The sequence below is a fragment of the Pseudomonas citrullilanati genome (genome assembly GCF_030580855.1).
GTDB lineage: Bacteria > Pseudomonadota > Gammaproteobacteria > Pseudomonadales > Pseudomonadaceae > Aquipseudomonas > Aquipseudomonas citrulli.
In genome coordinates this window covers 1-83,164 of sequence record NZ_JAUQOP010000028.1, presented here as the reverse complement: position 1 = coordinate 83,164, position 83,164 = coordinate 1, and the positions used below count along the sequence as shown (strand labels likewise).

Below are 83,164 nucleotides of genomic sequence, written 5' to 3'. Positions count from 1 at the left end.
CAAGGGCAAGTGCGCAAAAGTGGCCTTGGTGGCGTGTATGCGGGTATTGCTGGTCCGGCTCAACGCGATGGTGCGCGACGGCACGCCGTGGCGGGATCAAACCGCTTGAGGCCCCGGAGGGGGCCATCTGAGGCCGCGATAGCACCCAAAAGACGACCGCGGGTCGGGTGGGGGTGAAAGACAGTTGGCTCCCACACTGGATCCCGGTGGCTCACAAACCTACGGCCCACCACAAATCCCCTGTGGGAGCGGGCCTGCCCGCGAAGGCGGCGGCACAAGCGACGTCGAGGTAAGCTGACCCACCGCCATCGCGAGCAAGCCCGCTCCCACACTGGATCTCGGTTGCTCACAACCCTGCTGCCCACCACAAATCCCTTGTGGGAGCGGGCCTGCCCGCGAAGGCGTCGGCCCAGGCGACATCGAGGCAGCTGACCCACCGCTTTCGCGAGCAGGCTCGCTCCCACATGGGATCTCGGTTGCTTACAACCCTGCGGTCCAGCACAAATCCCCTGTGGGAGCGGGCTTGCCCGCGAAGGCGTCGGCCCAGGCGACATCGAGGCAAGCTGACCCACCGCCATCGCGAGCAAGCCCGCTCCCACACTGGATCTCGGTTGCTCACAAACCTGCGGCCCATCGCAAATCCCCGGTGGGAGCGGGCCTGCCCGCGAAGGCGTCGGCACAAGCGACATCGAGGCAAGCTAACCCACCGCTTTCGCGAGCAGGCTCACTCCCACATGGGATCTCGGTTGCTCACAAACCTGCGGTCCAGCACAAGTCCCCTGTGGGAGCGGGCTTGCCCGCGAAGGCGGCGGCCCAGGCGACATCGAGGCAAGCTGACCCACCGCCATCGCGAGCAGGCTCGCTCCCACACTGGATCTCGGTTGCTCACAAACCTGCGGCCCAGCACAAATCCCCTGTGGGAGCGGGCTTGCCCGCGAAGGCGTCCTCTGGGCGGATATAGCGCCCGAACACTCCACCCCTTCGCCTCATTCCAAAGGCCCCAACACCTGCCGATAACGCTCAAGCCCCTGGGGCGTCTCGCGGCTCAGGCTGATTTCGATGCCCGCCGGATTCTCCTGGCGATTGCCGCTGAGCTTGCGCCAGCCTTTTTCCGTGTCCCAATAGCGCAGTCCGGCCGCACTGACGTCATCGAGCACGGCCACTCCGTTACCCGGTGCAGACAATGGATAGCGGTCGCGTGCCGGACCTTGGGCGCGGTAGAGCGTGTTGCCCTTGAGCCACCAGCGTACCCGTTGCAGCGCGCCGTCCCCGGTGGCGGCCACGCGGATCACATCCAGGCGAAAGCCCTGGCCGTCGGTGCTGCGTACGGTGAGGGCCGGTGGCGCAGTGGCAGGGGCGTCGTCGATGCCAGGCTTGAGGGGTTCGCTCAGCTCGGTGCTGGCGCGCAAGGCAACGTCGCGCTCCAGTTGATTGAACACCCGCAACAAGGCCTCGGTCTGCTCGGTACTGGCCTGCAAATGACTGTCGGCCCGGGTGACGCTGTCCAGCCCGCGCCAGGCGATCAGGCTGACCACGGCCATGAGCAGGATCGCCACCATGACTTCAAGCAGGGTGAACCCTGTCTGCCGGCGCTTCATTGGATCTGCACCCGCCCGGCGGCATTGCGTTGCACGCTGAGGCTGTTCTGGCCATCCGACAGGCGGATCTGCAACGGCTCGCCGAGCCACTCGGCATTCAACACGACCCGTTGCCGAGGCTCCACGCGAACGTCCATCGACGCGCTCCGCCAGCGGCGTGGATGCAACTGCGGATCGTCCTTGAAGCGATCCAACGCCGTTCCCTGGTCGCTGCGGCGACTGAAGCTGAAGCCCTTGGCGTCCCAGCGCCAGGTGATCGGTCGCCCGTCCGTGCGCGCTTCGGTCTGGGCCAGTTGCAGCAATTGCACCAGCCGCTCGGCGTCCTGGCGCAACACCTTCGATGGATCCGGCTTGATGCTCAGGCTCACGGCGGCGCTGGCGATGCCGATGATCACCAGTACCACCATCAATTCGATCAGGGTAAAACCACGTTGCGTGTCCCGGGCCATCGCGCGCTCCTTTGCGTGGAGACCATCCTGCACGGGCAAGATGATAAGGGTGTGAAATAAAACGGAGAGATTTGCCGGGTACGCTGGAGGCCGGAATCAACAAGGAGATTCAGGCCATGGCGTTCATCGAACGGGTATCCCCGGCACAGCTGGTACAGGCGTTGGGATTGCTGGCGACGCTGGCGGGGGTGGCGACCTGGTCTTCGCTGTTGCTGACCCCCGCCGAATCGCGCACCCCGGATGTTGCCCCGCAGCGGCTGGCGGAGCGCTCGGATAACCCGGCGTTGCAATGGTTCTCCAACCAGCCGGCACCGGTGGAGATCAAGGTCAGCGGGGTGATGGCCGGCGCCCGCGGCGCCGTGGCGATCCTGAGCCTCAACGACGGCCCGCCGCGCAGTTTCCTGGTGGGTGAGCGGGTGGCCCAAGGGGTGCGGTTGGTGGCGATCGAGGCGCAGGCGGTGGTCATCGAGCGCGGCAATGAGCAGACCCGCCTGGCCCTTTCCCGGTTGCCGGATGCGTTGGTTTTGCCTTTGCTGACCCGCCCCGAACATCAACGCTGAAACCCTGTGGCGAGGGAGATGTGTTCACCTTTTTACTTTTCCCGGCTGACCCACGTCTCCAACCGAGCCAGCGGCGGTGCCTCGCGGCTGCGATCCGACACGCTCAATTCCACCCGCAACAGCCGCCCGTTTTCCGCCGGGCGCAAGGTCTGTTCGCAGCGCAGCAGCAAGCGCCCCTGGTCGCACTCGAAGACCTTCGTGCCCGGTGCCAGTCGTCCGTCCAGTTGCAACTGCGCCAGTTGGCTGCGGGCGGCCAGCAGGGCGATGGATTTGTCGCGCAGCAGGCCGTTGCCCTGGGTCATCACCGCCGCCACGCGGACCGCCGCCGACATGGCCACGGCGATGATCGCCAGGGCCACCAGCACCTCGATCAGGGTGAAGCCGGCTTGCGGAGCGGGGCGTGACATGGGCGGGCTCAAGGGCGAAAGCAGCCCTTGAGGTTAACCCGGGTTCGTGACCGATTGACGACGCAAGCTCCTGAGCAATTTCAATATCACTGACATATTTTCTTGCAACACTGCGCCTCGTATCGAATCCAGCGAAGGACCGTCGAGATGCAGATCGCCCGTTACAACGCCCGTCCCCTAGGCCCACGCGGGCAACGGGGCTTCACCCTGATCGAGATCATGGTCGTGGTGGTCATCCTTGGCATCCTGGCTGCCATGGTGGTGCCCAAGGTGCTCGACCGCCCGGACCAGGCCCGGGCGACGGCGGCGAAGCAGGACATCGGCGGGCTGATGCAGGCCCTGAAGTTGTATCGCCTGGACCACGGCAGCTACCCGAGCATGAACCAGGGCCTCAAGGTGCTGGTGGAGAAGCCCGCCGACGCCAAGAACGGCACCTGGCGTTCGTACCTGGAGCGCCTGCCCAACGACCCCTGGGGCCGTCCCTACAACTACCTCAACCCCGGTGCCAATGGCGAAGTCGATGTCTTTTCCCTGGGCGCCGACGGCCAGCCTGACGGCGACGGCGTGAATGCCGACATTGGCTCCTGGCAGCTCTAGGGACCGTGATGCGAAACCATTCGCCCCGCGCGGCGAAGCAGCGCGGCATGGCGGTCATCAGCGCCTTGCTGATCGCCGCCGTGGTCGCGGTGATCGCCGGTGGCATGCTCACACGCCAAGCCCTGTTCACCCGCAGCCTGGAGGCCGAGCAGTTGCGCATCCAGGGCAGCGCGCGGATGCAAGGCGGCCTGGCGTTGAGTCGCCAGTTGCTGTGGGACGCCCGCCAGCGTGACCCGTTGACGCGCTTCGGCCAGCCCTGGGCGAAACCCATTGTCCTGCCCGGTTTGAGCCAGATCGACACGCCGTTCGAAGGGCAATTGGACGATGAACAAGGCAAGTTCAACCTGCGCAACTTGGTCGCCGATGATCGGGTCGACGAGGAACAACTGGCGGCCTTCGAACGGCTTTGCGCGCAACTGGGAATCGCCGCCAGCGTGCGCGCCCGGATTGTCGAGCGGGTGATCGAGGCCTACCCGCGCACGTTGAATCCGCAGCGAGCGGACACGGCCCCCGTAAGCCGTGCCTTCGACAGTGGTCGCGACACCTCGCCGGACACCGACGCCGAGACGCTGAAGCCAACCCGGCCGATGCTGCGCACCGTACGGGACCTGGGCAGCGTCAAGGGCGTCACGCCGGCCGTGCTCGACACGCTGGCGCCCTACGTGACGATCCTGCCGGCCAATACCTGGCTCAACGGCAACACCGCCAGCGCGCCGGTGCTCGCCGCCGCCGTGCCGGGGTTGTCGCTGCAACGGGCCGAGGCGCTGGTCCGGGAGCGGGACGGCGGCCACTGGTTCATCAATCGCGGGGATTTCGTCAACCGCCTGCGGATGCCGGAACTGGAGACGACCACGGTCAAGGTCGGCATCACCAGCGACTGGTTCCGCCTGCGCGGTCAGGCCCGCAGCGGTCAACGGCGGGTCGAACTGGACGCGTTGTTGCAGCGCAGCCAGGACCGGTTGCCCCGGGTGATCTGGTCGAGGGTCGGGGTATGACCTCTTTGCGCGTGGCGCTGGCGCCGCTGGCCGAACTGGATCTCGACAGCCCACTGGCGTTCGCTTCGCTGGATCGCCAGGGCCAGGTGCGTGATCACGGGCGCAGCAGCCTCAGGGCGTTGGGGCAGGGCGGCAAACAGCGCTCGGTGGAATGCTTTCTCCACCCCCGCGACAGCCTGCTGACCCGCCTCGAACTGCCCGCGTTGCCGGCGGCGAAGATCACCGCGGCGGTGACCTGCGCGGCCCAGGCCTTGATGCTTGGGGCCAGCGAACAGATGCAGGTGGCCCACAGCCCGCGCGGAGCCGACGGCCAGGTCCAGATCGCCTGGCTGGACCGCCAGTCGCTCGCCAGGCTGGAGCAGTTGCTGCACCAGGCTGGCCTGAAGTTGCGCGGCCTTTATCCGGCCGCCTATGCCTTGCCCGCGCTGGCAGGGCCGGTGGCGTGCATCGAGGACGGCCACCTGCTGCTGCGCCAGGGCCTGCAGCAGGCCGAGGTGCAGCCGTTGCAGCCGGAGGCGTTGGCGCAGTGGCTGCTGGCCGTCGGGCCAGGCTTGCACTGGGTCGGCGCATCGCCACCCCAGGCGTCGTTCACGACCCTGGCCGATACCCAGCGCTGGACTGGCAGCGCGCCGGGCTGGGGCTTGCACGCCGGTGTTTCTCGCAGCGTGGCCGGGCGTGGTGGCTGGGGTCGGGCGGCGGCGATGTGTGCGCTGGCGTTGGCGGTCTGGGTACTCGGCCTGAACCTGTATGCGGCACGGGAGGCGGCCCAGGGCCAGCGGCTCAAAGCACAAATGAGCCAACGGGTGAAACAGGCGTTTCCTGAAGTGCCGGTGGTGCTCAACCCGCTGCAACAGGCCCGGCAACAGATCGCCGCACGCCAGGGCGGGACGGCGACGGACCCGGGCCAACGCTTTGCCAGCCTGATGCAACAGGCAGGCAATGCCATGCCGTTCATGGGCGGTAACGCCCAGGCGTTGGTGTTCGAGAACGGCGAGTTGCGCCTGGACGTCGTGGCCGAGGCGCCCAAGGCCGCCGCTGAAGACGATTGGAAAGCGCCCTTGGTCCAGGCCGGTATCGAGGTGGTCGCCGCCGATCAAGGCTGGACGCTGCGCATGGCGCCGGCCGACCAGGCCAGCCCCGATCAAGCGCCGGAAGACGATGATGAATAAACCGTCCCTGGCCGTACTGGGTACCCGTTGGCAAATCGTTCGTGGCCGCTGCCGAACCTTCTGGCAGGGCCTGGCGGTGCGCGAGCGACGTGCCGTGGGCCTTAGCGCGCTGGTGCTGGGCGGTTGCCTGGTCTGGCTGGGGTTGATCGAGCCGCCGCTGAAGACCATCGCCTACTGGCAGGCCGAAACGCCGAAGCTGCGCTCGCAGACCGAAGCCCTCGAAGTGCTGCTGCGCGATGTCGCCGGGCCGACGCCCGGCCAGTCGCTGGAAGCGCTGCTGCGCCAGACCCTGGACGCCAGCGGGCTGGGCGAGCACTACCAGTTGCAGGCGCCCGGGGCCGAGACGGCCAACGCCTGGCAACTCACCTTCACCGACGCGCCGGCCGACGGCGTGATCGGCTGGCTGTTGAGCAATCCCGGGGCGTTGTCCCTGGAGGTGTCCGAGGCTCGCTTGCAGCGCACGGCCACGGTCGATCCCGCCCACCTTGAAAATACCGCCGGCACGTTGTCCGGAACCGTTCGCATGCATCAGGCGCAAGGCGCTAAGGAAGCTTCATGAAGGGGGCCCGTTACCCACGTCATTGGCGCAAGGCCGCGCCGCTGTTGTTGCTGGCATTGAGCGCGTGCAACAGCACGCCGCCCGCGTCGCAGCCACCGTTGCTGGTGGACAGTGAGCTGGGCGTTCCGTTGGGCAGCACGCAGCGCAGCGGCGACGCCTTGCTCGACCGCCAGCGCGCCCAGGCGGCGCGTGAGCAGAAGCCGCCGGTGCGCCACCAGGTCGACCTGACCTCCCGCGCCCGCGAGCCCCGCAACCCGCCACCGGCGCGCAACCCGCTGGGGGATCAACCGGTGACGTTGAATTTCGTCGAGGCGGACATCCAGGCGGTGGTGCGCGCGCTATCCCGTTCCACCGGCCAGCAGTTCCTGGTGGACCCCCGGGTCAAGGGCAACCTGACGCTGGTCTCCGAGGGCCAGGTGCCGGCGAGCCAGGCCTACGCCATGCTGTTGGCGGCGCTGCGCATGCAAGGCTTCAGCGTGGTGGATGTCGGCGGCGTGGCCCAGGTGGTGCCCGAAGCCGACGCCAAGCTGCTGGGCGGGCCGATCTACAGCGCCGACAAACCGGCCGGCAACGGCATGTTGACCCGTACCTTTCGCCTGCAATACGAAAACGCGGTCAACCTGATCCCCGTGCTGCGCCCGATCGTTTCCCCGAACAACCCCATCAATGCCTACCCCGGTAACAACACCATCGTCGTCACCGATTACGCCGAGAACCTGTCGCGGGTGGCGCAACTCATCGAAGGCATCGACACCCCCAGCGCCATCGACACCGACGTGGTCCCGGTCCAGAACGGCATCGCCGTGGACATCGCGCAAATGGTCTCCGACCTGCTGGAAACCCAGGGGGGCGACCAGACCCAGAAAATCAACGTGATCGGCGACCCGCGCTCCAACTCCATCATCATCCGGGCTGGCAGCCCCGAGCGCACCGAGCTGGCGCGCAACCTGATCTACAAACTCGACAACGCCCAGAACAACCCGAGCAACCTGCACGTGGTGTACCTGCGCAACGCCCAGGCCGGCAAACTCGCCCAGGCCTTGCGCGGCTTGCTCACCGGTGAAAGCGAAGGCGAGGGCAACGACAATGCCCGTTCGGTGCTCAGCGGCATGGGGGCCAGCACCAACGGCCAGGGCGGGCAGGGCAGCACCGACGGCAGCAGCGCTACCACCGGTGGCAGTGTTTCCAGCAATGGCAGCGGCAATGGCTATGGCCAGGGCAGTGGCGGACAAGCCACGACCTCGACGAAAAACGAGCAGAACACCGCCTTCAGCGCGGGCGGCGTGACCATCCAGGCGGATGCCACCACCAATACCTTGCTGATCTCCGCGCCCGACCCGCTGTACCGCAACCTGCGGGAAGTCATCGACCTGCTCGACCAGCGACGCGCCCAGGTGGTGATCGAAAGCCTGATCGTCGAAGTCAGCGAAGATGACGCCAGTGAGTTCGGTGTGCAATGGCAGACCGGCAACCTCGGCGGCAGCGGCGTGATCGGCGGTGTCAACCTCGGCGGCACCGGGCTCAACCTGAACGGCAAGACCAGCATCGATGTGCTGCCCCGGGGCCTGAACCTCGGGTTGGTCAACGGCACCGTGGACATTCCCGGCATCGGCAAGATCCTCGACCTCAAGGTCCTGGCCCGGGCCCTGAAGAGCAAGGGCGGCACCAACGTGTTGTCGACGCCGAACCTGCTGACCCTGGACAACGAAGCCGCGAGCATCTTCGTCGGCCAGACCATTCCTTTCGTCAGCGGCAGCTACGTCACCGGCGGTGGCGGCACCAGCAACAACCCGTTCCAGACCGTGACCCGTGAAGAAGTGGGCCTGAAGCTCAACGTCCGGCCGCAGATCTCCGAGGGCGGTACGGTGAAGCTGGATATCTACCAGGAGGTCAGCAGCGTCGACAACCGTGCTTCGAGCACCACCGGGATTGTTACCAACAAGCGTGCCATCGACACCAGCATCCTGCTGGACGACGGCCAGATCATGGTTTTGGGCGGGTTGCTGCAGGACGGCTACAGCCAGAGCAACGACGCCGTGCCTTGGCTGTCGACCCTGCCGGGTATCGGCGCGCTGTTTCGCAACGAAAGCCGGCAGACCACCAAGACCAACCTGATGGTGTTCCTGCGGCCCTATATCATCCGCGACACGGCGGCGGGGCGCGGCATCACCCTCAACCGCTACGATTTCATGCGCCGCGCCCAGGGCCTGTTGCAACCGGAGCGCAGCTGGGCCATGCCCGACGTCCAGGCCCCGCAACTGCCGGCGACGGCCCGGGCGATCCCGGGCAGCCCGCCCGCTGCGTCGCAGACACCCAGGGCGGTGATCAAGGCGGTGCCGGTCGAAGGAGGCACTCGCTGATGAACACCAACCCTGGAAACACTGCATTTGTGGCGAGGGGATTCAGCGAATCGTCGCACCGCCCCGCTGGGCCGTGTAGCGGCCCCAAAAAGCCCAACACGATCTACCTGGGATCTACGTGTGATTGTGGAGGGGCCGCTACACGGCCAAGCGGGGATGAATCCCCTCGCCACAGGTGCTGTGTATGACTGTCATTACTCTTCCATACGCCTGGGCCAAGGCCCAGCGCCTGGTGTTGCGCCAGGACGACGAAGGGCCGGTGCTGATGGTCTGCCCGTCCACGCCGGGCTGGTCCATCAGTGAAGTGCGCCGGCAGTTCGGCGACGTTCGCCTGGAGCGGGTGCGCGATGAGGAACTCGACGGCCTGCTCAACACCGCCTACGCCGACACCGGCAGTGCCGCCGCCGTGGTGGGCGCGGCCGAGAACGAGGTGGACCTCGACCGGCTGATGCAGGACATCCCGGAGATCACCGACCTGCTGGACACCCAGGACGGCGCGCCGGTGATCCGCATGATCAACGCCTTGCTGACCCAGGCGGCGCGGGACGAGGCCAGCGACATCCACATCGAGCCCTTCGAGAGTCATTCGGTGGTGCGCTATCGGGTCGACGGCACCCTGCGCGACGTGGTCTCGCCGCGCAAGGCGCTGCATGGCGCGCTGGTGTCGCGGATCAAGATCATGGCCCAGTTGGACATTGCCGAAAAACGCTTGCCCCAGGACGGGCGCATCGCCTTGCGCGTGGCGGGACGCCCCATCGACATCCGGGTTTCCACGGTGCCCACTGGCCATGGCGAACGGGTGGTGATGCGGCTCCTGGACAAACAGGCCGGGCGCCTGCAACTGGAAACCCTGGGCATGGACCCGGGCGTGCTGGGCAAGCTCGATCACTTGATCCGCCAGCCCCACGGCATCGTGCTGGTCACCGGTCCTACCGGCAGCGGCAAGACCACCAGCCTCTACGCGGCCCTGGCGCGGCTCGACGCCAGCGTCCACAACATCCTCACCGTCGAGGACCCGGTGGAATACGACCTGCCGGGCATCAGCCAGATCCAGGTCAACGCCAAGATCGACATGACCTTTGCACTGGCGCTGCGGGCGATCCTGCGCCAGGACCCGGACATCATCATGATCGGCGAAATCCGCGACCTGGAAACCGCGCAAATCGCCGTGCAGGCGTCCCTCACCGGGCACCTGGTGCTGGCGACCCTGCACACCAACGACGCGGTATCGGCCATCAACCGCCTGATCGACATGGGCGTCGAGCCGTTCCTGCTGGCCTCGTCGATGCTCGGCGTGCTGGCCCAGCGCCTGGTGCGCCGGCTCTGCCCGCACTGCAAGCAACCGGATCCGGCCACGCCGGGCACCTGGCGCCCGGTGGGCTGCCCGGTCTGCAACCAGACCGGCTACAGCGGCCGTACCGGCATCCACGAGTTGTTCTGCATCGACGACGACATCCGCACGCTCATCCACCAGGGCGCGGGCGAACAGGCCCTGCGCGCCGCCGCCCGCAAGGCCGGTATGTTCAGCATGCGCGAGGACGGTGAGCGGTGGGTCCGCAGCGGCGCCACGGCGCCTGAAGAAATCCTGCGCGTGACACGGGACGCCTGATGAATCGCTACCGTTTCGAGGCGGCCGACGCCCAGGGCAAGATCGAATCCGGGCACCTGGAAGCCGACAGCCAGAGCGCCGCGTTCAGCCTGTTGCGCAGCCGCGGGTTGACGGCGTTGCAGGTCGAGGCCGAACGCAGTGCGACCCAGGCCACCGGCGGCGGCCTGTTCAGCGCCAAGCTGTCGGACAACGACCTGGCCTGGGCCACCCGGCAACTGGCGAGCCTGCTGGGGGCCAGCCTGCCGTTGGAGGCGGCGTTGAGCGCCACCGTGGAGCAGGCCGAGAAGAAGCACATCGCCCAGACCTTGAGCGCGGTGCGCGCCGATGTGCGCAGCGGCATGCGCCTGGCCGAAGCCCTGGCGGCACGGCCCCGGGATTTTCCGGAGATCTACCGGGCCTTGATCGCCGCTGGCGAAGAGTCGGGCGACCTGGCCCAGGTCATGGAGCGCCTGGCGGACTACATCGAGGAACGCAACAACCTGCGGGGCAAGATCCTCACGGCCTTCATCTATCCGGGGGTGGTGGGGCTGGTGTCGATCGCCATCGTGATTTTCCTGCTCAGCTACGTGGTGCCCCAGGTGGTCAGCGCCTTCTCCCAGGCCCGCCAGGACCTGCCGGGGTTGACCCTGGCGATGCTCACCGCCAGCGACTTCATCCGCGCCTGGGGCTGGCTATGCTTCTGCCTGCTGGCCGGTGGTTTCTGGAGTTGGCGACTGTACTTGCGCAACCCGGCGGCGCGGCTCGGCTGGCATTCGCGGGTACTGCGGTTGCCCCTGGTCGGACGTTTCGTGCTCGGCCTCAACACCGCTCGATTCGCCTCCACCCTGGCGATCCTCGGCGGGGCGGGGGTGCCGTTGCTGCGAGCCCTGGAGGCGGCGCGCCAGACCCTGTCCAACGACCGCCTGAGCCTCAGTGTCAGCGACGCCACCGCCAAGGTCCGCGAGGGCGTCAACCTGGCGGCGGCCCTGCGGGTGGAAAAAGTCTTCCCGCCGATACTGATCCACCTCATCGCCAGCGGCGAGAAAACCGGCTGCCTGCCACCGATGCTCGAACGCGCCGCGCAAACCCTGTCCCGGGACATCGAGCGCCGGGCCATGGGCATGACCGCGTTGCTGGAGCCGCTGATGATCGTGGTCATGGGCGGCGTGGTGCTGGTGATCGTCATGGCAGTGTTGCTGCCGATCATCGAGATCAACCAGTTGGTCCAGTAACCACACGCTGTGGCGAGGGGATCTATCCCCGCCGGGCTGCGCAGCAGCCCCAAGACAACCGACTCAATTTATCTGACGCACCGAGGCGACAGTTGGGGGCCGCTGCGCAGCCCAGCGGGGATAAATCCCCTCGCCACAAAAGCGGCGACCGATCGAATTATTTTCGGCGCCGCAGCCACCTCCCGAGCCCCGTCCGGACCAAACTCGGGTTCCTCGTTCTGTCATGTTCGCCCGCCAGGCGACCACCCGCCGCGACCTCCATCGCCGCCTCCCGCAAGCGGGCGGTAGAACCTGCTCGAAACCCCGATCCAGAGCCCTCGAACACCCGAGGAAAATACCTTGGAAAGCGCCTTCAGCTCCCGAGGTTTTTTCCTTTATCTGTCACCGGAACCTGCGAATTTCTACGCCATGGCCTCACCCCAACGCCTGCGGCACCGGACCGAGCGCCATGACGGCAAGCATGCGTCACCCAACCTACGTACGAACACGATGAAAGGAGATTCTTCATGTTTAAGCGCAACGTTCTCGCGGTATCCCTGACCCTCGCCGGCCTCTGCGCCGCTCAGGCCGCCATGGCAGATGTCAACGGTGGTGGCGCGACCTTGCCTCAGCCGCTGTACCAGACTTCCGGTGTACTGACCGCCGGTTTCGCCCCCTACATCGGCGTCGGCAGCGGCAACGGCAAACTGGCGTTCCTGAACAACGACTACACCAAGTTCGTGGCTGGCAACACCAGCAAGAACGTGCACTGGGCTGGCAGCGACTCCAAGCTTTCGGCCACTGAACTGAGCGGCTACGTCAGCGCCCATGGTGCTGCCTGGGGCCCATTGATCCAGGTGCCTTCGGTGGCCACTTCGGTCGCCATTCCGTTCAACAAGACCGGCACCGCCAACGTCGACCTGAGCGTCAACCAACTGTGCGGCGTGTTCTCCGGTCGCCTGACCGACTGGAGCCAGATCACCGGTTCGGGCCGTACCGGCGCGATCACCGTGGTCTATCGCGCTGAAAGCAGCGGCACCACCGAGCTGTTCACCCGCTTCCTGAACGCCAAGTGCGCTGAAACCGGCACCTTCGCCATCACCACCAACTTCGCTTCCAGCTACAGCGGTGGCCTGCCAGCCGGTGCTGTCTCGGCCACGGGTAGCCAGGCTGTGATGACCGCTGTGAACGCCGCCCAGGGCCGCATCACCTACATGAGCCCTGACTACGCCGCCACCACCCTGGCCGGCCTGGACGATGCCACCAAGGTCGCCCGCGTGGCCGGTGTTTCCCCAGCTCCAGCCAACGTATCGGCCGCCATCGCTGCCGTGCCTGTCCCAGCAGCCGCGAATCGCGCCAACCCTAATGCCTGGGTACCGGTGTTCGCTGCCGCCACCAACCCGAACGACCCAAGCGTCGTGGCTTACCCAACCACCGGCTATCCGATCCTGGGTTTCACCAACCTGATCTTCAGCCAGTGCTACGCCGATGCTGCCCAGACCACCCAGGTGCGTGATTTCTTCACTCGCCATTACAACGCCACTGCCGCTAGCAGCAACGATGCTGCCATCACCGCCAACCGCTTCGTACCGCTGCCAGGCGCTTGGAAATCGGCCGTTCGCGGCAGTTTCCTGACCGCCACCAGCGCTCAAAGCATCGGTAATGCCAACGTCTGCAACGGCATTGGTCGTCCGCTGTAACCAGTCGCCTGAGCACACGCAACACCCGATCAGCAACGGTGCGAGCCGTTGCTGATTTTTTGCGTGAAGCCCGGACCCACACAACCACATGAAATTTTCATGACATCCGTTCGGTCCCGAGCGGCTGTAACCGCCTATCCCCTATAACCAACGCTGGCAGCTTGATGGCACCTGCGTTGCGACCCTTTAGAGCGAACCCGAAAGGATGAGTAGGATGCTGCGCTGCAAACCCCAGACGAATCTGAACGCCCCCCATTGCGGCAGCGAATGGTCGATGTGGCGGCTCAAACCGCTGGCCCAGGCCATTGCCTTGCTGATGGTGGCGGGCAACGCGCACGCGGCGACGGCATTCAGTTCGGCCTGGTTCGCGGCGAAGGGCGCGGCCCAGACGGGGGGCGCGGCACGGCCGACCACAGCGCAGCCAGGCATGCCGCCACCCTTGGCGCAACAGCAACGGGCCAATGCCCAGTTGCAGCGTTCCCTGACCAACCTGAACAACACCGTGGCCGCCATCGCGGCCCAGCAAGCGGCCCAGGCCGCAGGACGGCAAGCGGCGTTCGGGCAGGTGCAGGTCGTGCCCGACGGCTTGGGCGAGGGCGGCCTCCAGGTCGACAACAGCCTGACCCAGGGCTGGCTCAACGCCAAGGGACCGCAACAGACCCAGGCCGGCGGCAAGACCACGGTGAAGATCGAGCAGACCGCCGACAAGGCGATTCTCAACTGGGAGACCTTCAACGTCGGGCGCAACACCACCGTGGATTTCCAGCAGCAAGCGGACTGGGCCGTGCTCAACCGGGTCAATGACCCCCAGGCCCGCCCCAGCCAGATCCAGGGCCAGATCAAGGGCAACGGCACGGTGATGCTGGTCAACCGCAACGGCATTGTTTTCAGCGGCAGCAGCCAGGTCAACGTGCGCAACCTGGCGGCGGTGGCGGCCAATATCTCCGACGAGCAATTCAGCAAGCGCGGGCTGTACGTGGATGCCACTGGCACCCAGCCGACCTTCACCGATGCGGCGGGCAAGGTCGAGGTGCAGCAGGGCGCGTTGATCGAAACCCACCGCGCCGCCACCTCCACGGCCGGTGGCGGGTATGCCTTGCTGCTGGGTAGCGAAGTGGAGAACGCCGGCTCCATCATCACCGCCAAGGGCCAGGCCACCCTGGCAGCCGGCGACAGTTTCTACATTCGCCGGGGCCAGGGCACCAGCGGCAACCTGCGGTCCACTACCCGTGGCAACGAGGTCGCGACAGCCCTCAAGCCCGACAGCAACGCCGGCACGGTGATCAACAGCGGCCTGATCCAGGCCAGTACCGGCGACATCACCCTGACCGGGCACACTGTGCAGCAGAACGGCGTGGCGGTGGCGAGCAGTTCGGTGGACACCCGCGGCACCGTGCATTTGCTCAACTCCGTCAGCGACAGTACCGGCAGTGTGGCCCTGGGGCAGGGCAGCGCCACGGCGGTGCTGCTCGATGCCGCCGGCGGCAGCGCCCTGGACAGCCAGCGCAATGCCGGGCCCGCCGGCCTGGATGGCACGCCGAACAACCTGATCACCGGCCGGTTCAACAACCTCAGCAGCGTGGTGGATCGCACGGACCAATCCCGGGTCGAGATTGTCAGCGGCGGCAGCGTCGACTTCCAGAACGGCTCCATCACCCTGGCCACCGGTGGCCAGGTTGCCGTCAGCGCCGCCGGTCGCAGCCTGGTGCGCGATGGTGCGGTGATCGATGTGTCCGGTGCCATCGGCGTGAAGGTGGCGATGGAGTCCAACACCATCAAGGTCAACGTGCAGGGCAACGAGCAACGCGACGCACCGGTCAACCGCGAGGGCGGCAAGCTGACCAGCAACGACGTCTGGGTGGACGTGCGCGATTTGGTCCTTGTCCCGGCGGGCACCAATGGCTATGCCACCGACCGCTGGTACACCGCGGGTGGGTTGCTGGAGGTCGGCGGCTACCTGGGCACCCAGGGGCACGGCGTCGGTGAATGGGCGGCCCAGGGCGGTACGCTGACGTTCACCGGCAACGACGTGGTGACCCAGCAGGCGGCCCAGTTGAACCTGTCCGGCGGCACCCTGGATGTACAGGGCGGCACCTTGCGCCAGTCCTGGCTCAAGGGCGCCGATGGCCGCCTGTATGAAGTGTCCAGGGCTCCGGGCGACATCCTCTACACCGGCCTCTACAAGGGCTACGAAGACCACAGCCAACGCTGGGGCCAGACCGATTACTACTACAACCCGCTGATCGCCCCGCGCGAGCGCTTCGAGGCCGGCTACACCGTTGGCCGTGACGCCGGCAAGCTGGTGGTGTCGACCCGCAACGCGGTGCTGGAAGGCCAGGTCGTCGGCGAGGTGTACCAGGGCGAACGCCAGACCCAGGCGCCGAATCTCAACCTCGACGGCTACCAGCAATCGCAAAACGCCGTGGCCCGGCGGGCGCAATTGTGGGTGGGCAGCTACACGCCGATCTACGACAAGGCCAGCGGCGTGATCAACAGCGGCCTGAACCCGACCTTCGAGCAGGTGACGATCGGCCCAGTGACGGACAAGATTGCCGCAGGCCTGGACCTGGCGTCGGCGGTCGGCAGCGACCGGCAAGGCAAGCTGGTGCTGGATAATGCGCTGCTCAATGGCTTCCAGCTCGGCGCGGTCAAGGTGGCGGCGGCGCAAGGCATCGACGTCGATGGCACGCTCAAGGTGGCCGATGGCGGCGATATCACGCTTTACGCACCGCAGGTCGAAGTGAACGCCGACCTGACGGCTCGCGGTGGACGCATGGCCTTGGGCAACGTGCTCAGACAGGTTCGAACGGATAATTTCCAGATGGGCGACGTCGTGCTGTCGCCCGCCACCGGCCAACGTGCCGTGGTCACATTGGGCGAGGGCGTGACGTTGAACGCCGCTGGCCGCTGGAGCAACCTGCTGCTCGACGGCGCCGACCGCCAGGGCCTGCCGTTCATCAACGGCGGAGCGGTGTCCGTGCGCAGCAGCGACGATATCGCCGTGGGCCGGGGCAGCCTGGTCGACGTCAGTTCCGGTGCCGCCGTCATGGCCGATGGAAAGACCCGCGGCGGCAAGGGCGGTGACTTGACCCTGACGGCGGCTACCGGTACGTCGTCCGACAGCGGCGATTTGCGCCTGGGTGGTGAACTGCGCGGCACCGGGGTGAGCGGTGGCGGAACGTTGAAACTCGCGGCCAATAAAGTGCGGGTCGGCGGCAGTGGCTCGCCAGTTGAACCGGGCACCCTGCAACTGGGTGGCGACTTCTTCGACAAGGGCTTCTCGGCCTATGACATCACCGGCAATCAAGGCCTGACGGTGGCAGAAGGGACCCGGGTCGATGTAACGATGCCGGTGTACCGTTTCGGTGAACAGGCTCTGGCTACCGGCAGCCATGCCGAACCGGCTGACGCCTTGCAGCGCTGGACGCCGGAGCTGTACCAGGAAGATGCGATCAAAGGTGTCCTGACCCAGCGTCGCGGTGCGAGCCTGATGCTCAGCGCGGGCACCTCCAATTCCAGTGCCGCCGACATGGCCAGTACGGTATTGAACCTGGGCAAGGGCAGTGTGATCAGCGTCGACCCGGGGCAGGGCATCGATGTGCGCAGCATCGGCCAACTGACCGCCAACGGCACTCTCAACGCCTGGGGCGGGCGGGTCAGCCTGACCGGGTTGAATGTCAATGCTCCGATCAGCGAGCCAGTCAATGCCCAGGGCCATGGCCGCTCCATCTGGCTGGGCGAGCAGGCGTTGATCGACGTCTCCAGTCGGGCGGTGACCGCCCGTGACATGCGCGGCCAGACCTATGGCCTGGTGCGCGATGGCGGCCAGATTGTCATCGGTGGCCAGATCGACGCGGCGAAAGGCTCGGCTTCAGCGTCCGAGTTGTTCGTGGTCATGCGTGAGGGCGCACGCTTGCACGCCGATGGCAGCCAGGCGGTGTTGGATATCCCCGGCCAGGGCCGCACGTCAGTGGCGAGCGATGGCGGCAGTATTGCCCTGGCGTCGGCCAACGGCTTGTACCTGGATGGCCGTTTCAGTGCTCGTTCGGGGGGCACGGGGGCGGCAGGAGGCAGTTTGTCGGTGGCCCTGGAAACGCCGTACTACCGTAACGATGCGCTCAGTGAGCGGGTCTTGCAGGTCCGGGAGCTGACCCTGGGGCAAAACGCCCAGGCGACCCCACTGGGCGATACGGCCGAGACGTCGGCGGATGCGCTGGTGTACGGCCACGGTCGGGTGGCGGTTGACCAGGTCCAGGCGGGCGGCTTCGATAGCCTTGCCTTGTTGAGCAATGGCCTGTTGAGCGTCGACGGCGACGTGTCGTTGTCTCTGGACCAGAACCTGAGCCTGTATGCCCGCAGCTTCGGACCCGGTGTAAACGCTCCAGGCACTACCCGAGTCCAACTCGAAGCCGCTCACGTGCTGCTGGCGGGACCGGCAGCCGCTCGACCCAACTCCGAGGGATATACCCGGCCAGTGGTTACCGGCGGTGGCGTATCGTCGTCGGCCAACACGGCGGTGTTTTCCGTGAACGCCGATCTGCTGGATGTGCAGGGCAACGTGATGTTCAGCAGTAAAGGCTCACTGAGGCAAGCCGATGGCAGTAGCGTCGAGTGGGAGCGTGCCGGGTTCGACCGGGTCCAGCTAAGCAGCCGCGGTGATTTGCGATTCCTGGCGGGGTTCTCCAGCGACGAGTTGCCCACGGGCTTTACCACCCAATTGATGACCCCTTCGGACATGATCCTGCAAGCGGCGCAATTGTACCCGGCGACCGGGGTGGGAGCCCGGGTGTTGGCAGGATACGGCTTGAGTGGCGGCAACCCGGTCTACGACCCGGCACGCAGCCTGGTCATCGGGCGCACCTCCCAGGTCACACCGCAGGTGCCTTACTCGGCATTCGGTCGCTTGCAACTGGGCAGCGCGAAGATCGAGCAAGGCGGTGTGGTTCGGGCCCCGCTCGGGTTGATTGAAATCGGAACCAACGGCGGCCCGGGGGAAGCGACCAGTGCCCGTGTCGTTCTGTTACCGAACAGCCTCACCTCGGTCAGCGGCCAGGGCCTGGTGTTGCCTTATGGCGGTACCGTCGATGGACAGAAGTATGAATATGCGGGCAAGAAGGTGGTGTTTCTGGGGCAAGGAGCCATGGCCTTTGCAAACGATGACCTGAATATCGGTGTGATCCTGGGCGGAAAGTCTGTCGCGGCCCAGGAAGGCTCGGTACTCGATCTTTCCGGCGGCGGTGATCTGCTCGGCGCCGGTTTCATCTCCGGCCGTGGCGGCTCCACCGATGCACGCTTCAACCCGCTGGTGCAAATCGGTGCCAACGGCGGCTTTACCTTGCCGGGCCTGTCCAGCAACCCGGTCTATGCGATTGTGCCGGGCAACCAGAGTGCCTACGCGCCAGTGGCGCCCGAGGGCGGCGCAGTAGACCCGCGGGTCGGCCAGCAAATCACCATCGGCGCCGGTGTGCCGGGGCTGGCCGCCGGTACCTACACCTTGATGCCGTCCACTTATGCCTTGCTGCCGGGGGCGTTCCGGGTCGAGGTCAACGGTTTGGCGGGCCAGAATTTCACGACGGGCGCGCTGCAGATGCGCAACGGTTCGTGGACCACCGCCGGCGTGCTGTCGGTGGCCAATACCGGGCAGCGCGACAGTCTGGCCAGTCAAATCATCCTGACTTCAGGCGATGTGCTGCGTCGCTATTCGCAGTACAACGAAACCAGCTACGCCCAGTTCGCGGTCGCCGACGCCGCACGCCTGGGCGTACCTCGGGCCCTGTTGCCGGTGGACGCCAAGACCTTGAAGTTGGATCTGTCCCCTGGAGCGCAAGGCCAGGCGTTCTCCTTCAACGGCATCGGCAAGTTCGCGCCTCAGAAAGGTGGCTATGGCGGTACCGTCACTGTGGTGGGCGGCAATGGCGCGCTGGAGGTGGTTGCCAATGGGCGCGGGGCCACGGCCGGCTTCGCCGGCGTGACCGTCGATGCCGGAAGCCTCAACGCGTTGAATGCCTCGCGTCAGGTGATTGGCGGCCAGTTCTACACGCTGTATGGCCAGAGCGGCAATTACATCACGCCGAAGTCGGAAGCTTCGTCCAGAGTGATCCTGCGTGAAGGCGCGACATTGGCGGCGCCGGAAGTTTTCCTGCTGGCCAAGGACCAGTTGTCGATGGAGCAGGGCGCGGCCATCAACACCGTGGGTCGTGGCGCGGCGGCCTATGACGCCCGCGATGGTTTTACCTACAGCCTCACCAAAGACTCTAACCTGTTGGCCGTCTCTAACGGTTTGCTCAACGTGCTGGCACCCTCATCGGGCAGCAGCGGCAGCATCGACATCGGTGGTTGCAGCCTGACGCCCTGCAGCGGCGTCACCCGGATTCATTCCGAGGGCAGCCTCGTCGCCGCTACCGGGGGCCGCCTGGAACTGGACGATCAGGTGCGCTACGGCACCCGTCACCTGACCCTGGCCCTGAGCAATATCAACGTCGGCACCGCTCCCGCCCTGGCCGATGCCGCGGCGCGTAACGTGTTGCCAGCCGGCCTGACCCTGAGCCAGGCGGTACTCGATCGCCTGCTGCGTGGAGACACCGAATACGGCGCCCCGGCCCTGGAAACCCTGGAACTGTCGGCCCGCGAGGCGCTGAATTTCTACGGCACCATCAGCCTCGACACCTATGACTCGACGACGGGCAAGTCGCGGTTGGCCAACCTGATGCTCAGCACGCCGGCCATTCATGGCGCCGGCAGTGCCAGCGACGTGGCGACCATTCGCACCGCCAACCTGATCTGGAACGGGGCCATCGATGCGCCGGGCTCGGTGATCGCCGGCGGGGCCGGCACCGGGGCCGGTCGCCTGGACATCCAGGCCCAGCGCATCGAATTCGGCTACGGTGACTTTGCCCAGCCGAGCTCGGTCACCACCCTGGACCGTCTCGCACTGGGATTTGCCACCGTCAACCTCAGCGCCAGCGAACGCCTGACGGCCAATCACAAAGGCAGCCTGGCGGTGTATCAGAGCCAGGGGGCCTATGAAGCGAAAACGGGCTACGCCTACAGCGGCGGCAACCTGAATATCCTGACCCCGCTGCTGACCGGTGAAGCCGGTTCGGTCAACCGCATCACGGCGGGTGGGGCGGTCAACGTGGCGGGCACGAGCGCCAAGCCGGGCAGCGTCTCCGGGCTCGGGGGCGAGTTGTCCATCAAGGGGGCGAGCCTCAACCTGGCCAGTGCCGTGGTGTTGCCCAGCGGCAAACTCACGCTCAGCGCGACGGACGACCTGACCCTGGCCGATGAGGCGTTGATCGACGTGGCGGGCCGCTCCGTCACCTTCAACGATGTGACACGCTACAGCGCCGGTGGCGAGGTGATCCTGCGAAGCCAGAACGGCAACATCCGCCAGGCCGATGGTTCAAGCATCGACCTTTCGGCCCGTAACAACCAGGCTGGCCGGCTCAGTGCCGTGGCCCTGGGCGAGGCCGCCGGGATCGTTGATTTGCAGGGGCGGATGCTCGGCAGCAGCACCGGCGAATATGACGCCGGGGGCACCGCGATGCCGTACCTGGCCGGCGACGTGGAAATCCAGGCCCGGCGCCTGGGCGGCAACGGCAGCCTCAGCGAGCAGTTCGCCGCATTGAACCAACGACTGAACGACGGGCAGGTGTTCGGTTCCCGTGGCTTCCAGCTCAAACAGGGCGACCTGGTCATCGGCAACGAACTCAAGGCGTCGTCCATCAGCGTGTCCTTGGACAACGGCAGCCTGCTGGTCAACGGCAAGGTGGACGCCAGCGGCGAGCGGGTCGGCAGCATCCGGCTCGCGGCCGGGGGTTCCCTGACCCTGGGCAGCAACGCGGTGCTCGATGCCCACGGCAACCGTCTGCGGGTGGACAGCTACGGCAAGATCATCGACTCGCCGAACCGGGCGATCGTCGACCTGACTTCCCGGACCGGCGTACTGACCCTGGCCGAGGGCGCGCGCATCGACCTGCGCCATGGCACCGCAACCCCTGCCGCGCAGCACGACGGTCGTGCCCGGGGCACGCTGGAACTCAATGCCCACCGTGCCGGACCGGATGCCACTGTCGGCGATATCGCCATCGACGCCAGCGGCCAGTTGGATATCCAGGGGGCACGCTCTATCGCCGTCAATGGTATGTGGCAATACAACGACGCCGTCTATGGCAGCGATCCGGCGGCCAGCGGCCGGCCTTATCAGGTGATCGACCAGGCCTACCTGGATGGCAAGCACCAGGACAGCCTCGCGTTCATCAACGCGGCGTTGAACAACAGCGACCTGCTGCAACGCAAGCTCGCGGGCCTTGACAACGCACGTTATGCCGATGTTTTCCACCTGCGCCCTGGCGTCGAGATCGTCAGCGCGACGGCCGACGGTGACCTGGTGGTGCAGGGCGACCTGGACCTGTCCGGTTATCGCTACGCCAGTGTGAATCCCCACACCCGGCAAACCGCCGTATACGGTTCCGGTGAAGCCGGTGCGTTGACCCTGCGTGCGGGGGGCGACCTGAGCATCTACGGCAGCATCAACGATGGTTTCGCACCGCCGCCGGCTACCCAGGATGACAAGGGTTGGGTGCTGCTGCCCGGGATCGATTTCACCGGTGGCGACATCGTCGTACCCGGTGCCGGGGTGACCCTGGCCGACGGCACGGCGTTCCCGGCGGGAACCACCCTCAACTACGATTTGCCGATCAAAGGCGTGACCCTGGCGGCGGGCACTCGACTGCCGGTGGCCGCTGTCCTCGAGCAACCGTTGGAGCTGCCGGCCGGCACGGTATTGGCGGCTGCGGTACACGATGCGTCCGGCAATTTGCTGTTTGCCGCCGGCACTTTGTTGAGCCAGGCCCAGACCCTGGAAGCCGGCTCGCAGTTGGGGGCCGGCACGGTGTTGAGCGGCGCCGCCGCACTGCTCGGTTTCACCTGGCCGAAAGGCGTTGCACTGCCCAATGTGGCGAATGCGGGCAACGTGCAGAGCAATATCCTCAAGCTGGACGGCAGCCTCGCGCTGAACCGTGGTTCGTTGATTCCGTCCGGGACCGATGTGAAGTTGCCCACTGGCGTCGAGTCGATCCAATTGCGTCCGGAAGTGGCCGGCAGCCAGGGGCGGCTGTGGGCGATTGCGCCGATGCTCGCCGAGGGCTCGCAATCCTGGTCGCTGCGCCTGGTAGCGGGGGCCGATACGCAGGCGGCGGACAGCCGGATCGTCCAGCCCGTGAAGACAGTGGGTGATCTGCAACTGGCGGACAGCCATTACGGCATGTTTGGCAAAGCCGGGGCGGGGGGGATGGTATGGACCGAGGAAGGGGCTGAGAATTTCCTGGGTGACCCGAGCTTCGCGGGGCAACTGATCGATTTCGAGAACGTCGCCTATCCAGGCATGTGTGAAGACTTCCCAACCTTCTGTAAGCCCAGCAGCGGTTTTGTCTGGACCGAGGAAGGGGCTGAGAATTTCCTGGGTGACCCGAGCTTCGCGGGCCAGCCGATCGACTTCGAGAACGTCGCTTATCCGGGGATGTGTGACGACACCCCCGAGTTTTGCAAAGCGGTCGGTCAAGCGCAGTACAAACCCGGCAGCCAGCGCTGGAGCGTCATTCGCACCGGCGCGGCAGACCTGGAGCTGCTGTCGGCAGGTGATCTCAGGATGGACTCGCTGTACGGCGTCTACACCGCCGGTAGCTCGGCGAGCTCGACGTCGGCAGGCGACCCGTATAACCAGCCCAAGGCACTGGGTGGGGCGGGCAAGGTGCTCAACGATGCCCTGGGTGAAAACGAGCAATTCGTGAATGGCGGTGCCAACAGCCTCTACCGGGCGTGGTATCCGGATTTCGGTGGCAACCTGACACTCAGGGTCGGTGACAGCCTGACGGGCAATAGCCTGGATGCCACGACTTCAGGTACCGGGCGACCCAATGGCAGCGACATGGGTTATGACACCGCGAATGTCGGCAACTGGTTATGGCGTCAGGGTAACGGTTCCATCGTCGCCGGCGCCCAGGCCCAGCCCACTGCCTGGTGGATCAACTTCGGCAGTTATACCGCCGCACAGGATGGCAAGGCCGACCTGATGGTCGGCTTCACGGGGTTCGCCACCTTGGGTGGCGGTGACCTGAATGTCCAGGTAGCGGGTGACGCCGGGGTGCTCGACGCCATGGCCGGCAGTGGTTTCGGACCGGGTATCAACGGTCGCAGCCATGGATTGGTGTTGGCAGTAGGCAGCACCGGACGCGTGGGGGCCGATGGCAGCCTGCAATTGACCGGTGGCGGTGACCTGAATCTGCGTGTGGGGGGAGCCTTGAATCCCGCCAGCCCGATCATGACCGGACACCTCAACGGCGTGGTGACCAACCTGCGTGGGCACGCCCAGATCGACAGCGGTGCCATTGGCCGGATTGACCTGCGCTATGGCAACCAGGCCACCGACCAATCGCCTGGGGAGACGCGAGCCTACGACCCTGTCCGGTCCACCCGTGGCTTGGCGTCGGGGGGGCTGACCTTGATGCCGGGGGATGCGACCTTCAATCTTTCGACCCTGGGCGATCTCATCGTGCAGGACGTCGCCGACCCGGGTCGGGCGCCAATGATGAGCGTCTCGCCCTTCACGAGCGGATCAAGCAATGGCTCGGGGATCAGCTGGTTTACGTTGTGGACGGCCAATACGGCCATCGATCTGTGGTCATCCGGAGGCCACCTGACGCCGTTGACGGCCAGCTTGGAAACGGACCTGGCGGTGGTCTATCCATCGATCCTGCGCGCCGTGGCGGCCAGTGGCAGTCTTTACTATGGCGAATCCAGGATCTTGGGCAACGGGGGCTACGACGGCAGCTTCCGCTCGGCCTTGCTGCTGGCACCCGGGGTCAACAGCGAGCTGCAATTCATGGCGGGTGATTCCATTTATGGCGGCGACCTGACGGTCAGCCGCTCCGGTGCGTCGTCAGCGGCCATGGCCACGCCTTTACGGCCGGCCTTCATGGGACTGGTCAATGGCAGCGTGGTGGCCAGCAACCTCCCGGCCGACGGCAACCGCGTGACCTCCACTCACCTGCCGCTGTTGGCTTTCGACAGCAGCAGCGCCTCCGGCGAGTGGGCCGCCAATACCGATCCTGCCCGGTTCTATGCGTTGCGAGGCGATTTGCTGGCCATCAACACAGGCCGGGCCATGACCTATACCACCCCTACCGACAGCCGCTTCGGCCAAACCTCCTACGAAGGCGCCGGCCCGGTCCGGATGATGGCGGGGCGGGACATTGTCAGCAGCGGCATCCCACTGAGCGGCGGCCGAGGCGGGAACGATAACAACGGCGGCGCCTACACGGTCGCCGGCAACCTGTTCATCCACGACAACCCCACCGACATCTCCATCGTCTCGGCCGGCCGCGACATTCTCTTCAGCCACTTCAATGTCGCCGGTCCCGGCCTGTTGGAAATCACCGCCGGGCGCAACATCCAGATGGACGACAAGGTCGGCATCACCAGCCTCGGCGCCGTGGTACCCGGGGATTCGCGCCCCGGTGCGAGCCTGGTGCTGCAGGCCGGCGCCGGTCTCGACGGGGCGGACTATGCGCGCTTCGTCAAGGCGTACCTCGACCCGGCCAACCAGGCCCTGGCCGGTACACCGCTGGCGAGCCAGGCGGGCAAGGTCGCCAAGACCTATGAGACCGAGCTGGTGGCCTGGCTGGAGAAACGCTTCGGCTTCAGTGGCGACACCGAACAGGCCCGTGCCTACTTCGCGGCGCTGCCGGCCGAGCAGCAGCGGGTGTTTGCCCGCGACGTGTACTTTGCCGAGCTCAAGGCCGGTGGCCGCGAGTACAACGAGGTCGGCGGCGTGCGCCAGGGCAGCTACCTGCGTGGGCGGGAGGCCATCGACTGGTTGTTCCCGAGCAAGGATGTGGCGGGCAACCCGATCAGCTACAAGGGCGACATCACGCTGTTTGGCGGCGCGGGTGTGCACACCGATTTCGGCGGCAGCATCCAGATGCTCACCCCGGGGGGTGGGCAGACGTTCGGCATCGAGGGCAATGCGCCGCCGTCCACCGCCGGGGTCATCACCCAGGGCGAGGGCGATATCCAGCTGTATGCGCAGAACAGCATCCTGCTGGGGCAGAGCCGGATCATGACCACCTTCGGCGGCTCGATCCTCGGCTGGTCGGCCCAGGGCGACATCAACGCCGGTCGCGGTTCGAAGACCACCGTGGTGTACACGCCGCCCAAGCGCCTGTACGACACTTGGGGCAACGTGACCCTGTCGCCATCGGTGCCAAGCACCGGCGCGGGTATCGCTACACTCAACCCGATCGCCGAAGTGGCGCCGGGGGACATCGACCTGATCGCGCCGCTGGGCACCATCGACGCGGGCGAGGCGGGGATCCGGGTGTCGGGCAACGTCAACATCGCGGCATTGACCGTGGTGAACGCCGCCAACATCCAGACCCAGGGCAAATCCAACGGCGTACCGCTGGCGGCCTCGGTGAACACCGGGGCCATCACCTCCGCCAGCTCGGCGGCGACCTCGGCCACCCAGGCGGCCGAAGATGTGACCCGCCAGCAACAGAACGCCGCCCGGCAGAACCAGGCCTCGGTGTTCACCGTGCAGGTGGTGAGTTTCGGCTCCGAGCAACTGGCCCCGTCCCGCGACGGCGCCAGCCGCGAGGCGCCCCGCGCCTACGACCCGGCCAGCCCGGTGCAAGTGCTCGGCGCCGGCCCCCTGGACGAACAGACCCGGCAGCGCTTGACCGAAGAGGAGCGGGGGCGGTTGAGTTTGTAACCGGGGCCCGCCCGTGCCGGCCCTTCGCGAGCAGGCTCGCTCCCACAATGATCGAGGCTGTCGGATGATGTTCGCCCGCCCCGAATCCCGGTGGGAGCGGGCTTGCCCGCGAAGGCCTAGGCACAGGCAACATTGATGCAAGCTGACCCACCGCCATCGCGAGCAAGCTCGCTCCCACACTGGATCTCGGTTGCTTACAAACCTGCGGTCCAGCACAAATCCACGGTGGGAGCGGGCCTGCCCGCGAAGGCGTCGGCACAGGCAACATCGATGCAAGCTGACCCACCGCTTTCGCGAGCAAGCTCGCTCCCACACTGGATCTCGGTTGCTCACAAACCTGCGGCCCGGCACAAATCCCCTGTGGGAGCGGGCTTGCCCGCGAAGGCGTCGGCACAAGCGGCATCGATGCAAGCTGACCCACCGCCATCGCGAGCAAGCTCGCTCCCACACTGGATCTCGGTTGCTTACAAACCTGCGGCCCACCACAAACCCCTGTGGGAGCGGGCTTGCCCGCGAAGGCGTCGGCACAAGCGGCATCGATGCAAGCTGACCCACCGCTTTCGCGAGCAAGCTCGCTCCCACACTGGATCTTGGTTGCTCACAAACCTGCGGCCCGGCACCAATCCCCTATGGGAGCTCGCGAAGGCGGCCAGCCAGGCCGGCGCTAGGGGCAGCTCCCGCCAGGCTTCACAACCACCGTGGCGTGGTAAAGAACGAGGCCATTTCCGAGCGGGCCAGGGGCGAGCCGAAGTAGGGGCCTTGGACGTGGTCGCAGGCCACGCTGCGCAACTGGCGGAACTGCCGGGCGTTCTCGATGCCTTCGGCGGTCACCCTCAGCCCGACGCTGCGGCTCAGGCGGATCATGGCGAGCACGCCTTCTTCGTCCTGCTCCAGGCCCAACTGCGAAAGGATGTTGCGATCGAAGCGGATGCCGTCGAACGGTTGGTTCAACACTTCGCGCAGGGACGCGATGTTGGTGCCGAACTTGTCGATGTTGATCCGCACGCCCAGGTCCTTCAGCGCATGCAGGGTGCTGGCGACTGCCTTGTGATCGGCCAACAGGACCCCTTCAGCCACTTCCAGGGTCAGCCGATGGGGGACCAGTTCGCTGGCGTCGAGCGCCGCCCGTACCTGCTTGAGCAGGAAGCTGCTGCTGAACCAGCGGGGCGAAACCGCAATGGACACACTGACCTCGCTGGGCCAGGTCACGGCCTCTTCGCAGACATTGATCAGCATCCAGGTACCGAGTTCTTCCAACTGGCCGGAGGTTTCGGCGATCGGAAGGAAATCGGCGCCGCCCAGTTCGCCTTTTTCGGGGTGATGCCAGAAGGTCTGCGCCTCGAACCCATGCAATTGTTCGGCATTCATGTCGAAACGCGGCAGGTAGCGCAGTTCCAGCTGGCCCTGTTGCATCGCATCGCGCAGTTGCTGTTCGTAGCGGCGTCGGTCGCGGGCGAGATTGCCCATGGCCTCCACGTACACGCGCCAGGTGTTGCGACCCGCGGCCTTGGCGGCGTACAGGGCGATGTCGGCGTGGCGCAGCAGTTCGTGGGCCCGTTCGTCGCCCGGTTGCGCCCATGCAACGCCGATGCTCACGCCCAGGTACAAGGTGTTGCCGTCCAGGTGCATCGGCCGTTGCATGCAATCGATCAGGCGTTGGCAGAGCTGGTCGAGGTCGCTGGCTTCGCCGGGGTCGGGCATGACGATGACAAACTCGTCGCCGCCCAGGCGTGCCACCAGGTCGGTGCTGCGCACGTTCTGCTGGAGGATATGGGCGACCTCCTTCAAAACCTTGTCGCCCACCGCGTGACCCAGGGAATCGTTGACCGGCTTGAACCGGTCCATGTCCAGGTTCAGCACGGCCAGGGAGGTGCCGCGACCCAGATGTTCGCTGAGGCAGTCGAACAATCGATTGCGGTTGGCCAGCCCGGTCAGTGGGTCGTGGAGCGACAAGTGCTTGATCTGCGCCAGCGCCCGCAATTCCTCGGTGATGTCGGTGGCAGTGCCGCGAAAGCCCAGGGTGCCGGCTTCGATCGCCCGCACCGCGATCTTGCAGGTGCGCGTGCGCAGGTTGCGTGCGGTGTACTCGCACAGCAGGGCAGTCGGTTCGGCACTGTTAGCGCCGCCCAACAGCCAGTGGGCGATGGAAATCGAGCCGTCATGGGGATGGAGCAAGCGGTGCAGCGGCTTGCCCAGCCATTCCCCCGGGCTGAACCCGGTCACCTGTTCGAAGCGTTCCGACAGATAAGTGAGGACCCCGGCCGAGTTGACTTCCCAGAGCCAGTCGGACGACACCTCGGCAATGTCGCGGAAACGTTCTTCGCTGCGTTCCAGCGCCTTGCGATGGGCCAGCAGGCTGGCGTACTGGCGCTCCTGGGCGCGGAGCATCACCAGGGCGTGGCGCAGCACCGCCAGCGCGAGGACCGCCAGCACCAGCAGGGCCATGGCCAGCACCGGCAACAAGCCTTTGCGCAAGTCATTGCCCGGGGTCAGGGGGCGCCAGGCCAGTGCTTCCTGGGTCAGGTCGTTGAGCAACAGTTGCGCGGTGTCGGGCGGGCCGGGCGTGCGGGCAATATGGGCATCGGGCAAGACGAAATCCCGTGCCAGGTTCTCCAGGGAAGCACTGTCCAGGACTTTCACGAACAGCATCAGGCTCGGCGGGCCGGGGATTTCGGCCACGCTGTTGTCCGTACCGGTGGTGATGGCGGAGGTGGCGACGAAGGCGGGGGCGCCGTCGTGGTGCAGCATTTCGACGATGACTTGATCGCGATTGTTCGCGGCGCTGGCCTTTTTCGCCAGGGCGCGCAGGTTGCCGGTCAGCCAGGCGTCGGCGGTGATGTCGCTCAACTGCCCATCGATCACCGAATAGACGGTCTTGCCAGTGGGGGAAATGACAAACACCGCCTGGTAGCCATAGAGCGAAAAAACGCTGCTGCCGACGTTTTCCTGGTCATAGGCCCACGCCTTGTCCAACTCGACGTGCAGGTGACGGTAGGCGTCGCTCCATTTGGAATAGTCGCTCAAGTCACGGCCGATGCCGGTGCGGATCCCTTCGATGGCCCGTTGGGCGAAGAACAGGCTTTGCTCACGGGCCCGCTGGTCCTGGGTCGCGGTGATGTTGAGCAGCATGGCGATCGCCAGGGCCGACATGAAGAACAGCACCAGCATGATGGCCGGGAAGGTGCGGCGGGTGAAGCTTCGGCTTGGCGAGCCCGGGGAAAGGACAGGTGAGTCGTTGCCAGCATCTTCAGTCATAAACAAGCCATCAGCTAAACGCGAAATATCCCGCACGTCCCTGTATCGGCTGGCTGTTCGATTAACTTAATGGGACCGACAGCCGACCCGTACCGGCGGGGCGGCTGTTGGCGTTGCACTGAAACGAGTCTGGCGTCTGTTTCAGTCCTTTTTGGTGTGGCCCGGCAGCAGGGCGCCCAGTACCTGCTTGGCGGTCTCGACCACGAGGCCGCGCTCGTTCGGGTCACCCTGGAGCAGTGTCGAGGCGAACTTCTTGGCCTGTTCCAGCTTGATGTGCGGCGGCAGCGGCGGTACGTCGGGGTCGGTACGGAACTCGATCAGCACCGGGCGCTGGGCCGCCAGCGCTTCTTCCCAGGCCGCCGCCACGTCATCCTCGTGCAGCACCAGGATGCCCTTGATGCCGATGGACTCGGCGAACAGGTGGTAGGGCACGTCGGGGATGTCCTGGGACGCCTCGAACTTCGGATCACCCTCCATCACCCGCTGTTCCCAGGTCACCTGGTTCAAGTCGCGGTTGTTGAACACCGCGCAGACCCAGGTGCCGTTGGCCCAGGTCTGCCAGTACTTGGCGACGGTGATCAGCTCGGCCATGTTGTTCATCTGCATGGCGCCGTCACCCACCAGCGCGACCACCGGTCGATCCGGATGGCAGAACTTCGCCGCAATGGCGTAGGGCACGGCGGCGCCCATGGAAGCCAGGCCACCGGACAGCGAGCACATCATGCCGCGCCGTATCTGGATATCCCGGGCGAACCAATTGGCGCAGGAGCCGGAGTCGCAGGTGATGATGGCGCCGTCCGGCAGCCTCGGCGACAGCTCGAACGTCACCCGCTGCGGATTGATCGGCTTGGCCGAGACCAGGGCGCGCTTTTCCAGGGTCTTGTCCCAGCGTTCGCGCCAGTGTTCGATTTTCTTGCGCCAGGCGCGATCGGTCTTCTCTTCGAGCAGTGGCAGCAGGGCCCGCAGGGTGTCGGCGCTGTCGCCGTGCAAGCTGACTTCCATGGGGTAGCGCAGGCTGAGCATGTCCGGCTGGATGTCGATCTGCACCCCCCGGGCCTGGCCTTCGGGCGGCAGGAATTCAGCGTAGGGAAAGCCGGAGCCGATCATCAGCAGCGTGTCGCAGCCGGCCATCATGTTGTCACTGGGCTCAGTGCCGAGCAGGCCGATGGAACCGGTGACCCAGGGCAGGTCGTCCGGCACGGCGGCCTTGCCGAGCAGCGCCTTGGCTACGCCGGCGCCGAGCTTCTCGGCGACGGCAATCACTTCGTCGGTGGCCTGCAACGCGCCGGCACCCACCAGGATGGCGACTTTCTTGCCGGCATTGAGCACTTCCGCCGCTTTGCGCAGATCCTCCTCGTAGGGCACGACCTTGGGTTTGCGATAGCCGACGCCGGAATGCACCGTGCCGTGCTTGTGGGGCGGGGCGGTGTATTCCAGGTCCTGGAGATCGTTCGGCAGGATCAGCGCGGTAACCCGGCGCTCGCCCACGGCCGTGCGAACGGCGCGGTCGAGCAGGTGGCGGACCTGGGAGGGCGCGCTGGCCTGCTGCACGAACGCCCCGGCCACATCCTTGAACAGGCTGACCAGGTCCAGCTCCTGCTGGTAATGCCCGCCGAGGGCCGCGCGTGCCTGCTGGCCGCTGATCGCGAGCACCGGCATGTGGTCCATCCGGGCGTCGTAGAGGCCGGTGATCAGGTGCGAGGCGCCCGGCCCCGAAGTGGCGATGCAGACCCCCAGTTCCCCGGTGAACTTGGCGTGGGCACAGGCCATGAACGCGGCCATTTCCTCGTGTCGCGCCTGGATGAAGCGGATCTTTCCCTTGGCCCGGTTCAGGGCGCCGAAGACCCCGTTGATGCCATCGCCCGGATAGCCATAGATACGACGAACCCCCCATTCATAAAGGCGCTCCACCAGAAAATCACCCACGGTCATGCTCATGTCAGTCCCTCACAAGTAGGCCGCGCCGAGGCGCGGCGTTGACGGTCATACAGGACTGGACCGACACAGGCCGCCCAAGGTTTCGATTTTTTCAGGCCGCCGCCGGTGGGCAAGTGCAGGGCTACACCCACAACTGGCCTTCAACGGTCGCAGGTTTGGTGTTCACAACCGGTCCAGTGTGGGAGCGAGCCTGCTCGCGAAAGCGGTCTGTCTGAACCGGTGATGCGGAATGTGCCGCCGTCTTCGCGAGCAGGCTCGCTCCCTCCGCTGATCTTCAGTAGTTGCAGGTTTGGTGTTCACAACCGGTCCAGTGTGGGAGCGAGCTTGCTCGCGAAAGCGGTCTGTCTGAACCGGTGATGCGGGATGTGCCGCCGTCTTCGCGAGCCGGCTCGCTCCCACCGCTGGTCTTCAGTGGTTGCAGGTTTGGTGTTCACAACCGGTCCAGTGTGGGAGCGAGCTTGCTCGCGAAAGCGGTCTGTCTGAACCGGTGATGCGGGATGTGCCGCCGTCTTCGCGAGCAGGCTCGCTTCCACCGCTGATCTTCAGTGGTTGCAGGAGCAGGGGATGGGTCAGTTCGGTTGGGGGGTATCGCGGCCCAGGCGCAGTTCGGCGCACAGGCCGCCGCCGTCGCGGTTGCTCAGGCTCAGCGAGCCGCCCATGGCGATTGCCAGTTGCTGGGCGATGGCGAGTCCCAGGCCGGTGCCACCGGTTTCCCGGTTGCGCGAGCTTTCCACCCGGTAGAACGGCTTGAGCACTTCGGCCAGTTCCTGCTCGTCGATACCGGGGCCGCGGTCCAGGACCTGGATCGACAGCTGCCCATCGCTGGCGGACTGTACATGGAGCTGGGCCGCGCCGCCGAACTTCAGGGCGTTGTCCACCAGGTTGACCAGCACGCGGCGCAAGGCGTGGGGGCGGGTGTCGATGACCGCGGCGTTTTTCCCGGACAACTGCACGTCCTTGCCGGTGTCCTGGTAGTCGAACACCAGGCTGTCGAGGAAGGCATCGAGGTTGATGCGGCAGCTGGCCTCGGTGGCGCCGTGGATGCTGCGGGCATAGGCCACGCCTTCGCGCACCAGGTGTTCCATTTCGCTCAGGTCGCTCCAGAGCTTGTCCTTTTCGAGGCCATCGTCCATGAACTCGGCCCGCAGCTTCATGCGCGTGATGGGCGTCTGCAAATCATGGGAGATCGCCGCGAGCAATTGCATGCGCTCCTTGAGGTAGGCGGCGATGCGGTCCTGCATGGCGTTGAAGGCCTTGGCCGCGTGCACCACCTCGGTCGGGCCTTTTTCGTCCAGGCGCACGCCGTGGGCGTTCGGGTCGAGGGTTTCCACCGCGTCGGCCAGCCGGGCGAGCGGGCCGACGGCGATGCGCACGGCCAGCCAGGTGCAGCCGATCAACAGCGCCAGTTGTCCCAGCAAGACCACCGGCAGCCAGGGCGACAGCGGCACCATCGCCGGGCGCACGTCGATGGTCAGCGGGCTGCCGTCGCTCAAACGCAGATGGGCCTGATAGTGCTTCTGCGGGCCGGGCAGGTCGGTGAAGGTCAGGTTGTACGTCTCGCCGATGGCCGCCTGGATCGAACTCACCGAAATCGGCGGATCGCCCGCCGCCATCGGCTGGCCGGCCTGGCCTTCCTCCAGCAGGTAGGCGTAGTTGCGCCGGGCGAGTTTCGGCAGCCAGGCGGGGCGTTCGGCGGCGGGCAGACGGTCGAGGATGGCGACAGAGGTGGCGACATCGGTTTCCAGGTTGCCGAGCATGGTGGACTTGGCGCTCTGGTAGCGCTCGTAATACTGGACGCCGAAGGACAGGCCCTGGGCCAGGATCAGGCCGACCAGGAAGATCAGCGACAGTCTCGACCCCAGGGTGCGGGGCCAGCGCAGCGACAGGTTCATACCGGCGCCTCGAGGATCTCCACCGGCAGCGAGAAGACATAGCCTTCGCTGCGCACGGTCTTGATGTAGGCCGGTTCCCGGGCGTCGTCCAGCAGGCGCTGGCGCAGGCGGCTGACCAGCAAGTCGATGGAGCGGTCGAACAGGTCGGCGTCCCGGCCCTGGGTCAGGTTGAGCAATTGGTCACGGTTGAGCACCCGTTGTGGATGGTCGAGGAACACCCGCAGCAAGCGGTATTCGGCGCCGCTCAGGGCCACCAGGGTGCCGTCGGTGTCCAGCAGGTGGCGGGCGGTGGTGTCCAGGCGCCAACGGCCGAACCCCAGCAGGCGACCGCTTTCGGTGACCACCAGGTTGGGCGGCAGCATGCGGGTGCGACGCAGCACGGCGTTGATGCGGGCCAGCAGCTCGCGGGCGGCGAACGGCTTGACCAGGTAATCGTCGGCGCCCATCTCCAGGCCGATGATGCGGTCGGTTTCGTCGTTGCGGGCGGTGAGCATCAGCACGGGCGTGGCCTTGTGCTTGCCGGCACTCAGTTCGCGGCACAGCACCAGGCCGTCATCGCCGGGCATCATGATGTCCAGCACGATCAGGTCCACCGGGGTGGTCTCCAGGAACGCACGCATCTGCCGGCCATCGGCGACGACGGTGGTGCGCAAGCCATTCTTCTTCAGGTAGTTGCCCACCAGCTCTCTGATCTCGCGATCGTCATCCACAATCAACACGTGATCGACATGATCCATGGTGCCCAGTCCCCTTGGCGTTTCGTTGTGGCCAGTCTACAGGCGCCAGCCGGCCCGGCTCGCGGCGGTTTGTATTGCAGTGTATCTGGCGCGCGACGGATACACAGGGATGCAAAAAGCCCCCCGGGCCGATACAGGCGCGATACCTGGCCGGCGTTCAATGGCGTCCAACGAGGCTACACAACCGGCCTCGGCAAAAATCCATTGAATGCATCGAGGACACCGCCATGAACACCAAAGCCATCTACGCCGCTTGCCTCTTCGCCGCGTTGAACATCTGCACGCTGTCCGCCAGGGCCGAAAGCGACGTCCAGACCCACAGCTACAGCTACGGCACTCACCTGGACATCCAGAAAGTGCTCTCGCTCAGCGAAGACGCCGGGCCGGACTGCGGCGTGGTCAACGCCCACATGACCTACCTGGATTCGGCGGGCCACCAGCAGGTGCTGGACTATCGCAAGCTTGCCGATCATTGCAATGACGGGAACTGAAGGCACAACACAATTGCGCTGAATCATTGTGGCGAGGGGATTCATCCCCGTTGGGTTGCGAAGCGACCCCATCCTGCCACTGCGGTGTGACAGACAGTTCCAAGGGGACCGCTTCGCGGTCCAGCGGGGATGAATCCCCTCGCCACAAGGGCCCGACTCGGCCATATGACCTATAGGTGATGCCATGCTTCTGATCGCTTTCCTCGGCGGGATCCTGACGATCCTCAGCCCTTGTATCCTTCCCGTGGTGCCGTTCCTGTTCGCCCGGGCCAATCGCGCGCCGGGTTCGATGCTGCTGACCCTCGGCGGCATGGTGCTGACGTTCGCCCTGGTGTCGAGCCTGGCGGTGGTCAGCAGCGAATGGGTGCTGCGCGCCAGCCATGTCGGCCGGCAAGTCGCCCTGGGGGTGATGGTGCTGTTCGCCTTGTCGCTGATCTTCAGCCGGGTGGGCACCTGGCTGGCGCGGCCGCTGGTCAACCTGGGCAATCGGGTCGATGCCGGCGCCGGGCGCCTGGGCGGGCCCCTGGCGGCGGTGCTGATCGGGGTCGCCACCGGGCTGCTCTGGGCGCCTTGTGCCGGGCCGATACTGGGCGTGATCCTCACCGGCGCGATGTTGCAGGGGGCCAACGCCGGCACCAGCCTGTTGCTGCTCGCCTACGGCCTGGGCAGCGCCTTGTCCCTGGGCACCTTGATCTTCGCCGGGCGCGGCTTGGTCACGCGGCTCAAGCTTTCGCTGCCCGTGACTGCCTGGCTGCGCCGGGGCAGCGGGGTGGTGGTGTTGCTGGCCGCGGTGGCGATCGGCACCGGTGTCGATGATCGGCTGTTGGCGGGCACCTCTTCCCAGGGCGCCGCGAGCCTGGAGCAAAGCCTGCTGGAAAAGGTGCCCAAGGCCATCGACTATGTGGTCAGCAAGGCCAGCGCCAACCCCATGCCGAACCTGGAAGCCCAGGGTGCCATGCCTTCGCTGGACGGCGCAGTGCAGTGGCTGAACTCGCCACCGCTGGATGCCGAGTCGCTGCGCGGCAAGGTGGTGCTGGTGGATTTCTGGACCTACGACTGCATCAACTGCCAGCACACGCTGCCCTATGTGAACGACTGGGCGAAGAAGTACGAGAAGGAAGGACTGGTGGTCGTCGGTGTCCACACCCCGGAATACGGCTACGAGAAGATCATCGACAACGTGCGTGAGCAGGTGCGCAAGCTGGGCATCCGCTACCCGGTGGCCATCGACAACCAGTATGCGATCTGGCGTGCCTTCGACAACCAGTACTGGCCGGCGCATTACTTCATCGATGCCAAGGGGCAAGTGCGCTACAGCCACTTCGGCGAAGGGCGCTACGCCGAGCAGGAACAGGTGATCCAGCAGTTGTTGCAGGAGGCCAAGGCGGGTTGAACATTGTGGCGAGGGGATCTACCCCTACAACGATCCAAGGGGCTGCTTCGCCGCCCAACGGGGATAAATCCCCTCGCCACAGAATCCCCTCGCCACGGAATCTCCTGGCCGTGCTGGCCCCTTGCTCATCTGGATGACGTCAAACTTCTTTCCTTTCAGGAAGTTGGGCGACAAACCTATGCGTATTTCTAAGTGGGTCGTGGCAACCTGTGTCCTGGTGGCCGTCTCGTCCGGCGCCCAAGCCAGGGCGCTGACGCAGAACCAGCAATCGGTGTGCCGCTGGGGTTCGGACATCGCCGCCGGCGCGCAGGCGTCGAAGTTGTCCGGCGTCAGCCTGTACGGCGCGCGCAAGAAGCTGCAAGTGCGCAAGTTTCCCCGGCCCTGGATGCGCATGACCGCCCTGGGCATCACCGAGCAGACCTACAACAGCGCCTCGCGCCTCAAGCCCGCCGCCGTCAAGCAGACCTACTACGAGCAATGCGTGCGCCATGAGCTGGCGCAGCGGTGATGAGTCGCTACGCCGGCTGGCGACCGGGCATGTCGATGCCGTGCTGGTGAACCCGTCGATACAGGGTCGCCCGGGAAATGCCCAGGGCCCGGGCGGCGGCGGTGGGCTTCCAGCGATGGCGCACCAAGGCATCGAGCAACGCCTGGCGTTCCGGGCTGGCGCTGGGCTCCGAAGCCTGCGGGGCCGTGTCACCGCTGTGCAATGACTCGGGCAGGTGGCTGAGCTGGATCACGTCGGCCTCGCACACCGCGCAGGCGTAGCGCAGCACATGGCGCAGCTGGCGGATATTGCCTGGCCAGTGATAGCCGAGCAGGCATTCCAGGGCCGCGCTGGCACATTGCATTGGCGTCCCGCACAGCGCCGATTCCTCGGCGAGAAGACGATTGATCAGCGCCAGTCGATCGGTGCGTTCGCGCAGCGGTGGCAGCTGGAAGCGAGCGCCGCCGAGGCGGAAGTACAGGTCTTCGCGAAATTCGCCGCTGGCCACCAGCGTCTCCAGGTCGCGGTGCGTGGCGCAGATCACCTGGATGTCCACGGCCTTGCGCCGTGAAGCCCCCAGTGGCGCCACTTCGCCTTCGGCCAAGACCCGCAGCAGGCGGGTTTGCAGGGCCAGCGGCATGTCGCCGATTTCATCCAGGAACAAGGTCCCGCCGTCGGCTTGTTGCAGCAGGCCTTGCATGCCCTTGGCCGAGGCGCCGGTGAACGCCCCGGCGACATAGCCGAACAATTCGCTCTCGATCAGGCTTTCGGGAATCGCCGCGCAATTGAGTGCCACGAACGGGCGGTCGCGGCGTTCGCTGGCCTGGTGCAGTTGACGGGCGAACACTTCCTTGCCGGAGCCGGTTTCGCCCTGGACCAGCACTGGCAGGTTGCGGTCCTTGACCCGCACCGCCAGGCGCAGGCTATCGGCCAGGCGCGGATCGAGCTCGGTCGGGGCCAGCGCCACCCGGGGCCGCGCAACGGCTCGATGGCGCGGTGGGCTCAGGCGGCCGTGGAACGCGGGCTCGCTGCCGTGGCCCAGCAGGGGGTAGAGGCGTTCGTCCCGCGCACGGTGCAGCCATTGCGGGTCGAAGACCTGGCTGACATGGCTCGGCAACTGGCCGTAGCGTTCCAATAGGTACTGGCGGGCCGCCGGGTTCAGCGCTTGCAGGCAACCGTCGTCGTCCCAGGCGAGCAGCAGGTCCGGTTGGCTGTCGACGTAACCGGCGTTGCGGTGGCCGCGCAGCACCCAATAGCCCTGTGCGCTGCTGAGGAAAAACGCCTGTTCGATCTCCCGGGCGCTCTGCACCACCATTTGCCGGATCAGATGCTGGGAGCGGCGGTCGTCCGGTGAGCGCACCGCGGAAACGTCGAGCACCCCGAGCAGTTCGCCCTGGGGGTCGAAGACCGGGGCCGCCGAGCAGGTCAGGCCGATGAAGGCGGCGCGGAAATGATCGCGCTTGTGTACCGTCACCGGCGCCTTGGCCGTCAGCACCGCCGCCACCCCGCAGGTGCCTTCTTCACCTTCCGACCAACAGGTGCCCAGGTAAAGCCCGGCCTTGCGGCAGTCGTTGCGCAGGGTGGTTTCCACGCGGTAGTCGATGGTCTGGCCCTGGGCGTCGGTCAGCAGCACGCAGTAATCGGCGTCGCGCACCCGGCCATGGAGGCGGGCGACTTCTTCGCTGGCGATGTTGAGGAACAGTTCGGAACGCTCGCGGCACTGCTTGAGCACGTCTTCGGACAGGATGCGCGGCCCCTGCAGCGAACCGGGGTCCAGGTGATGCTGCTCCATGGAGCGGCGCCAGGAGTCGAGGATCAGGTCCGGCACGGGCAATTGGGGCAGCCGCTGCGCGTTCTTCACGACGCGGCTGACGCAATCCACATGCGCCTGGGAGTGAGCGGAAAGCATGGGGCCTCCGATTCAGCTTCTTATCGTTGTGCGCCCATTAAGCGCCGTTCACCGGCCGCCGACAAGCCTGGCCGGCCCCGGGGGCCGGGTGAGACGCCACGTCTCACGGTCTCGCCTGGCGCCCGTGCAGGCTGACATGTGGCGTCTCAGCGGAGCGTGTCCCGAGCAGTCGTTCATTTCGCTTTGAGGGCTCTGGAACGGACCTTTGCCGGTGTTTTTCAGGAACTGGCACCGGCCTTGCTCTAGGCCTTGGTGCCCGCTCGACGGGCTTCGAATAATAAAAAACGAGGTGTGCCCATGTCTTCCTGCCCAAGTCGTCTGTCCCTCGCGTTGCCGGTGACGCCATGAGTCGCCGTCCCTTGACGGTGGGCATCATCGCCAACCCGGCGTCGGGCCGCGACGTGCGGCGCCTGACCGCCAACGCCGGGCTGTTTTCCAGCACCGACAAGGTGTCGGTGATCCAGCGGCTGCTGGCAGCGTTCGGCACCACGGGCGTCGAGCAGGTGCTGATGCCCACCGACATGACCGGCATTGCCGCCGCCGTGCTGAAGAACAGCCACAGTCGCCAGGCGCGCAGCAGCCACTGGCCGGCCCTGGAGTTTCTCGACCTGACCCTGCGCCAGACCGTCGAGGACACCCGCCGGGCGGCGCGGCTGATGGCCGAGCGCGAGGTGGCGCTGATCGCCGTGCTCGGCGGCGATGGCACCCACAAGGCCGTGGCCGCCGAGGTCGGCGACATTCCGTTGCTGACCCTCTCCACCGGCACCAACAACGCCTTTCCCGAATTGCGCGAAGCCACCAGTGCCGGGCTGGCCGGCGGTTTGTACGCCAGTGGCCGGATCCCTGCGCAGATCGGCCTGCGGCGCAACAAGCGCCTGCTGGTGTGCGACCCCCATCGTGGCCTGCGGGAAACCGCCCTGGTGGACGTCGCCGTGTCGCCGTTGCGATTCGTCGGCGCCCGGGCCATCAGCCGGGCGGTGGACCTGGCCGAGGTCTTCGTGACGTTTGCCGAGCCGCAATCGATCGGGCTGTCCGCATTGTGCGGCCTGTGGTTCCCGGTCACCCGGCAGGAGCCGAGCGGTGCCTGGATGCGCCTGGACCCGCAATCGCCCGAGGCGCTGCTGGTGCCGCTGGCGCCCGGCCTGCTGCAAGGCTGCGGCGTGCTGGCGGCCGGACGCCTGGAGCCCGGCGTCGCCCATCCGCTGTCGCTGTCCAGCGGCACCCTGGCCCTGGATGGCGAACGAGAAATCGAATTCAACCCCCGCGACCGACCCACGGTCACCCTCGACGCCGGTGGCCCGTTGAGCATCGACGTCAACGCGGTGCTGGCCTACGCCGCGCGGCAGCGCCTGCTGGGCATCGGCCGCGAACACCCGCAACACCCTCTGAATCTTCAAGAAGACACCCCAGGAGAATAAAAATGTCGACACCGCTCACCCACGATCAACTGCTGCACGCCTACCAGGTGATGCGCACCATCCGTGCTTTCGAAGAGCGCCTGCACGTGGAGTTCGCCACCGGCGAGATCCCCGGTTTCGTCCACCTGTACGCTGGCGAAGAGGCGTCGGCCGCCGGGGTCATGGCGCATTTGGGCGATGACGATTGCATCGCCTCCAACCACCGTGGCCACGGCCATTGCATCGCCAAGGGCGTGGACGTCTACGGGATGATGGCCGAGATCTACGGCAAGAAAACCGGCGTCTGCCAGGGCAAGGGCGGCTCGATGCACATCGCCGATATCGAGAAGGGCATGCTCGGCGCCAACGGCATCGTCGGGGCCGGTGCGCCGCTGGTGGTGGGCGCTGCACTGGCGGCCCGGCTCAAGGGCACCGACAGCGTCGCCGTGGTGTTCTTCGGCGATGGCGGCTCCAACGAAGGCGCGGTATTCGAAGCCATGAACATGGCCTCGGTGTGGAACCTGCCGTGCCTGTTCATCGCCGAGAACAACGGCTACGCCGAAGCGACCGCCTCCAACTGGTCGGTGGCCTGCGACCACATCGCCGACCGCGCCGCCGGCTTCGGCATGCCCGGGGTCACCGTGGACGGCTTTGATTTCTTCGCCGTCCATGAAGCCGCCGGTGCCGCCGTCGAGCGTGCCCGCGCCGGCGAAGGGCCTTCGCTGATCGAGGTCAAGCTGACGCGTTACTACGGCCACTTCGAGGGCGATGCCCAGACCTACCGGGCGCCTGACGAGGTCAAGCATTTCCGCGAGCACCAGGACTGCCTGATGCAGTTCCGCGAACGCACCACCCGGGCCGGGTTGCTGACGGTCGAGCAATTGGACCTGATCGACAAGGAGGTGGACCTGCTGATCGAGAACGCGGTGTACAAGGCCAAGTCCGATCCCAAGCCCACCGCGGCCGACCTGCTGACCGACGTCTACGTCTCCTATCCCTGAACGCCCCTTATAAAACAAGAACAGAGAATTCCATCATGGCGAGAAAAATCAGCTATCAGCAGGCAATCAACGAAGCCCTGGCCCAGGAAATGCGCCGCGACGCCAGCGTCTTCATCATGGGCGAGGACGTCGCCGGTGGTGCCGGCGCGCCCGGTGAGAACGACGCCTGGGGCGGTGTGCTCGGCGTGACCAAGGGCCTCTACGACCAGTTTCCCGGCCGGGTGCTCGACACCCCGTTGTCGGAAATCGGCTACGTCGGCGCGGCAGTCGGCGCGGCGACCTGCGGCGTACGCCCGGTCTGCGAATTGATGTTCGTCGACTTCGCCGGCTGCTGCCTGGACCAGATCCTCAACCAGGCGGCGAAGTTTCGCTACATGTTCGGCGGCAAGGCTTCCACGCCCCTGGTGATCCGCACCATGGTCGGCGCCGGCCTGCGTGCCGCCGCCCAGCATTCGCAGATGCTCACTTCCCTGTGGACCCACATCCCGGGGCTCAAGGTGGTGTGCCCATCCTCGCCCTATGACGCCAAGGGCTTGCTGATCCAGGCGATCCGCGACAACGACCCGGTGATCTTCTGCGAGCACAAGTTGCTGTACAGCCTGCAGGGCGAGGTTCCCGAAGAGCTCTACACCATTCCGTTCGGCGAGGCGAACTTCCTGCGCGATGGCAAGGACGTGACCCTGGTGTCCTACGGGCGCATGGTCAACACCGCCATCGACGCCGCGCGCAGCCTGGCCGGGCGCGGCATCGACTGCGAAGTCCTCGACCTGCGCACCACCAGCCCGATGGACGAAGACAGCATCCTGGAAAGCGTCGAGAAGACCGGCCGCCTGGTGGTGATCGACGAGGCCAACCCGCGCTGCTCCATGGCCACGGACATCTCGGCGCTGGTGGCCCAGAAAGCCTTCGGTGCCCTGAAGGCACCGATAGAAATGGTCACCGCGCCGCACACGCCGGTGCCGTTCTCCGATTCCCTGGAAGACCTGTACATCCCTGACGCGGCCAAGATCGAACAAGCCGTGCTCAACGTGATCGAGTGGAGCAAGCGCTGATGAGCCAGATTCATACCCTGACCATGCCCAAATGGGGCCTGTCGATGACCGAAGGCCGGGTCGATGCCTGGCTCAAGGAGGAGGGCCAGGCCATCGCCAAGGGCGAGGAAGTGTTGGACGTGGAGACCGACAAGATCTCCAGCAGCGTCGAAGCCCCGTTTTCCGGCATCCTGCGCCGGCAGGTCGCCCGCCAGGATGAAACCCTGGCGGTCGGTGCCTTGCTCGGCATCGTGGTGGACGGCGAGGCCAGCGACGCCGAGATCGATGCAGTCATCGAACAATTCCAATCCAGTTTCGTGCCGGGCGATGCCGCCGCCGAAGACACCGGGCCGAAGCCGCAGAAAGTCGAGTTGGACGGGCGGGTGATCCGTTACTTCGAACGCGGCGAAGGCGGGACCCCGTTACTGCTGGTGCACGGCTTCGGCGGTGACCTGAACAACTGGCTGTTCAACCACGAGGCCCTGGCGGCGGGGCGGCGTGTCATTGCCCTGGACCTGCCGGGCCATGGCGAATCCACCAAGACCCTGCAACGGGGCGACCTGGACGAACTGAGCGGCGTGGTGCTGGCCTTGCTCGACCACCTGGATATCAGCGTCGCGCACCTGGTGGGCCATTCCATGGGTGGCGCGGTGTCGCTCAACACCGCTCGCCTCGAGCCCCAACGGGTGCGCTCCCTGACCTTGATCGGCAGCGCCGGCCTGGGGCCGGAGATCAACGGCGGGTACCTGCAGGGCTTCGTCGAGGCCGCCAACCGCAACGCCCTGAAGCCGCAACTCGTGCAGCTGTTTTCCAATGCCGAGCTGGTCAACCGGCAGATGCTCGACGACATGCTCAAGTACAAGCGCCTGGAGGGGGTGGATGCGGCCCTCGGGCAACTGGCGGCGACGCTGTTCGCCAACGGCCGGCAGCAGACCGACCTGCGGGAAGTGGTACAGGCCGGTCACGTTCCGGCGCTGGTGATCTGGGGCAGCGACGACGCGATCATCCCCGCCGCCCATGGCGACGGGCTGGCGGCGCGGGTCGAAGTGCTGGCCGGCCAGGGCCACATGGTGCAGATGGAGGCGGCCGAGCAGGTCAACCGGCTGATCCTCGAGTTCATCCAACAGCACTGACCAACGCGGGCGGCGAGCTGGATCGCGGCCCCACTCAATTCTGGAGGCAACACGATGAACGTTTCAATCACGCCTACCCGCAGCATGCGCGCCGCCGTCTGGCATGGCCGCAACGACATTCGCGTCGAAGACGTGCCACTGCCCGTGGCGCCGCCCGCCGGTTGGGTGCAGATCCGAGTGCACTGGTGTGGCATCTGCGGTTCCGACCTGCATGAGTACGTGGCCGGGCCGGTGTTCATCCCGGTGGACGCGCCGCACCCGCTGACCGGGATCAAGGGCCAGTGCATCCTCGGCCATGAGTTCTGCGGCGAAATCGTCGAGCTGGGGGCCGGGGTGGAAGGCTTCAGCGTCGGCGAACCGGTGGCGGCGGATGCCTGCCAGCACTGCGGCACCTGCTATTACTGCACCCACGGGCTGTACAACATCTGCGAAAACCTGGCCTTCACCGGGTTGATGAACAATGGCGCGTTTGCCGAGTTGGTCAACGTGCCGGCCAACCTGCTCTACAAGTTGCCGGCCAATTTCCCCGCCGAGGCCGGAGCGTTGATCGAGCCGTTGGCGGTGGGCATGCATGCGGTGAAGAAAGCCGGCAGCCTGTTGGGCCAGAACGTCGTGGTGGTGGGTGCCGGCACCATCGGCCTGTGCACCATCATGTGCGCCAAGGCGGCCGGCGCGGCGCAGGTGATTGCCCTGGAAATGTCCGGCGCGCGCAAGGCCAAGGCCCTGGAAGTCGGCGCCAGCCATGTGATCGATCCGAACGACTGCGATGCCCTGGCCGAGGTGCGCCGTCTCACCGGTGGCCTGGGGGCGGATGTGAGCTTTGAATGCATCGGCAACAAGCACACCGCCAAACTGGCCATCGACCTGATCCGCAAGGCCGGCAAGTGTGTGCTGGTGGGGATTTTCGAGGAACCGAGCCAGTTCAACTTCTTCGAACTGGTCGCCACCGAGAAGCAAGTGCTGGGTGCGCTGGCCTACAACGGCGAATTCGCCGACGTGATCGCCTTCATCGCCGATGGCCGGCTGGACATCTCGCCGCTGGTGACCGGGCGCATCCAACTGGAGCAGATCGTCGGCCAGGGGTTCGAGGAGCTGGTCAACAACAAGGAACACAACGTGAAAATCATCGTGTCACCCGCACGGATCTGAGCACGCCTGAGGTAGGCGATTTTGGCGATGGCCGGTGACGGTCATCGCTTTTTTTTGTCCGGGGCTTAGTAGCCGACCTGCCACAGGGGGGCCGGGGTGGCTTTGGGAGTTGTGTCGGCCACCCATTTCTCTTGTGGAAGCGGGCCTGCCCGCGAAAGCGGTGGGTCAGTGTTGGTGATGGTGGCTGGTCGGCCGCTATCGCGAGCAAGCTCGCTCCCACAGGGGGTCCGGGGTGGCTTTGGGAATTGTGTCGGCCACCCATTTCCCTTGTGGGAGCGGGCTTGCTCGCGAAGGCGGCGGCACAGCCAGCATAGCCTTTTCAGGCCGGCCGCTATCGCGAGCAAGCTCGCTCCCACAGGGGGTCCGGGGTGGCTTTGGGAATTGTGTCGGCCACCCATTTCCCTTGTGGGAGCGAGCTTGCTCGCGAAGGCGGCGGCACAGCCAGCATAGCCTTTTCAGGCCGGCCGCTATCGCGAGCAAGCTCGCTCCCACAGGGGGGGCGGGGGTGACTCTGGGAATTGCGTTGGCCACCCATTTCCCTTGTGGGAGCGGGCTTGCCCGCGAAGGCGGCGGCACAGCCAGCATCGCCTTTTCAGGCCGGCCGCTTTCGCGAGCAGGCTCGCTCCCACAGGCCGTCCACGGGGTGCCTTACAGCCCCACATCCGGCAGCACCGGCCGATTGGCCAGGGCCTTGGCCATGATCTGCTCCACGTACCGTCGATCTTCTTCGGGCAGGGCCAGGCGCGGTGGACGGGTGAGGGCGCTGCCGCGGCCGGCGATGGCTTCGCAGAGCTTGATGCACTGCACCAGGTCGGCGCGGGCGTCCAGGTGCAGGATCGGCATCAGCCATTCGTAGATCGGCATCGCCTCGGCGAAGCGCCCGGCACGGGCCAGGCGGAAAATGGTCTCGCCTTCCTGCGGAAACACGTTGGACATCCCCGAGACCCAGCCTTCGGCACCCACCGCCAGGCTTTCCAGCACGACGTCGTCGAGGCCGGCGAACAGCACGAAGCGGTCGCCCACTTCGTTGCGCACGTCGATGAAGCGCCGGGTGTCGCCGGAGGAGTCCTTGAAGCACACCACGTTGTCGCAATCGGCCAGGGAAATCAGGATGTCCGGCGTCACGTCGTTCTTGTAGATCGGCGGGTTGTTGTAGACCATCAACGGCACATCGGCCTGCCGCGCCACGTAACGGAAATGCTCGGCGGTTTCGAACGGCTTGGAGCCATAGACCAGCGCCGGCATCAGCATCACGCCATCGACGCCCACCTTGCGCACCGCGTTGGCGACCTTGGCCGCCTGCACGCTGGTGAACTCGGCGACGCCGCAGATCACCGGCACCCGGCCACGGGAGGCGTCCACCGCCACTTCGGTCACGGCGATTTTTTCTTCGGCGCTCAACGACGTGTTTTCCCCCACCGACCCGCAGACCACCAGACCCGACACGCCGTCGCGGATCACGTTGGAGATCACTTGGTGGGTTTTCTCCAGGTTGATGGAAAAATCATCGTTGAATTGAGTGGTGACGGCAGGGAAGACGCCGCTCCAGTTGATGCGTTTGCTCATGGGTTGTCTCCTTTGGGTTTGTGGCGAGGGGATTTATCCCCGTTGGGGCGCGAAGCGGCCCCGATACAGGCAACTCGGTGTGTCAGTGGGATCCAGGGGGCTGCTTCGCAGCCCAGCGGGGATAAATCCCCTCGCCACAAGGGCTATGTACGACATTCAAGATCATGCGCCAGGCCAGGTATCTGAGAGCCGATAGCCTTGCGGCCACGGGTCGGCCGGATCGAGCAGCAGTTGATGGGTCCCGGTGATCCACGCTCGCCCGGCGATGCACGGATAAATCGCCGGGCGTCCGGCCACGTCGGTCAGTGAGTCGATGCGGCAATGGAATTCGGAACCGATGATCGAGCGGCCGATAAAGCGTTCGCCCACCTGCATCAAACCCTTGGCCTGCAACACCGCCATGCGCGCCGAGCAGCCGGTGCCGGTGGGCGAGCGGTCGATCTTGCCGGGCTGGATCACCACGGCGTTGGCGCCGGTGGCCACGCCGTCCTCCATGACCACTGGCGCGGCGACCTGGCAGAACGAGATGTGCGACCAGTCCGGGTTCAGCGGATGGACGAAGCCCAATTGTTCATTGGCGGCCCGGGTGATCTTCAAGCCCACGGCCACCAGTTCGGCAGCCTCATCAGGGCGAATGGCAAAGCCCAGCCGCTGGGCGTCGACGATGACGAAACTGTCGCCGCCATAGGCCGTGTCCACCTGCAGCGAGCCTAGCCCCTCGACCTCGATCCAGGCGTCGAGGCGGTCGGCGAAGGAGGGCACGTTCTTGATTTCCACCCGCTGCACCTTGCCGTCGCGGCAGTCGGCCACGGCTTCGATCAGCCCGCCGGGAGCCTCCAATACCAGGCGGGTCTGGGGCTCGGTCATCGGCAGGATGCCGCTGTCCAGCAGCACGGTGGCCACGCACAGCGAGTTGGAGCCGGACATCGGCGGGGTGTCGGCCGGTTCCATGATGATCCAGGCCATCTGCGCCCTCGGGTCCTTGGCCGGCACCAGCAGGTTGACGTGACGGAACACGCCGCCCCGGGGTTCGTTGAGAACGAAATTGCGCAAGGTCTGGTCCTGGGCGATCCAGCGTGATTGCTCCCACACTGTCGCGCCGGGCGGCGGTGCGACACCGCCGACGATCACGTCACCGACTTCGCCTTCGGCGTGGCAGCTGACGACATGGATAATTTTTGATGAGCGCATGGATCAAATCCTTGTGTTGTCTGGTCGGGCCTCATCGCGAGCAAGCTCGCTCCCACAGGGTTCTGTGGTGGACACTGATCAGCAGGTCACTCCCATGGATTGGGTTGTGTACACAAAGCCAGTGTGGGAGCGAGCTTGCTCGCGATAGGGCCATTCGCTATTTCACCGATTTAAGGAACGCCGCCGTCTCCGGCTGCACCGGATTGCCAATCACCTGGTCCGGCGGGCCGATTTCATGCACCCGGCCATTGCAGAAGAACGCCACGCGGTCGGACACGTCCCGGGCGAAGCGAATCTCGTGGGTCACCAGCACCATGGTCATGCCGTCTTCGGCGAGCATGCGCATGGTGTCCAGCACTTCGCCCACCAGTTGCGGGTCGAGGGCCGAGGTGGCTTCGTCGAACAGCATGTAGTCCGGCGACATCGCCAGGGCCCGGGCGATGGCCATGCGCTGTTGCTGGCCGCCGGACAATTTGCTCGGGAAGGCCTTGAGCTTGTCCCCCAGGCCCACATGCTCCAGCTGTTTCACCGCCAGGGCCTCGGCGTCCTGCCGGCTCTTGCCCAGCACCTTGCGCGGCGCCAGCATCACGTTCTCCAGCACGGTCAGGTGGGGGAAGGCGTTCCATTGCTGGAAGACGATGCCGATCTTCTGCCGCAGGTGATTGAGATCGGTGGCGCGGTCGTGGACCTCGACACCGTCCACCCGGATGCTGCCTTTCTGGATCGGCTCCAGGCCATTGATGCACATCAGCAGGGTCGACTTGCCGGAACCCGAGCCGCCGATGATCGACACCACTTCGCCCTTGTCCACGGTGAGGCTCACGCCCTTGACCACTTCCAGGTCGCCAAAGGATTTGTGCACGTTTTCGATCTCAATCATTTTCCTGCCACCTTCTTTCCAGGCGAGCGCCGAGGCGGGCGACCACCAGGCTCATGACGTAGTAGATGAGGCCCGCGATGCACAGCACCAGCAGGGGTTCCTGAATGCGCGTAACGATGGTTTGCGAGGCCCGCAGCAGTTCGACGATGCCGATCCACATCACCAGGGCGGTGTCCTTCATCACCCCCAGCACCAGGTTCAGCCAGCCGGGAAACGCCACCCGCGTGGCGATCGGCAGGACGATGAAGCGCAAGTCCTGCCCGTAGCTCAGGCCGAGGGAACGGCTGGCCCGCCGCGTGCTCAGGGGCACCGCCAGCACGCCACCGCGGACGATTTCGGTGAAGTAGGCCGCGGCATAGACCCCCAGCACGATGCAGCCCACCGCGAACGCGCTGAGGTCCAGGCCGGCGATGCTCTTGAGCGAATTGAACAGCACGAACTGGATCAGCAACGGCACGCTGCGGAACACGTCCAGCACCCAGGCCAGCGGCAGGCTGGCGCGGGGCAGCAATGCTCGGACCAGGCCGAATAGCAAGCCGGCGAAGGTGCCCAGCAGGATCGACCACGCGGTCAGTTGCAGCGTGACCCAGGCGCCGTCGAGCAGGAACAACAGGTCGTTGACGGTGAGGCTGGTGGCAAGCATGACGAGCCCTCAATAACGGAACAGGCGCCAGGACAGCAGCCGGGCGAGCCCGACGATGAGCTTGGCGATCAGGTAATACAGCACGGCCGCGAGGGCGAAGTATTCGAAGGTGCGGAACGTCTTGACGTTGTATTCCTGGGTGACGCCGGTGAGGTCGTTGTTCAGGCCGACCACCACGCCCAGGGAGGTCATCAGCACCGCCCAGACCATCTGGTTGGTCAGCGGGTAGAACACGATGCGCAGCAGTTGCGGGACGATGATCATCCGATAGGCCTGGAAGGCGCTCATCCCCAGCGAGCGCGCCGCGCGCATCTGGGTGCCCGGCACGGCCTTGAGCCCGCCGCGAAAGTTTTCCGCCAGGTAGCCGGCATTGTTGAAGGTGATCCCGGCCAGCAAGGCCAGCCAGGAACTCACGTGCAGCCCGAGGGAACCGAGGCCGAAATAGAGCATGTAGATCTGGAACAGCGAGGGCGTGTTGCGGGCGATGGACACCCAGCCGTTGCCCACGCCCCGCAGCAGCGGATGCCGCGCCTGGCGCATCACCGTCAGGACCAGGGCGATCAGTACGCCGAAGATCATCGACAGCGCCGCGGTCTCGAACGTCACCCAGGCCCCGGCGAGCATGTCGGGCAGGGCACGCAGGGCCGGGCGCCACTGGAAACTGTAGTCAAACATCGGCGCGGCTCTCCGTGCGGACGATGGGTTGCAGCCACGCCGGCGGCTGGCCTGGGGTGCTGGCGGTGCAGGCCGCCTCGACGCATTGCGCGAGGGCGGCGAAGTGCACCCCGCGCCCGACCAGGCCGGGTGCGTAGTGGGCGTACTTGCCGGAATTGGTCATCAAGGTGGTGGCGTGGACCGGAATCACCGGCTCGCCGACCATGCACCAGCAGGTGTCGGTCACCAGCACCGCGCCGAACTTCTCGATCGCATCCAGGTGCCCGGCGGCCCGGGCCTGTTCAAGCACTGCTCGGCCACAGGTGATCGCCAGGACCACGTCCGGGTGCTTGACCCGGCCGGCGCAAAGGTGCGCCAGGGCGGCAAATTCACCAAGGGAGAAGTGCGGGTTGCCCAGGGACACCACATCCACCCGGGTATCCCGGGCGCTGTTGAGCTCGCGCCAACTGGCCAGCAGGCCAGGCATCCCCACCGTTGCCACCGGCAGGCTTGCACCGGCCGCGAGCACATCGTTCGGGTCGAGGGCTTCCGGTGTCACCCCGGCGATGTGGAACAACGGCGCGGCGCTGGTGGTGGCGAACGCCGCGCCGAAGGCTTTCAGGTCGTCGAGGCTGGGCGCGGCGTGTTCCAGCCCGCGGATCAGCGGAACGCGCCGGCCCGCCAGGCTGCCGATGTGATAACCCAGCAGTGGGTAGAAGCTGTCGTCCATGCCCACCGGCGACGGCACATCGACGAGCAGCGCGGCCTGGCGCTGGTCGTCGAGATGGCAACCGCTCAACGGTGCCCGTCCACACAGGGCGATGCAGATGTCGAGGAAGTCCGGGTACTTCTGCGTGCGCGCCCCCAGCACGCTGTTGGCATAGACCACTGCGTTGGATTCGGCCCAGACGATCTGCTCGCCGGCCTTGGGCGCGGTGTCCAGCAGGTAGGGCGCGCAGGTAAAGCTCAGTTGCGCGCCCATCGCCATGTAGGCATCGCCCAAGGCGCTGGCCGGTTCGCCGAGGGCTGGATCGACGCCCAGTTCCCGCCAGCGGCGCTGGTCCACGGAGATCGAATTGAGGGTGGTCGGCACCCGCACCTTGGCGCCCCACTGCACCAGTTGCTCGGCAAAGCGCAGGCTGGCCGGGCCGGTATAGATGCAGCCGTCGATGTGGGCCTGGGTGACGTCCAGCAAGCGCGTCGCGCCCTGGATCTCGGCCATGCGCAGGACAATCTGCATGGCCACTTGGGCAGCCTGGCCGTGGGCACCGTCGAGCAGCGCCCGGTCCTGTTCGGCGAGGAGCACGGAGGACGACGCGGGCGCCTGCAAGGGCATGTCCGCTGCCCGCCAATGATCCTGGGGACGACGGCCGGACAAGGTCAGCCGGTCGCCCTCGACGCGCCCGAAGCCCTGGCCGCGCAACCGGTGGAAGGCCTCGTGGCCCACGCACAGCACCGGCAGGGAACGCTGGAAAATCACCTGGGCCACGAGCACGCCGAGGGTCAGGATCTCATCCGCTTCGGCCAGCACCAGCGCAGCGGGGGCATGGCCGTTGCTGATCAATTCCATCAGCACGCTGCTGCCGGTGCAGGAGCCGCGCCCGCTGGGAATCGCCAGCACGCGCCCGGCCAGGCGCTCGCCGCTCAGCGGATGGTGCCGGTCGATGACCTCGCCGCTGACGGGGTCGACACCGCCCCAGAAACTCAGGCCCACGTCGGCGAACAGCAGGGCGCCCTGGGCGGCCCCCGCCACCAGGCTGCGGCCTTCTACACGGACAGGCGTGCTTGGCATGCCCCGATCCTCAGTAGTAGACCTGGGGCACGGTCAGGTTGGCCGGCGGTATATCGGTGCCGACCCATTTGACGAACAACTCCTTGTAGCGGCCGGTGCGCACCTGCTGGTTGACGAACAGGTTGAGGTAGTTGATCAGGCCGAACTCGTTGCGCTTGGCACCCAGGGACACGTAGTCGATGACATAGGGCGCGTCGCCGGCGATCTTCAGGTTCTTGTACTTGCCCGACTTGAGGGTGGCGGCCGCCACGGTGTTGGTCACGACCGTCGCGTCGATGTGCCCCTGGGCGACGGCCAGCAAGGTGTCGTTCTGCGACTGGTAGGCGCGGAAACTGCCGCTGCCCCAGTTCTTCTGGTCTTTCTCCAGGGCGATGGCTTCGTAGGTGCCGCTGGTATTGCCAACGGCCTTGCCCTTGAGGTCGGCGAAGGAATTGATGCCGGTGTTGTCGCGGGTCAGCACCACCATCTGGAAGGCGAAGTAGGGCACCGTCAGGCCAACGGTCTTGGCCCGCTCCAAGGTGTCGGAGGTGGACGCGACGATGACGTCGGCGCGACCGGAAATGAGCGCCGGGATGCGGTCCGGGAACGGCGTCTCCACCACCTCGGCGTCGACCCCCAGGACCTTCGCCAGGTCGTGGCAGTAGTCCACGTCGAAGCCGGCCGGTTTGTTGCTCTCGTCGCGAAAGCCCATGGGCGGGAAGTCCAGGGTCACGGCGCAACGCAGTTTGCCGGAACCGATGATGTCGTCGAGCTTGTCGGCCTGGGCCGGTGCAATGAACAGGGGAGTGAGGACAACGCTGAGGGCTACGGCCAGTGCTGGGTTCTTCATAAATGCCTCGCTGTCGAATAAATGCGGTGAGATATCGTATTGAGGATTTCGTATACGATATTAAATAAGCAAGCAGCGTGCCGAATTGCTCGACTTTCCTGGACAGGCAGCAAGAGGACCGTTCTAGAGGTGTTTGGGGAATAAAGGCGGCTGTAGGGGGAGCGGACGGTCGAGGCACTGGGTGTTACAGATGGGAGCACAAGGGCAGGGTAGCGCCCTGTAAAGGAACAGGGCTCAACGTTGATTTTCCCGAAACTGGCTCGGCGACAGGCTGGTCAAGGCGCGGAATTGACGGCTGAAGGCACTGTGGTCGGTGTAACCGCAACGCAAGGCGATTTCGGTGATCGGCAGCGTCGGGTCCAGTAGCAGCCGCGACGCTTCTTCCAGGCGGGCCTTGTGGATCATCTGCCGTGGGGTGAGCTGGAAAATGCGCTTGCAGTGCCGCTCCAACTGGGCCACGGACAACCCGGCGATGGCCGTCAGTTCGGCCAGGCTGATGGGCTGGGCGAAATGGCGTTTGATGTGGGCGTCCACCGCCACCAGTTTCTGGAAGGCCGGGTGGCTCGACTGCGGCAACTGCAGGTCGCGGGAAATACCGGCGAGGCCGACGATCCTGCCGTTCGGATCGCGCAGGGCCAGCTTGTGGGTCAGGCACCACACCGGTTGGTTGCCGTAGTACAGGTGCAGCTCCAACTGGTCGGCCAGTTCGCGTCCGCTGGCCAGCACCTTGCGGTCCTGTTCGGTGTACAGCGGGCCGAAGCGTTCGGGGAACACCTGTTCGGCGGTGAGCCCGAGCAGGTCGCCGCTGGACTTGAAGCCGCAGCGCCGGGCCAGGGTCTGGTTGACGAAGGCGTAGCGGGCCTCGCGGTCCTTGATGAAGAACACCACGTCGGCGAGGGTGTCCAGCAGCGGCGCGATGGCTTGCAGGCTGCCCAGCAGGGTGTCCAGGTCGCAGGGTGTGAAGGTGTTGAGCGAGGGGTACATGGTCCAGCGACGCCTTTTTTTGCGAGCGGGCTTGCTTGGGCCTGGAGTGTCGAATGGAAACGTATTGTTTGTCACGCCGCTCGCGAGCAGGCTCGCTCCCACAGGGTGTCAACCGACAGGGTCGTCTCCCAACGCCAGCAGGGTTTCGACCCGCGCCGGGCTGAAGGGTGGGCGTGGGGTGGGGGGCGCCCAGCCGAACAGGTGTTCCAGCGCGGCGCCGCATACCCGGCCTTGGCAGGCGCCCATGCCGCAGCGGCTGGCCAGCTTGGCTTCGCGCCAGTTTTCGTGGCCGAGCAGTTCGCGGTAGGGGACGTCTTCGCAGCGGCAGACCAAGGTGTCGGGGCGGGCCAGGGTCTTGAGGCTGGCGTTGAGGGTGAAGGCTTGGTTCAAGGCTCGGGCGAACGCCTGCCAGCGCGCTCGGCGCGGCCAGAGGCGTTGGGCCGCGGCGGTATTGCCCACCGCCGCATGGCCGGCGATGGCGCCTTCCACCAGCGCCCGTTCGCTGCCGCCGAAGCCGGTGCACTCGCCGGCGGCGTAATGCCCGGGCAGGGTGGTGGCCTGCCAGGTGTCGACCACCAGGGCCTGGTCTTGCACGGCGCAGCCCAGGGCCTGGCCCAGCTGGATGTTGGGAATGAGCCCGAAGCCACAAGCCAAGCGGTCGCAGGCCAGCTCGACGGTCTTGCCCCGTTGGGACAGGCGCACGCCCTCCAGGCGTTCCCGGCCCAGGGCTTCGAGCACATGGCTGCCGGTGCGGTACTGGGCATCGAACAGGCTGAACGCTTGCAGCCACTTGTTCGGCCAGCGCGGCAATTGCGCGGCGAAACCCAGCACGCTGGTCCGGCTGGCCTGTTCGGCAACGCGCAGCACCTGCGCGCCCTGGTGTTTCGCCGTGGCGGCGCTGGCCAGCAGCAACGGGCCGCTGCCGGCGATCACCAGGCGTTCGCCGCGCACCGGCAGGCCGCCCTTGATCAACGCCTGCAACCCGCCAGCGCCGGTCACGCCGGGGAGCGTCCAGCCAGGGAACGGTAGTAGAAGTTCACGGGCACCGGTGCAGAGAATCAGGCGGTCATAGCGGATCTGCCAGCCACGTTCGGCGTCTTCCACCAACAGGGTCTTGTCGGCGGCGCGGGCGATCACCCGGGTGCCGGGGTAGCAGCGCACGTTGTCACAGGCGCGCAGTCGATCGCGCAGGCGCCGCGCCTCGGTGGGCAGGTTGGCCTGGGGACCGTCGCGCCAGATCTGCCCGCCTGGCAACGGATTGTCGTCCAGCACGACGATGCGCACGCCGCTGCTGGCCGCCGCCAGCGCCGCACTCATGCCGGCGGGGCCGGCGCCGATGATCAGCAGGTCGGTGAGCTCGTTCATGGGCGGGTCCGCACGTGCATGCCATCGCGACACACTGTCTGGCATGCCAGGCGCTGCTGGCCGTCGATCATGACCCGGCATTCCTGGCAGATGCCCATGCCGCACAAGGGCGCGCGTCGCTGGCCGCTGACCGAGGTGCGGCTGCAGCCGTCGGTGCCCAGGGCCAGCGCCGCCGCGACGCTGGTGCCGCTGGCGACCGATAGCGGGTGGCCGTCGAGGAGGAGTTCAGGCATGGGGCCGGGACCTTTCAATGGGAGGGATTGCAACGCGATCGCGCACTTCAGGCATGGGCCGGCTCCCCCAGGAATCGCTGTGGCAGGTAGGGCTGCGGCGCCAGTGGCGGAGCCTCGTTGAACAGTTGGGCGACCAGCAGGTCGGCGGTGGCCGGTGCGGTCGTCACGCCCAACCCCTCGTGCCCCACCGCCAGCCACAGGCCCTGGCGCTGTGGATGCTGGCCCACCAGCGGCAGGCCGTCGGGGCTGGCGGCGCGAAAACCGGTCCAGGCACGGATGCCGTTGAGTCGGGCCAGCCCCGGCAGGTAGTCGGTGGCGCGCCTGAGCATCTTCGCCAGCATCCAGCCTTCCACTTGCGGGTCGACGGTGCCGAACTGCCGTGAGGCGCCAATGAACAATTGACCGGTGGGCCGTGGCTGGATATTGCACGCCACTGACGGCCCGCTGGCCGTGTGGGCGCTGGTGACGTAGCCCAGTTCCACCAGCGTATGGGACACCCGGTTGGGACAGCGATCGGTGATCAGCAGGTGGCCTTTCTTCGGCTCGATGGGCAGTTCCGGGCACAGTTCCGTGGCCTGGATGCCATTGGCGAGGACCACCGCTTCGGCGCACAGCCAGCGGCCATCGGCGAGGCGCACGCGGCGGCCGTCGACTTCGCTGACCTGGGCGCGCTGCTGGCGAATGAGGGCGGCGTCGAGCATCCAGCGCGCGGCCGCCGGTGCATACAGGATCCCATCCCCCTTGATCAGCAGGCCGCCCTCCAGGCCTTCGCGCAACTCGGGCTCGCGCTGGCGCAGCGCGGCGCGGCCGACCAATTCGCAGGCCTCGCCATGGGCCAGCAGGTTGAGGTATTTGCCATGGGCCACGGCCATTTCCTCGGCATTGGCCGCCAGCCACAGGGTGCCGTTGTTGCGCCAGGCGCAGGTCTCGGGGAGGGACGATGCCAGTTCGCGCCAGCGTCGCAGGGAGTATTGGCTGAGGGCCAGTTCCGCCGGGTTGTCATCGAGCACCAGCAAGTGGCCCATGCCCGCCGCCGTGGCGCCATGCCAACCGGCGTCCAGCACCAGCACCTGCAAGCCACGCTGGGCCAGTGACCGCGCACAGGCCGCGCCGATGATACCGGCGCCGATGACGATCACATCGGCCACAAGCGCCTCGCTCACGGGCGGATGCCCCAGGCGAACGGGTCGTCCGGTTCGATGATCAGCGTGGCTTCGGCGCTGATATGCGCCCGGCCGCGAATGGTCGGTACGATGCGTTCGCCGGCCTGCTCGTAAGCGCCTTCGAACTCGCTGCCAATCACACTGGCCTGGCGCCAGAGCTGGCCCGGTTGCAGCTTGCCGTCCGCCGCCAGGCACGCCAGCTTGGCGCTGGTGCCGGTGCCGCAGGGGGAGCGGTCATAGGCCTTGCCGGGGCAGAGCACGAAGTTGCGGCTGTCGGCGCGAGGGTCGTCGGCAAACAGCTCGATGTGATCGATCAGGCCGCCGTCTTCGCCGCGAAAGCCTTGTTGGTCGAGGGCCTGCTGGACGGCGTAGGTGTAGGCGGTCAGACGGTCGAGGTTATCGCCGGCCACCCGCTGGCCGTGGTCGGCCATCAGGAAGAACCAGTTGCCGCCCCAGGCCACGTCGCCCACCACCGGGCCAATGCCGGGCACTTCCAGGCGCAGCGCCTTGCGGTAGCGGTAGGCCGGGACATTGCGCACGCTGACCGAGCGATCGTCGTGCAGGGTCGCCTGGACGGTGCCCACCGGCGTTTCGATGCTGTGCACGCCGGGACCGATCCGGCCCAAATGGGCCAGTGATGCCACCAGGCCGATGGTGCCGTGGCCGCACATGCCCAGGTAGCCGCTGTTGTTGAAGAAGATCACCCCGGCACAGGCACTCGGGTCCACCGGTTCACAGAGCAGCGCACCCACCAGCACGTCGCTGCCGCGCGGCTCCAGGACGCAGGCGGTGCGCCAGGCGTCGTGTTGCTCGGCCAGGCGTTGCCTGCGCTCGGCCATGCTGCCCTGGCCCAGGTCGGGAAAACCGTCGGTGACCAGGCGCGTGGGTTCGCCGCCGGTGTGGGAGTCGATCACGGTGATGCGTTTCATGAGGGCCGCGTCCGTTCAGATGATTGAACGCAAGCGTGGCCTGGGAGAGGGCAAGGAGGCTTGATGGATTTATGCGTCGGCGATGACGAAATCGGCACAGTGCGGCAGATTCGGCGTGCCCCTGGAACCCTGTGGGAGCCGGGCTCCCACAGGGCTGGATCACTCAGGCGGTGAAGTCGCTGGCGTGGAGCTCCTTGACGCCGACCAGTTCGAACTCGAACTCGGGGGTGGCGTCGGCGTTGGTGCTGCCGGAGAGGATGCCGTCGGCAAAGCGCAACTGGCCGGTGGCGTTGGTGGGATCGAAGGCATTGCTGCCGATGAAGGTGAAGGCATCGACCGTGGCGGTCAGCGGGTTGGCGTCCAGGCCGGTGAGGTCCAGGTGATCGCCCTCGGCGGTCTTGAAGCCGTTGATCACGTCGCGCAACGTGCCGACCCCCATGTCTGATAGCGCGGCGAAGACGTAGGTGTCCGCGCCGGTGCCGCCGGTCAGGGTGTCGGTGCCGGCGCCGCCCATCAGCCGATCGTCGCCCGAGCCGCCCACCAGGGTGTCGTTGCCGGCACCGCCATTGAGGATGTTCCCGGCGCTGTTGCCCAGCAGGGTGTCGGCGTAGGCGCTGCCCGTCAGGTTCTCGATGAACTTCAAGGTGTCGAGCCCGGAGCCCAGGGTGTCCTGTTGCGCCGAGGTGGAGAGGTTGACGGTTACGCCGGCCTGGGCGCGCTCGTACGACACCGTGTCATTGCCGTCGCGCCCGTCCAGCACGTTGTTGCCGGCGCCGGCGAACAACGTGTTGTCCAGCGCGTTGCCGGTGGCGTTGGCCGCGCCTGCGCTGTCGATGTACAGGTTCTCGACGTTGGTACCCAGGGTATAGGCCGCCAGGCTGCTGTGGACACTGTCGACCCCGCCAGGCGCCGCACTGTTGGTCTCGATCACGGTGTCGCTGGCATTGTCGACATAGTAGGTGTCGTTGCCATCGCCACCGCTCATGCTGTCGGCCCCGGCGGCGCCGTCGAGCACGTTGTGGGCGGCGTTGCCGGTGATGAAGTTGCGTCGTTCGTTGCCGGTGCCGTCGATGTCCGAGACGCCGGTGAGCACCAGGTTCTCGAGGTTGGCGCCCAGGGTCCAGCTGACCGAGGCCTTCACCGTATCGATCTGCGAGGCCGAGGTGTTGGTTTCGATCACGCTGTCGAACGCGTTGTCGACCACGTAGATGTCGTTGCCGTCGCCGCCGGTGAGGGTATCGGCGCCCAGGTCGCCGTCCAGGGTGTCGTTGCCCGAGCTGCCCACCAGGGTGTCGGCCTGGTCAGTCCCGGAAATCATCCCGCCTTCGTTCTGGGCGCCATCGAAGATGGCTTGCACGCTGTTGTTGTCGCTGGGGTTGCCGTGGAAGCCCAGGTCATCGGCGATGTAGTCGGCCAGGCGCTGGCCAACGATTTCCGCCGATTCCTCGTGCAGGTGCCAGACGTCGTCGGGGTACACCAGCGGATCGACTTCGTAGCGCAGGGGCAGGTCGGTGTAGTCCACCGCCAGTTTGACGTCGGCGCGCTCGGTGGCGATGGCTTCCTGGACGGCGCGGACGTAGCCGACGCCGTCGACGATGGAGGCGATCTTCTCTTCCGAATAGCCACGGGCACGGGCGGCATCCTGCTCGTAGTGACCGGTCTCCATCAAGTACACATTGAAGCTGCCGAACTGCGCGTGCAGGTAGTCGAACACCTTCAGGGTCGCGGCCTTGTAGGCCGCGGCGGCCGCGGCCTTGTCCGTGGCGCGGGCGATCTCCTGGGCGGCTTCCTCGCCCTGGCCCCAGATGATGCCCATGGTGACGTTGTCGATCGATTGCAGTTCGCCGAGCTGGTCCTCCAGCAAGCTGACCGCACGCAGCAGCGCGGGCCCTGGCTGGTTGGTGTCGGTCAACCACCAGCACAACTTGAGTTCCTCGGCGCCAAGGGTCGACAGGCCGTTGACCGTGCTGCCGCCGACGGCGATGTCGATGCCGTTGCCGTCGGCGTCGGTGAACTGGCTGCGCACGTCGTAATCGGTGTAGCGGTCCAGGTCCTTGACCAGCATCGAGGTGCCGGACTGGTTGTCGTCCTCGGTCATGCGCAGCAGGCGCGCGTTGGATTGGCCGAGGGTCGGCAGGTAGAGGATCTCCTGCTGGGCGCGTTCGCCGAAGACGAAATCGGCGGCGGTCAGGGTATTGAGGTAGTTGCCGCTGAGGGCGATTTCGAAGCGGTTGCCATCGGCGTCGGCCTCGGCCGACTTGACGTAGGTCTTGTCCCCAGCCGCGTTCAGGGTCATGTACAGCGTGCCATTGTTGCCATCGCCAAGGCCGATGAACCCCAGGGCGGAGACGTCGATCTTGTCGACCCCGACGGTGAAGTCATAGATCGTGTCCGTGGCCGTGACACCGCCGGTGTCGTAGTCGCGGTAGCTGTCGAGCAGGTTGGTGTAGCGGAAGGTGTCGCCGCCGTCACCGCCGTACAGCGAGTCGCGGCCCACGCCGCCGTCGACGATGTCGGCGCCGGTGCCGGCCTTGATCGTGTCGTCGCCGCCCAGGCCGAGGATCAGGTCGGCCGCTGCCGTACCGTTGAGGGTTTCGGCGTTGTTGGTGCCGGTGATGGTGCTGGCCGGCGCATCGGCCACCGTGAGGGCGAAGCTGTCGCTGACCGAAGCCCCGGAGGGGTCGGTGGCCTTGACCAGGACGTTGTAGTTGCCCGACGCGGTGCTGGTCGGCGTGCCGCTGAAGCTCAGGCTGGAGGCGTTGAAATGCAGCCACGCGGGCAGGGCGCTGCCGTCGGCGAGGGTCGCGGTGTAGGTCAACGGGTCCTGGTTCGCGTCGCTGAAGCTGTCGTGGGTGACGGTGTAGCTGAACGGCGAATTCTCCGTGGCGTTCTGGTCGAGCAGCGGGATGACCACCACCGGCGCCACATTGCTCGGCATGTTCTGGTCGGCGAAGACGAAGTGGCTGGACGTCAGGCTGCTGACCAGGTTGCCCGCCAGCGACACTTCGAAGCGGTTGCCGTTGGCGTCGACGGTAAGGTCCTTGAGGTAGGTGCGGTTGGTCGAGGCGCTGTAGGTCACCTGCAGCGTACCGTTCAGGCCGTTGCCCAGGCCGATGTAGCCGAGCGCCGAGACATCGATCTTGTCGGCCGCCACATCGAAATCGAGGATCTGGTCGCTGGCGCTGGTGGAGCCGGTGCGGTAGCTGTCGAGCTTGGATGTGTAGCGGAACACATCGGCCCCTGCGCCGCCGGTGAGCTTGTCGACGCCGGTGCCGCCCACCAGGATGTCGTTGCCGGCGCCACCGTTGAGGGTGTCGTTACCGGCCCCACCGAACAGTTGCTCGTTGGCCGCGGTGCCGGTCAGCGTGTCGTTGTTCGGGGTACCGTTGATCACCGTGGGGGCGGCGGGTACGTCCTGGACGGCGAGGGTGAACGTGTCGCTGATCGCCGCGTTGCTGCCGTCGGTCGCGGTGACCTGGATGGCGTAGGTGCCGGACGCCGTGTCGCTGGGGGTACCGCTGAACGTCCGGGTGGCGGCGTCGAAGGCCAGCCAGCTGGGCAGGGCGCTGCCGTCGGCCAGCTTGGCGGTGTAGCTCAGGCTGTCGTTGTCCGGGTCGGTGAAGCTGGTGGCCGGCACCACGTAGCTGAACGCGGTGTTCTCGGTCGCGTTCTGGTCCAGCAGGGGCGTGGCCAGCACCGGTGCCTGGTTGGTCGGCGACGTGCTGGCAAAGACGAAATTGGCGCTGGTCAGGGTGTTGAGGTAGTTGCCGTCCAGCGCCACTTCGAAGCGGTTGCCGTCGGCATCGGCTGTCAGCGACTTGATGTAGGTCTTGGTGCCGGCACTGTTGAGCACCAGGTACACGGTGTTGTTCTTGCCGTCGCCCAGGCCGGTGAACCCCAGGGCGGACAGGTCGATCTTGTCGGCGGCGACGTTGAAGTCAGTGATCAGGTCGCCCAGGTTGGCCCCGCCGGTGTTGTAGTTGCGGTAGCTGTCCAGGCGGTTGGAGAACACGAAGGTATCGGCCCCGGCCCCACCGGTGAGGGTGTCCATGCCGGCGCCGCCGTCGAGCTTGTCGTCGCCCGCGCCGCCGCTGAGGCTGTCGTTGCCGGCCAGGCCGAGCAGGGTGTCGGCCGAATCGCTGCCCAACAATGAATCGCTGCCGCTGGTGCCGGTGACGACCCGATTGAAGATGAAATTGCTGGCGGTCAGGGTGCCGGCGAGGTTGCCCGACAGGATCAACTCGAAGCGATTGCCGCTGGCGTCGGCGTCGAAATCCTTGATGTAGGTGCGGTCGTTGCTGGCGCTGTAGCTGATCTGCAAGGTGCCGCCACGGCCGTTGCCCAGGCCGGTGAAGCCGAGGCCGGCGAGGTCGATCTTGTCCTGGGTGACGTCGAAGTCGGTGATGGTGTCGTCGAAACTGGTGGTCGCGTTGCGGTAGCTGTCGGACTGGGCGACGAAGCGAAAGGTGTCGGCGCCGGTGCCGCCGGTGAGTTTGTCGACGCCGGCGCCGCCCACCAGGATGTCGCTGCCGGCTGCGCCGTTGATGGTGTCATTGCCCGCGCCACCGTAGAAAATCTCGCTGGCGGCGCTGCCCAGCAGGGTGTCGTTGCCCGCGGTGCCTTGCACGGTGGTCATCGGCACCGTGGCGCTGACGTAGCTGCCATCGCCATAGACCAGCGTGGCCCCCTTGCTGGTGTGGCTGATGGTGTTGGCGATTATGGCGTTGCGATCGGTGCCGTCTTCGTTGCGCTCGGCAACGCCATAGGTCGACTGGGCGCTGCCGCTGATGAGGTTGCCCTGGATGGTGTTGTCGCTGCCGTTGAAATACTTGCCCGACACGCCCTGGGTGTCGTCGTAGGACTGGATGATGATCTCCGGCACCGGGCTGCCCAGGGAGTTGTTGTTGAGCGTGTTGTCGGTGATCTCGACGTGGTTGCTGCCATAGATGCGCACGCCGGCGCTGGCGTTGTCATGGATATCGACGCCGCTGACGCTGACCTCGCTGGACAGCTTGATCAGCACGCCTTCGGCGCCATTGCCGTAGACCTCGCCACCGGTGATGGTGATGTTGCTTGGCGATGGGATGTTCTCGCTGCCGCGCTGCACCACGATGCCGTTGCCGCCGTTGTTGTAGGCGACGTTATTGGTCAAGGTGAAGTCGTGGGTGCTGGTGACGACGTTGAAGCCGTGGCGGTCGTTGTCGTAGGCGACGTTGTTTTCGAAGGTACTGTCGCTGAGGAAGTCGGCGACGAAGCCGTCCAGGCCGTTGCCGTGGGACACGCTGTTCTTGATGACCATGTTGACGGTTTGCTCGTGGGGGTCGAAACCGTACCCGGAGCAATCCTTGATCTCGACGCTGTCGAGGGTGACATTGGAGTCGTAGCCTTCCTGGCCGGGAATGTAGCCGTTGAACCAGCCGTCGATCTTGCCGGTGGTGTGGTCGCGGTTGCCGTCGATGGTGAGGTTGCTGACGCCGAAGTCGTGGGTTTCCTCGCCATAGGCGGAACGGATGACCCCGGTGATCTTGGTGTCGGAACCGTCGGCCACCTTGACGGTGGTCTCGCCCATGCCGTCGCCGTACAGGTAGACGTTGCTCTTGAGCATTACACAGCCGTCGGAAGGTTCCTCGCCTCCGGAAACGATGTACGTGCCACTGGGCATGTACACCTGCCCACCCCCGGCGGCGGCCGCCGCATCAATCGCACTCTGTATCGCCGCCGTGTCGTCAGTGATGCCATCTCCTTTGGCGCCAAAATTTTGTACGTTGAAAATCATGAGCTTATCTCCGTATCAGGCTAAAAACCTCGGTAGGAGCCAATATTCCATCGGCGGCCACCGTGTTAAGACCCAACGGAGCGCGAAAGTTGTGACCGCGTATCGGGTAAGTGTCAAAAATCTGGACTAACTGATCAGCGGTCGGAACTGTCGAGCGATGTGTAACGTTCTGTTGACGCTTTTGGCCCTATGACCCTTCTTTTTGTGAGGCTGGAGGCATCACATTCCCCGGCCACCACCCCTCTCTCCTGTGGGAGCGGGCCTGCCCGCGAAGGCGCCGGCACAGGCGACATCCATGCAAGCTGACCCACCGCCATCGCGAGCAGGCTCGCTCCCACAGTGGTTCCCGGTTGCTCACAAACCTGCGGCCCAGCACAAATCCCCTGTGGGAGCGGGCCTGCCCGCGAAGACGGCGGCACAAGCGACATCGATGCAAGCTGACCCACCGCCATCGCGAGCAAGCTCGCTCCCACACTGGATCTCGGTTGCTCACAAACCTGCGGCCCAGCACAAATCCCCTGTGGGAGCGGGCCTGCCCGCGAAAGCGTCGGCACAGGCGATATCGAGGCAAGCTGACCCACCGCCATCGCGAGCAAGCTCGCTCCCACAGTGATTCCCGGTGGCTCACAAACCTGCGGTCCAGCACAAATTCCCTGTGGGAGCGGGCCTGCCCGCGAAGGCGTCGGCACAGGCAGCATCCATGCAAGCTGACCCACCGCCATCGCGAGCAGGCTCGCTCCCACAGTGGATCTCGGTTGCTCACCAAACTGCGGTCCAGCACAAATTCCCTGTGGGAGCGGGCTTGCCCGCGAAGGCGGCGGCCCAGGCGACATCGATGCAAGCTGACCCAACGCTATCGCGAGCAAGCTCGCTCCGACAGTGGTTCCCGGTGACTCACACACCTGCGGTCCAGCACAAATCCCCTGTGGGAGCGGGCCTGCCCGCGAAGGCGGCGGCACAGGCGACATCCATGCCAGCTGACCCACCGCCATCGCGAGCAGGCTCGCTCCCACAGTGGTTCCCGGTGGCTCACAAACCTGCGGTCCAGCACAAATCCCCTGTGGGAGCGGGCCTGCCCGCGATGGCGGCGGCACAGGCGACATCGAGGCAAGCTGACCCTCCGCCATCGCGAGCAAGCTCGCTCCCACACTGGATCTCGGTTGTTCACAAACCTGCGGCCCAGCACAAATCCCCTGTGGGAGCGGGCTTGCCCGCGAAGGCGGCGGCACAAGCGACATCCATGCAAGCTGACCCACCGCTATCGCGAGCAAGCTCGCTCCCACAGAGGTTCTCGGTTGTTCACAAACCTGCGGCCCAGCACAAACCCCTGTGGGAGCGGGCTTGCCCGCGAAGGCGGCGGCACAGGCGACCTCGCCGCAAGCCACAACACCCGGGGAGCAGGCCGGAATCGGCGGCTTCCTTGATTGGTATCAACCACTCTCCAGGTGCCCCGCGGTAGTCTCGAACACACCATCGAGCGCGTCCGAGGGGCCTCATGAGTTATCCGCTGTTTCTGACCTTGCACCTGTTCGCCGCGCTGGTGTTCATCGGTACGGTGTTTTTCGAAGTGCTGTTTCTCGAGAGCATTCGCCAGCAGTTGCCCGCCAAGGTCATGGTGTTGCTGGAGCAAGGCATCAGCCGGCGTGCGCGGCAGTTGATGCCGTGGGTGTTGCTGGTGTTGTTCGGCGCGGGCGGCGCGATGGTCTGGTTGCGCTACTGGCCGGCGCTGATGTCGCCCCTGCAATCATCCTTCGGTTTGCTGCTGGCCCTGAAGATGCTGCTGGCGGCCAGTGTGCTGGGGCATTTTCTGTGGGCGATGTGGCTGTTCCGGCGTGGGCGCATGAATGCCCGCTACGTGCACATCATCCACACCAGCGTGTTCCTGCACATGGTGGCGATCGTGCTGTTGGCCAAGGGCATGTTCTACATCACCTGGTAGGCGGCAGCGCCTTGGTTTCCAGGCGCTTGATACAAGTCAAGGTGGCTGGCGGGGTTACAGCCGACACTGTCCCCGCGCCGCCATTCGGAGATTGCCATGTTCGACCCCTTCCAGACCCTCGGCGAGCGACCCTCGGGACGTGCCCCTGTGGTGGCCGATTTCGACTGTCCGGTCGCTACACGAAAATTCCACACCGGCATCGGCTCCCTCGACCTGCTCAGGGGGTTGCGCAACAGCCGCCAGAAACGTCGGCCGCTGTCCCTGGCCGTGCACCTGCCGTCGCGCCTGCGCCTGGCATCGTGTTCGCCCTTGGCCAGCGATTGCCGCTGCGGTGAGATCGACGGCTATTTGCAACGCCTGACCTACGAGATGGAGCTGGTGGGCTGCCATTTGGGTTCCGGCAGGCGGGTCGAGGCGTTCTGCCTGACTGGCGGCACGCCGGTGATCGCCCACTTGCAACGACTGATGAGCGACCTGCGCAAGCGCTTTGACTTTTGCGAGTACGACAGCGGCGACCACAGCATCGAGGTGGACTTGCACCACACGGACTGGTCGACCATGGGCCTGATCCGCGACCAGGGCTTCACCCATGTCAGCATCGGCGTGCCCGATATCGGCATCGACAGCGAGCTGTCCGTCGACTGCTACCAGAACCCGGCACCGATTCATTCGCTGATCGACGCGGCGCGCACCTTCGGCTTTCGCTCCATCAACATTGACCTCGGCTACGGCCATGCCTGGCAGACGCCCCAGAGCTTTGCCTTGAAGCTGGCGACGCTGATCGAGCTGGAGCCGGACCGCCTGCATGTCTTCGATTATGGCCGTGCGCCTTACCGCTATCGCTCCAAGCACATCGGGGCGGCCGTGGCTTTCAGCAGCGCGGCCGACAAGGACGCCATGCGCCGCATCTGTTGCGAGCAACTGATCGGCGCCGGTTATCACTACATTGGCCTGGGCCAGTTCGTCAGGGCCGACGATGACCTGGCGGTGGCCCAGGAGCATGGACGCCTGCATCGCACTTGCCTGGGGTTCACCCGCCATGGCTGCTGCGATCATGTCGGGTTCGGGTTGTCGGCGGTCACGCAGATCGAGCATCTGTATGTGCAGAACACCGACAACCTGTTGCATTACTGCCAGCAATTGGACGCCGGGCAATTGCCGGTGTATCGCGGCTGGCGCTGTGAGGCGCACGATCAGGTCAAGGCGACCGTGACCGAACAACTGGCCTGCGACCTGGAGCTGGATATCCCGGCCATCGAAACGCGTTTCGGCTTGGTGTTCCGCGAATATTTCGCGTCCATCTGGCCGCTGCTCGAAGCGTTGCACGACAAGGGACTGATCGAACTGACCCACCGTTTTATCGGCATCCTGCCCGCCGGGCGCCTGAATGTGGACGCGATCTGCAATCTGTTCGACCCGGACCCGAATGACGCGGGCCCACACGCCCTGGAAAAGTTGAATCCTTCATGAATGCCGTATCCGCTTTCAATCGCGCCCTGGTGGAAAAATACGACCGCCCGGGGCCACGCTACACCTCCTATCCGACGGCCCCGCAGTTTCACCCGGCGTTCGCCATGGACGAATACCGCCAGGCCGCCCAGCGCAGCAACCAGGGGCCACGCCCCAAGGCACTGTCGGTGTACATCCATGTCCCGTTCTGCCAGAGCCTTTGCTATTACTGCGCTTGCAACAAGATCATCACCCGCAAGACCCATCGCGCGGCGGAGTACCTGACCTACCTCAAGCGCGAGATTGCGTTGCAGGCCGCGTTGTTCGACCGCTCGCGCAAGCTGACCCAATTGCACCTGGGCGGGGGCACGCCAACCTACCTGACCCACGAGCAACTGGCGGACCTGATGGACTGCCTGCACCAGTCGTTCGACATGGATGACAGCGACGCCCACGAATTCTCCATCGAAGTCGACCCTCGCACGATCGATGCCGGGCAGGTCCACGGCTTGCGCCAACTGGGGTTCAATCGGCTCAGCTTTGGCGTGCAGGACTTCGATGCCCAGGTGCAGGTCGCCGTCAATCGGGTACAAAGCGAGGCCCAGGTGGCCGAGCTGGTGGCGGCGGCACGAGCGGCACGTTTCAAGTCGGTCAGCGTCGACCTGATCTACGGCCTGCCGTTGCAGACCATCGCCAGCTTCGACGTGACCCTGAGCAAGATCATCGCCCTGCGTCCCGACCGCATCGCTGCCTACAGCTACGCGCACCTGCCCAGCCGGGTGCGGGCCCAGCGGATGATTCGCCCCGAAGACATGCCGCCGCCCGAGCGCAAGCTGGAGCTGTTGGAGTTGACCATCAACCGCCTGACCGAGGCCGGCTACGTCTACATCGGCATGGACCATTTCGCCTTGCCCGACGACGAACTGGTGCGCGCCCGCGCGCGGGGTTCGCTGCAGCGCAATTTCCAGGGCTACTCCACCCACGCCGATTGCGACCTGATCGGCCTGGGGGTGTCGTCGATCGGCAAGGTGGGCGACAGCTACAACCAGAACGTCAAGGAGCTTTCCCAGTACTACGCGCGCCTGGACCAGGGCATGCTGCCGGTGCAGCGGGGCTATCGGCTGAGCGATGACGACCGGCTGCGGCGCGAGGTCATCAGCGAACTGATGTGCCACGCGCGCATCGAATTCGCCCCGGTCGAAGCGGCCCATGGCATCCGTTTCGACAGGTATTTCGCCGAGGAACTGGCGGCGCTCCAGGAACTGGTCGGCGACGGGCTCCTGGAAATCCACGACGATGCCCTCGTGCTGCTACCCCAGGGGCAATTGATGATGCGCAACGTGGCGATGGCGTTCGATGCCTACCTGGGGGCGGATCGCACGGTCCAGTACTCGCGAACGGTTTGAGCAGGCGCAGACGTGACGCCTGCTGCGCCCGCCCACTGTGGCGAGGGAGCTTGTCCCCGCTGGGCGGCGCGGCAGCCCCCGATCCCACTCAACCATCTGGTCGCAGGGCCCGGCCGAGGAACGGCGCCGTGCGGCTGTCCTGGCACTCGGCGACCGCGGCCGGCGGTCCGCACACCACGACTTTCCCTCCCTGGGTCCCGGCCCCCGGACCGATGTCGATGACCCAGTCGCTCTGGGCCACGACCCGCATGTCATGCTCCACCACGACCACTGTGTGGCCTTCGTCCACCAGGCGGTTGAGCTGCACCAGCAAGCGATCCACGTCCTGCGGGTGCAGGCCGTTGGTCGGTTCATCCAGCACGTACAAGGTCGCGCCCCGGGCCTTGCGTTGCAGTTCTGTCGCCAGCTTGATGCGCTGCGCCTCGCCACCGGACAGCTCGGTGGCCGGCTGGCCCAGGCGCAGGTAGCCCAGGCCGATGTCCTGCAACACCTGCAGGGTGCGCCGCGCCGCCGCTTGTTCGGCAAACACGTCGAGGGCCTCGTTCACCGTCAGTTGCAGCACCTGGGAGATGTCCAGGCCCTGCCAGGTGACTCCCAGGGTCTGCGGGTTGTAGCGCGCCCCGTGGCAGGTGGGGCAGGGGGCGTAGACGCTGGGCATGAACAGCAATTCGACGCTGACGAAGCCTTCGCCCTCGCAGGTCTCGCAACGGCCCTTGGCGACGTTGAAGGAAAACCGCCCGGCATCGAATCCCAGCGCCTGGGCCTGTTCCGTGGCGGCGAACAGTTTGCGTACGTGATCGAACAGCCCGGTATAGGTGGCGAGGTTGGAGCGCGGCGTGCGACCGATGGGTTTCTGGTCCACCTGGACCAACCGCTTGATCCCTTCGAGCCCGGCGGTGACCTGGCCGCCGCTGGTTTGCAGCGGTTCATCCTCCAGGCTTTGTTCCTCGGGTTCGGCGTTGGCGCTGGCCTGGCCCAGGTGGGCGCCCACCAGGTCGAGCAGGGCCTGGCTGACCAGGCTGGATTTGCCGGAGCCGGAGATCCCGGTCACCGCCGTGAAACAGCCCAATGGAAAGGCGGCGCTGAGGTTGTCGAGGTTGTTGCGGCTGATGCCCTCCAGGCGTAGCCAGTCCTCGGCGGCCCGAGGTATGCGAGCCGTCGCGGTGGCTTCGGCGAACAGATAGGCGCGGGTCCGCGAGGCCTGTACCTGGCTGAGGCCTTTGGGTGGGCCGCTGTAGAGGATCTTGCCGCCTTGTTCGCCAGCGTCTGGGCCGACGTCGATGAGCCAGTCGGCGCGGCGCATGGTGTCCAGGTCATGCTCGACCACGAACACCGAGTTGCCGGCGGCCTTCAACCGTTGCAGGGCATCGAACAGCGCCTCGCTGTCGGCCGGATGCAGGCCGGCGGAGGGTTCGTCGAGCACGTAGATCACCCCGAACAGCTGGGAGTTGAGCTGGGTCGCCAGGCGCAGGCGTTGCAGCTCCCCGGAAGACAGCGTCGGCGTGCTGCGTTCCAGGGCCAGGTAGCCCAGGCCCAGGTCGATCAGCGTGACAATCCGCTCCAGCAATTCGGCGGCGATGCGCTGGGCGGCCAGGCGTTTTTCCAGGGACAGGTTGTGGGTGTGCCGCGCGTCCGGTCCTCCGGCGTGCGGGTTCTCGCCCCGGGCAGCGCGTTGTTCGCGGGCGGCCCGGGTCTGCTGGTGGGTGAGCACTTCGCCCGGTTCTTCGGCCTGGTCGAGGTAGTCGGGGGCCAGCACGCCCTTGAGTACGTCAGCCAGCTCCAGCAAGGGCAGGTGCGACAGCTCGGCGATGTCCCGGCCGGCGAACGTCACCGTCAGCGCCTGGCGCTTGAGGCGCTTGCCCTCGCACAGCGGGCAGGGGCTGGCACGCATGTATTGCGCCACGCGCTTGCGCATCTGCGCGCTTTGCGAGTGCATGAAGGTGTGCAGCAGGTAGCGCCGGGCGCCGCTGAAGGTGCCCTGGTAACTGGGTTCGAGCTTGCGCTTGAGGGCGGCGCGGGTCTGGGCCGGGGTCAGTCCGGCGTACACCGGCACCGTCGGGGTTTCCTCGGTGAAGAGAATCCAGTCCCGTTGCTTTTTCGGCAGGTCGCGCCAGGGCACATCGACGTCATAGCCCAGGGTGACCAGAATGTCCCGCAGGTTCTGCCCCTGCCAGGCCATGGGCCAGGCCGCCACGGCGCGTTCGCGGATGGTCAGCGAAGGGTCCGGCACCATGGACGCCTCGGTCACCTCGTAGACCCGGCCCAGGCCATGGCACTCCGGGCAGGCTCCCTGGGGCGTGTTTGGCGAGAAGTCCTCGGCGTAGAGCATCGGTTGGTCGGCGGGGTAGCTGCCGGCCCGGGAGTAGAGCATGCGGATCAGGCTCGACAGGGTGGTGACGCTGCCCACCGAGGAGCGCGCGCTGGGCGTGCCGCGCTGTTGCTGCAGGGCCACTGCCGGCGGCAGGCCTTCGATGCTGTCCACGTCCGGCACGCCCACCTGGTCGATCAGGCGCCGGGCATACGGGGCGACGGATTCGAAGTAGCGGCGCTGGGCCTCGGCGTAGAGCGTGGAGAAGGCCAGCGACGATTTGCCGGACCCCGACACGCCGGTGAACACCACCAGCGCGTCGCGCGGAATGTCGACGTCGACGTTCTTGAGGTTGTGTTCGCGGGCGCCACGGACCCGGACGAAACCGGCGTTGTCTGGCAATGACGAGGTGGCGGCGGGGCCGGAGCGTGGGGGCATTGGGGTTCCTTGTCTGCGACTGCTTGAGCGTTGTGGCTGTGTGGCGTAGCGGCGCCTTGCCGAAGAATGCAACCTGAGTCACAGCCCTGACAATAATGCGACCGGGTTCGTCCGTTCTCGTGCGATAAAAATTTACTCGGGCCTCGGGAGATGAGAAAAGCATTCCCGGTTTTCCCATGGATACGGAGCTCCCATGCCACGATCGAAGCGTTTCACCCAATTGTTTGTCGCTCTGCTGGCCGTTGCCGCGCTGTGGTACATGTGGACGATCACCAGCGCCAAGCTGGAGTGGGGCGGCGACAGCCCGGACCGGCAACAGGTGGGGGCTGTGAAGGATACCCGCCAGCGGGCGATGACCCAGTATTGCACAGGCGTCGTCGCCACCCCGAAGGGCACCTGGCTGGTGGGGCGCCTGGAGCGTGATGCGCAGGCGCTGGAACCTGGGGCCGAGGTCCAGGACCTGGACGTCGTGGTCTACGGCAAGCCCAAGGAAACCGAGGCGGCGCCGCAGCTGGGGGCCTTCAGCATTTTTTCGGCGCGCGAGACCGAGACCTCGTTCATCTCGCGTCTCGATGCCCAGGGGCAATTTCAGCTGGTGGCCCATGTCAGCGGCGCTGCGTGCCTGGTCGCCAGTCCCGATGGCGCCAGCCTGTTCCTGCTTACCGGCCTTGACCGGCCCGATGCCGAGACCAGCGAAGGGCCGCGTCAGACCGTCGTCCTGCGCAGCGATGACCAGGGCATGCATTGGACCTGGTTGAAGAATGGCTTCTTCGCCGACACCGACCAGGTGGCCTGGAGCCTCGAGCCCTATTTCCATGGCCAGGATGAAGTCTGGGCCTGGGGCTCGTTGAGCGAGATCGGCGCGCAGAAGCCCGATGGCGTCGCCACCGGCCTGTTCTACTCGGCCGATCGCGGTGCGACCAGCACGCCGATCGTCAGCGCCGAGTCGCTGCTGGTGACCGCCCAGTACGCCCGCGACCAACGTCCCGACGTCGTGCAATGGCACACCGAGGCCGAGGATCAGGGCGAGATTCGCGGGCACGTCATCCAGGTCGATGGGCAGCGCGCGCTCATCTGGCTGTCCCAACGGTTCTGGGGCAGCCATCCCGATGGCAAGCGTGGCAACATCGTCGTCAACGTCACCACGCGGGCCGAGCTGCAACGCCAGGCCGGGAAGTGGCAAATCGTGGCCCGGCAGCGTGACGACAAGCTGTTCATCGATGCCCTGGCGCAGAACGAGGCCGGGCGGGTGTTCGGCCTGATCGACCAGGGGCACCAGGGCCGGGACGTCGTCGCCGAGCTGGACACCTCCACGCAAACCTGGCGCCCCGTGGGCGAGCTGCCCAGCGTGTTCGCGCCGCTGGCTTCGGACAGCCGCTTGCGCGGCCACGGTTTCTGGGCCGGGCAAAACACCTTGCTGATCAACACCAGCAGCGAGCACCGCCCGCCGCGCTGGCTCTACTGGTGGTCTGACGCGAGCATCTCCGCGGACGGGGTGTTCTATTCCAGGGACTGGGGCCGTTCGTGGCACAAGCTGGCGGTCGACGGTTACCTGGGCGTACTGGGTTTCCAACCGGGCCAGGATCGGGTGTTCTGGGCCAAGGGCAATTGGTACGACAACAACGACCTGGGGGTGTATGCCTATGGTTTGCGGTGAGGGCGCTTGCGGCCCCCGCGGGAGCCAGGGGCCTTGCTTCCCGGCGTGGGATGTCGCATTGCCATAGGTTTTGTAGCAAGTTGATTTCAATCAAGGGCCAAAGGCAGGGCGGCCCCTACGATGGACGCCAAGATCCTGTCCTAAGCCCTGGCGTCCATGACCCCTTCCTTTGCGCTGCTGCACCCGTCCCGCCACTGGCTGGGTGGCCTGTTCATTCTCCTGCTGCTGCTCGCGGGCCTGGCCCAGGCCAAGGACTACGGGGACATCCAGCAGCAGCGCATCCACCATGTGCTGGGCCAGACCGACGCCATCTCCGAGCCTGAAGGCCCCTACAAGGTGCGCACGCTGTCGGCGGCGGGCAAGATCGTCGGCTACGTGTTCCAAAGCCTCGACGTGGTGGACATTCCGGCCTATTCAGGCAAGCCGATCAACGTCCAGGTCGTCCTCGATCCGACCGGGGTGATCCTCGACGCCTATGTGCTGGAACACCATGAACCGATCCTGTTGATCGGCATCGCCGAAGAAAAACTCCACGCCTTCAGCGCGCGCTACAGCGGCATCAAGGTCAGCCAGCGGGTGGTGGTGGGGCACTCCAGCGACCCGAATGCGGTGACGGTGGATGCCATCGCCGGTGCCACCGTGACGGCGATGGTGGTCAACGAAGTGATCATGCGGGCCGCCCACGACGTCGCCCTGGCCTTGGGCCTGGTCAAGGGCGACGCCGGGTTGGCGGTGGCGCCGGCCCGGGTGCGCGAAGACCGCTTCGAGCCCGCCGACTGGGCGACGCTCACGGGTAACGGCGCGGTGCGGCGCCTGCACCTGACGCGCGGCCAGGTCGATGCTTCCTTCAAGGGCACCGAGGCCGAGCAGGTGGAAGTCGCCAGCGCCGCTGAGGCCGACGACACCTTCATCGACTTGTACGTGACCCACCTCAACCCGCCCACCATCGGCCGCAACCTGCTGGGTGAAGGGCCGTACCGCACGCTGATGAGCGAGCTCAAGCCGGGCGAGCAAGCCATCGCGGTGTTGGGCAGCGGGCGCTACTCCTTCAAGGGCTCGGGGTATGTGCGCGGCGGCATCTTCGACCGGGTGGTGTTGCGCCAGTTCGGCAACACCATCAGCTTCCGTGACCTGGACTTCCAGCGCCTGGACGACGTCGCCGCCGACGACATGCCGGCCTTCGATGAGATGGCGATTTTCATCATCCGCGCCAGCCACCGTTTCGACCCCGGCGCGCCCTGGAGCCTGGAGTTGCTGGTGCGTCGCCAGACCGGCCCGGTCAGCGGCACGTTCAGCAGCTTCGAACTGGCCTATCAATTGCCCGAAGCCTACCTGGAGCGGCCATTGCCCAGCGCCGAACAACTGGCCGCGGCGCAGGAGGCCAGCCGGCCGATGTGGCTGACGCTGTGGTACCAGAAAAGTGTCGAGATCAGCCTGCTCGGCGTGGCGTTGCTGGTGCTGACCGTCATTCTGTTCTTCCAGGACGCCCTGGCCCGGCGGCCGACCCTGTTGCATTGGGTGCGCCGGGGCTACCTGGTGTTCACCGTGGTGTTTCTCGGCGGCTTTGCTCTGGCGCAGTTGTCGGTGGTCAACGTGCTGACGTTCGTCCATGCGCTGTTCGAAGGCTTTCGCTGGGAGCTGTTCCTCACCGATCCGTTGATCTTCATCCTCTGGGTGTTCACCGCCGCCAGCATCCTGCTCTGGGGGCGCGGGGTGTTCTGCGGCTGGCTGTGCCCGTTCGGCGCGATGCAGGAGCTGATCAACGAGCTGGCCCGGCGGTTCAAGGTGCCCCAGTACGAGCTGCCATTCGCTGTCCACGAGCGGCTGTGGGCGCTCAAGTACATCATCTTGCTGGTGCTGTTCGGCGTCTCCCTGGAGTCCATGGCCAGCGCCGAACGCCTGGCCGAGATCGAACCGTTCAAGACCGCCGTCACCCTGCGCTTCGACCGCCAGTGGTGGTTCGTGGCGTACGCGGTGGGCCTGCTGGTGATCAACCTGTTCACCCGCAAAGTCTATTGCCGCTACCTTTGCCCATTGGGCGCGGCCCTGGCGATGCCCACACGCCTGCGCCTGTTCGACTGGCTCAAGCGCCGCAAGGAATGTGGCAACCCCTGCCAGTTGTGCGCCAAGGAATGCGAGATCCAGGCGATTCATCCCGACGGCCGCATCAACGCCAACGAATGCCACTACTGCCTCGATTGCCAGATGACCTGGCACAACGAAAACAAATGCCCACCGCTGATCAACAAGCGCAAGAAGCGCGGCAAGGCGGCGGTGGCCGATCCGCAGCTGATTCCCGTGGTGCAAGTGAGCCCGGCGCCTTGAGTCGCCCGGGGAAACTGCCCCCGACCCTTTCATTCTTGATGGAGCACACAGCATGAGCGACAAGAACAACGCCACGCCGGACGTGGTGGAAGAACCGCGTGGCGTGAGCCGGCGCAGCTTTCTCGGCACCGGTGCGGTCACCGGCGCCGTGCTGGCCGGTGCCACGGCGCTGGGGGCCGGGACCTTTACCCGGGAATCGTGGGCGGCGGCCGCCAAGGAGGCCAAGGAAGCCAAGTCCAAGATCCACGTCGGTCCCGGCGAACTCGACGAATACTATGGCTTCTGGAGCGGCGGCCACCAGGGTGAGGTGCGGGTGCTGGGCGTGCCGTCGATGCGCGAGTTGATGCGCATCCCGGTGTTCAACGTCGACTCGGCCACTGGCTGGGGCCTGACCAACGAGAGCAAGCGCATCCTGGGGGAGAGCGCCAAGTACAAGAACGGTGACTGCCACCACCCGCACATCTCCATGACCGACGGCAAGTACGACGGCAAGTACCTGTTCATCAACGACAAGGCCAACTCCCGGATCGCGCGCATTCGCCTGGACATCATGAAGTGCGACAAGATCCTCACCGTTCCCAACGTGCAGGCGATCCACGGCCTGCGCCTGCAAAAGGTGCCCTACACCAAGTACGTGTTCGCCAACGCCGAGTTCGTGATCCCGCATCCCAACGATGGCCACACCTTCGACCTGCAAGACAAGAACAGCTTCACCATGTTCAACGCCATCGATGCCGAGAAAATGGAAATGGCGTTCCAGGTGATCGTCGATGGCAACCTTGATAACTCCGACGCCGACTACACCGGCCAATACGCCGCCAGCACCTGCTACAACTCGGAGAAGGCCTACGACCTGGGCGGCATGATGCGCAACGAGCGCGACTGGGTGGTGGTGTTCAACATCCCGCGGATCGAGGCGGCGATCAAGGCCGGCAAGTTCATCACCCTGGACGGCTCCAAGGTGCCGGTGGTCGATGGTCGCAAGACCGATGGCAAGGACTCCGAATTCACCCGCTATATCCCGGTGCCGAAGAACCCCCACGGCTGCAACACCTCGTCCGACGGCAAATATTTCATCGCCAACGGCAAGCTGTCGCCCACGGTCTCGATGATTGCCATCGACCGACTGGACGACCTGTTCGCCGACCGCTTCAAAGACCCGCGGGAAGTGATCGTCGCCGAGCCGGAATTGGGCCTGGGGCCGTTGCACACCACCTTCGACGGGCGCGGCAACGCCTACACCACGCTGTTCATCGACAGCCAGGTGGTGAAGTGGAACATGGACGAGGCCATCCGCGCCTACAAGGGCGAGAAGGTCAACTACATCAAGCAGAAACTCGACGTGCAATACCAGCCGGGGCACAACCACGCCTCCCTGACCGAAACCAGCGAGGCGGACGGCAAGTGGCTGGTGGTGTTGTGCAAGTTCTCCAAGGACCGCTTCCTGCCCACCGGGCCGCTGCACCCGGAGAACGACCAGTTGATCGACATCTCCGGCGAGGAAATGAAGCTGGTCCACGATGGCCCGGCTTTCGCCGAACCCCACGACTGCATTCTCGCCCGGCGCGACCAGATCAAGACCCAGAAAATCTGGAATCGCAACGATCCGTTCTTCGCCGAGACAGTGGCGTTGGCGAAAAAGGACGGCATCAACCTGGAGACCGACAACAAGGTCATCCGCGACGGCAACAAGGTGCGGGTGTACATGACGTCGATGGCGCCGGCCTACGGCCTGACGGAGTTCACCGTCAAGCAAGGCAACGAAGTGACGGTCACCATTACCAACATCGACCAGATCGAAGACGTTTCCCACGGCTTTGTCATGACCAACCATGGCGTGAGCATGGAGATCAGCCCGCAGCAGACGTCCTCCATCACCTTCACCGCCGACAAGGCCGGCCTGCACTGGTACTACTGCAGCTGGTTCTGTCACGCCCTGCACATGGAAATGGTCGGCCGCATGCTGGTTGAAAAAGCCTGAGCCGGTTGAAGAAGGAGACAGCGTCAATGGCCGGGAAACAGCGACAACCCGCGGGGCGCGCTGGCCAAGCGGTCATTGCGCTGATGATCGGCCTGCTATCGGGCGGCGCGTGTGGCGCGCCGCAGCCGATCACCGATCTGCCCTTGCAACCGGAAGGCGAGCAGCAGTGGCGCCTGCCGGCGGGGCAGTACCGGGGCTCGTTCAGCATCGATCAGCCGATGACCCTCACCTGTGCGCCGGAGGCGGTTTTCATGGGGCAGGGCGAGGGCAACGGCCTGATCATCCAGGCGCCGAACGTGCGCATCGAGGGTTGTACGTTCCTGGACTGGGGCCATGACCTGACGGCGATGAACGCCGCCGTGTTCATCAAGCCTGTTGCCCAGGGGGCGGTGGTGCGCGGCAATCGGATGCAGGGCCCGGGCTTCGGCATCTGGGTCGATGGCACGCGGGACGTCAGCCTGGTAAACAACCGCATCCAGGGCGACGCGAACCTGCGCTCCCAGGACCGTGGCAACGGCATCCACCTGTATGCGGTCCATAGCGCCCGGGTCATCGGCAACCAGGTGCGCGACACCCGCGACGGCATCTACATCGACACCTCCAACGGCAACCTGCTTCAGGGCAATGTCCTGGAAGACCTGCGCTACGGCGTGCACTACATGTTCGCCAACGATAACCGCCTACTGGACAACGTCACCCGGCGCACGCGCACCGGTTATGCGCTGATGCAGAGCCGCCAGTTGACGGTCATCGGCAACCGTTCCGAACAGGATCAGAACTACGGGATCCTGATGAACTACATCACCTATTCGACCCTGCGCGACAACGTCGTCATCGACGTACGCGACGGGTCCACCGGCGACACCATGATCGTCGGTGCCGAGGGCAAGGCCCTGTTCATCTACAACTCGCTGTTCAATCGCATCGAAGGCAACCATTTCGAACGCAGCGCGGTGGGCATCCACTTGACCGCCGGCTCCGAGGACAACCGCATCGCCGGCAATGCGTTCGTCCACAACCAGCGCCAGGTCAAGTACGTCGCCACCCGCCTGCAGGAGTGGTCGGCCGAGGGACGCGGCAACTACTGGAGCGATTACCTGGGCTGGGACCGCAATGGCGACGGCCTGGGGGATGTGGCCTATGAACCCAACGACAACGTGGACCGGCTGCTGTGGCTGTATCCCCAGGTGCGGCTGCTGATGAACAGCCCCGGCATCGAACTGCTGCGCTGGGTGCAGCGGGCCTTCCCGGTGATGAAATCCCCCGGGGTGCTGGACAGTCATCCGCTGATGGCGGCACCGGTCCAGCCCCCACCACGCAACAGTGCCCAGGAGGACGCGTCTTGAACGTCGTCGAGATCCAAGGCGTCAGCCAGCGCTATGGCGACGCCGCCGTGCTGCACGGGTTGAACCTGAACCTGGCCCAGGGCGAAGTGCTCGGCCTGTTCGGGCACAACGGTGCCGGCAAGACCACCACCATGAAGTTGATCCTCGGTCTATTGCGGGCCAGCGAAGGGCAGGTGCGGGTCTTCGGGCGCGAGCCCAGTGACCCGGGCGTGCGGCGACTGCTCGGCTACCTGCCGGAGAACGTCATGTTCTATCCGCAACTGAGCGGGTTGGAAACCTTGCGCCACTTTGCCCGGCTCAAGGGCGCGGCGCCCGAGCAGGTCGAGCGGTTGCTGGAGGAGGTGGGCCTGGCGGACGCGGCCCGGCGCAGGGTACGCACTTATTCCAAGGGCATGCGCCAGCGCCTCGGCCTGGCCCAGGCGTTGCTCGGCCAACCGCGCCTGTTGCTGCTGGATGAGCCGACCGTGGGCCTGGACCCCATCGCCACCCAGGACCTCTACAAGTTGCTGGACCGCCTGCGCTGGCAGGGCACCAGCATCATCCTCTGCTCCCATGTGCTGCCGGGCGTCGAAGCGCACATCAATCGTGCCGCGATCCTCACTCGCGGGCGCCTGCTGGCCCTGGGCAGCCTGGCCCGGCTGCGCCAGGAAGCCGGTCTGCCGACCCTGATCCGGGCCTCGGGCCTGGCCCGTGCCGAGCAGTTGCAGCAGCACTGGCGCAGCGAAGGGCATGTCACCCAGGGCTGGGGCGTCGCAGGCCTGCAAGTGTCGGCGCCGGACGGTAGCAAGCTCGCCCTGTTGCGCCAGTTGCTGGCGCAGCACAACCCCACCGACGTCGAGATCAAGCCGCCGTCCCTGGAGGACCTGTACCGCCATTACATGGTCCGCGCCGCCAGCGAGGAGGCCCATCCATGAACCCGATCCAGACCATGGCCCGCAAGGAGTTCCGCGACGGCCTGCGCAATCGCTGGTTGCTGGCCATCAGCCTGTTGTTCGCCGTGCTGGCCATCGGCATCGCCTGGTTGGGCGCGGCGGCATCGGGGCAATTGGGTTTCACCTCGGTGCCGGCGACGGTGGCCAGCCTGTCCAGCCTGGCGACCTTCCTGATGCCCTTGATCGCCTTGCTGCTGGCCTATGACGCCATCGTCGGCGAGGACGAGAGCGGCACCTTGCTGTTGTTGCTGACCTACCCGTTGGGACGTGGCCAGTGGCTGCTGGGCAAGTTTGTCGGCCACGGCCTGATCCTGGCCCTGGCGACGTTCATCGGCTTTGGCTGCGCGATGCTCGCCATCGCCCTACTGGTGGATGATGTCGAGCTGAGCCTGCTGCTCTGGGCCTTCGGCCGCTTCATGCTGTCCAGCACGCTGTTGGGCTGGGTGTTCCTGGGCCTGGCTTATGTGCTGAGCAGCCTGTCGGCGGAGAAGTCCACCGCCGCCGGGTTGGCCCTGGGGGTGTGGTTTTTCTTCGTGCTGGTGTTCGACCTGGCCTTGCTGGCGCTGCTGGTGCTGAGCGAGGGGCGCTTCAGTGCGCAACTGTTGCCGTGGCTCTTGCTGTTCAACCCCACCGATGTCTATCGGCTGATCAACTTGTCCGGTTTCGATTCGGGCGCCAGCGGCGCCGCCGTGCTGACCCTGGGCAGCGATCTGCCCGTCTCGGCGCCGGGGCTGTGGTTGTGCCTGGTGGTGTGGATGGCCGTGCCGTTGTGGCTGGCCTACCGGCTGTTCAAGCGCCGCTGCCCGTGAATGTCTGATCTTGATAAGGAGCTGTAACGATGAACAAGGTGTATTCCAGGGCGAGTCGGCTGTTGGCCGGGGTGTTGGTGTGCCTGGCACTGGCGGCGTGTGACCAGGCCGGGCCGCCGCCGGCCAGCGAGGCGCCGTTGGGCTTTCATCGCGGTGACGAGTGCCATGTCTGCGGCATGGTCATCACCGACTTCCCCGGGCCCAAGGGCGCGGCGGTCGGGGCCGGCGGGGTGAAGAAATTCTGCTCCCCGGCGGAGATGCTCGGCTGGTGGCTGCAACCGGAGAACCATCGGGCCGACGTCAAGTTGTATGTCCATGACATGGGGCGCAGCCATTGGGATGCCCCGGATGACGCCCACCTGATCGACGCCCGGACCGCCTATTTCGTGGTCGGTTCCGGGCTCAAGGGCGCCATGGGCGTCGTCCTGGCGACGTTCGCCGAGGCCCAGGCGGCGCAGAAACTCGCCACCGAGACCGGTGGCCGGGTGCTGCGCCTGGAGGACATCGACCAGAAGGTGCTGGGACAAGCCTTGGCGATGTCGTCGATGGGGCACTGAGCCGGGCCAGGTAGCCGCACGACGGCTACACCTTCTGTGACGAGGGGATTTATACCCGCTGGGGCGCGGAGCGGCCCTTAAGGCTGGCGACTCGGTATGGCGGGCAGATCCCAGGGGGCCGCTTCGCAGCCCAGCGGGGATAAATCCCCTCGCCACAAGAACACTCTCTTTGCACAGAGAGTATTACGTCTTCACAAAGAGCACTTCGTTGCCAAGAACAGCATCACCCAACCGCTGATACCAGGCCCTGTCTGGAATCAGCATTTCTCCTCCCATCGAAGCGTCCACCCCCTACCCAAGTAGCATTCGTCGCCCCGGCCCATCTTCGTACACTCAAGGTCCCTATCACGCACCCGCCGGAGGCGCAGATGCAGCAGGCAGAAGGCGTGGTCAGCGCCATGTCCGCGGCGACGGATGTCCAGGAAGTCGCCCAGTCGCTGGCGCGACAGTTGTTGCATCCGCACCTGGGCTTCGTGCTGTTTTTCTGCTCCGCCGCCTATGACCTGCCGGCCCTCGGCCAGGCGCTGTCGCAGAGCTTCGGCGGGATTCGCCTGGTGGGTTGCACCAGCGCGGGGGAGATCACGCCCCAGGGTTATGGGCGCAATTGCGTCACGGCCGTGGGGTTCGACCATCGGCATTTCTCCATCGCCGCCGAGTTGATCGGCGAAATGGAACACTTCAGCCTGATCGACGCCCAGCAGATGGTCGAGCGGCTGGCCGGCGGTTGCCGCAGCAACGCCCTGGCGCCGATCAAGGGCCACAGCTTTGCGCTGACCCTGCTCGACGGCTTGTCCAGTCGCGAGGAAATGGTCCTGGCGGCCTTGAGCGCGGCCCTGGGCGACATCCCGCATTTCGGCGGGTCGGCCGGCGACGACAACCACTTGACCCACACCCACGTGTACTTCGAAGGCCAGTTCCACGGCGGGGCGGCGGTGGTGGTGCTGATCAACACCTGGCTGGAGTTCGAGGTGTTCACCACCCACCACATCCTGCCGCGGGAAGAGAAACTGGTGGTGACCGGCGCCGACAGCGCGTCGCGGCGGGTCTATGAGCTCAACGCCGAACCCGCCGCCGAGGAATACGCCCGCCACATCGGCGTGCCGGTCAGTGCCCTCGATTACCGGGTCTTCGCCGCACACCCGCTGGCGGTGCGCATCAACGACCAGTATTACGTGCGGGCGATCCAGCAGGTGCATCCGGACCTGAGCCTGAGTTTCTACTGCGCGGTGGAGAACGGCATCGTCCTGACCGCCATGACCCCGGGCCCGTTGCTGAACAACCTGCAAAACCTGTTCGAAGGCTTGCAGGCACGGCTTGGCGATGTGTTGCTGACCATCGGCTGCGATTGTTTCCTGAGGCGCCTGGAACTGGAAGACCGCGGCGGCCTGGAACAGATCGGCCAATTCTTGCGCGAGCAGCGGGTGCTGGGGTTCAACACCTATGGAGAACAGTTCAATGGCATGCACATCAACCAGACGTTCACCGGAGTTGCCATTGCCCGTCATCGCGCCCCCGGCCATCGCTGACCTCCAGGCCCGACTGGCCAGCCTCGAACATGAAAACCACAAGCTGCGGCGGATCAACGCGGCGCTGATCGAACGGGTGGAGTCCGGGGTGACCCGGGGCAATGACCCGTACGCGGCGTTCCAGCATTCGGTGGTGCTGGCCGAACAGGTGCGCGAGCGCACCGACGCGCTGAACCAGGCCATGGCCGAGCTCAAGGCCGGCAACCATTTGCTGGGGGAGGCGCGGTTGCGGGCGGAAACCGCCCACCGCCACCTGATCGACGCCATCGAGAGCATCTCCGATGCGTTCGTGCTGTTCGATGCGCAGCAACGCATCGTCCTGTTCAACAGCCGCTTCAAGGCGTTCTGGGCCCACAGCCGGGTGCGCATCATTGCCGGCATGCGCCTGTGCGAGGTCAAGCGCCTGATGACCGCCAACGGCCTGTTCAGCGAGGAACCGCGCGGGCAGGCCGACGAGCATGTGCTGTATCGCATGCAGAACGGGCGCTGGCTGCAGGTCAGCGAGCGACCGACCCAGGAAGGCGGGCGGGTGATGCTGTTCACCGACATCACCGACGTCAAGCTCAGTGAAACCGTGCGCCGCGAGCAAGCCATCGCGCAGAAGTCCCACCTGCTGCAACGGGCCGTGGACAACCTGTCCCAGGGCGTGGCGATGGTCAATGCCCAGGGCGTGCTGGAGCTGTGGAACCGGCGCTTCCTGGAACTCAGCGGCCTGGCACCGGTGGCCGCCCATCGCGCGTTCAGCGAAGTGATCGGCGACTCCGAGCTGCAACTGCTGACCCCGGCCAGCCGCGACAGCAATGGCCGGTTGATCCATGAATGCGAACAGCGCCTGTCGGATGGCCGGGTCCTGGAGATCCGCACCCATCCGCTGCCCACCGGTGGCTACGTCAATACGTTCACCGACATCACCGAGCGCTACCAGCATGCCGAGGCCCTGAGCGAAAGCGAGCGCTGGATCCGCCTGATCACCGACCACGTGCCGGCGCTGATTGCCTACCTCAACGCCGACCTGGTCTACGAATTCACCAACAAAGTCTACGAGCAGTGGTACTGCTGGCCCCGTGGCGTGATGCTCGGCCAGAGCCTGCGCGAGGCCCACAGCGAGCAGCATTACCAGCGGCTGGAAGCCTACGTGGCCCGGGCGCTGGCGGGTGAAAGCGTGACGTTCGAGTTCGCCGAGACCAACATCAACAACCAGGAGCGCTACATGCTGCGCTCCTATGTGCCCAACCGCCTGGCCAGCGGCGAGGTGGTGGGGATCTTCGTCCTGATCCGCGACATCACCGAACGCCGGCGCACCGCCGAGGCGCTGCACCAGGCCTATCAGAACCTGGAGCAGCGGGTCCAGGAACGCACCGCCGAATTGACCTGCCTCAACGACCAGTTGCTGCGCGAAATCGACGAGCGCAGCCGGGTGGAAGTGCGCCTGCGCGAGGCCAAGCGCGAGGCCGAGCAGGCCAACCTGTCGAAAACCAAGTTCCTCGCCGCGGTCAGCCACGACCTGCTGCAACCGCTCAACGCCGCGCGGCTGTTCACCAGCGCCTTGCTGGAGCGTCGCGAGCCGGTCGCCAACGCGCACCTGGTGCGCAACGTAAGCAATTCACTGGAAGACGTGGAGCACTTGCTGGGCACCCTGGTGGACATCTCCAAGCTGGACGCCGGTGTGATCAAGGCCGATGTCGCGCCGTTCTGCCTGAGCGAACTGCTCGACAACCTCGCTGCCGAATACGTCCAGGTCGCTCGCAGCGAAGGGTTGGCGTTGCACTTCGTCGGCTGTTCGGTGCTGGTGCGCAGCGACATGCAACTGCTGGCGCGGATCCTGCGCAACCTGCTCAGCAACGCCATTCGCTACACCCCCGGCGGGCGGGTGGTGCTGGGTTGCCGACGGCATCGCGGTCGGGTGTCGATCCAGGTCTGGGACAGCGGCATCGGCATCGCCGAAGACCGGCTCGAAGAAATCTTCCAGGAATTCAAGCGCGGCGACGTGCAGCGGCCCAACCAGGACCGGGGGCTGGGCCTGGGCCTGGCGATCGTCGAGAAAATCGCCGGGATCCTCGGCCATCGGATCCAGGTGCGCTCCTGGCCGGGCAAGGGGTCGATGTTCGCCGTCGAGGTGCCCTTGAGCGCCACCGCGCCCAAGCCGTCGCCGTGCCCGGACATGAGCGAGCCGATGCTGGGCCGCCTGCGCGGCGCCCGGGTCTGGGTGCTGGATAACGACGCGGCGATCTGCGCCGGCATGCGCACCTTGCTGGAAGGCTGGGGGTGCCAGGTGACGACCGCGTTGTCGGAGCAGGACCTGGCGCGCCAGGTGGACGACGATCCGGCGGGCGCGGACCTGCTGATCGCCGACTATCACCTGGACCATGACCAGAACGGCGTCGATGCGGTGGCGCGGATCAACGCCCGGCGCGCCTCACCGATCCCGGCAATGATGATCACCGCCAACTACAGCAACGAACTCAAGCAGCAGATCCGCGAGCGCGGCCACACCCTGATGCACAAGCCGGTGCGCCCGATGAAGCTGAAGATTGCGATGAGTCATCTGTTGGGTGGGACAACGAGCCGTTAGGCTGCACCGCTTTTGTGGCGAGGGGATTTATCCCCGCTGGGCTGCGATATAGGTAGTCCGTTCCTTGCTCTTCCATACTGATGTTCGCTGGAATTCGGTTGTCGGCGAGGAAGGAACATGCACCTGCGGGCTACGAATA

The 83,164-nt window shown here is 65.9% G+C and carries 52 protein-coding genes and 1 pseudogene; 31 read left to right on the top strand and 22 right to left on the bottom strand.

Going from position 1 to position 83,164, the window contains the following annotated elements:
• Positions 1-109, top strand: a pseudogene (locus Q6A48_RS18195) (IS110 family transposase); the annotation flags it as partial.
• 877 nt (positions 110-986) lie between these two features.
• On the opposite strand, the gene Q6A48_RS18190 reads toward Q6A48_RS18195, so the two are convergent.
• Together Q6A48_RS18190 and gspH are read right to left on the bottom strand one after the other, a co-directional pair.
• On the bottom strand, positions 987-1,598 hold the full coding sequence (locus Q6A48_RS18190; protein WP_304555586.1) for a type II secretion system protein GspJ: 612 nt from the start codon (positions 1,596-1,598) through the stop codon (positions 987-989).
• The gene (gspH, locus tag Q6A48_RS18185) at positions 1,595-2,047 is read right to left on the bottom strand and encodes a type II secretion system minor pseudopilin GspH (protein WP_304555585.1); all 453 of its coding nucleotides are present in this window, start codon (positions 2,045-2,047) and stop codon (positions 1,595-1,597) included. Before gspH ends, Q6A48_RS18190 begins: the two co-directional genes overlap by 4 nt.
• Positions 2,048-2,163: 116 nt before the next feature.
• Between gspH and Q6A48_RS18180 the strand changes: the two genes are divergently transcribed.
• Positions 2,164-2,607 (top strand): type II secretion system protein N, encoded by a 444-nt coding sequence (locus Q6A48_RS18180; RefSeq protein ID WP_304555584.1) that lies wholly within the window; start codon positions 2,164-2,166, stop codon positions 2,605-2,607.
• Between the two features lie 32 nt (positions 2,608-2,639).
• Here Q6A48_RS18180 and gspI read toward each other — a convergent pair whose 3' ends face one another.
• The gene (gene gspI, locus Q6A48_RS18175) at positions 2,640-3,014 is read right to left on the bottom strand and encodes a type II secretion system minor pseudopilin GspI (protein ID WP_304555583.1); all 375 of its coding nucleotides are present in this window, start codon (positions 3,012-3,014) and stop codon (positions 2,640-2,642) included.
• A 147-nt stretch (positions 3,015-3,161) separates the two neighbouring features.
• Between gspI and gspG the strand changes: the two genes are divergently transcribed.
• The 9 genes from gspG (at position 3,162) to Q6A48_RS18130 (ending at position 25,962) form a co-directional block, all read left to right on the top strand.
• On the top strand, positions 3,162-3,611 hold the full coding sequence (gspG, locus tag Q6A48_RS18170; RefSeq protein ID WP_304555582.1) for a type II secretion system major pseudopilin GspG: 450 nt from the start codon (positions 3,162-3,164) through the stop codon (positions 3,609-3,611).
• Positions 3,612-3,619: 8 nt separating this feature from the next.
• Positions 3,620-4,606 carry a type II secretion system minor pseudopilin GspK gene (gene gspK, locus Q6A48_RS18165; RefSeq protein ID WP_304555581.1) on the top strand — a complete coding sequence of 329 codons (987 nt, stop codon included), beginning with the start codon at positions 3,620-3,622 and terminating at the stop codon, positions 4,604-4,606.
• On the top strand, positions 4,603-5,775 hold the full coding sequence (gene gspL / locus Q6A48_RS18160) for a type II secretion system protein GspL (RefSeq protein WP_304555579.1): 1,173 nt from the start codon (positions 4,603-4,605) through the stop codon (positions 5,773-5,775). Before gspK ends, gspL begins: the two co-directional genes overlap by 4 nt.
• Entirely contained in the window at positions 5,768-6,334 is a 567-nt protein-coding gene (locus tag Q6A48_RS18155; protein WP_304555578.1) for a type II secretion system protein M, read from the top strand. Before gspL ends, Q6A48_RS18155 begins: the two co-directional genes overlap by 8 nt.
• Positions 6,331-8,694, top strand: coding sequence for a type II secretion system secretin GspD (gene gspD / locus Q6A48_RS18150; RefSeq protein ID WP_304555577.1), 2,364 nt, complete (start codon positions 6,331-6,333; stop codon positions 8,692-8,694). Before Q6A48_RS18155 ends, gspD begins: the two co-directional genes overlap by 4 nt.
• 184 nt (positions 8,695-8,878) lie before the next feature.
• On the top strand, positions 8,879-10,303 hold the full coding sequence (gene gspE, locus Q6A48_RS18145) for a type II secretion system ATPase GspE (RefSeq protein WP_304555576.1): 1,425 nt from the start codon (positions 8,879-8,881) through the stop codon (positions 10,301-10,303).
• Entirely contained in the window at positions 10,303-11,514 is a 1,212-nt protein-coding gene (gene gspF / locus Q6A48_RS18140) for a type II secretion system inner membrane protein GspF (protein ID WP_304555574.1), read from the top strand. The genes gspE and gspF overlap by 1 nt, the downstream gene beginning before the upstream one ends.
• A 506-nt stretch (positions 11,515-12,020) precedes the next feature.
• Complete coding sequence (locus Q6A48_RS18135; protein WP_304555573.1) at positions 12,021-13,193, top strand: substrate-binding domain-containing protein; 1,173 nt, start codon at positions 12,021-12,023, stop codon at positions 13,191-13,193.
• A 214-nt stretch (positions 13,194-13,407) separates the two neighbouring features.
• The gene (locus Q6A48_RS18130) at positions 13,408-25,962 is read left to right on the top strand and encodes a filamentous hemagglutinin family protein (protein WP_304555571.1); all 12,555 of its coding nucleotides are present in this window, start codon (positions 13,408-13,410) and stop codon (positions 25,960-25,962) included.
• Positions 25,963-26,649: 687 nt separating this feature from the next.
• On the opposite strand, the gene Q6A48_RS18125 is transcribed toward Q6A48_RS18130, so the two are convergent.
• The 4 genes from Q6A48_RS18125 to Q6A48_RS18110 form a co-directional block, all read right to left on the bottom strand.
• Positions 26,650-29,217: a bifunctional diguanylate cyclase/phosphodiesterase gene (locus tag Q6A48_RS18125; RefSeq protein ID WP_304555570.1), complete on the bottom strand. Its 2,568-nt coding sequence runs from the start codon at positions 29,215-29,217 to the stop codon at positions 26,650-26,652.
• Between the two features lie 141 nt (positions 29,218-29,358).
• Complete coding sequence (locus Q6A48_RS18120) at positions 29,359-31,155, bottom strand: thiamine pyrophosphate-requiring protein (RefSeq protein ID WP_304555569.1); 1,797 nt, start codon at positions 31,153-31,155, stop codon at positions 29,359-29,361.
• Positions 31,156-31,724: 569 nt separating this feature from the next.
• Entirely contained in the window at positions 31,725-33,047 is a 1,323-nt protein-coding gene (locus Q6A48_RS18115; RefSeq protein WP_304555568.1) for an ATP-binding protein, read from the bottom strand.
• Positions 33,044-33,784, bottom strand: coding sequence for a response regulator (locus tag Q6A48_RS18110; RefSeq protein ID WP_304555567.1), 741 nt, complete (start codon positions 33,782-33,784; stop codon positions 33,044-33,046). Before Q6A48_RS18110 ends, Q6A48_RS18115 begins: the two co-directional genes overlap by 4 nt.
• Before the next feature lie 227 nt (positions 33,785-34,011).
• Between Q6A48_RS18110 and Q6A48_RS18105 the strand changes: the two genes are divergently transcribed.
• The 3 genes from Q6A48_RS18105 (at position 34,012) to Q6A48_RS18095 (ending at position 36,176) form a co-directional block, all read left to right on the top strand.
• Positions 34,012-34,275 (top strand): DUF2790 domain-containing protein, encoded by a 264-nt coding sequence (locus Q6A48_RS18105; protein WP_304555566.1) that lies wholly within the window; start codon positions 34,012-34,014, stop codon positions 34,273-34,275.
• Between the two features lie 184 nt (positions 34,276-34,459).
• Positions 34,460-35,668, top strand: coding sequence for a cytochrome c biogenesis protein DipZ (locus tag Q6A48_RS18100; RefSeq protein WP_304555564.1), 1,209 nt, complete (start codon positions 34,460-34,462; stop codon positions 35,666-35,668).
• Between the two features lie 178 nt (positions 35,669-35,846).
• The gene (locus Q6A48_RS18095) at positions 35,847-36,176 is read left to right on the top strand and encodes a hypothetical protein (RefSeq protein WP_304555563.1); all 330 of its coding nucleotides are present in this window, start codon (positions 35,847-35,849) and stop codon (positions 36,174-36,176) included.
• A gap of 7 nt (positions 36,177-36,183) precedes the next feature.
• On the opposite strand, the gene Q6A48_RS18090 is transcribed toward Q6A48_RS18095, so the two are convergent.
• Entirely contained in the window at positions 36,184-38,064 is a 1,881-nt protein-coding gene (locus tag Q6A48_RS18090; protein WP_304555562.1) for a sigma-54-dependent Fis family transcriptional regulator, read from the bottom strand.
• A 344-nt stretch (positions 38,065-38,408) separates the two neighbouring features.
• Between Q6A48_RS18090 and Q6A48_RS18085 the strand changes: the two genes are divergently transcribed.
• The 5 genes from Q6A48_RS18085 (at position 38,409) to Q6A48_RS18065 (ending at position 43,775) form a co-directional block, all read left to right on the top strand.
• Complete coding sequence (locus tag Q6A48_RS18085) at positions 38,409-39,482, top strand: ATP-NAD kinase family protein (protein ID WP_304555560.1); 1,074 nt, start codon at positions 38,409-38,411, stop codon at positions 39,480-39,482.
• A 2-nt stretch (positions 39,483-39,484) separates the two neighbouring features.
• On the top strand, positions 39,485-40,462 hold the full coding sequence (locus Q6A48_RS18080; RefSeq protein WP_047737870.1) for a thiamine pyrophosphate-dependent dehydrogenase E1 component subunit alpha: 978 nt from the start codon (positions 39,485-39,487) through the stop codon (positions 40,460-40,462).
• Between the two features lie 35 nt (positions 40,463-40,497).
• Positions 40,498-41,514, top strand: coding sequence for an alpha-ketoacid dehydrogenase subunit beta (locus Q6A48_RS18075; RefSeq protein WP_304555558.1), 1,017 nt, complete (start codon positions 40,498-40,500; stop codon positions 41,512-41,514).
• Positions 41,514-42,626, top strand: coding sequence for an acetoin dehydrogenase dihydrolipoyllysine-residue acetyltransferase subunit (locus Q6A48_RS18070; RefSeq protein ID WP_304555557.1), 1,113 nt, complete (start codon positions 41,514-41,516; stop codon positions 42,624-42,626). Before Q6A48_RS18075 ends, Q6A48_RS18070 begins: the two co-directional genes overlap by 1 nt.
• An 84-nt stretch (positions 42,627-42,710) precedes the next feature.
• Positions 42,711-43,775: a 2,3-butanediol dehydrogenase gene (locus Q6A48_RS18065; protein ID WP_304555587.1), complete on the top strand. Its 1,065-nt coding sequence runs from the start codon at positions 42,711-42,713 to the stop codon at positions 43,773-43,775.
• Positions 43,776-44,423: 648 nt separating this feature from the next.
• Here Q6A48_RS18065 and Q6A48_RS18060 read toward each other — a convergent pair.
• The 13 genes from Q6A48_RS18060 to Q6A48_RS18000 form a co-directional block, all read right to left on the bottom strand.
• Positions 44,424-45,341 (bottom strand): dihydrodipicolinate synthase family protein, encoded by a 918-nt coding sequence (locus tag Q6A48_RS18060; protein ID WP_304555556.1) that lies wholly within the window; start codon positions 45,339-45,341, stop codon positions 44,424-44,426.
• 162 nt (positions 45,342-45,503) lie between these two features.
• Entirely contained in the window at positions 45,504-46,532 is a 1,029-nt protein-coding gene (locus Q6A48_RS18055) for a trans-3-hydroxy-L-proline dehydratase (RefSeq protein WP_304555555.1), read from the bottom strand.
• A 157-nt stretch (positions 46,533-46,689) separates the two neighbouring features.
• On the bottom strand, positions 46,690-47,412 hold the full coding sequence (locus Q6A48_RS18050; protein ID WP_304555554.1) for an amino acid ABC transporter ATP-binding protein: 723 nt from the start codon (positions 47,410-47,412) through the stop codon (positions 46,690-46,692).
• Complete coding sequence (locus tag Q6A48_RS18045; protein WP_304555553.1) at positions 47,405-48,055, bottom strand: amino acid ABC transporter permease; 651 nt, start codon at positions 48,053-48,055, stop codon at positions 47,405-47,407. The genes Q6A48_RS18050 and Q6A48_RS18045 overlap by 8 nt, the downstream gene beginning before the upstream one ends.
• A 9-nt stretch (positions 48,056-48,064) precedes the next feature.
• Positions 48,065-48,730: an amino acid ABC transporter permease gene (locus Q6A48_RS18040; RefSeq protein ID WP_304555552.1), complete on the bottom strand. Its 666-nt coding sequence runs from the start codon at positions 48,728-48,730 to the stop codon at positions 48,065-48,067.
• On the bottom strand, positions 48,723-50,501 hold the full coding sequence (lhpI, locus tag Q6A48_RS18035) for a cis-3-hydroxy-L-proline dehydratase (protein WP_304555551.1): 1,779 nt from the start codon (positions 50,499-50,501) through the stop codon (positions 48,723-48,725). Before lhpI ends, Q6A48_RS18040 begins: the two co-directional genes overlap by 8 nt.
• Before the next feature lie 10 nt (positions 50,502-50,511).
• Positions 50,512-51,330 carry an ABC transporter substrate-binding protein gene (locus Q6A48_RS18030; protein ID WP_304555550.1) on the bottom strand — a complete coding sequence of 273 codons (819 nt, stop codon included), beginning with the start codon at positions 51,328-51,330 and terminating at the stop codon, positions 50,512-50,514.
• 234 nt (positions 51,331-51,564) lie between these two features.
• Entirely contained in the window at positions 51,565-52,314 is a 750-nt protein-coding gene (locus Q6A48_RS18025; protein ID WP_304555549.1) for an AraC family transcriptional regulator, read from the bottom strand.
• 108 nt (positions 52,315-52,422) lie between these two features.
• Positions 52,423-53,679, bottom strand: a complete 1,257-nt coding sequence (locus Q6A48_RS18020) for an NAD(P)/FAD-dependent oxidoreductase (protein ID WP_304555548.1) — start codon at positions 53,677-53,679, stop codon at positions 52,423-52,425.
• Entirely contained in the window at positions 53,676-53,912 is a 237-nt protein-coding gene (locus Q6A48_RS18015; RefSeq protein ID WP_304555547.1) for a 2Fe-2S iron-sulfur cluster-binding protein, read from the bottom strand. Before Q6A48_RS18015 ends, Q6A48_RS18020 begins: the two co-directional genes overlap by 4 nt.
• A 47-nt stretch (positions 53,913-53,959) precedes the next feature.
• The gene (locus Q6A48_RS18010) at positions 53,960-55,075 is read right to left on the bottom strand and encodes an NAD(P)/FAD-dependent oxidoreductase (RefSeq protein WP_304555546.1); all 1,116 of its coding nucleotides are present in this window, start codon (positions 55,073-55,075) and stop codon (positions 53,960-53,962) included.
• Complete coding sequence (locus Q6A48_RS18005; protein WP_304555545.1) at positions 55,072-56,004, bottom strand: 4-hydroxyproline epimerase; 933 nt, start codon at positions 56,002-56,004, stop codon at positions 55,072-55,074. The genes Q6A48_RS18010 and Q6A48_RS18005 overlap by 4 nt, the downstream gene beginning before the upstream one ends.
• 163 nt (positions 56,005-56,167) lie before the next feature.
• Complete coding sequence (locus tag Q6A48_RS18000; protein WP_304555544.1) at positions 56,168-61,780, bottom strand: putative Ig domain-containing protein; 5,613 nt, start codon at positions 61,778-61,780, stop codon at positions 56,168-56,170.
• 1,495 nt (positions 61,781-63,275) lie between these two features.
• Between Q6A48_RS18000 and Q6A48_RS17995 the strand changes: the two genes are divergently transcribed.
• The 3 genes from Q6A48_RS17995 (at position 63,276) to hemN (ending at position 66,574) form a co-directional block, all read left to right on the top strand.
• Complete coding sequence (locus tag Q6A48_RS17995) at positions 63,276-63,719, top strand: CopD family copper resistance protein (RefSeq protein WP_304555543.1); 444 nt, start codon at positions 63,276-63,278, stop codon at positions 63,717-63,719.
• A gap of 96 nt (positions 63,720-63,815) precedes the next feature.
• On the top strand, positions 63,816-65,189 hold the full coding sequence (locus Q6A48_RS17990; protein WP_304555542.1) for an oxygen-independent coproporphyrinogen III oxidase: 1,374 nt from the start codon (positions 63,816-63,818) through the stop codon (positions 65,187-65,189).
• Positions 65,186-66,574: an oxygen-independent coproporphyrinogen III oxidase gene (hemN, locus tag Q6A48_RS17985; protein WP_304555541.1), complete on the top strand. Its 1,389-nt coding sequence runs from the start codon at positions 65,186-65,188 to the stop codon at positions 66,572-66,574. Before Q6A48_RS17990 ends, hemN begins: the two co-directional genes overlap by 4 nt.
• Positions 66,575-66,662: 88 nt before the next feature.
• On the opposite strand, the gene Q6A48_RS17980 is transcribed toward hemN, so the two are convergent.
• Positions 66,663-69,320 carry an excinuclease ABC subunit UvrA gene (locus Q6A48_RS17980; protein WP_304555540.1) on the bottom strand — a complete coding sequence of 886 codons (2,658 nt, stop codon included), beginning with the start codon at positions 69,318-69,320 and terminating at the stop codon, positions 66,663-66,665.
• A 193-nt stretch (positions 69,321-69,513) separates the two neighbouring features.
• Between Q6A48_RS17980 and Q6A48_RS17975 the strand changes: the two genes are divergently transcribed.
• The 9 genes from Q6A48_RS17975 to nahK all read left to right on the top strand — a co-directional run bounded on the left by Q6A48_RS17975 (position 69,514) and on the right by nahK (position 83,025).
• Positions 69,514-70,977: a hypothetical protein gene (locus tag Q6A48_RS17975; RefSeq protein ID WP_304555539.1), complete on the top strand. Its 1,464-nt coding sequence runs from the start codon at positions 69,514-69,516 to the stop codon at positions 70,975-70,977.
• 156 nt (positions 70,978-71,133) lie between these two features.
• Positions 71,134-73,302 carry a transcriptional regulator NosR gene (nosR, locus tag Q6A48_RS17970; protein WP_304555538.1) on the top strand — a complete coding sequence of 723 codons (2,169 nt, stop codon included), beginning with the start codon at positions 71,134-71,136 and terminating at the stop codon, positions 73,300-73,302.
• A gap of 52 nt (positions 73,303-73,354) precedes the next feature.
• Positions 73,355-75,283, top strand: coding sequence for a TAT-dependent nitrous-oxide reductase (nosZ, locus tag Q6A48_RS17965; protein WP_304555536.1), 1,929 nt, complete (start codon positions 73,355-73,357; stop codon positions 75,281-75,283).
• Between the two features lie 26 nt (positions 75,284-75,309).
• Positions 75,310-76,629: a nitrous oxide reductase family maturation protein NosD gene (locus tag Q6A48_RS17960; protein ID WP_304555534.1), complete on the top strand. Its 1,320-nt coding sequence runs from the start codon at positions 75,310-75,312 to the stop codon at positions 76,627-76,629.
• Positions 76,626-77,543 (top strand): ABC transporter ATP-binding protein, encoded by a 918-nt coding sequence (locus Q6A48_RS17955; RefSeq protein ID WP_304555532.1) that lies wholly within the window; start codon positions 76,626-76,628, stop codon positions 77,541-77,543. Before Q6A48_RS17960 ends, Q6A48_RS17955 begins: the two co-directional genes overlap by 4 nt.
• Positions 77,540-78,370 (top strand): ABC transporter permease, encoded by an 831-nt coding sequence (locus Q6A48_RS17950; RefSeq protein ID WP_304555531.1) that lies wholly within the window; start codon positions 77,540-77,542, stop codon positions 78,368-78,370. The genes Q6A48_RS17955 and Q6A48_RS17950 overlap by 4 nt, the downstream gene beginning before the upstream one ends.
• A gap of 29 nt (positions 78,371-78,399) precedes the next feature.
• Positions 78,400-78,927, top strand: coding sequence for a nitrous oxide reductase accessory protein NosL (locus Q6A48_RS17945; RefSeq protein WP_304555530.1), 528 nt, complete (start codon positions 78,400-78,402; stop codon positions 78,925-78,927).
• A gap of 368 nt (positions 78,928-79,295) precedes the next feature.
• A complete protein-coding gene (gene nosP, locus Q6A48_RS17940; RefSeq protein WP_304555529.1) occupies positions 79,296-80,453 on the top strand; it encodes a nitric oxide-sensing protein NosP in 1,158 nt (385 codons plus the stop codon).
• Positions 80,383-83,025, top strand: coding sequence for a hybrid sensor histidine kinase/response regulator NahK/ErcS' (gene nahK, locus Q6A48_RS17935; RefSeq protein WP_304555528.1), 2,643 nt, complete (start codon positions 80,383-80,385; stop codon positions 83,023-83,025). The genes nosP and nahK overlap by 71 nt, the downstream gene beginning before the upstream one ends.
• The last annotated feature ends 139 nt before the right edge of the window (positions 83,026-83,164 follow it).

What these genes read in the sequence shown, in the direction of transcription:
- Q6A48_RS18115 (WP_304555568.1), bottom strand. Translation starts at nt 33,047, where the DNA reads ATGAACCTGTCGCTGCGCTGGCCCCGCACCCTGGGGTCGAGACTGTCG.
- Q6A48_RS17960 (WP_304555534.1), top strand. Translation starts at nt 75,310, where the DNA reads ATGGCCGGGAAACAGCGACAACCCGCGGGGCGCGCTGGCCAAGCGGTC.
- Q6A48_RS17950 (WP_304555531.1), top strand. Translation starts at nt 77,540, where the DNA reads ATGAACCCGATCCAGACCATGGCCCGCAAGGAGTTCCGCGACGGCCTG.
- Q6A48_RS18095 (WP_304555563.1), top strand. Translation starts at nt 35,847, where the DNA reads ATGCGTATTTCTAAGTGGGTCGTGGCAACCTGTGTCCTGGTGGCCGTC.
- Q6A48_RS18005 (WP_304555545.1), bottom strand. Translation starts at nt 56,004, where the DNA reads ATGAAACGCATCACCGTGATCGACTCCCACACCGGCGGCGAACCCACG.
- nosR (WP_304555538.1), top strand. Translation starts at nt 71,134, where the DNA reads ATGACCCCTTCCTTTGCGCTGCTGCACCCGTCCCGCCACTGGCTGGGT.
- Q6A48_RS18135 (WP_304555573.1), top strand. Translation starts at nt 12,021, where the DNA reads ATGTTTAAGCGCAACGTTCTCGCGGTATCCCTGACCCTCGCCGGCCTC.
- Q6A48_RS18110 (WP_304555567.1), bottom strand. Translation starts at nt 33,784, where the DNA reads ATGGATCATGTCGATCACGTGTTGATTGTGGATGACGATCGCGAGATC.
- Q6A48_RS18045 (WP_304555553.1), bottom strand. Translation starts at nt 48,055, where the DNA reads ATGCTTGCCACCAGCCTCACCGTCAACGACCTGTTGTTCCTGCTCGAC.
- Q6A48_RS17945 (WP_304555530.1), top strand. Translation starts at nt 78,400, where the DNA reads ATGAACAAGGTGTATTCCAGGGCGAGTCGGCTGTTGGCCGGGGTGTTG.
- gspF (WP_304555574.1), top strand. Translation starts at nt 10,303, where the DNA reads ATGAATCGCTACCGTTTCGAGGCGGCCGACGCCCAGGGCAAGATCGAA.
- Q6A48_RS18190 (WP_304555586.1), bottom strand. Translation starts at nt 1,598, where the DNA reads ATGAAGCGCCGGCAGACAGGGTTCACCCTGCTTGAAGTCATGGTGGCG.
- gspL (WP_304555579.1), top strand. Translation starts at nt 4,603, where the DNA reads ATGACCTCTTTGCGCGTGGCGCTGGCGCCGCTGGCCGAACTGGATCTC.
- Q6A48_RS18020 (WP_304555548.1), bottom strand. Translation starts at nt 53,679, where the DNA reads ATGAACGAGCTCACCGACCTGCTGATCATCGGCGCCGGCCCCGCCGGC.
- Q6A48_RS18040 (WP_304555552.1), bottom strand. Translation starts at nt 48,730, where the DNA reads ATGTTTGACTACAGTTTCCAGTGGCGCCCGGCCCTGCGTGCCCTGCCC.
- Q6A48_RS17990 (WP_304555542.1), top strand. Translation starts at nt 63,816, where the DNA reads ATGTTCGACCCCTTCCAGACCCTCGGCGAGCGACCCTCGGGACGTGCC.
- gspI (WP_304555583.1), bottom strand. Translation starts at nt 3,014, where the DNA reads ATGTCACGCCCCGCTCCGCAAGCCGGCTTCACCCTGATCGAGGTGCTG.
- Q6A48_RS18000 (WP_304555544.1), bottom strand. Translation starts at nt 61,780, where the DNA reads ATGATTTTCAACGTACAAAATTTTGGCGCCAAAGGAGATGGCATCACT.
- lhpI (WP_304555551.1), bottom strand. Translation starts at nt 50,501, where the DNA reads ATGCCAAGCACGCCTGTCCGTGTAGAAGGCCGCAGCCTGGTGGCGGGG.
- Q6A48_RS18050 (WP_304555554.1), bottom strand. Translation starts at nt 47,412, where the DNA reads ATGATTGAGATCGAAAACGTGCACAAATCCTTTGGCGACCTGGAAGTG.
- Q6A48_RS18070 (WP_304555557.1), top strand. Translation starts at nt 41,514, where the DNA reads ATGAGCCAGATTCATACCCTGACCATGCCCAAATGGGGCCTGTCGATG.
- nosZ (WP_304555536.1), top strand. Translation starts at nt 73,355, where the DNA reads ATGAGCGACAAGAACAACGCCACGCCGGACGTGGTGGAAGAACCGCGT.
- Q6A48_RS18120 (WP_304555569.1), bottom strand. Translation starts at nt 31,155, where the DNA reads ATGAGCATGACCGTGGGTGATTTTCTGGTGGAGCGCCTTTATGAATGG.
- Q6A48_RS18075 (WP_304555558.1), top strand. Translation starts at nt 40,498, where the DNA reads ATGGCGAGAAAAATCAGCTATCAGCAGGCAATCAACGAAGCCCTGGCC.
- Q6A48_RS17980 (WP_304555540.1), bottom strand. Translation starts at nt 69,320, where the DNA reads ATGCCCCCACGCTCCGGCCCCGCCGCCACCTCGTCATTGCCAGACAAC.
- Q6A48_RS18055 (WP_304555555.1), bottom strand. Translation starts at nt 46,532, where the DNA reads ATGCGCTCATCAAAAATTATCCATGTCGTCAGCTGCCACGCCGAAGGC.
- Q6A48_RS18030 (WP_304555550.1), bottom strand. Translation starts at nt 51,330, where the DNA reads ATGAAGAACCCAGCACTGGCCGTAGCCCTCAGCGTTGTCCTCACTCCC.
- Q6A48_RS18065 (WP_304555587.1), top strand. Translation starts at nt 42,711, where the DNA reads ATGCGCGCCGCCGTCTGGCATGGCCGCAACGACATTCGCGTCGAAGAC.
- Q6A48_RS18025 (WP_304555549.1), bottom strand. Translation starts at nt 52,314, where the DNA reads ATGTACCCCTCGCTCAACACCTTCACACCCTGCGACCTGGACACCCTG.
- nosP (WP_304555529.1), top strand. Translation starts at nt 79,296, where the DNA reads ATGCAGCAGGCAGAAGGCGTGGTCAGCGCCATGTCCGCGGCGACGGAT.
- Q6A48_RS17975 (WP_304555539.1), top strand. Translation starts at nt 69,514, where the DNA reads ATGCCACGATCGAAGCGTTTCACCCAATTGTTTGTCGCTCTGCTGGCC.
- Q6A48_RS18125 (WP_304555570.1), bottom strand. Translation starts at nt 29,217, where the DNA reads ATGACTGAAGATGCTGGCAACGACTCACCTGTCCTTTCCCCGGGCTCG.
- Q6A48_RS17995 (WP_304555543.1), top strand. Translation starts at nt 63,276, where the DNA reads ATGAGTTATCCGCTGTTTCTGACCTTGCACCTGTTCGCCGCGCTGGTG.
- Q6A48_RS18130 (WP_304555571.1), top strand. Translation starts at nt 13,408, where the DNA reads ATGCTGCGCTGCAAACCCCAGACGAATCTGAACGCCCCCCATTGCGGC.
- Q6A48_RS18180 (WP_304555584.1), top strand. Translation starts at nt 2,164, where the DNA reads ATGGCGTTCATCGAACGGGTATCCCCGGCACAGCTGGTACAGGCGTTG.
- Q6A48_RS18155 (WP_304555578.1), top strand. Translation starts at nt 5,768, where the DNA reads ATGAATAAACCGTCCCTGGCCGTACTGGGTACCCGTTGGCAAATCGTT.
- gspD (WP_304555577.1), top strand. Translation starts at nt 6,331, where the DNA reads ATGAAGGGGGCCCGTTACCCACGTCATTGGCGCAAGGCCGCGCCGCTG.
- Q6A48_RS18085 (WP_304555560.1), top strand. Translation starts at nt 38,409, where the DNA reads ATGAGTCGCCGTCCCTTGACGGTGGGCATCATCGCCAACCCGGCGTCG.
- Q6A48_RS18090 (WP_304555562.1), bottom strand. Translation starts at nt 38,064, where the DNA reads ATGCTTTCCGCTCACTCCCAGGCGCATGTGGATTGCGTCAGCCGCGTC.
- gspE (WP_304555576.1), top strand. Translation starts at nt 8,879, where the DNA reads ATGACTGTCATTACTCTTCCATACGCCTGGGCCAAGGCCCAGCGCCTG.
- Q6A48_RS18080 (WP_047737870.1), top strand. Translation starts at nt 39,485, where the DNA reads ATGTCGACACCGCTCACCCACGATCAACTGCTGCACGCCTACCAGGTG.
- Q6A48_RS18100 (WP_304555564.1), top strand. Translation starts at nt 34,460, where the DNA reads ATGCTTCTGATCGCTTTCCTCGGCGGGATCCTGACGATCCTCAGCCCT.
- nahK (WP_304555528.1), top strand. Translation starts at nt 80,383, where the DNA reads ATGGCATGCACATCAACCAGACGTTCACCGGAGTTGCCATTGCCCGTC.
- Q6A48_RS18060 (WP_304555556.1), bottom strand. Translation starts at nt 45,341, where the DNA reads ATGAGCAAACGCATCAACTGGAGCGGCGTCTTCCCTGCCGTCACCACT.
- Q6A48_RS18105 (WP_304555566.1), top strand. Translation starts at nt 34,012, where the DNA reads ATGAACACCAAAGCCATCTACGCCGCTTGCCTCTTCGCCGCGTTGAAC.
- gspK (WP_304555581.1), top strand. Translation starts at nt 3,620, where the DNA reads ATGCGAAACCATTCGCCCCGCGCGGCGAAGCAGCGCGGCATGGCGGTC.
- hemN (WP_304555541.1), top strand. Translation starts at nt 65,186, where the DNA reads ATGAATGCCGTATCCGCTTTCAATCGCGCCCTGGTGGAAAAATACGAC.
- Q6A48_RS18015 (WP_304555547.1), bottom strand. Translation starts at nt 53,912, where the DNA reads ATGCCTGAACTCCTCCTCGACGGCCACCCGCTATCGGTCGCCAGCGGC.
- gspH (WP_304555585.1), bottom strand. Translation starts at nt 2,047, where the DNA reads ATGGCCCGGGACACGCAACGTGGTTTTACCCTGATCGAATTGATGGTG.
- gspG (WP_304555582.1), top strand. Translation starts at nt 3,162, where the DNA reads ATGCAGATCGCCCGTTACAACGCCCGTCCCCTAGGCCCACGCGGGCAA.